The organism is Nostoc sp. NMS8 (assembly GCF_017115045.1).
Taxonomy (GTDB): domain Bacteria; phylum Cyanobacteriota; class Cyanobacteriia; order Cyanobacteriales; family Nostocaceae; genus Nostoc.
Genome location: NZ_JABXKK010000090.1, coordinates 1 through 115,343 on the forward strand (window position 1 = coordinate 1; position 115,343 = coordinate 115,343).

General features: G+C 41.4%; 95 protein-coding genes and 3 pseudogenes (1 of these 98 running past the window's edge). 49 read left to right on the forward strand and 49 right to left on the reverse strand.

The genetic code is table 11. From position 1 onward, the window contains the following. Window positions 1-3,383, forward strand: a 3,383-nt coding sequence (locus HWQ39_RS18770; protein WP_292848192.1) for a HEAT repeat domain-containing protein, incomplete at its 5' end; no start/stop codon positions are given. 373 nt (window positions 3,384-3,756) lie between these two features. On the opposite strand, the gene HWQ39_RS18775 is transcribed toward HWQ39_RS18770, so the two are convergent. Both HWQ39_RS18775 and HWQ39_RS18780 read right to left on the reverse strand, forming a co-directional pair. Next, a complete protein-coding gene (locus HWQ39_RS18775) occupies window positions 3,757-4,035 on the reverse strand; it encodes a hypothetical protein (RefSeq protein WP_292848195.1) in 279 nt (92 codons plus the stop codon). Window positions 4,036-4,169: 134 nt separating this feature from the next. Then, window positions 4,170-5,684, reverse strand: a complete 1,515-nt coding sequence (locus HWQ39_RS18780; protein ID WP_292848198.1) for a phenylacetate--CoA ligase family protein — start codon at window positions 5,682-5,684, stop codon at window positions 4,170-4,172. A gap of 249 nt (window positions 5,685-5,933) precedes the next feature. Here HWQ39_RS18780 and HWQ39_RS18785 point away from each other — a divergent pair, with 249 nt between their 5' ends. The 4 genes from HWQ39_RS18785 to HWQ39_RS18800 all read left to right on the forward strand — a co-directional run bounded on the left by HWQ39_RS18785 (window position 5,934) and on the right by HWQ39_RS18800 (window position 13,078). Continuing rightward, window positions 5,934-7,625 (forward strand): serine/threonine-protein kinase, encoded by a 1,692-nt coding sequence (locus HWQ39_RS18785; RefSeq protein ID WP_292848201.1) that lies wholly within the window; start codon window positions 5,934-5,936, stop codon window positions 7,623-7,625. A gap of 108 nt (window positions 7,626-7,733) precedes the next feature. Beyond that, complete coding sequence (locus HWQ39_RS18790) at window positions 7,734-9,884, forward strand: serine/threonine-protein kinase (protein ID WP_292848204.1); 2,151 nt, start codon at window positions 7,734-7,736, stop codon at window positions 9,882-9,884. A 186-nt stretch (window positions 9,885-10,070) separates the two neighbouring features. Next, the gene (locus HWQ39_RS18795) at window positions 10,071-11,678 is read left to right on the forward strand and encodes a bifunctional pantoate--beta-alanine ligase/(d)CMP kinase (protein WP_292848207.1); all 1,608 of its coding nucleotides are present in this window, start codon (window positions 10,071-10,073) and stop codon (window positions 11,676-11,678) included. Between the two features lie 797 nt (window positions 11,679-12,475). Continuing rightward, window positions 12,476-13,078 (forward strand): superoxide dismutase, encoded by a 603-nt coding sequence (locus tag HWQ39_RS18800; protein WP_292848210.1) that lies wholly within the window; start codon window positions 12,476-12,478, stop codon window positions 13,076-13,078. 191 nt (window positions 13,079-13,269) lie between these two features. Here the strand turns inward: HWQ39_RS18800 and HWQ39_RS18805 are convergent, their stop codons facing one another. After that, window positions 13,270-13,845, reverse strand: coding sequence for a hypothetical protein (locus HWQ39_RS18805; RefSeq protein ID WP_292848213.1), 576 nt, complete (start codon window positions 13,843-13,845; stop codon window positions 13,270-13,272). Window positions 13,846-14,325: 480 nt separating this feature from the next. Here HWQ39_RS18805 and HWQ39_RS18810 point away from each other — a divergent pair, with 480 nt between their 5' ends. The 4 genes from HWQ39_RS18810 (at window position 14,326) to HWQ39_RS18825 (ending at window position 21,687) form a co-directional block, all read left to right on the forward strand. After that, window positions 14,326-16,314: a S8 family serine peptidase gene (locus HWQ39_RS18810; protein WP_292848216.1), complete on the forward strand. Its 1,989-nt coding sequence runs from the start codon at window positions 14,326-14,328 to the stop codon at window positions 16,312-16,314. A 603-nt stretch (window positions 16,315-16,917) separates the two neighbouring features. Beyond that, complete coding sequence (locus HWQ39_RS18815) at window positions 16,918-19,497, forward strand: GAF domain-containing protein (protein ID WP_292848219.1); 2,580 nt, start codon at window positions 16,918-16,920, stop codon at window positions 19,495-19,497. A 162-nt stretch (window positions 19,498-19,659) separates the two neighbouring features. Next, entirely contained in the window at window positions 19,660-20,118 is a 459-nt protein-coding gene (locus HWQ39_RS18820) for a DUF4363 domain-containing protein (RefSeq protein ID WP_292848222.1), read from the forward strand. Between the two features lie 360 nt (window positions 20,119-20,478). Beyond that, on the forward strand, window positions 20,479-21,687 hold the full coding sequence (locus HWQ39_RS18825; protein WP_292848225.1) for a NupC/NupG family nucleoside CNT transporter: 1,209 nt from the start codon (window positions 20,479-20,481) through the stop codon (window positions 21,685-21,687). Between the two features lie 112 nt (window positions 21,688-21,799). Here HWQ39_RS18825 and HWQ39_RS18830 read toward each other — a convergent pair whose 3' ends face one another. The 3 genes from HWQ39_RS18830 to HWQ39_RS18840 all read right to left on the reverse strand — a co-directional run bounded on the left by HWQ39_RS18830 (window position 21,800) and on the right by HWQ39_RS18840 (window position 24,927). Then, window positions 21,800-22,345: an RNA 2'-phosphotransferase gene (locus HWQ39_RS18830; RefSeq protein ID WP_292848228.1), complete on the reverse strand. Its 546-nt coding sequence runs from the start codon at window positions 22,343-22,345 to the stop codon at window positions 21,800-21,802. Window positions 22,346-22,420: 75 nt separating this feature from the next. Continuing rightward, window positions 22,421-23,737 carry an amino acid permease gene (locus HWQ39_RS18835; RefSeq protein WP_292848231.1) on the reverse strand — a complete coding sequence of 439 codons (1,317 nt, stop codon included), beginning with the start codon at window positions 23,735-23,737 and terminating at the stop codon, window positions 22,421-22,423. A 215-nt stretch (window positions 23,738-23,952) separates the two neighbouring features. Then, window positions 23,953-24,927: a threo-3-hydroxy-L-aspartate ammonia-lyase gene (locus HWQ39_RS18840; protein ID WP_292848234.1), complete on the reverse strand. Its 975-nt coding sequence runs from the start codon at window positions 24,925-24,927 to the stop codon at window positions 23,953-23,955. A 206-nt stretch (window positions 24,928-25,133) separates the two neighbouring features. On the opposite strand from HWQ39_RS18840, the gene HWQ39_RS18845 reads away from it, so the two are divergent. The 5 genes from HWQ39_RS18845 (at window position 25,134) to HWQ39_RS18865 (ending at window position 30,114) form a co-directional block, all read left to right on the forward strand. Then, on the forward strand, window positions 25,134-25,946 hold the full coding sequence (locus tag HWQ39_RS18845) for an SDR family oxidoreductase (protein WP_292848237.1): 813 nt from the start codon (window positions 25,134-25,136) through the stop codon (window positions 25,944-25,946). A 295-nt stretch (window positions 25,947-26,241) separates the two neighbouring features. Then, a complete protein-coding gene (locus HWQ39_RS18850) occupies window positions 26,242-26,712 on the forward strand; it encodes a tellurite resistance TerB family protein (RefSeq protein ID WP_292848240.1) in 471 nt (156 codons plus the stop codon). A 62-nt stretch (window positions 26,713-26,774) separates the two neighbouring features. Beyond that, a complete protein-coding gene (gene dacB, locus HWQ39_RS18855; protein WP_292848243.1) occupies window positions 26,775-28,238 on the forward strand; it encodes a D-alanyl-D-alanine carboxypeptidase/D-alanyl-D-alanine-endopeptidase in 1,464 nt (487 codons plus the stop codon). A gap of 29 nt (window positions 28,239-28,267) precedes the next feature. Then, window positions 28,268-29,170 carry an LD-carboxypeptidase gene (locus HWQ39_RS18860; RefSeq protein WP_292848246.1) on the forward strand — a complete coding sequence of 301 codons (903 nt, stop codon included), beginning with the start codon at window positions 28,268-28,270 and terminating at the stop codon, window positions 29,168-29,170. A gap of 140 nt (window positions 29,171-29,310) precedes the next feature. Continuing rightward, window positions 29,311-30,114: an FkbM family methyltransferase gene (locus tag HWQ39_RS18865; protein WP_292848249.1), complete on the forward strand. Its 804-nt coding sequence runs from the start codon at window positions 29,311-29,313 to the stop codon at window positions 30,112-30,114. A 176-nt stretch (window positions 30,115-30,290) separates the two neighbouring features. Here HWQ39_RS18865 and HWQ39_RS18870 read toward each other — a convergent pair whose 3' ends face one another. From HWQ39_RS18870 to HWQ39_RS18880, 3 genes are all read right to left on the reverse strand, one after another. Next, the gene (locus tag HWQ39_RS18870; protein WP_292848252.1) at window positions 30,291-31,034 is read right to left on the reverse strand and encodes a bifunctional 2-polyprenyl-6-hydroxyphenol methylase/3-demethylubiquinol 3-O-methyltransferase UbiG; all 744 of its coding nucleotides are present in this window, start codon (window positions 31,032-31,034) and stop codon (window positions 30,291-30,293) included. Between the two features lie 369 nt (window positions 31,035-31,403). Beyond that, window positions 31,404-32,114 carry a class I SAM-dependent methyltransferase gene (locus HWQ39_RS18875; protein ID WP_292848255.1) on the reverse strand — a complete coding sequence of 237 codons (711 nt, stop codon included), beginning with the start codon at window positions 32,112-32,114 and terminating at the stop codon, window positions 31,404-31,406. Further along, a complete protein-coding gene (locus HWQ39_RS18880; protein WP_292848258.1) occupies window positions 32,089-32,376 on the reverse strand; it encodes a hypothetical protein in 288 nt (95 codons plus the stop codon). The genes HWQ39_RS18875 and HWQ39_RS18880 overlap by 26 nt, the downstream gene beginning before the upstream one ends. A 365-nt stretch (window positions 32,377-32,741) precedes the next feature. Between HWQ39_RS18880 and HWQ39_RS18885 the strand changes: the two genes are divergently transcribed. From HWQ39_RS18885 to HWQ39_RS18895, 3 genes are all read left to right on the forward strand, one after another. After that, window positions 32,742-33,401 carry a glycosyltransferase family A protein gene (locus HWQ39_RS18885; protein ID WP_292848261.1) on the forward strand — a complete coding sequence of 220 codons (660 nt, stop codon included), beginning with the start codon at window positions 32,742-32,744 and terminating at the stop codon, window positions 33,399-33,401. A 186-nt stretch (window positions 33,402-33,587) separates the two neighbouring features. Beyond that, the gene (locus HWQ39_RS18890) at window positions 33,588-34,754 is read left to right on the forward strand and encodes a glycosyltransferase (protein ID WP_292848264.1); all 1,167 of its coding nucleotides are present in this window, start codon (window positions 33,588-33,590) and stop codon (window positions 34,752-34,754) included. A gap of 54 nt (window positions 34,755-34,808) precedes the next feature. Beyond that, a complete protein-coding gene (locus HWQ39_RS18895) occupies window positions 34,809-36,128 on the forward strand; it encodes an ABC transporter substrate-binding protein (protein ID WP_292848267.1) in 1,320 nt (439 codons plus the stop codon). 33 nt (window positions 36,129-36,161) lie between these two features. Here the strand turns inward: HWQ39_RS18895 and HWQ39_RS18900 are convergent, their stop codons facing one another. After that, window positions 36,162-36,899, reverse strand: coding sequence for a hypothetical protein (locus HWQ39_RS18900; protein ID WP_292848270.1), 738 nt, complete (start codon window positions 36,897-36,899; stop codon window positions 36,162-36,164). Window positions 36,900-37,565: 666 nt separating this feature from the next. Between HWQ39_RS18900 and HWQ39_RS18905 the strand changes: the two genes are divergently transcribed. The 4 genes from HWQ39_RS18905 to HWQ39_RS18920 all read left to right on the forward strand — a co-directional run bounded on the left by HWQ39_RS18905 (window position 37,566) and on the right by HWQ39_RS18920 (window position 42,742). Continuing rightward, window positions 37,566-38,249 (forward strand): PEP-CTERM sorting domain-containing protein, encoded by a 684-nt coding sequence (locus HWQ39_RS18905; RefSeq protein WP_292848273.1) that lies wholly within the window; start codon window positions 37,566-37,568, stop codon window positions 38,247-38,249. Window positions 38,250-38,611: 362 nt separating this feature from the next. After that, window positions 38,612-39,673: a uroporphyrinogen decarboxylase gene (hemE, locus tag HWQ39_RS18910; RefSeq protein WP_292848276.1), complete on the forward strand. Its 1,062-nt coding sequence runs from the start codon at window positions 38,612-38,614 to the stop codon at window positions 39,671-39,673. Window positions 39,674-39,833: 160 nt separating this feature from the next. After that, entirely contained in the window at window positions 39,834-40,793 is a 960-nt protein-coding gene (locus HWQ39_RS18915) for an NAD(P)-dependent oxidoreductase (protein WP_292848279.1), read from the forward strand. 341 nt (window positions 40,794-41,134) lie between these two features. Further along, window positions 41,135-42,742 (forward strand): B12-binding domain-containing radical SAM protein, encoded by a 1,608-nt coding sequence (locus HWQ39_RS18920; protein WP_292848282.1) that lies wholly within the window; start codon window positions 41,135-41,137, stop codon window positions 42,740-42,742. Window positions 42,743-42,845: 103 nt separating this feature from the next. Here HWQ39_RS18920 and HWQ39_RS18925 read toward each other — a convergent pair whose 3' ends face one another. The 6 genes from HWQ39_RS18925 to HWQ39_RS18950 all read right to left on the reverse strand — a co-directional run bounded on the left by HWQ39_RS18925 (window position 42,846) and on the right by HWQ39_RS18950 (window position 46,720). Next, complete coding sequence (locus tag HWQ39_RS18925) at window positions 42,846-43,097, reverse strand: type II toxin-antitoxin system RelE/ParE family toxin (RefSeq protein ID WP_292848285.1); 252 nt, start codon at window positions 43,095-43,097, stop codon at window positions 42,846-42,848. A gap of 81 nt (window positions 43,098-43,178) precedes the next feature. Further along, window positions 43,179-43,406 carry a type II toxin-antitoxin system ParD family antitoxin gene (locus HWQ39_RS18930; protein WP_292848288.1) on the reverse strand — a complete coding sequence of 76 codons (228 nt, stop codon included), beginning with the start codon at window positions 43,404-43,406 and terminating at the stop codon, window positions 43,179-43,181. A gap of 124 nt (window positions 43,407-43,530) precedes the next feature. Then, a complete protein-coding gene (locus tag HWQ39_RS18935; RefSeq protein WP_292848291.1) occupies window positions 43,531-45,591 on the reverse strand; it encodes a ribonuclease catalytic domain-containing protein in 2,061 nt (686 codons plus the stop codon). A 112-nt stretch (window positions 45,592-45,703) separates the two neighbouring features. Further along, entirely contained in the window at window positions 45,704-45,919 is a 216-nt protein-coding gene (rpsR, locus tag HWQ39_RS18940; protein WP_012411240.1) for a 30S ribosomal protein S18, read from the reverse strand. Window positions 45,920-45,924: 5 nt separating this feature from the next. Further along, window positions 45,925-46,119, reverse strand: coding sequence for a 50S ribosomal protein L33 (gene rpmG / locus HWQ39_RS18945; RefSeq protein ID WP_292848296.1), 195 nt, complete (start codon window positions 46,117-46,119; stop codon window positions 45,925-45,927). A gap of 43 nt (window positions 46,120-46,162) precedes the next feature. After that, complete coding sequence (locus HWQ39_RS18950; protein WP_292848299.1) at window positions 46,163-46,720, reverse strand: RDD family protein; 558 nt, start codon at window positions 46,718-46,720, stop codon at window positions 46,163-46,165. Between the two features lie 281 nt (window positions 46,721-47,001). On the opposite strand from HWQ39_RS18950, the gene HWQ39_RS18955 reads away from it, so the two are divergent. After that, window positions 47,002-47,628, forward strand: coding sequence for a PEP-CTERM sorting domain-containing protein (locus tag HWQ39_RS18955; protein ID WP_292848302.1), 627 nt, complete (start codon window positions 47,002-47,004; stop codon window positions 47,626-47,628). Window positions 47,629-47,651: 23 nt separating this feature from the next. After that, window positions 47,652-48,911, forward strand: coding sequence for a gephyrin-like molybdotransferase Glp (gene glp, locus HWQ39_RS18960; RefSeq protein ID WP_292848305.1), 1,260 nt, complete (start codon window positions 47,652-47,654; stop codon window positions 48,909-48,911). A gap of 85 nt (window positions 48,912-48,996) precedes the next feature. On the opposite strand, the gene HWQ39_RS18965 is transcribed toward glp, so the two are convergent. After that, a complete protein-coding gene (locus HWQ39_RS18965; protein ID WP_292848308.1) occupies window positions 48,997-50,229 on the reverse strand; it encodes a cysteine desulfurase-like protein in 1,233 nt (410 codons plus the stop codon). A 282-nt stretch (window positions 50,230-50,511) separates the two neighbouring features. Between HWQ39_RS18965 and HWQ39_RS18970 the strand changes: the two genes are divergently transcribed. Together HWQ39_RS18970 and HWQ39_RS18975 are read left to right on the forward strand one after the other, a co-directional pair. Further along, window positions 50,512-50,733 (forward strand): DUF4327 family protein, encoded by a 222-nt coding sequence (locus HWQ39_RS18970; RefSeq protein WP_292848311.1) that lies wholly within the window; start codon window positions 50,512-50,514, stop codon window positions 50,731-50,733. Between the two features lie 282 nt (window positions 50,734-51,015). Further along, complete coding sequence (locus HWQ39_RS18975) at window positions 51,016-52,635, forward strand: tetratricopeptide repeat protein (protein ID WP_292848314.1); 1,620 nt, start codon at window positions 51,016-51,018, stop codon at window positions 52,633-52,635. A gap of 315 nt (window positions 52,636-52,950) precedes the next feature. Here HWQ39_RS18975 and leuS read toward each other — a convergent pair whose 3' ends face one another. Both leuS and HWQ39_RS18985 read right to left on the reverse strand, forming a co-directional pair. Next, complete coding sequence (gene leuS, locus HWQ39_RS18980; RefSeq protein WP_292848317.1) at window positions 52,951-55,596, reverse strand: leucine--tRNA ligase; 2,646 nt, start codon at window positions 55,594-55,596, stop codon at window positions 52,951-52,953. 259 nt (window positions 55,597-55,855) lie between these two features. Next, entirely contained in the window at window positions 55,856-56,230 is a 375-nt protein-coding gene (locus HWQ39_RS18985; RefSeq protein ID WP_292848320.1) for a hypothetical protein, read from the reverse strand. 128 nt (window positions 56,231-56,358) lie between these two features. On the opposite strand from HWQ39_RS18985, the gene HWQ39_RS18990 reads away from it, so the two are divergent. Together HWQ39_RS18990 and HWQ39_RS18995 are read left to right on the forward strand one after the other, a co-directional pair. Then, window positions 56,359-56,556 carry a hypothetical protein gene (locus HWQ39_RS18990; protein ID WP_292848323.1) on the forward strand — a complete coding sequence of 66 codons (198 nt, stop codon included), beginning with the start codon at window positions 56,359-56,361 and terminating at the stop codon, window positions 56,554-56,556. Window positions 56,557-56,667: 111 nt separating this feature from the next. Further along, window positions 56,668-57,123: a gamma-glutamylcyclotransferase gene (locus tag HWQ39_RS18995; protein WP_292848326.1), complete on the forward strand. Its 456-nt coding sequence runs from the start codon at window positions 56,668-56,670 to the stop codon at window positions 57,121-57,123. A gap of 9 nt (window positions 57,124-57,132) precedes the next feature. Here HWQ39_RS18995 and HWQ39_RS19000 read toward each other — a convergent pair whose 3' ends face one another. From HWQ39_RS19000 to HWQ39_RS19010, 3 genes are all read right to left on the reverse strand, one after another. Then, the gene (locus HWQ39_RS19000) at window positions 57,133-57,747 is read right to left on the reverse strand and encodes a transcriptional regulator (RefSeq protein WP_292848329.1); all 615 of its coding nucleotides are present in this window, start codon (window positions 57,745-57,747) and stop codon (window positions 57,133-57,135) included. 158 nt (window positions 57,748-57,905) lie between these two features. Beyond that, window positions 57,906-58,562: a sigma-70 family RNA polymerase sigma factor gene (locus tag HWQ39_RS19005; RefSeq protein WP_099101330.1), complete on the reverse strand. Its 657-nt coding sequence runs from the start codon at window positions 58,560-58,562 to the stop codon at window positions 57,906-57,908. A 716-nt stretch (window positions 58,563-59,278) separates the two neighbouring features. Beyond that, window positions 59,279-59,431: a hypothetical protein gene (locus HWQ39_RS19010; RefSeq protein WP_292848331.1), complete on the reverse strand. Its 153-nt coding sequence runs from the start codon at window positions 59,429-59,431 to the stop codon at window positions 59,279-59,281. A gap of 666 nt (window positions 59,432-60,097) precedes the next feature. Here HWQ39_RS19010 and HWQ39_RS19015 point away from each other — a divergent pair. Continuing rightward, window positions 60,098-60,742 carry a L,D-transpeptidase gene (locus HWQ39_RS19015; RefSeq protein WP_292848774.1) on the forward strand — a complete coding sequence of 215 codons (645 nt, stop codon included), beginning with the start codon at window positions 60,098-60,100 and terminating at the stop codon, window positions 60,740-60,742. Between the two features lie 69 nt (window positions 60,743-60,811). Here the strand turns inward: HWQ39_RS19015 and HWQ39_RS19020 are convergent, their stop codons facing one another. The 6 genes from HWQ39_RS19020 to HWQ39_RS19045 form a co-directional block, all read right to left on the reverse strand. Next, window positions 60,812-61,351, reverse strand: a complete 540-nt coding sequence (locus tag HWQ39_RS19020) for a late competence development ComFB family protein (protein WP_292848333.1) — start codon at window positions 61,349-61,351, stop codon at window positions 60,812-60,814. 121 nt (window positions 61,352-61,472) lie between these two features. Beyond that, on the reverse strand, window positions 61,473-62,408 hold the full coding sequence (locus HWQ39_RS19025) for a M23 family metallopeptidase (RefSeq protein WP_292848336.1): 936 nt from the start codon (window positions 62,406-62,408) through the stop codon (window positions 61,473-61,475). A gap of 779 nt (window positions 62,409-63,187) precedes the next feature. Then, the gene (locus tag HWQ39_RS19030; RefSeq protein WP_292848339.1) at window positions 63,188-63,886 is read right to left on the reverse strand and encodes a DevA family ABC transporter ATP-binding protein; all 699 of its coding nucleotides are present in this window, start codon (window positions 63,884-63,886) and stop codon (window positions 63,188-63,190) included. An 81-nt stretch (window positions 63,887-63,967) separates the two neighbouring features. Beyond that, window positions 63,968-65,140 (reverse strand): ABC transporter permease DevC, encoded by a 1,173-nt coding sequence (gene devC, locus HWQ39_RS19035; protein WP_292848342.1) that lies wholly within the window; start codon window positions 65,138-65,140, stop codon window positions 63,968-63,970. Window positions 65,141-65,247: 107 nt separating this feature from the next. Next, a complete protein-coding gene (locus HWQ39_RS19040; protein ID WP_292848345.1) occupies window positions 65,248-66,444 on the reverse strand; it encodes an ABC exporter membrane fusion protein in 1,197 nt (398 codons plus the stop codon). Window positions 66,445-67,483: 1,039 nt separating this feature from the next. Next, window positions 67,484-68,869, reverse strand: a complete 1,386-nt coding sequence (locus HWQ39_RS19045; protein ID WP_292848348.1) for a cytochrome P450 — start codon at window positions 68,867-68,869, stop codon at window positions 67,484-67,486. A 301-nt stretch (window positions 68,870-69,170) separates the two neighbouring features. On the opposite strand from HWQ39_RS19045, the gene HWQ39_RS19050 reads away from it, so the two are divergent. From HWQ39_RS19050 to HWQ39_RS19060, 3 genes and pseudogenes are all read left to right on the forward strand, one after another. Then, complete coding sequence (locus HWQ39_RS19050; RefSeq protein WP_292848351.1) at window positions 69,171-71,384, forward strand: phosphoketolase; 2,214 nt, start codon at window positions 69,171-69,173, stop codon at window positions 71,382-71,384. A gap of 193 nt (window positions 71,385-71,577) precedes the next feature. After that, a complete protein-coding gene (locus HWQ39_RS19055) occupies window positions 71,578-72,594 on the forward strand; it encodes a GTPase (protein ID WP_292848355.1) in 1,017 nt (338 codons plus the stop codon). A 159-nt stretch (window positions 72,595-72,753) separates the two neighbouring features. Continuing rightward, window positions 72,754-74,065 (forward strand): annotated as a pseudogene (locus HWQ39_RS19060) (IS701 family transposase). A gap of 85 nt (window positions 74,066-74,150) precedes the next feature. On the opposite strand, the gene HWQ39_RS19065 reads toward HWQ39_RS19060, so the two are convergent. Together HWQ39_RS19065 and HWQ39_RS19070 are read right to left on the reverse strand one after the other, a co-directional pair. Beyond that, complete coding sequence (locus tag HWQ39_RS19065; protein WP_292848358.1) at window positions 74,151-74,375, reverse strand: DUF4926 domain-containing protein; 225 nt, start codon at window positions 74,373-74,375, stop codon at window positions 74,151-74,153. Then, entirely contained in the window at window positions 74,372-74,719 is a 348-nt protein-coding gene (locus HWQ39_RS19070) for a DUF6883 domain-containing protein (RefSeq protein WP_292848361.1), read from the reverse strand. Before HWQ39_RS19070 ends, HWQ39_RS19065 begins: the two co-directional genes overlap by 4 nt. A gap of 144 nt (window positions 74,720-74,863) precedes the next feature. Between HWQ39_RS19070 and HWQ39_RS19075 the strand changes: the two genes are divergently transcribed. The 7 genes and pseudogenes from HWQ39_RS19075 to HWQ39_RS19110 all read left to right on the forward strand — a co-directional run bounded on the left by HWQ39_RS19075 (window position 74,864) and on the right by HWQ39_RS19110 (window position 77,787). Further along, on the forward strand, window positions 74,864-75,127 hold the full coding sequence (locus HWQ39_RS19075) for a type II toxin-antitoxin system ParD family antitoxin (protein WP_292848364.1): 264 nt from the start codon (window positions 74,864-74,866) through the stop codon (window positions 75,125-75,127). Between the two features lie 5 nt (window positions 75,128-75,132). Continuing rightward, on the forward strand, window positions 75,133-75,456 hold the full coding sequence (locus tag HWQ39_RS19080; protein WP_292848367.1) for a type II toxin-antitoxin system RelE/ParE family toxin: 324 nt from the start codon (window positions 75,133-75,135) through the stop codon (window positions 75,454-75,456). 60 nt (window positions 75,457-75,516) lie between these two features. Next, window positions 75,517-75,675 carry a DNA-binding protein gene (locus tag HWQ39_RS19085; RefSeq protein WP_292848369.1) on the forward strand — a complete coding sequence of 53 codons (159 nt, stop codon included), beginning with the start codon at window positions 75,517-75,519 and terminating at the stop codon, window positions 75,673-75,675. A 33-nt stretch (window positions 75,676-75,708) separates the two neighbouring features. After that, window positions 75,709-75,876, forward strand: a complete 168-nt coding sequence (locus HWQ39_RS19090; protein ID WP_292848372.1) for a hypothetical protein — start codon at window positions 75,709-75,711, stop codon at window positions 75,874-75,876. Then, window positions 75,873-76,097: a hypothetical protein gene (locus HWQ39_RS19095; protein ID WP_292848375.1), complete on the forward strand. Its 225-nt coding sequence runs from the start codon at window positions 75,873-75,875 to the stop codon at window positions 76,095-76,097. The genes HWQ39_RS19090 and HWQ39_RS19095 overlap by 4 nt, the downstream gene beginning before the upstream one ends. After that, a pseudogene (locus HWQ39_RS19100) lies at window positions 76,088-76,225 on the forward strand (IS4 family transposase); the annotation flags it as partial. The gene HWQ39_RS19095 and the pseudogene HWQ39_RS19100, both read left to right, overlap by 10 nt. 707 nt (window positions 76,226-76,932) lie before the next feature. Continuing rightward, the gene (locus HWQ39_RS19110) at window positions 76,933-77,787 is read left to right on the forward strand and encodes an HIT family protein (protein WP_292848378.1); all 855 of its coding nucleotides are present in this window, start codon (window positions 76,933-76,935) and stop codon (window positions 77,785-77,787) included. Between the two features lie 325 nt (window positions 77,788-78,112). Here HWQ39_RS19110 and HWQ39_RS19115 read toward each other — a convergent pair. Next, window positions 78,113-78,781: pseudogene (locus HWQ39_RS19115) on the reverse strand (Uma2 family endonuclease); the annotation flags it as partial. A 282-nt stretch (window positions 78,782-79,063) separates the two neighbouring features. Here HWQ39_RS19115 and serA point away from each other — a divergent pair. The 3 genes from serA (at window position 79,064) to HWQ39_RS19130 (ending at window position 83,168) form a co-directional block, all read left to right on the forward strand. Further along, a complete protein-coding gene (serA, locus tag HWQ39_RS19120) occupies window positions 79,064-80,644 on the forward strand; it encodes a phosphoglycerate dehydrogenase (RefSeq protein ID WP_292848381.1) in 1,581 nt (526 codons plus the stop codon). 192 nt (window positions 80,645-80,836) lie between these two features. Next, complete coding sequence (prmA, locus tag HWQ39_RS19125; protein WP_292848384.1) at window positions 80,837-81,757, forward strand: 50S ribosomal protein L11 methyltransferase; 921 nt, start codon at window positions 80,837-80,839, stop codon at window positions 81,755-81,757. A 130-nt stretch (window positions 81,758-81,887) separates the two neighbouring features. Next, the gene (locus HWQ39_RS19130) at window positions 81,888-83,168 is read left to right on the forward strand and encodes a hypothetical protein (RefSeq protein ID WP_292848387.1); all 1,281 of its coding nucleotides are present in this window, start codon (window positions 81,888-81,890) and stop codon (window positions 83,166-83,168) included. Window positions 83,169-83,415: 247 nt separating this feature from the next. On the opposite strand, the gene HWQ39_RS19135 is transcribed toward HWQ39_RS19130, so the two are convergent. From HWQ39_RS19135 to HWQ39_RS19190, 12 genes are all read right to left on the reverse strand, one after another. Further along, complete coding sequence (locus tag HWQ39_RS19135) at window positions 83,416-84,762, reverse strand: NAD(P)/FAD-dependent oxidoreductase (RefSeq protein ID WP_292848390.1); 1,347 nt, start codon at window positions 84,760-84,762, stop codon at window positions 83,416-83,418. A 532-nt stretch (window positions 84,763-85,294) separates the two neighbouring features. Continuing rightward, window positions 85,295-86,494, reverse strand: a complete 1,200-nt coding sequence (locus tag HWQ39_RS19140; protein ID WP_292848393.1) for a DUF4159 domain-containing protein — start codon at window positions 86,492-86,494, stop codon at window positions 85,295-85,297. An 81-nt stretch (window positions 86,495-86,575) separates the two neighbouring features. Next, the gene (locus tag HWQ39_RS19145) at window positions 86,576-87,610 is read right to left on the reverse strand and encodes a phage tail protein (protein WP_292848396.1); all 1,035 of its coding nucleotides are present in this window, start codon (window positions 87,608-87,610) and stop codon (window positions 86,576-86,578) included. Window positions 87,611-87,689: 79 nt separating this feature from the next. Continuing rightward, on the reverse strand, window positions 87,690-89,888 hold the full coding sequence (locus HWQ39_RS19150; RefSeq protein WP_292848399.1) for a putative baseplate assembly protein: 2,199 nt from the start codon (window positions 89,886-89,888) through the stop codon (window positions 87,690-87,692). Further along, window positions 89,885-90,298 carry a GPW/gp25 family protein gene (locus tag HWQ39_RS19155; RefSeq protein WP_292848777.1) on the reverse strand — a complete coding sequence of 138 codons (414 nt, stop codon included), beginning with the start codon at window positions 90,296-90,298 and terminating at the stop codon, window positions 89,885-89,887. Before HWQ39_RS19155 ends, HWQ39_RS19150 begins: the two co-directional genes overlap by 4 nt. 142 nt (window positions 90,299-90,440) lie before the next feature. Then, window positions 90,441-90,782 (reverse strand): hypothetical protein, encoded by a 342-nt coding sequence (locus HWQ39_RS19160; protein ID WP_292848402.1) that lies wholly within the window; start codon window positions 90,780-90,782, stop codon window positions 90,441-90,443. Continuing rightward, the gene (locus tag HWQ39_RS19165; RefSeq protein ID WP_292848404.1) at window positions 90,783-91,280 is read right to left on the reverse strand and encodes a PAAR domain-containing protein; all 498 of its coding nucleotides are present in this window, start codon (window positions 91,278-91,280) and stop codon (window positions 90,783-90,785) included. 116 nt (window positions 91,281-91,396) lie between these two features. Next, on the reverse strand, window positions 91,397-93,127 hold the full coding sequence (locus HWQ39_RS19170) for a VgrG-related protein (RefSeq protein ID WP_292848407.1): 1,731 nt from the start codon (window positions 93,125-93,127) through the stop codon (window positions 91,397-91,399). A 44-nt stretch (window positions 93,128-93,171) separates the two neighbouring features. Continuing rightward, the gene (locus tag HWQ39_RS19175; protein WP_292848410.1) at window positions 93,172-93,726 is read right to left on the reverse strand and encodes a hypothetical protein; all 555 of its coding nucleotides are present in this window, start codon (window positions 93,724-93,726) and stop codon (window positions 93,172-93,174) included. 38 nt (window positions 93,727-93,764) lie between these two features. Next, window positions 93,765-96,830, reverse strand: a complete 3,066-nt coding sequence (locus HWQ39_RS19180) for a hypothetical protein (RefSeq protein ID WP_292848413.1) — start codon at window positions 96,828-96,830, stop codon at window positions 93,765-93,767. 23 nt (window positions 96,831-96,853) lie between these two features. Continuing rightward, window positions 96,854-97,378 carry a phage tail protein gene (locus HWQ39_RS19185; protein WP_179065051.1) on the reverse strand — a complete coding sequence of 175 codons (525 nt, stop codon included), beginning with the start codon at window positions 97,376-97,378 and terminating at the stop codon, window positions 96,854-96,856. Then, window positions 97,378-97,608, reverse strand: a complete 231-nt coding sequence (locus HWQ39_RS19190; RefSeq protein WP_292848418.1) for a hypothetical protein — start codon at window positions 97,606-97,608, stop codon at window positions 97,378-97,380. The genes HWQ39_RS19185 and HWQ39_RS19190 overlap by 1 nt, the downstream gene beginning before the upstream one ends. Window positions 97,609-97,799: 191 nt before the next feature. On the opposite strand from HWQ39_RS19190, the gene HWQ39_RS19195 reads away from it, so the two are divergent. Then, window positions 97,800-99,389, forward strand: a complete 1,590-nt coding sequence (locus HWQ39_RS19195) for a DUF4157 domain-containing protein (protein WP_292848421.1) — start codon at window positions 97,800-97,802, stop codon at window positions 99,387-99,389. Window positions 99,390-99,474: 85 nt separating this feature from the next. Here the strand turns inward: HWQ39_RS19195 and HWQ39_RS19200 are convergent, their stop codons facing one another. Next, complete coding sequence (locus HWQ39_RS19200) at window positions 99,475-99,810, reverse strand: XisI protein (protein ID WP_292848424.1); 336 nt, start codon at window positions 99,808-99,810, stop codon at window positions 99,475-99,477. Between the two features lie 341 nt (window positions 99,811-100,151). On the opposite strand from HWQ39_RS19200, the gene HWQ39_RS19205 reads away from it, so the two are divergent. Further along, complete coding sequence (locus HWQ39_RS19205) at window positions 100,152-100,898, forward strand: DUF4157 domain-containing protein (protein WP_292848427.1); 747 nt, start codon at window positions 100,152-100,154, stop codon at window positions 100,896-100,898. Here the strand turns inward: HWQ39_RS19205 and HWQ39_RS19210 are convergent. From HWQ39_RS19210 to HWQ39_RS19225, 4 genes are all read right to left on the reverse strand, one after another. Then, entirely contained in the window at window positions 100,866-101,843 is a 978-nt protein-coding gene (locus HWQ39_RS19210; RefSeq protein ID WP_292848430.1) for a LysR family transcriptional regulator, read from the reverse strand. The two genes, HWQ39_RS19205 and HWQ39_RS19210, sit on opposite strands and share 33 nt — an antisense overlap. Window positions 101,844-102,365: 522 nt before the next feature. Beyond that, window positions 102,366-103,280, reverse strand: coding sequence for a WGxxGxxG-CTERM domain-containing protein (locus tag HWQ39_RS34440; protein ID WP_366932285.1), 915 nt, complete (start codon window positions 103,278-103,280; stop codon window positions 102,366-102,368). A gap of 836 nt (window positions 103,281-104,116) precedes the next feature. Beyond that, window positions 104,117-105,439, reverse strand: coding sequence for a HEAT repeat domain-containing protein (locus HWQ39_RS19220; RefSeq protein WP_292848780.1), 1,323 nt, complete (start codon window positions 105,437-105,439; stop codon window positions 104,117-104,119). Window positions 105,440-105,493: 54 nt separating this feature from the next. Further along, a complete protein-coding gene (locus HWQ39_RS19225; RefSeq protein ID WP_292848432.1) occupies window positions 105,494-105,907 on the reverse strand; it encodes a ubiquinol-cytochrome c reductase iron-sulfur subunit in 414 nt (137 codons plus the stop codon). Between the two features lie 510 nt (window positions 105,908-106,417). Here HWQ39_RS19225 and HWQ39_RS19230 point away from each other — a divergent pair. Beyond that, on the forward strand, window positions 106,418-108,019 hold the full coding sequence (locus HWQ39_RS19230; RefSeq protein ID WP_292848435.1) for a ferredoxin--nitrite reductase: 1,602 nt from the start codon (window positions 106,418-106,420) through the stop codon (window positions 108,017-108,019). A 39-nt stretch (window positions 108,020-108,058) separates the two neighbouring features. Here the strand turns inward: HWQ39_RS19230 and HWQ39_RS19235 are convergent, their stop codons facing one another. After that, on the reverse strand, window positions 108,059-108,250 hold the full coding sequence (locus HWQ39_RS19235; RefSeq protein WP_292848438.1) for a hypothetical protein: 192 nt from the start codon (window positions 108,248-108,250) through the stop codon (window positions 108,059-108,061). A gap of 168 nt (window positions 108,251-108,418) precedes the next feature. Here HWQ39_RS19235 and HWQ39_RS19240 point away from each other — a divergent pair, with 168 nt between their 5' ends. From HWQ39_RS19240 to HWQ39_RS19260, 5 genes are all read left to right on the forward strand, one after another. Next, on the forward strand, window positions 108,419-109,921 hold the full coding sequence (locus HWQ39_RS19240; RefSeq protein ID WP_292848441.1) for a NarK family nitrate/nitrite MFS transporter: 1,503 nt from the start codon (window positions 108,419-108,421) through the stop codon (window positions 109,919-109,921). Window positions 109,922-110,386: 465 nt separating this feature from the next. Further along, window positions 110,387-112,612, forward strand: a complete 2,226-nt coding sequence (locus HWQ39_RS19245; RefSeq protein WP_292848444.1) for a molybdopterin oxidoreductase family protein — start codon at window positions 110,387-110,389, stop codon at window positions 112,610-112,612. A 285-nt stretch (window positions 112,613-112,897) separates the two neighbouring features. After that, window positions 112,898-113,356 carry a phosphate-starvation-inducible PsiE family protein gene (locus tag HWQ39_RS19250; RefSeq protein ID WP_292848447.1) on the forward strand — a complete coding sequence of 153 codons (459 nt, stop codon included), beginning with the start codon at window positions 112,898-112,900 and terminating at the stop codon, window positions 113,354-113,356. A 49-nt stretch (window positions 113,357-113,405) separates the two neighbouring features. Further along, window positions 113,406-113,858: a nitrate reductase associated protein gene (locus HWQ39_RS19255; protein WP_292848450.1), complete on the forward strand. Its 453-nt coding sequence runs from the start codon at window positions 113,406-113,408 to the stop codon at window positions 113,856-113,858. Between the two features lie 493 nt (window positions 113,859-114,351). Further along, window positions 114,352-115,343, forward strand: the 5' portion of a protein-coding gene (locus tag HWQ39_RS19260) for a PrsW family glutamic-type intramembrane protease (protein ID WP_292848453.1). The gene runs 391 nt beyond the window's last position; 992 of the gene's 1,383 nt are visible here — the first part of the coding sequence; the start codon lies at window positions 114,352-114,354; the stop codon falls past the right edge of the window.

Genomic DNA, 115,343 nt, shown 5'->3' on the forward strand with positions numbered 1-115,343 from the left:
CCCTTTTCCCGCACCCTCTTGACAAATGTACAATCATTCTAACCTCTCACGGATGGGCTGGAACAAAGAAGGAATATTTACTCAAACAGATTGAAGATGCTGGTAAAAGTTTAAAACTTCCCCAGCAGAAAGCAGAATCTAGCGTTTCTCAGAACAAAAGAGAATTAGACGAGCTTCAAACTGCACTTGACTGGTTAAAAAAGTTGGGAGTGCGAGAAGACGAACGAGCTAATAAAAATCAAGGTTATTGGAAATTTACCCTGACGTTAAAACATCAGACAGCAACGAGAAAAGATAATCTGGAGGTGGTTAAGCAGAAGTGGAAGGAACACCAAAAGACGAATTTAAAAGAAACATCCCAGGTAGAAACAATAGATAATAGCTCTGATTGGCAAGAAAAATGCCGCGCTATGCTCGAAAAGCACAAGCGTCTCACCACAAATGAGTTGCTGTTTGCTGATGATGAGATGAAATTTGAGTTAGACGCAATTCATGTCCCTTTAGCATTGGTGGAACGTAAAAAACCGAATAAATACGGCGAGGATATTTCCGCAGAACAAGGTTCGCGACTTTACGAACCAAGTGATGAAGAGAAACAGAAGAAGCTTAAACATAAGGATTTTTTAGAGCAAGTTATCCGTGATGGTGTTGGTAAAACTCAAGGACACCGCATCGCTTTAATTGGAGAACCGGGTGCGGGAAAAACTACTCAGTTGCAAACTATAGCTTTTTGGATATTAGACAACAATCTGGGTTTACCAATTTGGATTTCTTTGGCAGACTTGCAAGGAAAGAGTGTAGAAAATTATCTGTTGCAAGATTGGCTGAAGAATGCTTTAGAAGTGGTGCGTGTAAAAGAAGAACAGGAAAACACTTTTGCAGATTTATTCAAAAATAATCGTGTGTGGTTGTTATTGGATGCAGCAGATGAAATGTCTTCACTCCAACCATTAACTGAGATTTCCCAGCAGTTAGAGGGATGGATCAAATATGCGCGAGTTGTGCTGACTTGTCGGATGAATGTTTGGGAAGTAAACGGCGGCGCTTTAGATAAGTTAGATTTCAAGACGTATTGGTTACTCAATTTTGAATATCCGAAACAAGTCCAAGAGTTTATTGGGCGTTGGTTTCACAACAGGGATGCAGACAAAGGTAAAAAATTATGGAAAGAACTGCATAAAGCTGAACGTCAGCGCATCCAAGATTTAGTTAAAAATCCTTTGCGGTTGGCGCTGTTGTGTAGCATTTGGCAAGGTTCCGATCAAGGTTTACCGGAAACTAAAGCCGGACTTTATCAGCAGTTTGTTAAGCAGTTTTACACTTGGAAAAAAAATAGCTTTTGCAAAACTCAAAAGCAGCGACAAACACTAAATGCAGCACTGGGACGTTTGGCAAAGCGGGCAATTAACGCAGAAACTTCTCGCTTTCGTTTGCGCGATGAGTTTGTAAGTAATGAATTGGGCGATCCAGAAGAGGAGGATTCTCTATTTTGGTTAGCGTTAAAGTTAGGATGGCTAAATGAAGTTGGACTGGCTGCGGAATCAGCAACAAAAGAGAAAGTTTACGCTTTCTACCATCCCACATTTGAGGAATATTTTGCAGCGTTGGCGGTTAAGAATTGGGACGAGTTTCTTAATCATGTTCCTGACAACCCCGTGCTAGGCGTTTATCGCATTTTTGCCCCGCAGTGGAAAGAGGTGATTTTGCTGTGGTTGGGACGTGAGGATGTGGAGAGGAAGGAGAAGGAAGAGTTTATTCAGGCGTTGGTGGAATTTGATGATGGCTGCGGAGAATACAGAGCTATTGATAGAGTCACAAGGGGATTTTACGAGTTTCGCGCTTATTTTCTTGCTGCTGCTGCGGTTGAGGAGTGGAAAAATTCTTGCAACGCAGATGCTATTGTGACGGAAATTGTTAAATGGGGTTTTGGTGAGTTTAAGGTTGAACAAAACGATTGGGTAAAATTTCTCTACCCAATTATTGAGGAAGCACAGACAGTACTACCTCAGACAAATCGCATAAAAGCGATTGATGCCTTAATTGAGTTAATCGACAAATCACAGCTGAATAATTTTACGCGAAGACAAGAACCACAACTGAATAATTTTACGCGAAGGCAAGCAGCATATAGCTTAGGACAAATTGACCCTGGCAACCAAAAAGCGATTGATGCTTTAGTGGAGTTAATTGGCAAACCACGACTGGATAATGGTACCCGATGGCAAGCGGCAGAAAGCTTAAAGAAAATTGGCTCTGGCAATCAAAAGGCAATTGATGCCTTGGTGGAGTTAATCAGGAATCCACAACTGTATCATGATATCCAAAGGCAAGTGGCATCTATTTTAGGGCAAATTGATCCTGGCAATCAAAAAGCGATTGATGCTTTGGTGGACTTAATCAGCAAACCACAACTGGATGATGATACCCGATGGCAAGCGGCAGAAAGCTTAGGACAAATTGACCCTGGCAACCAAAAAGCGATTGATGCTTTGGTGGACTTAATCAGCAATCTACAACTGGATGATGATATCCAATGGGAAGCGGTAAAAAGCTTAGGGCAAATTGGCTCTGGCAATCAAAAAGCGATTGATGCTTTGGTGAAGTTAATCGACAATCCACAACTGGATGATGATACCCGAAGGCTAGCAGTATCTAGCTTAGGGCAAATTGGTTTTGGCAATCAAAAAGCGATTGCTGCTTTGGTGGACTTAATTGGCAAACCACAATTGGATGATGATATCCGATGGCAAGCGGCAGAAAGCTTAGGGCAAATTGATCCTGGCAATCAAAAAGCGATTGCTGCTTTGGTGGAGTTAATCGGCAATCCACAACTGGATGATGATATCCGATGGCTAACGGCAGAAAGCTTAGGGAAAATTGACCCTTGCAACCAAAAAGCAATTGATGCTTTAGTGGAGTTAATCGGCAAACCACAACTGAATAATTCTACCCGATGGCAAGTGGCAAAAAGCTTAGGGCAAATTGGCTCTGGCAATCAAAAAGCGATCGCTGCTTTGGTAGAGTTAATCGGCAAACCAGAACTGGATGATGATATCCGAAGGCTAGCAGCATATAGCTTAGTAAAAATTGACCCTAGCAACCAAAAAGCAATTGATGCTTTGGTGGAGTTAATTGGCAAACCACAACTGGATGATGATACCCGAAGGCTAGCAGCATATAGCTTAGGGAGAATTATGTTAGAGGAACAAATGCCGAGTGTTATCACTGTGTTGAAGGATTACTTATCACCTGAAACTTACAAAAATGATTTTGAGCAATTTGATATTTGCTACGAAGTTATCTGGAAGTGCGCCCAAAGTATGCCCTACCCCGCTTTTTATCAAGCTTGGCATCAACAAGAGAAAGTGAAAGATGGGGAGTAGGAAAGAAAAATACTTACTCCAGCTAAAACATAAGCGAAATGTGGAAGCAGCAATCCCTTGTCAAGACGCGATTCATCGCATCTCGTAAATCTATCGCGTCTGATATTTCCGCAATCCAGGAAATGCGATCGCCCCTAGTAAAGCAGATATTGTAAACAGAATGGGAATGCGATCGTTTTTTGCTGCGATAAATTGATTAAGCGATCGCCTTTATGGTTCATATACCTCACTGCGATGAGCGATCCTTCAGGGCTTTAATGTTGGGGTGCGATCGCGGAGTTTGTTCTAACTGCTGCAAACATCGGGAAATTTTCTTAGCAAAAGCCTTGTCAGCATTGACATAAACTTCTTGGACATCGGGATGAAGAAAACTTCATACATCAGAGCGAAGAGTTCTCCAGGCGGTGTATTGGGCTTTAGGCGTTGCTTGATTTTGCTTAACTCGCTCTAACAATCCAGGAATTGCCAAAAGTTCTTGGGTTGCAGCTTCGCTTTCAGCATTTGCCAAATAAGCAGCAAAATCAGTTAGCACCTGTAATCGTTCTGGAGATAGTTGCTGGAGTAAGTCATGAAGCTGTTGCTGTAACTCTGCGACAGAAATCAAATCTGCTGATGACCCATCATCTATCGGAGAATTATCGGTAGTATTCATTGCCTACTTCAAAATTTCAAGGTTTAGTTTTTATTATGCCGCGATCGCTGGAGATAATGGAAGCAACTAGCTTTTATACTTCACTTTTAACCAAGTTCCCTACTATAACTGAAAACTATTTATTGTCTCATTCCCTATTGACGGGTATAACGATGTTTCACCCCAATCGGAAAATATTCAGCATCACCCATTGCAGCTAATGCAACCTGTGGTGTTTGATATTCTACCGGAATATAATTAGCAAACTCACTATTTAGACGTAACAGTTGTGAAAGAATAGAAGATGCGATCGCAACTCTTCGATCTTCACTACCCTCTACCCCTGCTCCTAACTCCACAACCACTGATAAAAATCGATTCTTGTCTGCATCTTCCTTCACCTGCAAGACAAATTTACCCGTTACCCATTCTTGGATTCCTGGTTGTTCTAATCCCACCGTCACATTTTCGGGATAGATATTTGCACCAAAGTAGGAAACTGTAAAGTTGGAACGGCCAAATACATAAACGAAAGGTAGCTGATGAATACCTCTTGGTGATTCTTGAGTGTCAGAACGGAGATTTTCCAGCGGGTTAAATCCCCATTCTGCTAAAAATTGCAGCATGGCATCATAACTAATTATTCCGCCAGTATCTAAAATGTCATAACGCACTAAGGGAATACCGTTATCTCCCGAAAACAACAATCCGCCATCCTGAACTTCAAAAAAGCGACTGCAAGGATCGTATTGTACTAGTGTGGGTAAACGCGATTCCCCAAATAAGGCTCTAGCAGCATCGGGATTTTCTGCTAAAAAACGGCGAATACAAATACTTAAAGGTGTTTCATTACCCAAAACTCCGGCATCCGCAGTGCCGTAAAGTGATGCAAAATCATAGCAAGGATTTTGTGAACCAATTCTCGCGCCAACTAAACTCCGCCATTCTTCACTAAATACTTCTCCTGCCATCACTAATTTAATCTGATATTGCTGCCACTCCACACCACGAGCGATACCAGTATCAATGACATCTTTTAAAAATGGCGGGTATCCCAATAACACCACTTGTTCAAATTCTGAACCAAGTTCTTGGACAACTCGCAATATTTCTTCTTTATTGTTACCAGGAGTAATTACAGTGATGAGATAACCTTTGCTAGCAAGATAACGACAGCAATTAGTAGTGAACATCCCACCTACCCAAGTGCCCAAAGTGAAACAAATCACTGCTAGGGTACGTCTAGCATCTGAGTAAAAACTATCGTGAAAAATCTGTTCAAAGCGTGTGGCGATTTGGAGTTCATCTGTGAAAAAACGAGGCCAAAATGTCGGTTTACCACTAGAACCTGATGAAGCAGCTATCATGTCGCACGCTTCTAGTTGTCCGTTGTGGCACAAGTCAGCTAAGGGATAACGCAGGATATAATTTTGTTTAGCGATCGCTGGGAGTTTTTGAAACTCCTCTAAGGTTTGAATAGTGGCGGGATTAATTTCTCTTTCTGCTAAAAACGCCTTGTAGGCAGGTACATTAGCCGCTACATCGTGAAATAAACTCAAAGCTACCGAAGTTTGAGTATTGAGATGCCGTTGCAGTATCGTTTCTAGGGGGGTAGACAAAAAATCTTCAAATGCTTTAATTACTTGCTGTTGTCTTGATTTCCGGTTCATGACCCTTGTTATTTATCCTGAAGTAAAATCAACACCGTTAAAATAATGACGCTCGCGGACTCGCTACCGCTACGCTAACGTAATTCGTAATACTCGCCAAAGGCGAGAAGCAAGCTACGTAATTCGTAATGAAGCTCGTTCCTCTCTACGAGATGCTGCGCGATCGCTGGCGTAATTCGTAGGATATCCGAAAATGGGGATAGGCGCGTTGTAGTAATTCAATAAAACCTTAATTTATCCTTCAGCACCATGCAGCTCTATTGCAGTAAACAACATACAAATAATGGTAGTAACCGCTTTTGTACCCATTGTGGTGAACCATTACCTCTAGCTGTGGGACAGGTTGTAGATAATCGCTATCAAATTATCCGTCAACTAGGACAAGGTGGCTTTGGACGCACCTATTTGGCGGAGGATAGAAATAAATCGCATCAAACCTGTGTGCTGAAGGAATTTGCACCCCAAGTCCAAGAACAACAAGATTTACAAAAAGCTAAAGAGTTATTTGAACGAGAAGCAAATGTTCTGAAAAAACTCCAGCATCCACAGATTCCCCGTTTTCACGCCTCGCTACAAGTGAAAATAGGCGCTAAAGATTTTTTCTTTCTCGTGCAAGATTATGTGGATGGGGATAATTACTACCAGCTATCAGAACAGCGTGAAAGTCAAGGCCAAACCTTTAGTGAAGAGGAAGTAATCACCCTCCTGCAACAGATTTTACCAGTCTTATCCTACATCCACTTACAAGATGTCATTCATCGTGACATCTCTCCTGATAACTTGATTTGGCGGCGTTCTGATAATTTGCCAGTGCTGATTGATTTTGGCGGTGTCAAGCAATTGCCCGCTTCTCAAGGTTTTTGGCGCACCAAGTTGGTTGGAAATAATACTCTGCTGGGTAAAAAAGGCTACGCTCCCGAAGAACAACTACGGCAAGGACAAGCCTTTTTTAGTAGCGATTTATATTCTTTAGCTGTGACTGCATTAGTGTTGTTCACAGGTAAAGAACCACAAAAATTATACGATAGCTATCAAGGAATTTGGAGATGGGGCAAAGAAATCCAAGTTAGCCCGCAATTGGAAGCAGTGTTAAAAAAGATGCTAGCTTATAAACCGAGCGATCGCTATCAACGAGCCGAGCAAATCCTCAAAGATTTACCATCCCCAACTGCGACTAAATCCCCAGGTAATTATATTACTAGCAAGATTAAGACGATGGTAGTTGCTCCGGGAAGACAACGCGCCAGTGCTATTGTGAGTAGATTTCAGAGCAAAACGCAAGCAATCGCTAAACCGATGTCTTGGCCTGTTTGGATTCGCCCTTTTGCAATCAGTTTAGGGGGAACGGCTTTAGTGGGATTAACTTTAGCGGCGGGAAATGCAGCCCTTCGGGCTGTAACTTCAATCACCATCCCATCAATTTCATTACCTTCATTACCGCAAATTCCCCAATTTCCAAGTAGTAAGCCAGTTAGCGACAAAGGAAAAAATAGTGATCTCCAAAAAATTATCAGTCGTCGTCAACAGCTAGAAATTCCTGAAGGATTTTTGATTCGCTTTGTAGATGATTTATTTTATACAAAAAAACCTGAATTAAAAGGACGCAGCCTGACATCTAAACCGGAAGATGCTGGTTTACGAGATGAATGGTCTGGTGTCGCTGACGATTTATTAAATAAAATAGAACAGGCTGATATCAGTACAGCATCTCGTCAAAAACTGGGTAAATATACGGCACAAGATTACGAAACATGGAGACGACAAGCGCGATCGGGGCAGTTTGGGAATTATACAATCGATCAGCTAACCAAAGATACAAATGAAAAATTTGATCGGTTGTTTCCTGGTCAGCAGCGTGGGAAACTGAATCAACAGACTTTTGGTCAAGTTTGGTATGCGATCGCAGCCGATCAAGTCAGTAAAGTACAATCTGGCAAGTAAGGGGATTGGGGAAGGTGGGGCCCCCTCTGGGGATAAGGGGTAATGGGGACTGGGGAAGAGTCACAAATAACTAATGACTAATGACTAATGACCAATTACTAATAACTAATGACTAAAATATATTGTTCTAAAGGACATGAAAATTCCCCAGGTAGTCGCTTTTGTCTCCAGTGTGGTGAAAAATTGTCGGGTGCGTCCATGAGTTATAGTATCCAACCGGGATTAACCTTAGGCGATCGCTATGTAATTGTGCGTCAAATTGGCCAAGGTGGCTTTGGACGCACTTATTTAGCTGAAGATGTCAACCGTTTTCGAGAACTTTGTGTCTTAAAAGAATTTTCTCCGCAAGTTCAAACCGCTTATGTTGTCCAAAAAGCTGAAGAACTGTTTGAGAGAGAGGCGAGTGTTCTTTATAAATTGCAACATCCCCAAATTCCCCGCTTTCGGGAACTGTTGCGGCTAAATTTAGGCGGCAAAGAATATCTATTTTTGGTGCAAGATTATGTCGAAGGGGAAACTTACAACTCGTTGTTAAATGACCGAATACAACAGGGTTTGCGCTTTACCGAGGCGGAAGTACGCCAATTGTTGCAGCAACTTTTACCAGTGTTGGAATATATTCACTCCATTGGCGTTATTCATCGAGATATTTCTCCAGATAACTTAATGCTTCGCACTGTTGACAAACTGCCAGTATTAATTGATTTTGGCGGTGTCAAACAAGTAGTAGCAACCGTTGCTTCGGAATATTACCAACCCGGTATGGTCGCATCTTCCCCATCACCAACCCTATTAGGTAAAATAGGTTTTGCTCCCCCAGAACAGATGCAAACTGGGTTAGTATCTCCCCACAGCGACTTGTATGCCTTGGCAGCATCAATGTTGGTTTTACTGACAGGAAAACAACCCCAAGAATTAATTGATACTTATACTCTCAGTTGGCAGTGGCGGCGTGAAGTTAACCTGAGTCAAATTTTGGGACAAGTATTAGATAAAATGCTATCTGCCAGACCAAGCGATCGCTATCAATCAGCCCGTCAAGTACTCCAAGCTATCAACTCACCCCCCCCAGCAAACTATCCCCCGACTCAATACCCCACTCCACCACAACCCACATCCGCCACCGTCGCCATCTCCCCACCTCCCCAAACTCCCTCATATCCTCCATCTCCCTCATCTCCCCCCTCTTCCTCGTGGTGGACACCAACAAAAACCTTTCTAATAACGGTGCTAGCAGCTAGTAGTATTGGATTAATTTGGTGGGGATTGACTGGCCGCCGCGATATCGGGGAAGTCAAACCTAATCCCACAGCTAGCCCAATTCCAACCAGTGAACAACCAACCGATCCTTTAGCGCAATATTCACCAGCAGAACGGCAGCGTAAAGAAAAATTAAGCGATCGCCGTCAACAATTGGGTATTGGCTCTAACTTCTATGTAAACTTGGTGAATCAAGTTTTTTGGGATAGAAACCCCAGTTTACGGGGACGCACTCTCAGTAATGGTTCCGAAGATGAGAGTTTGCGCGCAGAATGGGATACAACCGCCTCAGAATTACTAGAAAAACTTGCACCACTGAGTTCCAATGCCCGCCGACAACTGGGAAGTTACACAACTGCTGAACGCGATCGCTGGAAAGTGGAAGTCAATCAAATCAACGTTGGTAGTCGTTCCTTATATGATTTGGGAGATGCTGCTTTTTTCAGTGTATTTCCTGAACAGCGGGGTAAAAATTTCCAAGGTCAACCCATTGGACAAGTTTGGTATGGTTTTGTTAGCGATCAACTTAGCGCTATCCTTGCCGGTAGCACTTTCCAGAAACTTGTCTTTGATGCAGGTGCGATCGGCAAAACGGTTAACGGTACTCTTCAAGCTGGTGGTGGTAAGGTATTTATTGCTGGACTTGCCAAAGACCAATCTCTAGAATTGAAACTACAAGGAAATTCTCAAGTTTTATTATCAGTCTATTCACCCTCTGGTAAAATTCAATTTCTAGAAGATTCTACCAAGCGTAGTTTGTCAACTAAATTACCAGAAAACGGATTTTACGAGTTTGTTGTGGTTTCCACAGCATCAAAACCAGTAGATTATCAACTCACCATCACAGCAGAAACTCCCACGCCAACGCCAACTTCTACCCCATCGCCCACAGCAACACCTACAGAAACTCCGACACCAACGCCTACAGAAACTCCCACAGCAACGCCAACGGAAACTGCCACTCCGACACCCACACCGACGCCGGAGACAAAACTCTAGTAGTCTGTCCCAAAAGTTTTGATAGGTGAATCAGTAATAATCAGAGCAGTCCAACATCTCTTGCTTTAACCAAACCGTATTGCCCCCACTCCCCTCAGCCAGACATGAGATGAAAAGCTTAACTCTTCCCTCGATTTCAGATATAAACTAGCGGGGGAGGGATCGATAAGAACTAGGGGTATTTTTGTGCGCCTGCTGACAACAGTGGCAGCTTTACGCTGCTATTTAATTAAACGCTGCTTAGAAAACAAACAGATAGCGGTTACTGAGGATCTGAAACTAGATGACATTACTGGCTGGTATCAGACGGCAGTTGGTCTGGTGCCAACGATGGGGAATTTGCATCAAGGTCATTTAAGTTTGATCCAACGGGCGAGACAAGAAAATTCTACGGTGATTGTAAGTATTTTCGTTAATCCGCTGCAATTTGCTCCCAATGAGGATTATCAACGCTACCCCCGCACTTTAGAGCAAGACCAACAACTTTGCGAACAAGCTGGGGTAGATGCCATTTTTGCACCGACTCCTGAAGAAATGGCAGTTCCGCAGAAGAGTATACAAGAATCAAAAGTTACACAAGTTATCCCCCCATCTGCTATGATAACAGGCTTGTGTGGTCGTTCTCGCCAAGGTCACTTTCAGGGTGTAGCTACGATTGTTACCAAACTTTTCAATTTGGTGCAGCCTAATCGTGCCTACTTTGGTCAAAAAGATGGTCAGCAACTAGCAATTATTAAACGCTTAGTAGCTGACTTAAATTTGCCAGTAGAAATTGTTGCTTGTCCAACAGTGCGGGAAGCTTCGGGTCTTGCTTTCAGTTCTCGTAATCAATATTTGACTGGAACGGCAAAAGAGCAAGCAGCGGTATTATATCGTGGCTTGCGACGGGCTGAAGCTGCATTCATTGCAGGCGATCGCAATAGCAACAAGTTAATAGCAGTGGTACAGCAAGAAGTGGCAATGGTCAGCACGGTTTTAGTGGAATATATTGAATTGGTTGAACCGACTACGTTGATGTCTTTAGAAAAAGTTGAGGAGGAAGGAATGTTGGCGATCGCAGCTCGTCTTGGTGCTACACGTTTGATTGACAATACGATATTGCGCGATCGTCAACCTATTATCGCCATTGATGGCCCAGCCGGTGCTGGAAAATCGACAGTGGCGCGGCAAGTGGCAGCAAACCTAAGTTTAGTGTATTTAGATACAGGAGCGATGTACCGTGCTGTCACTTGGTTAGTACTACAACAAGGGATTGCTATTGATGATGAATGTGCGATCGCAGAATTAACTAATCAGTGCAAAATTGAACTTACTCCCACCCAAGACTTACAAGCGTCTGTGCGGGTTTGGATTGATGGTCTTGATGTTACCCAGGCAATTCGCACTATTGAAGTAACTTCTCTTGTATCGGCGATCGCAGCACAAAGCGCTGTCCGTCAAGCACTGGTTAAACAACAGCAAAACTGGGGTAAAAGAGGTGGTTTAGTGGCTGAAGGTCGGGATATCGGTACTCACGTGTTCCCCGATGCCGAAGTGAAAATCTTCTTAACCGCTTCAGTCAGCGAACGCGCCCGTCGTCGCCAGCAAGACTTTAACAAACAAGGTCAACCCGAAGTGAGTTTAGAGCAGCTAGAACACGACATCGCCGAACGTGACTGGAAAGATAGCAATCGCAAAGTTTCTCCTTTGCAAAAAGCAGCAGATGCGATCGAAGTTCAAACCGATGGTTTGGACGTGTCTGAAGTCACAGCACAAATCGTTAACTATTACCAGCAACGTTTATCTGGGTGGTAATCACGGCTGTTTGCTGTTAGTTGTTTAATTTCAAAGGGTGGTGGGTGAATGATTATTCACTTACCATCCTCAAAACTGTATTTAGAGAATGTTTGAAAAGTCCTTTTGTCGGTAACAAAACATTCTAGATCCCCCTAAATCCCCCTTTTTAAGGGGGACTTTGATTCCGGTTCCCCCCTTTTTAAGGGGGGTTAGGGGGGATCTAAACGTGCCTAAACTCACAGTGAAAAACTTTTCAAACAACCTCTTAGAGTACTCCAAGTAAAAAAATGCCCAATTGTCATTGCAAGTGAAGCGAAGCAATCCCAGTCATTGCGATTGCTTCGCTTCACTCGCAATGACGGGTTTTAGATTATTTATTTTTTGGAACAACTCTTAAAAACAAAATAGCTAATTTGACTATTGGCTATCTTGATTGAAAATCAAGCTTTGAGCCTTGTACTAAAAATATTAGATTAATTAAGCATTAAATCATCTGGCTTCAGACTGACTTTTCACATCGCAATAATCGTACTCAAGATGGAAGTACGAAAGCCTTAATTACTAAACGCTAATTACTTATTAGTCTCTGGAACTTGTGAAATATTAGCCATTTTTATTTATAGTCAGCGATTACTAGCGATTTAACTTATCACAAAAGTACTTTGTTTTCATCTTCACTTTGGTAGTAGAATAACGATGTTAAGTTTTATGTTTCATCATGAAAAGCATAAAACTGTCAAAAACAAAAGCTGCTAATTTCCTAAGCTTCTGCAATAGCTTTCAACTGGAAACCGGTAAAGAGAGGATTTCATAAAATGACATTTACACTACCCGCCCTACCCTACGAATTGAATGCTTTAGAGCCTTTTGGTATATCAGGCGAAACCTTAGAGTATCATCATGGCAAGCATCACAAAGCTTATGTAGACAACCTGAACAAGCTGGTTGAAGGTACAGAACTTGCCAATAAGTCTTTGGAAGAGGTAATCCAAATTTCCTTCAAAGACTCCTCTAAAGCGGGAATCTTCAACAACAGCGCCCAAGTTTGGAACCACACCTTCTTCTGGAATTCCTTAAAACCAGGCGGTGGCGGCACACCTACTGGTGAACTTGCAGCCAAGATTGACAAAGATTTCGGTAGCTTTGACAAATTCAAAGAAGAGTTCTCTAACGCTGCTGCAACTCAGTTTGGTAGCGGATGGTCTTGGTTAATTGATGATGGTGGTACGCTGAAAGTTATTAAAACACCAAATGCAGAAAATCCACTAGCTCATGGACAAAAAGCACTCCTAACCTTGGATGTTTGGGAACACGCCTACTACATTGACTACAGAAATGCCCGTCCAGCGTTCATCAAGAATTTCCTAGACAAAGTGGCTAACTGGGACTTTGCTGCTGAAAACTTTGCTAAAGCTTAATCATTTGTCAGTCTTAAATTGGTTGTGACAGTAGCTTTTAATAAATATATAAAGCGGAGACAACCAGTTAATTTATCAATAATTACCAGCAGTCATGACTAGTGTCGTGGCTGCTTTTAATTATTTGGGCAAATTAGATATTTTAATAATTTTCAAAACCCTTACCAGATGTATAGTTTGTAATTTATAATTTATCTCCAACCTCTTTCCATAAGCATTTGAGGTTCGACATTCTCAACATTCGCGATCGCTTCTAACTGCGAAATTCCAGCGATCGCATCAACAATATTACCTGATTTGGCACGCAACCAAGCGGCATGAGGCGCATAAGAAAGGCTTTGTGCTATTTCATAACCCGCTTGATTAATAACCTCGCGCTGCGACTCCACATCAACGCCTTCAGCAAAGCGAATAAAAACCAGTCCAGTTGGTACTGCTAAGGAAGCATTTGCTTCTAGTGTATAAATTGGACTTAATATACCCTTTGCTGATTGATTGGGTTCGCCTGAAAAAACTGCGTAGGCGTAGCCCGTCGTAGACATCGCACCGTTATTAAGTTGTAAAATAGCTCCTGCTGGCACGGCGTTGAGCTGATTGTAATGTATTGCATAGTATCCAGACTTACGAGTGTAGGATACAGCAGTGCGACCGCTACCAACGCGAATTTGTTGGGGATACTCAGAAAAAGAGTCTTTTTGCAATCTCACTTCAGCACTCAGGGGTAGAGAGTAAACCTGTAAAAAATACTCAGCTGGAAAATAAAACATTTTTCTCAAGTTCTAATGATGTTATAGCGTTTTTCAGTGGTATGGAATAGATTTTTTTCATCGTGACGTACAGTTCGCCCCTACTGGTAGTGAAGATTCTTAAAGCAACCTGATTTTGAATCTCCTTTTTTCTGGAAAAACGAATCGAAGACTTGTATGAACTTAGATAGATTAAATTTTGTATCGTAATACACATATAACACATGAAATAAGAAACATCCATAAACTAAACAGCATCTCACTATGTATGCAGCAGTCTTTCAAATTAAGGCATAATACGGTTTCCCCATGACCCTTGGGAGTAATGGGTAATGAGTAATGAGTGAAATTCCCCATTCAGGGCTGGGAAAGAAGCAAGGGAGCAGGGGGCAGGGAGAAAGGGAGAGGAGAAAAGTTTTCCCCTCTGCCCCCCGCACCCCGCCCCTCTGCCTCTTTTCAATTCCCAATTCCCAATTTTCAAAACATTTAGGAGATTAAACAATGGTTCAGGTTCGCTATGGTGGACAGAACGGCCAACAGTATGAATTTGCGATCAGCAACGAACATGTTGTAGTACGTACTGAAAGCCGCAGCACTATTGTGGGTGCAAGATCCTTTGAAGTCGCACCTGTATCACCCATAGCTCGTAGTATCCTCAATCAATTTGAGTTAACAACACGGTTTCGGCAAGCGGGTGTAGAAATTTTGCAAGCAAAAGTTCCGAATCAAGGTGTTGCTTTGCGCGATCACGCCCGTGAAATTCTCAACAATGAATCTGAAGTCCAATTTGCCGGACGTGTCCTAATCGATCCAATATCTCAACAACCTGTAGTTTACACTGAAAACCTTTTTGTTAAATTTGACAGCGAAGAAGAGTCAAGGGTCTGCCAAGAGGTTTTAAGACGTTACAGCTTAACAATTAAACGCCAACTTGAATACGCACGAAATGCTTATTTTGTCAGTGCGCCTGCAAATACTGGTATGGCCGTCTTTGACATCGCCGAGAGACTTCTGAATGAGGAATCAGTGGAACTGTGCCATCCTGAACTAGCGCGTGAATCACGCCAACGTCAGGTTTTCCCGCAGCAGTGGCACTTAAAGCAAACAACAATTAATGGTCAGATAATCAACGCCCACGCCAACGTTGAAGCAGCTTGGAAGTTGAGCGATGGTACAGGGACAATTATTGCAATTATCGACGACGGTGTGGATCTCGATCACGAAGAGTTCCGTTCCTCTGGCAAGATTGTTGCCCCGCGTGATGTCACACGTAAAACGAATAATCCTAGACCGGGAAACGATAATAACCACGGGACATCCTGTGCCGGCGTAGCTTGTGGAAACGGCAACTTTGGGGCATCTGGTGTAGCACCAGGCGCAAAACTGATGCCGATTCGTTTAGCTTCGGCGTTGGGTTCACAAGATGAAGCAGATGCTTTTATTTGGGCGGCTCAAAATGGTGCTGATGTGATTTCTTGTAGTTGGGGGCCAGCGGACGGTACTTGGTTTGAGCCAGACGATCCTGTACACAAGCAAAAAGTACCTCTGCCTGATTCCACACGACTTGCTATAGACTTTGCAATCAATAAGGGGCGCAACGGCAAGGGTTGTGTAGTTTTATTCGCTGCTGGCAATGGTAATGAAAGCGTGGATAACGACGGCTACGCCAGCTACCAAAAGGTGATTGCGGTGGCAGCTTGTAATGACTATGGTAAGAGAAGCGCTTATAGTGACTTTGGTCAAGCGGTCTGGTGCGCCTTCCCCAGCAACAATGGTGATAGTTCTCAAACCTCTGGAATTTGGACGACCGATCGCTCTGGTGTACTTGGTTATAATTCGGGTAATCAGAATCTAGGTGACGCCGCAGGCAACTACACAAATGAATTTGGCGGAACTTCCAGCGCTTGTCCGGGTGCTGCGGGTGTTGCAGCCTTAATTCTTGCCAGAAACCCAAATCTGCGTTGGGATGAAGTGCGAGATATTTTTAAACGTTCTAGCGATCGCATTGACTCTACTGGAGGTAAATATGATGCCAATGGTCGCAGCCCTTTCTACGGTTACGGTCGAATCAATGCTCTCAAAGCTGTAGAGTTGGCCAAACCTGCTCAAACATCGCCCATTAGCATATTTAAAGCAGTCCAAGATATTCCAATTAATGACTTACAAGTATCAACATTATCGTTGGCGATCGCTAATACCACCCTTCTGAAATCCATCAAAATTCTAGTAGACATCGAGCATACTTATATTGGGGATCTTATAGTTACTCTCCTTCCCCCAGTGCAAATCGGCATACTGCCAATAGTTCTGCATGATCGCCAGGGTGGAGCTACAGATAATATCAAAACGACTTATGATGAGGTAAACACCCCTAAACTTGCTGCTTTCAAAGGTAAAAGTCCTCAAGGAACCTGGACTCTAGAAGTTGCAGATAAAGCTAACGCAGATATAGGAAAGATTCGCAGCTTGACCATTGAAATTGGATTTTAGGTGTTGCTGAATCCAGGTATGAACTTGGATGTAGAGACGTTGCATTGCAACGTCTCTACAAGGATTTTGAAATAACATAAAATTATTTTTCATACCGCAATCAGCAACGCCCGTTTGTGTTACAGCTATTTTCAGGTAAATAGACCACCTGGTAGGGACACAGCAATGCTGTGGCCTTATGACAGATGTACTTCAAATACATGAAAAATGCTGTAATGATAACGTGAGTTCGATAAACCTCTCCCTGCCTTGAACTAAGTTCAAGTCTGTCCCTCTCCGAGTCGGAGAGGGACGGTTTTGCATAGTAAAACCAGGGAGAGGTCTTTTTTACGGCTAATTAGATGGACACTATATGATTCGTCGAACTCACGTTAATGATAATTGTCAGATGGATAGAGCGATCGCAATTTGATTGTTAACTAGCCCGTTAACCAGACCTGATTTTTTCAGATTAAAAGCAACAAAAGCGTTATGGGACATGATGTAGAAGATTATTACCTCAAAATACTTCTAAAAGCCAGTTCTTGTTTAAGAAGTTTTGTGTAGAATTTGGTGGTGAGGTTATTTGCTTAATTCTCACTTGCCGCACTCCAGGTTTGATTTATGAGTCAGTCTTTTTCTCAAAACCAAGCAAGGCGAAATCGTCAACAAAGGCTATGGCAGCAAAAATGGAGTTTAAAGACTAAAGCAATATTGTGGGCACTCAGTATTAGTGTCCTGCCTGTGGTTGCAATTGGAACAACTATTTACTACTACGGCATTAATTTAATTAGCAAACAAATTCCGCAAGTTAGACTTGAGAGTGTCAAAAGTTCAACAGAAATTGAACTTGCCCTACAAAGACAACTATCACTCTTGTTGACTGGTATGGGGGTTACAGCAATTTTAGCTGGTGCGATCGCTGTTTTTGTGACAAATCGAGTTATTAGTCGAGTTAGCAACGCTGCTGCAATTTCTAACAATATCAAAAATCGGCTACGTCCAGACAGTGAGTTTACTCAAGTTTTTATCGCTAGCCAAGATGAATTAGTAATGTTAGAGAGAAACATCACCTTATTCACAGACCTGCTTTCGGTTTTAATGCAAGAGAAAGAAGCCGAAGCGGATTACTCCCAACTATTAATCAAAATTACCCACTGGGTGCGAGAATCATTCAATAAGGAAGATGTTCTCAAAACTACTTCAGAAGAAATTCGTAAAGCTTTAAACATCGATCGCGTAAGCATCTTTTGCTTCAACTCTAACTGTAATGGAACCTTTATCACCGAATCAGTGATACCTGGTTTACCGAAAATATTAGGTGTTAAAGTCTCTGACCCTGGATTCGAGGTAGGGTATATCGAAAAATACCAGAATGCTTGTATCCGTTCTATTGATGATATCTATCAAGCCGACCTTAGCGATAGTGATATTGAATTACTTGAGCAATTTGCGGTCAAATCTACTTTAGTCGCACCTATTCTCAAAGGCAAACGGCTATTTGGTTTATTGATTGCACATCAGTGTTCTCGACTGCGATTTTGGCAACAATCTGAGATTGATTTGTTTGCTCAGATAGCCATGCAGGTCGGATTTGCCCTTGACTACGCCAAGCTTCTACAACAGGTTGATACCAAAGCCGATAAAGCTCAGGTATTTATAGAAATTACCCGCAGCATTCGCCAATCGCTCAACGAAGAAGATGTCCTCAAAACGACAGTAGAAGAGGTTCGTAAAGAACTGAGTACTGACCGAGTGCTAGTTTATAGCTTTAACCCTAATTGGTCTGGAATTATAATTGCTGAATCAGTGGTTCCAGGTTATCCCAAAGTTTTGCGGTCTGAAATTCAAGACTTATGTTTCGGTCAGGGTTATGTAGAAAAGTATCAGTCTGGTCGCGTTCTCGCCACAAACAACATTTATGAAGCTGGTTTGGCTGATTGTCATATTAGCTTGCTCGAATCCTTTGCTGTAAAAGCAAATTTGGTCGCACCCATCCTCAAAGATGAACAACTATTTGGCTTATTAATTGCACATCAATGCTCCAGACCCCGTAATTGGCAACAATCTGAGATTGATTTATTTGCCCAAATAGCGATGCAAGTTGGATTTGCTCTCGACCATGCCAGACTCATGCAACGCATCGAGGCAGAAGGTGTGCAAAGTCAATTGCTAGCGGATACTATCGGCAGCATTCGCCAATCGCTCAACGAAGAGGATGTCCTCAAAATCACAGTAGAAGAGGTTCGTAAAGCTCTAAGTACTGACCGAGTGATGGTGTATAGCTTTGATAGTAATTGGTCTGGAACTGTAATTGCCGAATCAGTTGTTCTCACCTACCCAAAAGTTTTACGAGCTGAAATCCAAGATCCATGTTTCGGTCAAGGCTATGTAGAAGAGTATCAGTCTGGTCGCGTTCTCGCAATAAACAACATTTATGAAGCCGGTTTGGCTGATTGTCACATTAACTTGCTCGAATCCTTTGGTGTGAAAGCAAATTTAGTCGCTCCCATTATTAAAGATGAACAGCTATTTGGCTTGTTAATTGCACATCAGTGTTCCAGACCTCGTGATTGGCAACAATCTGAAATTGATTTATTTGGCCAGATAGCAATGCAAGTGGGATTTGCTCTTAACCACGCCAGGTTGCTACAACGAGTCGAAGCTGAAAGGATGCGAAGTCAGTTACTAGTAGATATTATTCGTAGCATTCGCCAATCACTCAAAGAAGAAGATGTCATTAAAACTACAGTGGAAGAGGTTCGCAAAGCACTGAGTACTGACCGAGTGCTGGTTTATAGCTTTTACGCTAATTCGTTCGGAATTATAATTGCCGAATCAGTGGTGCCAGGTTATCCCAAAGTTTTGCGGTCTAAAATCCATGACCCCTGCTTCACTCAAGGCTATGTAGAAAAATACCAGTCTGGCCGCGTTGTCGCCATCAACAACATTTATGAGTCTGCCTTGGCTGATTGTCACGTTAAATTGCTCGAATCCTTTAGTGTCAAAGCAAATTTAGTCGCACCAATTATCAAAGATGAGCAGCTATTTGGCTTGTTAATTGCACATCAGTGTTCTGAATCCCGTGATTGGTTACAACCTGAGATTGATTTATTTGCTCAGATAGCCATGCAGGTAGGATTTACTCTCGATCATGCGAGGCTGCTACAAGCGTATCAAGCTGCTGAAGCTAACTCCAATTAATAGGTTTGTGGGGAAAACCCATCATTTAACAGTTCACTTTTGGGAACTTCCTCACGAAATCTATGAACGTTTCATAGTAGTTCTCCGGTCATTAGAAACTAGATAGTCATTGCTACAAGGCTATACTAGTTTATAAAAACGAGTTTTAATGAGGAGTTTATAATGAATCGTTTTAATCCACTACTGATAGTTGCTCTAATTAGTATGATGGCTTTAGTTGGATGCAACAATGGAGAACAATCTTCTACTACACAGACACCACCAGCTGGAACTTCTGCCTCCCAAACAGCAGCTAGTCCCACCCCAACAAGCACCCCAACAGCTACCACTCCCGCTGCAACAAGTGAGTTTCAAGGTCTACAGGGTGTTGTTACCAACACTAAGGCGGCAGTTAATGGGGGAAATTTTAGCAAAGCTAAAGGGGAATTTGAGAAATTTGAGGATTTCTGGTCAAAGGTTGAGGATGGAGTCAAAGTTAAGTCTCCCACTACATACAAAGAAATTGAAGATAAAGCCGATGAGATCAAGGCAGGACTTAAAGCTTCTACACCAAATAAACAGCAAGTGTTAACAGCCTTAGAGGTTCTTAACAAGGACATTACTAGTGTTGCTAAACCTTAAGAGCCAAACTTCGATCGAGGTCAGTTGGAGTTAACGTTAGTGCTACCAACTGTAAACCTTGAAAATGGGCAAAAACAAGACTTTAACTCATCTCCCGGCTTGAAGCCGGGGGGAATTGAAGTAAGTAAGGGCACAGCATTGCTCATTTCCTGTTCACATTGATTGTTCCCATAAATACAAGTGTGCTTAAGGTTTTAGAAGACAAATTTGTAAGAAAATATAAATCTGCTAAATGTGCGATCGCTAAATTCTTATTTACACATCAAAACTCTAGTAATTGACTAAAAAGCCACAAAAAAAGGCGTATTTTGTGTATGCTCTTTGACTAAGTGCCTTAGCGATACCTTTCCGGGAGTAAACATGGAACGCGCTATCTCTGCGTTGGGAATTTTAGTTTTTATCGGTATATCCTACGCCTTTTCTATTAATCGTCGTGCGGTGCGTTGGCGAATCGTGGCATGGGGTTTGGGATTGGAGTTTGTGTTTGCGATAGTGATTATTAAAACTCCTTGGGGTCTAAATATATTTAAATCTCTCGGAGATATTGTCAGCCAATTTTTAGCATTTTCTGATGTCGGTGCCAAATTTGTCTTTGGAGAAAATTTTAAGGATCATTTCTTTGCCTTCCAAGTGCTGCCCACAATTATCTTTTTCTCTGCCTTCATCAGCGTCTTGTATTACTACGGCATTTTACAGCGAGTTGTAAATGTGATGGCGTGGGTAATGATGAAGACAATGAAAACATCAGGTTCAGAATCTTTATCCTGTGCAGCTAACATCTTTTTGGGGCCAACAGAATCGGCGCTGATGGTTAAACCTTATATAGCAAATATGACGCAATCGGAACTCCATGCCGTAATGACGGGTGGTTTTGCGACAATTGCCGCTGGAGTCTTAGGGGCATATCTTTCCTTTGGCATACCAGCAGAACACTTGATTGCTGCTTTCTTTATGACTGCTCCCACTTCGTTGGTGGTATCAAAATTACTTTATCCAGAAACAGAAGTATCAGAAACGGTTGGTAAAGCTAGAGCGGATGTAAAAACCAATTATGTAAATGTAATTGATGCTACTACTACTGGAGCAATTGACGGCGTGAAGCTAGCAGTTAACGTTGGGGTAATGATTATCGCCTTTTTGGGATTATTGGCTGCCCTCAATGCCTTGCTGGGATGGTTAGGGTCATTTGTGGGTTTACAGCAACTCTCATTACAGTGGATTTTGTCTTTTATTATGGCTCCCGTGGCGTGGCTGATGGGTGTACCTTGGGCTGATTGTCGGCAAGTTGGGGCTTTATTGGGTACAAAAACAATTTTGAATGAGTTTATTGCTTTTTTGGATTTAAAGGCACTAATTGAAAGTGGTAAAATTTCGCAACGCGCAGTAATTATTGCGACTTATGCATTATGTAATTTTGCAAATATCGGTTCAATTGGCATTACCATTGGCGGCATTACAGGGATAGCACCTAATCGCCAACATGACTTAGCTCGTATGGGTGTAAGGTCAATGATTGGCGGATTGTTAGCAGGCTTTATCACCGCTTGTATTGCTGGGATATTGATTTGAAGTGGGGACTGGGAATTGGGGACTGAGGATTGAGGACTCGGAAGATTTGAATATTTAAATGGGGATTCACATCCCAAGCAAATCTTACTCATGAATTTCCCCAATCCCCACTTCAAATTTTTTGTAGATAGTCAGGTGGTACATTCTCAACTAACCAAACACCATTAGCAGAACAATAGAAGATGTAACCTGCCTGATGCATTGCCGCAGTATTTACAGCAAAAACCACTGGTTTTCCATGTCTTGCACCAACAGTTTTTGCTGTTTCAATATCCTTTGATAAATGAACATGATGCCGCGACATTTTGGAAAGTCCTGTTTGCAGAATTGACTCTACAGATTTGTGTCCCGTGCCGTGATAAAGTTCATCTGGAGGAACAACAGCTTCTAAGTGTAAATCGACTTTTACACTATGTCCTTGGTTAGCACGAATCAGATTACCTGTAGCATCAAAAGAAAAGCGTTGTTTATCACTGGATTCAACTACCACCTGTAATTCTTGACGGGTGAGCGGAAATTTGTTTTTAGCACAAGCGGTAAGTAGTTCATCAACATCAACCCAACCACCAGGAGCCAGTTTAATTCCAATTGCATCCGGTGTGTGTCGCAAATATTTGCTCAGATATTTGCTGATTTTAACGAGGCGAGAATCACTCATTTAATTGTGTCTGACACTTATACTACAATTACATACTTTTATATTACATCGAAATTTTCATTGGGACTGCCTCCTTCAATGATGGTAAATTGACAGAATTTGTCTTCCTATCATGGCTAATGCCACTCCAATCATCATAATGAGCATCACCTTTCCCCCAGGAACAAGTGGTTGATTTATGCTATCTGAGTTTTCTTGTTCTTGACGTTGCTTCCAACTCATTAACGCCGGAATAATTCCACCTAGAACTGAGATACTAAATGTTCCAGTGTAATCTAGGGCAGTAAAAAAGATGCTGGGGTTGAGCGTTCCCAGAGTCATAGGAGGGAAAAGAACCAGCGAATAGAGGGGTAAGCGGCTAGCAAATCCACCCTTTGCAGAGAAAAAAATATCTTTGAACAAATCCAGCAATCCGTACACAAATCCAATGAATGATGTGACGATCGCAAACTCTGAAAAAATGGATACTAGTACTCCTAACCATTGTCCTGCACCACCAGATCGGAGAATTTGCAGTGGATCAAAAACAGTTATCCGGTCAGATGTTCCTTGTAGCATATCAGGACTGACACTTCCTAAAATTACGGCATTCCACGCCAAGAACATAATTAAAGGAATCACAGAACCAATCAAGATGGACTGACGAATTTTGCAGGCATCTCCTTCAAGTTGCGTCACAACTAGCGGCACAACGTTTTGAAAAAACAGCGCTACAGACATCACTGAAATAGCACTACCAAGGGCACTCCAATCCTGAAATAACAGTTGGGTAGTCTGAATGTGCCTTCCTCCTAAAAATAATAGTCCCAAGAAGGAAACGATGACAATTCCGACAAAGGCGCTGTTTAATTTCTCAATAAACTTTTCTCGCCCAAGATACATAATGCCACCAAATAAGAGCGTGAAAGTCGTTGTACCTACCCACATCGGCAATATCTGCACACCCCAGACTTTTGCCGCCGCAACTCTTAAAATCTCTCCACCTTGAGTGATGTATGCCACTAAGAGAGCATAATGCATGAATAAATATGCGCCTCCGGTAATTCGCGCTCCCAACTTACCAAGGATATTTTCCACAACTCCCAAAAAACCGATATTCAAACGCCCTTGTGTTCGCATCGTGTTTAAGGTAACTTCTGCAATTAATAACCCTGAAAATAAAGCGTAGAACCAAACAGCAATTAATCCAGATGTGGATGGCACAATACCAGATGGCAAGGTAACGGCTGGTAGAGCGAGAATCCCCGCCCCAACGGTGGTTCCTGCGATCAACGCAGTACTTCCCAATACACTACCTGGTTGATGATTGAGTTTTTTTCCATCAAATTCGAGATGAGAAAACAACCGAGTGACTTCCTCTGAATCTTTGAGAACAGTCTTTACGGGAACCATACTGAATATCTGTACTTAAACCAAACCAACAATATTAACATGGGGAAATATTCTTCGCAAAAACCCTGATGTTCTTCTGAGCCTGGACAGGGTGCAGAGTTTATTATTCAAATTCCCTGTTGGCAAAAGCGGGTAATCTAGTTTTGTAGAGGCGACTAGAAGTCGCGGCTACACAGGCAAAACCCGCCTCGCGGGTTGGAAACGTTAATTTTCGGTTAGTCTGCGTCAGAAAACAATTTACCAACTTGCGCCAAATCTACATTCCCACCGCTGATGATGACACCAATTTTCGCCTCTGATGCTGTCACCACATTTTCGAGTAAGGCGGCGGCGGCGAGGACTCCAGTAGGTTCAACGACAATTTTTAGACGTTCCCACAAGAAAAACATGGTGCGAAGAATCGCTTCTTCCGATACCGTCACCATATCATCGACATAGTGCAGCACTAGGGGGAAAGTAATTTGACCAAGGCTAGGAGTCCGCGCACCATCGGCGATGGTATTAGAATTTTTGACAGTTTGTAGGGTTTTGGTGTGGAAGGATCTAGTAGCATCGTCGGCAAGGGCTGGTTCTACACCGATTACTTTACAATTGGGTAAAAGTGCTTTGGCTGCGATCGCACTTCCTGAAAGTAATCCACCACCACCACAACAAACTAATAGTAAGTCCAACTCACCAACTTCTTGAATCAGTTCTAAAGCAGCTGTACCTTGTCCAGCGACGACATGAGGATGATCGTAAGGGGGAATCAGTGTCAAAGAGCGCTCATCTGCTAAATTTTGGGCTAATTCTTCTCGGTTTGTTTCTTGGCGATTGTATAAAATTATCTCTGCACCATAACCACGAGTGGCAGTTTGTTTGACAGTGGGTGCATCATCAGGCATGACAATAGTAGTAGGAATATTGAGTAATTTTCCAGCTAAAGCGATCGCTTGACCATGATTTCCTGATGAATAGGTGATAACGCCTGTTTGTTTTTGTGCTATTGATAGTTGGGCTAGGGCATTGTATGCACCTCTAAATTTGAATGATCCTGTGCGTTGAAAATTTTCGCACTTAAAAAATATCTGGCTATTGGTGCGATCGTTAACGATTCTAGAAGTCAGTACAGGTGTGCGGTGGGCAATCCCCAAAATTCGCTCTTGTGCTGCTTGCACGTCAGTTATAGTAACAGAATTATGCTGTGGCATTGATAATAATATTAAATACTTTTGCTCTTGTTGATATGGATACAGATTTTTATATTTGCGTTTAATATGCTTGATCGAAGCATATTAAATTTCAGGTGGATAGCATCATTTATTGTCCTCATAAAACTAGTTACAGGAAACATTATATATGCTGTAACTAGTTTTATAAAGCTTAAATTAATTATCACCTTACTCCTTTTGGCAACATGAATAAAACATCCGAAATTCGGCAAAAAAAAACTGCTCTCATTACGGGAGCGGCTAGTGGAATAGGTTATCAATTAACTCAGATTTTTGCTCGTCATAGTTATAATCTTGTGCTAATAGATAAAAATGAACAAAAACTTAATGAAATTATAGATGAATTTCCGCAAAAATTTGGCATTTTTGTCAAAATTTTTGCCAAGGATTTATCTATAACAACATCGCCAGAAGAAATTTTTACAGAACTACAGCAAGCATCGATCAAGATTGATGTGCTAGTTAACAATGCTGGCTTTGGTACTTATGGAGAATTTACCGAAACAGACCTCAACACTGAACTGAAAATGCTACAGGTAAATATCGTCAGTCTAACTCATTTAACTAAGTTATTCCTGAAGGATATGGTCGAGCAAAACTATGGAAAAATATTGAATGTGGCCTCAGCAGCGGCTTTTCAACCAGGGCCTCTCATGGCAGTTTATTTCGCCACTAAAGCCTATGTCTTATCATTTTCAGAAGCGATCGCTAATGAATTAGAGGGCACTGGTGTTAGCGTGACTGTTCTTTGTCCAGGGCCAACAGCATCGGAATTCCAGCAAACTGCTGCAATGGAAAATTCCAAGATTGCTAGCGTTAAGAGAATGATGGATACGGCAACCGTCGCGAAAATTGCTTATCGAAGCTTAATGACAAATAAAACCGTTGTCGTTCCTGGTATGAGAAATAAGATATTGAGTGAAAGTGTCAGATTTACACCCAGAAATTTAGTCACAAAGGTTGTCAGAAGTATGCACGAACTTAAAAAAAATCGCTAGTTCCATCGGGAGCATCCCAATTTTGCCAGATGTGGGGACTAGGAAGAGTTTTCTTCTTGTGCGAACACTGCGCGAACAAAATTTGGGTAGTGGTCTGAATCCCTGAACAATTTTCCCAGTTCCTTTTTCAACCGTTTTTATACGTAGAGAAATATATTTTCTACGTATTTTTTATGAAAAAAAGATTTATTCCAATGTATATTTCCGCATTTTTTTGGGAATCCTAGATTGAGGAAGCATTAAAAACCACAAAGTATGACTTCCTGACATATCACGTAACTTTTAGAGGATAATTATGTCTCAACGCAAGTTGCCCAAAGGCCGTAGTGTTAGTTCAGTTGCTCTAGAACCAGAAGTTGCGATCGCAGTTATTGGACTTTTTTCCGCAGCTGCCGATGGTGAAGGTATTTCTTCAACCGAAGAATATGCTTTAAGTGAATTTCTCAGTCGGGTTAGCTTATTTGAAGATTATTCTGACGATGACTTTGAAGAATTAACCGAAAAAGTCGTCAGCTTAATTGAAGAAGAAGATCCAGAAGATTTAATCGCCCAATCCATCGAATCCTTACCCAATAGAGGTTATCGCGAAGCTGCATATATCACAGCAATCTTAGTAGTAGGGATTGATGAAGAAGTACCCGAAAGTGAACAAGATTATGTCTCTGAGCTTCAGGAAGCCTTAAAGATTTCAGATGAACGCGCACAAGAACTTATAGACGGAGTATTCGGGGAAGACGAAGACGAAGATGAAGATGAAGATGAATAAGAGTATTAATTTACTCCCGTCCAACTAAGGTATTATCATCAAGTAGTTTTAATAACTATCTGATGACTAGGAAAATTTCTCTTAGCTTGATGCTGCTGTTTCTGGGTACTCAAATTGGTGTTACCCAGCCAGCAGCTAAAGCACAAACCCCAGTTGCACCAGCAACTACCACAAAATCAATTTGCTCTACCCAACTGGGAACAGCCATAGATACTGTAATCAATCGTCCCTTATTTAGTCGGGTGCGTTGGGGAATTTTGGTACAACCCCTGTCAACCGGACAAACTCTTTACAGTCGAGATGCCGAGAAGTATTTTACTCCCGCGTCTAATCTGAAATTGCTGACAACAGCAGCAGCATTACAAACATTGGGTGCTAATTTTCGGATTCGCACCTCTATTTATCAGAATGGTAATGGTGTTTTAAGTGTTGTTGGTAGAGGAGATCCTAGCTTAAGTGATACTCAACTACAAGCATTAGCACAGCAGCTAAAACAGAAAGGTATTACCAAAATTCAGCGATTGATCGCTGATGATAGTTATATTCAAGGCGATATTGTTAACCCCACTTGGCAATGGGAAGATGTGCAGTCAGACTATGGCACACCAGTCAGCAGCTTTATTCTCAATCAAAATATTTTTAGTTTAAAACTTGTACCACAGGCTGTAGGTAAATCTTTGCAAGTCGTGTGGATTGATCCTGGCGAGGCGAAACAATGGCGGATAATTAATCAGTCAGTAACCGCTGCCCAAAATCAACCAAGCTACGTTAATGTTACTCGCGAATTATCAGGAACAACATTACGAATTCAGGGACAACTGACAACGAATTCTGAACCATCTTTAATAGATTTGCCTGTAGTTGATCCTAATTATTACTTCTTACGACGCTTCCGTAGTGCTTTGGCAACAGAAAAAATTACTTTGGGACAAACATTAGTAGTAAGTGGTGGTGTTCATCAAGAGGAAATAGCATTCGTAGAGTCGCCACCTTTATCTGAATTATTAATGGAAACTCTTCAGAATAGTAATAATCTTTATGCTGAAGCACTCCTGAGAGCATTAGCTGTGAAAAAACCCAGAGTTAAAAATCAGACTAGTGCTGATGTCGGTTTGGAGGTTGTCAAAGCCAGTTTAACTAAATTGGGAGTTGATCCAGCAAATTATATTTTAGTGGATGGTTCGGGTTTGTCCCGTCGCAATTTAGTGACACCAGAAGCTTTCGTACAAATTTTGCGGGCGATCGCAAAAACACCAACTGCATATATCTATCGTACATCTTTACCCGTAGCAGGTAAAAGTGGAACTCTCAAGGGCCGCTTTCAAGATACACCTGCTGAGGGTATTGTGCAAGCAAAAACAGGTACGTTAAATGGTGTCGTTTCTCTATCTGGATACATAAATGCACCAAAGTATGAGCCGCTGGTTTTTAGTATTATCGTCAATCAGTCGGATCAGTCTGCAACAGTTATACGCCAGGCAATTGATGAAGTTGTTGTGTTGTTAACACAATTGCATCACTGTTAATATGATACTTTTCACTTTTAAATTTTTTCATGCCAGCCAAAATTTTACCACCGCCCTTGAAACCTGGAGACTTACTACGAGTAATTGCCCCTAGTGGTGCTTTGCGAGAATTTGAGGCATTTGAACGGAGTCTAGAAATTTGGCGATCGCGCGGTTATCAATTACAAGTCAGTCCCCAGGTAGATGACAAATGGGGTTATTTAGCAGGAACAGATGAAACCCGTCGTCACCAACTAGCGGCAGCATGGCAAGATCCTGATTGTCGTGGTATCCTTTGTGCCAGAGGCGGTTTTGGTAGCACTCGCATCTTAGAAAATTGGAATTGGTCAAACTCAGGGCTTCCCAAATGGCTCATCGGCTTTTCTGATATCACCGCTTTATTATGGAGCCTTTATACAGCAGGTATTTCCGGCGTTCACGGCCCGGTAATGACGACTTTGCCAGATGAAACAGATTGTTCAATTGAGCGATTATTTGATTGGTTAGAAAGTAGTTCTTTCACCCCTCTCAAAGGTTGCGGCTGGGGTGGTGGCGTAGTTACTGGCACTTTATTACCAGGTAATCTCACGGTGGCTACTCACCTTTTGGGTACACCAATCCTGCCAAATCTAAATGGTGTAATTCTGGCGTTGGAAGATGTTACAGAAGCACCTTATCGCATTGATAGGATGCTGACACAGTGGCGTTTGAGTGGTGCTTTATCTCAAGTCTGCGGTATTGCTTTGGGTGGTTTTACTCGCTGTGAAGCGCCACCAACTATATCTAGTTTTAGTGTAGAAGAAGTATTGCGCGATCGCTTAGGTGATTTGGGGATTCCTGTTGTCTCCGATTTACCTTTTGGCCATGATAGTCCCAATGCAGCCTTACCGGTGGGTGTAGAGGTAACTTTAGATGGGGATGCGGGAATATTAGCGATCGCGCATCCACATTAAGTTAAAATCAGATCCGCTGAATTAAAGAAAATGAGTGTATCAAAAGTTCCTTTTGGTAGCATTTCTATATAAAAACTATAGATAGTGTAAAATATTACATGTTTGAACGCTTGTATGATTATTCAAGGGAAACGTGATTGATGGATAAAAACTTAATAATTGATGTCGGCGTTCACACAGGTGAAGATACAGAATTTTACTTAAAAAAAGGCTTTCAGGTTGTTGGTATTGAGGCTCATCCTAAGCTTTACGAAGCTACAAAAAAGCGACTGAATTTATACATAGAAAAGGGTCAACTTACCCTCCTAAATATTGCTATATCACCGAAAGATGAGCCAGTCACATTTTACGCCAACTTGGAGAGAAGCTTTTGGGGTACAACTTCACCAGATTGGGCTATTCGGAACAAAAGCTCTTTTGATGCGCCTTCTATTGAGATAACTGTAGAAGGGCGCAGATTTGAAAGAATTTTGGAGGAGTTTGGCATTCCCTACTATCTCAAAGTAGATATTGAAGGTGCTGATTTATTATGTATACAAGCATTACGGCAGTTTAATACTAAACCACAGTTCTTATCTATAGAATCAACCAAGACTTTTTGGAAAGAACTGCTGGAAGAATTTGCGCTATTAAAAGAACTTGGTTATCATAAATTCAAAGCCATCAGTCAAGGGCACGTACCTAAACAAATCTGCCCTTCACCAGCACGAGAAGGTCAATATATCCCACATCAGTTTCAATATGGCGCTAGCGGACTTTTTGGTGAAGAAACCCCAGGTAATTGGCTTTCTGAAAATGAAGTAATCAAAGTCTACAAAGGCATTTTTTGGACTTATAAAATAATCGGAGTGAATGGGATTATTTATCGGTTCCCCATAGGGAAAATATTCCTAGACAAGCTTAAAATCCAGGAACCTTGGTATGATACTCATGTTAGTTTATGAACCCACTATTTTATCCTGACATGTAAAAACTACTGTGGGGCTTGAGTTAGAGGATGTTTGAAAAGCATTAGGCGAATAGAATTCGCTACTACACAAACCAAGTCCACCTCCGTGTAAAGCGTGAAAAATCAAGGGTTTTGTCTCGTGTAGCCGCGATTTCTAATCGCCTCTTAAACTCAATCCCATTTCCGGTAGCAACGAGCTGTACAGTAATAAGGGTGAAAAACTTCTAAGAATTTGCTCTGAATCGTCCTGTAGAAAGTCTCTACTACTTGAGGATCATCAATGTGAAAAGGATAATCTTGATTAAAGCCTTTAAAGAAATACCAATTCAAGATTGTTTTACCAGTAGGTGTCAGCGCTTGATAAAACTTTAGTAACTGTTGAGTGGGGTCTGACAAATGTTCTAAAACATCAAAAGAAATGATAGTATCAAAAGTCTCTTTTTCCGGCATTTCTAAGTAAAAACTCATTTTGTGGCTCAAACCCATCTGTTCAGCTCGATAACGCACAAAATCATAATGAATAGGATTAAGATCGCAATAGATTACTTGCTCAACCTGTGGACAAAGGGCAGCATTAAGTGCATGAGTCCCAATCCCGCCACCAAAATCTAACACCCGACCTTGAGCATGATCTACAATCAAATGTAACGTGTTTTCAATATTTTGACTTTGTTCTAGATGCCAAGCTCCCAACTCAAATAAATAAACTTCTCCCACTTGTTCGCGATAAAAGTCTGTTGCTTTTTCCCAATCAAAATCTTTATGGCCTAACTCGGCCATTTCTTCTTGTCCTGTTGCTAATCTTTTTTCTAGTGTTTCTGAATCTAAATGCAAAAATTCCTGTAGATGCTGTTTTAAGTTAAATGAATTTTGCCAATAATCGCTTAAGAAAGCTGGAGCGGGATGCTTAACCATGAATTTAATTAACTATTATCATTAACTCAATATTCTATATCTTAAACTGAATCAATCTTTTATACTTACTTTTTTTCAAAAATCTAAGTTTTAATAATTTATGCAATCTGGAAACAATAATTCTCGCATAAAACATATAATTAGGTGATTTATTAAAGGCAATTGCCCCTAATACAACACGGTGTAAATAAACCACCTATTCTCAATCAATGAAACGCTTACATTGTATTCATTTTGAATTTTCAATCCCGCCTTGCGGTACTAATGAGCTTTGCTATAATTAGAAGTATTTACAGGTTAGAAACAGAGGCGATCACATGGTTATAATTGTATTCAGTCATAACCTACAATTTGCACTCAAAAGTTGAACTATTTCTGTATCACCACCAGATAATCACGTTCCAGATAAAAGTTATTTCCATCTGGCGTAGACTCTTTAATCACAGTCATCTGTGCCTTTTCTATGAGCCACTTAATTGCTTCTGGTGAAGTTGGATAATACAAATTTTCACTATCTGCTTTGCTGCAAAACCTTGTCCAACCATTGGGTGTGGTTATACTGCTAGTATGAATAAAAGCTCTCCCACCCTCTTTGAGTATTTTATAAATACTGTTTAAATATTTCCAAATTGTTGGTATATCCAAATGTACAAAAACATCGAAAGAATATATGAAATCAAATGTTTCACTCAACCCGGCTTCAAATTCAGAGTTTTCCATTAAATGAAACTCTACCTGATGATAGTGTCCAATCCTTTCTTTTGCCTTATCTAGCATTGCTGGTGCTACATCAAAACAGTATAGCTTTTCGACATTTTCAACTACTTTAGCTGCAATTCTAGCACCACCAACACCTATCTCTGCAACTGTGCTGTTTTTAGTTAAAAATGGGAAAATATATTCACAAATAATTTCTTCCACATCTTCTGCTGTCCCCCATTCATCACCTAAATAACTTATGGAAGAATCTTTTTCAGGCTGTGCAATTTGATCGTTAGGAATTTGAAAATTATATTTACTCCACTGTTGAGCATACTCGTTCCAGAAGTTTCTATTAATTTCCAAATTTGATGGCTGCATTGATAAATACTGTAGATGGATAACAGGTAGTAATAGTACCACAGTTGAGAGAGCCAGAGCAAATTTCAATCTTAGCGATAGGTTGCCAAATGCGATTAATCAGCAGGTATAGCGGTTCTTGTTCAAATAAGGTACGCCCGTAGGGGCAATTCATGTAGACGCGTTCGCGTTCGCGGAGCGTGTCGCAGACAAGCCTCTCCAAGAGTTGCGACTTCCCGCAGGATATTACCCCTACACCTTGTGATAAAATTTCGTACCGCATTTGAGTGGGAACCGCTGCACTTGTAATTGTATAGACACGCCCACTAATCTAGGCTATAGTCCCGAAAGGAAAAATAAGGAAAATGCCATCTTTAGGACAATAATGTTTAAGTAGTGTTTTTTGAAGTCTGCAAAATTGCCTCAGGGAGTCAAGCAGTATAGTATAAATGGTAAAATTTACTTACCTTTACTGTACAGCAAGTATTGTACGATGCCTTCTCTACGAGACGCTCCGTGAATGGTGGGTGTAGCTATCCCTTAGTGAATAAATGAATAAATCACAAATAGCATTATTATTTGGTTGTGATGCTGGATTGTTAGTGTGAACAATTTTCAACTAGTTACAAATTGAACATCTAAACTCTTATGAGTCCTATTGTCTTTGACTTCAGTCTCGAAATTTCAGTTATACTTTGTACCTACAACCGAGAAAAATATTTGAATACTTGCATCAATAGTGTCCTTGAGCAAACTTTTAAAGATTGGGAACTGTTGGTAGTTGATGATGGTAGCCAAGATAATACTTTTGAAATTGTCAATCCATATTTGCAAAAATTTAATAATATACGTTACTTAAAACACCAAAATAAAAAATTAGGGTACTCTAAAAACGCCGGAATTCAAGCTTCCTTTGGCAAATACATCACATTTATTGATAGCGATGATACATATAAAACCAATCATCTGGAGTCGCGACTTAGATACATGCATGCTAATCCAGAAATTGACTTGATAGAAGGAGGATTTTTTTCTGAAGAAGAGATTTTTGTCGCCGATTATTTTCAACCAGGTAAAATCATTAATTTACGCGAATGTGTTTTAGGCCCGACATTTTTTGGTAAGAGGCGAGTATTTTTTGAATTGCAGGGATTTAATAATATTCCCTATGGAGAAGATACGGACTTTTGGAAACGAGCAGAAAAAATTTTCAAAACTCAAAAAGTTACAGAACCGCAAACCTACGTTTATACAAGAGCAGAAACGAGCATTACCAAGGATGTTTTGGAACAGCGCTCATTCACCTAAAAACTTGAATTCGGTTTATCGAACAGAATTCAGGAGTCAGAATTTAGAATGGGCTAAACCCCCGCTAGTCTTAGAGAATTCATTCTGTAAGACTAGCGGATAGCGAGTATTTTCGAGTCGCGTCTTGATTGTGACTACTGAATTCTTCTTCGACTCAATCCACTCAGTATAACGCTACCTGCAACTATGCATATTTGTCATATAGTTTTGAATAACATTGGTGGAGCGCCAAAAGTTGCTGATTCGCTAATTTCTTCTCAGTCCAAAGCTGGCTACGAAGTTTCTACTGTGGTGCTTACTGTTTTAGAGTCACAATGGATAGTATCTTTTAAAGCAGCCAAAACTGTGATTGTGATGAAAGTTGCAGGTACTCTATTTATTATTGGGGGAATGATACATCAAATATGGGTAGCAATAAGATTAAGCAGGGTGATTGCTGAACAAAAACCGGATATTATTGTTTGTCATACTGCATTTATTACTAAACTCTTTTATTTATCTAAATTTATTCCTGGCAGTTTCTCTGTTCCCTACATTAGCTATATTCACAGCGATTATATTTCTGAATCATACGTTGAACGTAAAACAAACCTCCTTAGCGCATTGATTCAAAACTTATTTATCAGTCTTGTTAGCAGAATCGATATGCTTGCGCTTCAGCAAGCTAGTGGATTAATATTTGTTTGTAATTCTCTCTATCAAAGATTCGTAAATATTGGGTTAAAGCATCATCGAATTGTGATATCATATAATCCAGCTATAGATGATATTAGTAACCAACCTCTTCATCTTACAGCCAAATCTTGGTTGAACAATTCGCAGTTGATTACCTTTGTATGTGCTTCTAGATTTCATCATCAAAAAGACCACAAAACCTTACTCAAAGCATTTGCTAAAGTTAGTGAAAATCACTTAAATATTCGGCTAATTTTGTTAGGGGAAGGTGATTTAGAGACAGAGATACAAGCTCTAGCAAAATTTTTAGATATTGACGAGATTGTGCTATTTGTCGGTTCTGTTCTCAATCCTAGAGCTTATTTCTCACTCTCTAGAGCAGTTATACTTGCTTCCCATTTTGAAGGCTTACCACTGGTTCTTGTAGAAGCTGTAGCTAGTGGGGTAACATTTATTGCCACTGATTGCCCAGTTGGCCCACGTGAGATTTCTGAAGTACTTAAATGTGGAACAATAATACCACCAAGTAATGTAGATGCGTTAGCAGCAGCCATTATTGACCATGTAAAAACTCCTCAGGAGAAGATTGAACGCTCTGAGGAAATTGCACAATTATTTAGTGCGGCTAGCTGTGCTGAAAGATTAGAAGTTTTGATAGAACAAGTTATTTCAGAATGAGTATAAATTGAAGAATATGCTATTTTACCTAATATTTATATTTAAAGAGTTTGTATGAATAGTAATTTTTTAGCTCCCAAAATTCGAGATTTTTGGTATTCGTTGAGAAAGTTGGCTCGGCACTTTTTTATTTTAGGAATCATTCTAAGTTTGTGTCTGATATTTTTATCTAGTTGTCAGGGAATAAGACAAAAGGAAAATGGGGTAATTCATCTGACACTATGGCACGCTATTAATCCTCCTGCGAATCGAGATATCTTTCAAAAACTAGTAGATAAATTTAATCAGACTCATCCTAATATTCAGGTGCAATCTATCTTTGAGAGTGAACCTCAATTACCAAAAATATTGACCTCAGTGGTTGCCAATGTGCCACCAGATATGCTGGCATTCCATCCTGAATATACAGGTCAATTTGTGGAATTAGGGGCAATTCGACCTTTAGAAGATTGGTTAGACAAATCGCCTCTCAAATCAGATATTAGACCTAATCTACTGGAAGAAATGCAGTTAGATGGTCACATTTGGTCAGTGCCAATGCACACCAGTAATATTGGGATTTTTTATCGCCCTAAACTTTTTGAAGCTGCCGGTATCACAGAATTACCCAAGACTTGGGATGAATTGAGACAAGTTGCCAAAAAATTAACTATAGACCGCAATGGCGATCGCCGCCCCGAACAGTATGGCATGTTACTGCCTTTAGGAAAAGGAGGATGGACTGTATTTAGTTGGTTCCCGTTTTTACTTGGTGCTGAGGGAGAAATTGTAATCAATAATCGCCCCAATTTAATGAATGCGGGTGCGATCGCGGCCTTAAAATTTTGGCAAGACCTCATAAAAGATGGTTCAGTATTGCTTTCTGCCCCAGAACGAGGTTATGAAGAAGACGCTTTTATTGCAGGTCGTGTAGCGATGCAAATAACAGGCCCTTGGACTTTAATCATGAAATCTGAGGTCGATCATCAAGTATTACCCATACCAGCAAGTGTCAGACCTGCTACAGTCACAGGTACCGGAAATTTATTTGTGATGAAGACCACACCAGCCAGAGAGCAAGCAGCACTCAAATTTTTAGAGTATGTTTTGAGCGAGGAATTCCAAACCGAATGGTGTATAGGAACGGGTTTTTTGCCAGTTACCCTCACATCGGCTCAAAGCAAAGCTTATCAGCAATTTATCAATGAAAAACCAATGTTAAAAGTGTTTTTTGACCAACTACCTGTAGCACGTTCTCAACCGATTATTGCTGGATATAGCCGTATTTCTGACAGTCTTGGTCGAGCGATAGAAGCGACATTGCTAGGAGAGTCTGCTGAAAAAGCTCTCAAGATAGCACAAGAGCGTTTAGAGATGATTTGGGATGACAAATAAATCAAACTGGGTATTGGTTACTATCGATAAAAGTCACGAAGAAACTCCAGTTTTAGGGTGCAAATTTCTTTTCAATGTACACAAACCAATTGCTGGTATGGCTCCGAGAATCGCTGCTGTCAGTCCTTGTCCACTCCAATATAGTATGGGACTACGGTAGGTTTCTGGAATCAAATTTTGCACAATAAAAAGCAACCAAACCAAAATAGTAATCAACAAGAAAGAGATTGAGGGTAAAAAATTCCACCACCAAATGTCTGCTGTGTATCGCCTCAATACCAGCCATTGGCAAATTCCTAGCCAAATACCAGAAATAATATAAGCGATCGCAAATAGAAATTCCAAAATAAAAGTTTCTTCAGGAGATGATGAGACAATGGTTGAAATATAGTTAATCCAGGCTGTAGAAACGCCATTGGCAATCAGCCAACCAACGCTAGTAGCAAATAGCCACTGCCAACCCGGTAAATACCGATAAAGGACAAGGCTCTGGTCAGCAGCAAAAATTATGGCAAATATAACATTACTGAGACTTCTGACTAAAATGCTCCATGTTTGTGGTTGAGTAGCAATATTAGATGAGACACTGTGGAGAATAATTTTCTCTAAGGCGATACTGGCAACACCACCAACAACCCATCCAATGAGCGTCATTAAGGTAAACTGAATAAAGAACCTCTGTCGCAGCGATCGCGGAATCAAATACTTTCCTGGATTAGGCTCATTACTAGCAGATGCAAGATGGTCGGGACTGTTAGAGTCAGTTTGCATAAGGAGTTAGGGGAGTAGGAATGGGGATGAGGGAGATGAGGAAGACGAGGGAGTAGGGGAGGAAGAGCTATTGATTATTAACCAATTCCCAATTCCCAACCCTCAGTTCAATATTGATTCTTGTTTTACCCTATTTCTCAATCACCAGTCCCTATTCTTCACTCCCTCCTTGCCCAAGGTGAGCATATTATGTCAATAATCACAGTTTATTCTCAATAGAGCTTTTAAATAATTTCATTAAGCTATGCTTATTGCTAAAGATTTAAGGTTAGCTCATCCTAGATATCGCTTTGAGTCTTGGAAACTAAACCAAACCAGAAATGGTGATTTTTTTGGTTCTTAACCTTGGTGGTGAGCAAAAGTCATTTATATAGGTTTGTCCTCTCAGTTATAACTGCACAAGAGTCTTCACTTAATCTTTAAAGATATTTTAGTATATATACCGTATCTTTTACGAGTTATAGAAATCAAAATAGGATTACAAAGCATCAAGATCAACTTACATCTTTGAGCTTGTTTTACCCAACAATAGTCATATGTAAAGACCTAATAATCTTTGTGATTTTTTTCTAATTTGTTGGCGTAAGGAAACTAGTTTTTCATAGCTAGGTTTCAAGAAAAGTTCAGTCTTAATTATCTTTGTGTTCTTCAAGGTTTGTTACTAGAATGCTGCAAAAAATCTCTTTGGCTTTACTCGGTATGACTGCTGTAGTCATGAGCGCGAATCCAGCTAGTGCAGTAACTCTGCAAGTCAATAGTGGCCCGTTTTCTAGCTACACTGATGCCAAAACTGTCACTTTTGACGATGGCACAGCAAATGATCCTAATGGATTTGTTACTTACTCTAATATTACTAGTAACATTGTTGAAGGTAGCGTATCTGGTCAATACGCCTCACCTTATGGGGATAACACCAAGTTTCTGACGATTTCTCCAGTAGGTAGTAATGTTGCAGGCGACAGTGGTTTTGTAAATATTAAGTTCAAAGAAGCTGTTAATTACTTCGGTTTTTATGCAGGTTCATTAGACGATTATAACTTTGTTGACATTTACAAAGGTAATCAGTTGTTAAAGACCTTTAGTGGTGCAGATGTGCCAACTGCTACAGCTAATGGTAGTTGGACTAGCTCGGAAGCTAATATGTTTGTCAATCTTGTAGCTGATACAGGAGAAACATTTGACCGAGTTGTGATGCGCTCAAATGGCGTTGCCTTTGAAACAGATAACCACGCCTATAGACTAGCCAGCGTTCCTGAACCTAGTGCGATGTTAGGTGTGTTAGCAATAGGTGCTTGTGGTATGATGTCAGTCTTCAAACGCTCACAACATAAAGTAGCAGTGAAAGGATAAATTTAAATTTATCCAGATCCCTGTTGAAAAACCTTAAGGATGTGTCTCTAAGCATGGCGTAGAGGCACATTTTGTTATGCAGTTTTCCTCAAACGTTCTCTTGATGCAGAAGTGAAAGGTGTATTTCTACGTAGGACTCAAAGCAATAATTTCATGGGAGAAGGCAAAAAAACAAGAAGTTGTAGCGCTTGCTGGCATTAATACTCTAGTCAAGCCAACCGAGCGCTTATATTCCAAATAATCAAAATATTATAAAATATTACTATTATGCCCTGCTATTCGCCTTTTGCTGAAAACCTGCTGGAAAAGCGTAATCCCAGAATGATAAGCTAAACAGTGGCATAAATAGGATGAAGTAATAAATGGGTGTTTATTCAACGACTCCTCATCTCTTACGGGCTGCTCGTGGTGAAGTAGTAGATCGTCCCCCTGTATGGATGATGCGACAAGCGGGACGATATATGAAAGCATATCGAGACTTAAGAGAGAAGTATCCTTCATTTCGCGATCGCTCGGAAATTCCAGATGTAGCAATTGAAGTTTCCTTGCAACCGTGGAAAGCTTTCCAACCAGATGGAGTAATTTTATTTTCTGATATTGTCACCCCATTACCTGGTTTGGGCATTGACATGGACATCGCGGAAGGTAAAGGGCCAATCATTCATTCACCCCTCCGCACTCAAGAACAAATTGATAATTTGCATCCCTTAGAACCAGAAGCAGCTCTCCCATTCATCAAAACGATTTTGCAAGCGCTGCGTTCGGAAGTAGGTGATAAATCAACGGTGTTGGGCTTTGTGGGTGCGCCGTGGACGTTAGCAGCTTATGCGGTAGAAGGAAAAGGTTCTAAAACCTATTCCATCATCAAAAATCTGGCATTCTCAGATCCGACGATATTGCATCAATTGTTAGCTAAATTAGCAGATGCGATCGCCATCTATGCCCGTTACCAAATTGACTCTGGCGCTCAAGTTATCCAAATGTTCGATTCTTGGGCGGGTCAATTAAGCCCTCAAGATTATGATACCTTTGCTCTCCCCTATCAGCAGCGAGTTTTCCAGCAGGTTAAGCAAACCCACCCTGATACACCTTTGATTTTGCTAGTTAGCGGTAGTGCGGGTGTGTTGGAAAGAATGGCACAATCTGGCGCTGATATTGTCAGTGTAGACTGGGCTGTAGATATGGCAGACGCACGAGCCAGATTGGGTAAGCAAGTCAAAGTTCAAGGAAATCTTGACCCAGGGGTGTTATTCGGCTCTAAACAGTTTATCCGCGATCGCATCCTTGATACCGTTCGCAAAGCTGGTAATTGGGGTCATATTCTCAATCTCGGTCACGGTGTCCTCCCAGAAACTCCCGAAGAAAATGTTGCTTTTTTCTTTGAAACCGCAAAGGAACTTAACCTTGCAGGAGTTAAGGGTTAGGAGTTAGGAGTTATCAGTTAGGAGTTATCAGTTGCGAAGTGCAAAGTTATTTTTAACTCCTCACTTCTCACTCCTAACTTAATTTTTAACTCCTGATTCGGAACTTTTAACTTGATTCTTAACTCTTTAGTTTTAACTTCTAAATTTTGATAAATTTTTTATGAGCCAGAAACGGATTTTAGTGACTGGTGCAAGTGGTTGTGTAGGTCATTATTTAACAGAAGCCTTAATTAAGGAAACAGATCACGAACTGTATCTACTAGTTAGGAACCCAAGCAAACTGCAAGTTGATACTAATGCACGTTCGGGTATCAACGTTTTGCAAGGTGATATGCAAAATATTCGCCAGTTTGCCGATTTGCTATACACAATTGATACGGCGGTACTCACAGCCACAGCTTGGGGTGGTGATGAGACATTTGATATTAATGTCGTCAAGACTATAGAGTTGCTCGAACTGCTAGATCCAGAACGTTGCCAGCAGGTGATTTATTTTTCGACAGCCAGCGTTTTGGATCGCTACAATCAACCATTGAAAGAAGCCGGGGAAATTGGGACAGATTACATCCGTTCCAAATATGAGTGCTTAGAGAAAAAAGAAAAATTAGCGATCGCACCCAAAATTACCACAGTATTTCCGACTTTAGTTTTGGGTGGTGATGCCAATAAACCTGATTCTGCTGTCACCTCTGGCATTCCAGAAGTGACGAAATATATCAATTTGATTCGCTTTTTGGAAGCAGATGGCAGTTTTCACTTTATCCACGGACAAGATATTGCCACTGTCGTGCAATATTTAATCGATCATCCTCCCGAAAACGATCAACCACGTTGGCTTGTTTTAGGTCAAGCACCGTTAACAGCTAATCAAGCAATAGAAGAACTTTGCGCGTATTTGGGCAAAAAGATTTACTTTCGTATTCCCATATCTTTAGCCTTGGCTAATTTAATTATTGTTCTGTTCCGCATTCAGATGGCCGCTTGGGATCGGTTTTGCATGAACTATCGGCATTTTACTTATGAAAAATTCATCAATCCCGATAGTTTTGGCTTGCAAAATTACTGTGCAACCATGAGTGATGTTTTAAAAATTAGTGGTATAGAACGAGCTAAAAATTAGATGTAATCTGTAGCTTTTGACAGTATTTGTCAAATATCAGCAGATAAATAACATATTCAATGCAGGATCTACCGCTCAAACTTTGCGTCCCTCTGCGCTTCACTTTGCGTTCCTCTGCGTTTAAAAAAGCTACAAACTTACTTGTACAAAACTGTACTTAGTAAAGGAAATTAAGAATTAGGTATAGAGAAAAATGAAAAATTACTTCTTTCCCCTCTGCTCCTTGCTCCCCATTTAGGTAAAAACATCAGTGGTAAAATAAAACAACTTTAATAAAAAGTCAATAACTCTTTATTTTCGTTAGAGTGGGATAACAATCAAAGTGTGAGGATTGATACTACATGCGAATCCTGTTAGTGTATCCGATATTTCCCAAAACCTTTTGGTCTTATGAAAAAATCTTGGAGTTAGTCGATCGCAAGGTTTTACTACCACCTCTAGGTTTAGTAACAGTAGCCGCGATTCTGCCCCAAGAATGGGAATTCAAGCTAGTCGATCGCAACATCCGCCCAGCAACAGAAGCAGAGTGGGCATGGGCAGATGTAGTAATCCTCTCTGCGATGATTGTCCAGAAGCAAGATTTACTTGAGCAAATCCAGGAAGCAAAAAAACGTGGCAAGCTAGTTGCAGTTGGCGGCCCCTACCCCACTTCTGTACCTCACGAAGTTGAAAATGTTGGCGCAGATTTTCTAATTCTGGATGAAGGGGAAATTACGCTGCCTATGTTTATTGAGGCAATTCAACGGGGTGAAACTTCTGGGACTTTCCGCGCCACAGAAAAACCTGATGTCACAAGCACACCAATACCCCGCTTTGATTTATTGCAATTGAATGCCTATGACATGATGTCGGTACAGTTTTCGCGCGGGTGTCCCTTCCAGTGCGAATTTTGCGACATTATTGTTCTCTACGGGCGCAAACCACGCACCAAAGCCCCAGCGCAACTGTTAGCAGAGTTAGATTATCTCTATGAACTCGGTTGGCGGCGGGGTGTGTTCATGGTGGATGACAACTTTATTGGCAACAAACGAAATGTGAAATTGTTGCTGAAAGAGTTAAAAGTCTGGATGGCAGAACATAAGTATCCCTTCCGATTTGACACGGAAGCATCAGTTGACTTGGCACAAGATGCAGAAATGTTGGAATTGATGGTTGAGTGCGGTTTCTCGGCGGTGTTTTTGGGAATCGAAACGCCGGATGAAGATAGTTTGCAAATGACCAAGAAATTTCAAAATACTCGCAGTTCTCTAACTGAGGCAGTGCAAACCATTACCAAAGCGGGATTGCGCCCAATGGCTGGGTTTATTATCGGCTTTGATGGCGAAAAAGCAGGGGCAGGCGATCGCATTGTCCGCTTTGCTGAACAAGCAGCAATTCCCTCTACTACCTTTGCCATGTTGCAAGCGTTACCCAATACCGCTCTTTGGCATCGCCTGAAAAAGGAAGGAAGACTACGGGAAAACCAAAATGCCAATATTGCCAACATCAATCAAACAACATTGATGAACTTCGTCCCCACTCGTCCTCTAGAAGAACTTGCACGAGAATATATTGAGGCATTTTGTACTTTATACGACCCAGTACAATACTTGGATCGTACCTACCGCTGCTTCTTGATGATGGGTTTGCCAAGTTGGAAAGCACCAGCGAAAATGCCAGAGTGGATTGTCGTGAAAGCCTTGCTGATTGTGATTTGGCGACAAGGGATCAAACGGGAAACCCGTTGGAAATTCTGGCATCATTTGTTCAGCATTCTCAAGCGTAACCCTGGAGTTATTGAACATTACATCTCTGCTTGCGCCCACAACGAGCATTTTCTAGAGTATCGCCAAATAGTCCGCGATCAAATTGAAAGCCAGCTAGCAGAATATTTAGCACAAGGTGCAGAAACGCCTTATGTGCTAGTGAAGGAAAAAACTGAGGAAAAAGCTGAAGCAGTAGTTAGTTAAGACTGGTAATGGGTAATAGTAAATAAATTACTTATTACCCGTTCTCAATTAAAAACTTGTATCTACATGTATGAGCTATTTGGCTTTTTCAATCCCAGTTATTTTAAAAATTAACTCTGCCGCTTGACTCATTAGCGAAGTAAAATATTAAGTAATCTTCTACTAGGAAACTCCGTAGACCACTGGCAAAATTATCGGAACTTTGCCCCATATTAGGAAAATCAGCCAACAGTTTATACTGCTGTTTGATTTTTTCGTTGAGTCTTCGATCTGCATCAAGATTGTAGGGAATAATATAGCGATTAATCTCTGTGAGGTCTTGCTTGGCTGGAATTGTTAAAACGTACCAACTCATTATTTAGCAGCCTCAGCTTGTTGCATTTGAGCTTGGGCGCGTCGAATGTCTTCCTCTATTTCTGCAAATACCTCTTAACCATCAATTCCCTTGCCACGTTCGAGTTCTTCGATACCAACCAACTTGGATTTTAGCTTTCAATTCTGCTAAACGTTTTTCTTGAAGGCGTTGGCGTAGCCCACCGCAGGCATCGCGTTCATCTAGCAATCTCAATGCTTCACCCATCACCTCACTTACTGAGTGATATCGACCACTATCAACTTTATCCTTAACCAACTGCTCCAGTTCTGGGGTCAAAGATATATTCACAATTATTCCTTCATTCCGTTTACTCTATATAGTAACCGAAAGGGATTGGAGCAAGGCTAAAATAATTCGTAATTGATAATACTAGGCGATTATTACTAATGACAAATGACAAATGACAAATTAGTTAATTCGCCGCTGTTTGGGCTTCTTGATAAATTATTTCTTGAAACTGGATCATATCTTTTTGTGGATCGGCGTGGCTAACTTTCACCACTATCTGTTCGCCCAAGTTCACAGAACGTTTGAAAACCATTGGTAACTGCAAGCCTAAATCTTCTAACAAAATTAGGGCTAAGTTGCTGTCTTCTCGCAGCCACATCAACACTGTCACATCCCAAGTTTCTTCTGGATGACGGCGTAAATACTCTAATGCATAATATCTATTAGTTTGTCGTTCCACCATTGTCACCTCTTGGGTGATACTGCTGACAGTCATCATCACTTCTTTAAGTTGATCTGCGGAAAATGGCAGAACCTCACCCCGCAAATGGGCTTTAATTTGAAAGTGGGTGAGTAAGTCACTGTAGCGGCGGATGGGAGAAGTTGCTTGAGTGTAAGTATCCAAACCCAAACCAGCATGACGCAAAGGCGTGATGCTCATTTCACTCTTGGGCATACAACGACGCATGGCGCAAGCGCGAACGAATCCGGCTGGAAGTAGCAGCAATTCCTCATCTGGAGGTAATTCTGGTTGCGGTTGACCGCGAAAGGGTAAAGGGATATTATGAGTTTTACCATAACGAGCCGCAACTTCACCGGCAACAATCATCATTTCTGCTACCAGTTGCCGCGATGGGGAATCGTCCAAAATCTCAATGTGGATCTCTTCACCTTTGACTTTGATCGTCGCTTCGGGCATGGTGATGCTAATTGCCCCTTGGGCGTAACGCCAAGCTCTGCGCCGCTGTGCCCAAATAGCGATCGCCGCAATTTCTGGTTCTGCTTGTACCCGTAATTGCAGCATTTCATCGACATCTTCGTAGGTGAGGCGATAAGTCGGCTTAATCAAGCTGGTATGAATGCTGTAATCTTCTACTCCCCCAGTTGTACCTAAAATAATCCCGAAACTTAGGGCGCAACAAACCCGTCCCTGAATCAGACTCATTGGCCCAGTTGCCAATACTTCGGGAAACATGGGAATCATCCCTGTCGGTAAATAGACTGTAGTACCGCGCTTTCTGGCTTCTAAATCTAATTCATCTTCCGGCACTAACCATCTAGTGGGATCGGCGATATGCACCCAGAGGCGTTCCCGTCCATCGGGTAATACTTCCCAACTCAGACCATCATCAATCTCTGTGGTCGTTTCATCATCAATGGTGTACACCTTCAGGTGAGTCAGATCAAGGCGGTTTGTATCTGAGTCAATCGGCGGGAAATCCAAACGCTGTTGCGCCACTTCTAATACCTTATGAGGAAATTGAATCGGAATTGAAGAACGACGCAGGAACAAGTTTTCATAAGGACTCCAGTAACCCAAATCTACCAATAATTGAAAGGCCCCTTGGGGCGTTGTGGGTCGTCCCAGCATGGTCATTGTTTCTAATACGGCAGCGCTGGGCGGATAAGCGCGAGCCAAGGAGTCATAATTAACCCCTGTCCGCACGGTATCAGCGATTAGCGCTGCGTATTTCTCTAGTCCTTCTAAGCGCTGGCGATCGTGGCGCCCCCACTCTACGGCTTCACCTTTGAGCGCCTGCTCTACACGAACTAAAAATTCCTGCTGTCCTTTAGCTTTTAGTGCCTCTACTTCTACTTGGTGCTGGCGTTCTGCCACTTGAGGAGCAGTTCGTGGCTCGTAAGCGTCTCCTTTTTGCTTGAAATAGAGTTTATCGTCTGATAACAAGCAATAGGCGGCATAACAAAGAGGCGCAGCTGATTCGGAAAATAGCAGATTCGCCATTTGGTCGGGGGTAACAGTTTCCCCATCTTCAACCAGTAATTCCCAAGCTACTTCTAAGCTAGATGGGTCTAAATAAGGCTTGACCTGCTCCAAAAAGCTGGCAATCTCAGAGGTCTTGTAAGTCTGTCCGGTAACTGTATAGGTTATTTGTCTAGGCGCGAGGCTGTGGGATTGACCACGTTCGTCTACCACAAACCAGCGGGTTTTACCGTCTGGACGTTCTACGATGCCCAGACGGCGATCGCCTTGAACCCTAAATTCAACTAGCGTCCCCTTCTCCACAACTCTCGCACTTTAATTTGGTGAACAGTTTAAATAGTTTTAAGTTAGGAGTTAGGAGTTAGGAGTTTTGATTCTTAACTCATCACTCATCACTCATAACTCATCACTCTTTTTAGCCTTCCGCATTGATAAATGGCAACAAAGCCACAATCCGCGATCGCTTAATTGCTAATGTCAACTCTCGCTGTTGCTGAGATGTCAGCCCTGTAATCCGACGTGGCAGTATCTTACCCCGCTCGGTGACAAACTTACGCAATAAATCAACATCTTTATAATCGATTGGTTCTCCTGGCTTGATCGGAGAAAGGCGACGACGGAAATAACTCATCTTTTTTACTTAATTTCCTTGTAAACGGTATGTTTGTTGCAGTGGGTACAGAACTTTTTCAGTTCTAGCCTGTTGGTGGTGTTGCGGCGATTCTTGGTACTGGTATAACGTGAAACACCAGCAGAACGCTTATCTGAATTTGTCCGGCACTCAGTACACTCTAGTGTGATGATAATGCGGGCACCTTTACTCTTAGCCATAATCTTACAAACAGTGAAGCCTGAAGAGAATTAACACAAATGACTATCTTCTCACATTCCGCCGCATATTATCAACTAATCTTTTGATTTTTATATCGAGCGAGTAGCCACGGCGCGACGAGACGATGAAAGTTCCGCAATAGCGATCGTGCAAAGCCTGCCGCATCTGGGTATCAGAGAAAGCAGTGCCACAATCGATCGCTAGGGGAAATACTAGCAGTATAGCAGTGGGATTGGCTCTAATATTGCTCAGGGCAATTGACACTAATAAAGCACCCAAGCCAATAATGGTCTCTCGCTTCACCAGTGAGAGCAAATCTGGAATTCTACCCATGATTTGCCCATCTTCGACTTCCAACACTTTTAAATCGAAAGCCCAACGCCCTAAACTTTGCCCTTGATTGTTGTATGGCACCAGCACCCGCGAAACTAGCCAAAGTATGACAAAAACTAAGATTTCCACAAATTGAATCCCGATATCGCCGCCTCCCAGCAGGGAACTGACTAACCAGACACCAAGGAAATCAAGTCCTAATGCCATACCTCGCCGCCCAATTTCAGCCTTGGGATAGTGTTTTTGGGGAAGTCGTTCGATAGTCATACAAAATAGGTATTTTTATTTAGGGGTTGGAGAATAATAATTACTCCTATTTTTTATATTAAGATGATGACTTGGGTTTGGCGTTTAAACTGTTATCCATAAAATTTCCATCATTACTGTGGTTAAAACTTTGGCGTGAGCGCTACTTCTCTAGGAGAGGCTGCGCCAACAATAAGGCTTAGTACAAGTCGGTCGAATGCTATCCACCCCACAAGAGTCTGTTTTGAGGAAATCTTGTATTTTTGTAGAAACTTAATTTTAACTAGTTTGGAAGTTGTATCATGATGCATCTGTTTACAAAAACAGCTATTAGTCTAGTGACGACTACTGCTTTAGGGTTAGCGATCGCTATAAACACGAACAACCTAGCTCATGCTGCTGAGTTCAACTTTAACTGGAAAGGAGACACTGGTTATTTAGCGAAAGGTTCATTTAACTACGATACAACAACTGCTCCCAGTGTCATTTCTGAAACTGGTTTGGGAGCTACGAAAAACTTGCAATCTCTCTCAATTTCCTTCTTTGATCCTTTGAGTAATCTGATAAATAGTTTCACTCCAGTGCTTAATGGGATATCTAACTACAGCTATTTGAGATTCAACTTTGATAGCACTAAAGAGCAAATCTTTGGCCCATTTGATGTTGGCAAGGATGATGAGTTTCCTGGCGACACATGGCTTAATAATAATCTTGCACTTATAGATGAAGGTTTTAGCAATCAGGTTCTAGCTAAAGAATTTCATTTGAACAATAGAGATGCAGCACGCACAGAGCAAATACTAGATTTAAGTAACAATTCAGTTCAGGTATCCAAAGTCCCTGAAGGAAGCATAATTATCGGTTTACTAGCAGTGTGTAGCTTGGGACTTACCGCTTATAGAAATCTAGACAAAGCTACCCAAGAATAAAAGAAAAATTGGAGGCGATCGCTATGTTATCAGTCAGCGATGCAGAAGCAATTATTTTAAATTTGGTACAACCGTTGGATCGTCAGCGAGATACAGAATTTGTCGATTTATTCACAGCCGATAGTCGCATTTTGGCAACACCTGTCACCAGTCCGCTAGATTTTCCCCATTGGGATAATTCGGCGATGGATGGCTATGCAGTTCGCTACGAAGATGTACAGCACTCTAGCACTGAAGAACCAGCCATTTTAGAAATTGTTGAAGATATTCCGGCCGGGTATCAGCCTCAGTCTACGATTCAACCAGGGCAAGCTGCGCGGATTTTTACTGGTGCGGTGATCCCAGCAGGTGCGGATACTGTAGTGATGCAAGAAAAGACACGCCGCGAGGAAAACCGCGTATTTATCCTAGATACGCCAAAACCGCAAGGATTTGTCAGACACAAAGCATCTTTTTATCAAGCTGGAACACAATTGTTACCAGCAGGAATTAAGTTAAATGCCTCAGAAATTGCCGTATTGGCAGCAGCACAGTGTCCACAATTAAATGTTTACCGCCGTCCACGGATAGCAATTTTATCCACTGGTGATGAGTTGGCGACAGTCGATCAACCCTTACAACCAGGGCAAATTGTGGATTCTAATCAGTATGCGATCGCAGCTTTAGTAAGAGAAAGTGGCGCAAAACCCTTAATTTTAGGCATTGTGAAAGATGATCCAGTTGCTCTGGAGAAAGTTATTAGCCACGCTGTTGCGATCGCTGATATAGTCATCTCCTCTGGTGGTGTTTCAGTGGGAGATTATGACTATGTTGACAAAATTCTCGAATCGCTAGGAGCAAAAATTCACATTCGGACTGTAGAAATGAGACCAGGAAAACCCCTCACTGTTGCTACTTTCCCCAGTAGAGACGCGATTAATCGCGTCTCTACAAACTCCCCGCTTTATTTTGGTTTACCAGGGAATCCTGCGGCTGTATTGGTGACATTTTGGCGGTTTGTGCTACCAGCAATCAAGAAACTTTCGGGAATTACTGAAGGTTGGGAATCAGTATATTTGAAAGTGCGATCGCATGATGAATTGCGATCGGATGGCAAGCGTGAAACTTACCTTTGGGGTAAATTGCATTTAATTAATGGAGTTTATGAATTTCACAAAGCTGGTGGTAGTCACAGTTCTGGCAATTTAATTAATTTAGCTCAAACCAATGCTTTAGCTGTTCTACCTGTGGGTAAAACATTAATTTCGCCACAAGAAGAAGTGCAAGTTTTGCAGCTTGGATAATGGGGACTGGGGAAGAAGCAAGGGAGCAAGGGAGAAAAGTTTTCCCCTCTGCCTCTTTTCAATGCCTAATGCCCAATGCCCAATCCTAAAATATCTGCTCAAAAGCTTCAATCAAACTGTTAACTTCCTCAATGGTGTTGTAATGTACCATACTCACCCGGACTATTCCACCTTGCGATGCTAACCCCAGGTATTCAATGAGCCGTTTAGCATAAAAGTCACCGTAGCGAATTCCTATATAGTGTTGGTCAATTTTTGCCGGAATGGTTGAGCTATTGATTCCATCTACCACAAAAGATATAGTTGGCACACGGGTTTGACGGTCAGCCTTTGATTGACCAATTACTCGCACATTAGGCTTGCTGTTGAGATAATTTAGGAGGCGATCGCTAATCTTTTCTTCATGTATGCTAATTAAATCAAATGCTTGCACCATTTGATTTCTCAAATCTGGTGCTGTTTCATTCCCATAGTGTAATTGTGCTAACTCACTTAAATAATCACATAAACCTAACATTCCATAACTTAATTCAAAATTGACATTTCCTAACTGAAATTTATAAGGTATATCTGTCTGCTCAATAAAATAATGGTTAAGACCAGGCAATCTTAATAAATGTTCTTCCTTACCATAAAGTAAGGCATGATGTGGCCCATAGACTTTATAACAACTCAAAGTATAAAAATCAACATCTAAATCTTGGACATCAACTAATCTGTGGGGTGCATAAGCTACACCATCTACACAAATCATGGCATTGCGATCGTGTACAAATGCAGCAATTTCTTTGATCGGGTTGATGGTTCCCAGAACATTAGAAGCATGAGTCAAGGATACCAATTTGGTGCTACGACTCATCAATGGTTCTAAATCTGCTAAATGAAGTTCCAAAGTATCTGGACGAACTTGCCACACTTTAACCTTAATTCCTTGTTTTTCAAGAGCGACCCAAGCACCAATATTGGACTCATGGTCACAATTCGTCACAATCACCTCATCGCCAGGTGTAAAGGTTTGACCCAGACAAATTGAGAGAATTTTCAACATCATTGTAGTAGATGGGCCCATGACCACTTCTTTAGAAGAATTGGCATTAATGAAAGTAGCCATTCCCCTAGTTGCTTGAGCCAATCGTTCTCCTGCAAGTTCAGAAACCCCATAAGAAGCTCCCAACTGAACATCAGAACTCAAGAGAAATTCGCTAATTCTATCTACTACCTTTTTCAGGGTTTGTGACCCGCCAGCATTATCAAAAAAAGTCCATTCACCAGCTAAAGCGGGAAAATATTGACGAACTTTATCAAGATTTAGGAGCATGGTATAAGTAATCCAGAGAATGTTCTTTACCCTAGCTTACTTTTGGCAAGTCGCCCAGAGAGCATCTACATCCCCTTTTGGAGTTTACAGCTTGTTACTCTGTAATCATCTATCTAGGGGAGTATACAAAGAGTATCTTACTGACACACCTACATTTCCAACAAGGGTTAATGTCTTGATTCTTCACAATTCTCGCCAATTTTATTTGATAAGTTTAAGGGAGAGTCAAAGCAAGTATTGTTTTGACTCTTAATTCCTTGATTGAAAACAAAGGAACAACCTATGAACACTACTGTTAAATACGACATTGAGGTTATCAAGGAAGAAGCAGTTAAACTGGTTAAAAAGGGACTTCTTAACCGTCAACACCCAATTTATACCATCTGTAAATATATTCCTCATCGTGACTGGGTGAATTTTGAACTTGAGTTAGAAAAAAACGAATTTTTACTCAGAGATAGAATTATCGACCTACTGAATCACGAATTGTGGGAAGATCATTGAAGCTGAATCTATTAGCAGCATTCCAATAAATCAAAATTACAAATTAGTTTTTCAGGATTAAAAACCCTCGAACTAAATCGGGGGTTATCAATAAAAAAGTCTGAGAATCAGCAATAAATCTTAATGGAAATTCAAATGGTAATTGTGATATATTAACTTAAATTAAGAATAATTGCAAAATAGTCAACAATTTTTGTGAATATCGCCCAAGCTAATTAAAAGGTTTACGCCGAATAGATATTTTAATAGAATAATCTCATTAAAAGATTCGCAGAAACATCAATGGACTGGATTACACTACTGCGATCGCTACAGTCTGATTTTATTAAAAGGTTAGCATCTGGTTGTCTGCTTCATTGTGAAACAGAAGGTCAATATAGTGAATTAACTATAATCTCTGGAGAAAGGTTAAAGGCACTACGGGAATTTTGCTGGCAGATGGCTGAAAAATATAAGCGTGTTTTACCAGTCCGCGATGTTTTTATTAGCTATCTCAAAGGGAAGTTAGGTGAGGAAGTTGTCAAAGAACGTTTAGCTGATTTTATTACCGAAGTCGATTATGAAAAGCGATTCGGCGGCGATGGCAATATAGATTTTACCTTGACTTCTGACCCATCTATTGGTATTGAGGTTAAATCTCGTCACGGTCGAATTGACAGAGTAAGATGGTCAATTAGTTCTGAAGAAGTTGAGAAAAATGCAGTTGTAGTTTGCATTTTGATTCAAGAGGATGTGAGTGAAGCACAATCTGAATATCACCTTTTTTTAGCGGGCTTTCTCCCGACCCGAATGATTAAGTTGAAAACTGGTAAAATTTCTTTTGGGATAGAACAATTACTATATGGTGGTGGTTTATGGTGCTATCTAGAACAATTACAATCTTCTATAAATAATTCTTCTAGACAACAACTACCAATTTATAAATATCTCCCGAAACAGGAAGTTTTATCTAAACCAACGATGAATCAGGTGGTCAAACCTTATTTGAAACCTGAATATAGTGGTGAAGATTTAAATCTAGTTTACGTAAAACTAGGTGATGAGTATTTTGAAAAAGGAGAATATACCAATGCAATTACCAACTATAATCAAGCTTTACAAGTTAATCATAGTGATATTAATATATATTATAAACGAGGTTTAGCTCACTATCAAATAGGAGATTATGAAACTGCGATCGCAGATTATTCTCAAGCAATTCAGATGAATCTTCATGATGCTAAATCTTATAATAAACGAGGTTTAGCATTTTATCAAATGGGGCGATTAGAAGAAGCAATTAATGATTATACCCAAGCAATCAGAATTAATCCTAATGTTGCCGTAGCCTATAAAAATCGGGCTGAAGCTCGTTCTCATGCAGGAGATAATCAAGGAGCAATTGAGGATTATACCCAGGCTATTAAAATTAACCCCGATTATGCTAATGCTTATAAAAACCGTGGAATTGCTCGTTATTTATTAGGCTCTCAACCGGGATTTCCCCAAGCAATCAAGATTAATCCTCAAGATGCCATAGCTTATAAAAAACGTGGTAATGCTCGATCTGACTTAGGAGATTTTGAGGGAGCAATTGAAGATTATACTCGAGCAATACAGATTAATTCTAATTATGCCGATGCTTATTACAACCGTGGTACTGCTCATTCAGATTTAGGAGATTTTGAGCAAGCAATTGAAGATTATACTCAGGCAATACAGATTAATTCCAACTATGCTGATGCCTATTATAATCGAGGAAATATTCGTTTAGAAATCGCAGATCAACAGGGAGCAATCGAAGATTTTCAAAAAGCGGCAGATATCTATCGTCAAGAAGGTAAGCTAGAAGCACTCAAAGATACACGAGAAAAAATATTAGATTTAGAAATAGAAGAATCATTAGATATTTTAAACTTCTAAACGATAGCCTAAGTGTCACATATCTATTACTTACCTCGGCAATTAGAAATTACGGCTACACAGACAAAACCTGTAAAGACCAGGTTAAAAACCCTTAATTTTGTATTAGTCCACGGAGTAGACTTTGTTTGTATTTGTATAGCCGCGATTTCTAATCGCCAGGTTATTTATCAAGGCGAGATGCTCCCATTCCTCCCTTGTTCTTAGCAAAATACACGATTACCTATGAGATTGCCTGAAACAAGGGGCTTAAGCCCCTTGTTTCACCAAGTCTGATTTTGTACAGTTTCACAAATAATTTTGACAAACATCCTCTTAGCTGACTACAAAATTCACCAACTTGCCAGGCACCACAATAACCTTTTTAATCTCTTTACCTTCGATGTAACGTTGGGCAATTTCTGATTCACGGGCGTATTTCTCCAACGCGGCTTTATCTGCTTGTGCTGGTACTTGAATCGAGCCGCGAGTTTTACCCATAACTTGAATCACCAAAGTGATTTCATCAGCTACCAAAGCATCAGGGTCAAATGATGGCCAAGTCTGAGTATGAACTGAATTACTTTCACCCAATAAATGCCACAATTCATCAGCAATATGTGGTGCAAATGGTGCTAGTAAAACCACCAAAGTCTGAATACCTTCTGCGTAAATTGGTGAATTTTTACCATCAGCATCAGTTAGGGCGTTACTTAATTTCATCAATTCGGAAATAGCTGTATTGAATTGATATTCGTCTTCCACGTCTTCCGTCACCGCTTGAATCGCCGTGTGAATCGCCCGCCGCAATTCTTTTTCTGCTTTAGTTAAATCAGATTGGGCTTTTTTACGAGATACCCCAGCCGCAATATAATCCGTCACCAAACGCCAAACCCGATTTAAAAAGCGGAATTGTCCTTCCACATCGGCTTCATCCCATTCCAAATCTTTTTCTGGCGGCGCTTTGAACAAGATGAACATCCGAGCTGTGTCTACACCGTATTTGGCAATTACATCTTCTGGTGCTACACCATTGCCCTTTGATTTAGACATAGTGGCATAGAGACGTTGCAACGGTTCACCTGTCTGGGGGTCGCGCGGGTCGGCTGAATTTACCAAATTAGAAGGAATCCATTTATCTTTGCCGCCCTTGTTGGGATTTAGGTAAGTTAAACCCTGTACCATCCCTTGAGTTAACAGGCGTTGGAAGGGTTCGTCAAAGTTCAGTAACCCTCTGTCCCGCAGAACCTTAGTAAAGAACCGCGAATACAACAAATGTAAAATCGCGTGTTCAATCCCACCTACGTACTGATCAACTGGCATCCAGTCATTAATTTTACTAGAATCAAAAACCTGTTGTTCATTTTTAGCATCAGGAAACCGCAAGTAATACCACGAGGAATCAATAAAAGTATCCATTGTGTCAGTTTCCCGCTTCGCTGGAGTGCCACAAGTTGGACAAGGTACATTTACCCAACTCTCTAACTGAGTCAAAGGTGAACCGGCACGTCCAGTAAATTCCACCTCTTCCGGCAACTGTACGGGTAAATCTTTATCGGGAACTGGTACTATCCCACAGTTGGGACAATGAATTACAGGTATCGGTGCGCCCCAGTAACGCTGCCGCGAAATCAACCAATCCCGCAAGCGATATTGCACCCGCACTTTCCCAAAACCTTGTTGTTGGGCGTATTCAATTATTGCTTGTTTCGCATCTGTGGAAGTCATACCAGTAAAAGCCCCAGAATTAATTAAAATTCCTGGTTCAGTGTATGCCTGGTTATATTCAATTTGGATGAGTTGTGTGACTTCATCAACCTCTGATGTGGGAGTTAAGTCAAAACCTGCAACATCATCTGGGGAAACGATGACAAAATCAATTGGCAAATTGTAATTTTTGGCAAACTTAAAATCCCGGACATCGTGTGCTGGTACACCCATCACTGCTCCAGTACCATACTCATACAGTACATAGTCAGCAATCCAAATCGGCACTTCTTCCCCTGTGAATGGGTTAATTGCCTTACCACCTGTGGGGATACCCCGCTTCGGTTTGTCTTCAGCGGTACGTTCCAACTCACTTTGATGGGAAACCTCTTTAATAAAGGCTTCTACCGATGTTTGTTGTTCTTTTGTCGTGACGCGCTTGGTTAAGGGATGTTCTGGTGCCAACACCAGGTAGCTGACACCATAAACGGTATCTGGACGTGTGGTGTACACGGCGATTTTTTCATCTATCCCAATGATAGGGAATTCTAAGTAAGCGCCTGTAGATTTGCCAATCCAGTTTGCCTGCATCGACTTGACGCGTTCCGGCCAACCTGTCAATTTATGCAAGTCATTGAGCAATTCTTCGGCGTAGTCGGTAATCTTAAAAAACCACTGACGTAATAATTTGCGTTCAACTATTGCCCCACTACGCCAAGAACGTCCTTCGTTATCAACTTGCTCGTTTGCCAATACAGTTTGGTCAATGGGGTCCCAGTTTACCGCTGCTTCTTTTTGGTAAGCTAACCCCGCTTGTAAAAACTGCAAGAAAATCCATTGTGTCCACTTGTAATAATCTGGTGAACAGGTAGCAAGTTCGCATTCCCAATCAATGGATAAACCAAGACGCTGCAATTGCTGCCGCATCTGAGCCATGTTCTGATAAGTCCACTTTGCTGGTGGTACACCACGGTCAATGGCGGCGTTTTCTGCTGGCAAGCCAAAGGCATCCCAACCCATTGGGTGTATTACCCGATACCCTTGCATTCGTTTGAGGCGGGCAATCACATCGGTAATCGTATAATTACGGACGTGACCCATGTGTAGGCTGCCCGATGGATAAGGGAACATGGAAAGAGCGTAGAATTTTGGCTTGTTGCTAGCTGTCGGTGTTTTATCTAAGCCAAGTTCCACCCATGTTTTTTGCCATTTTTCCTCAATTGCTACTGGGTTGTATCGGGAATCAACAGAATCACGTATTTCCAATGGTTTCATGCCTGTTACACTTTACTTCTATTAATTTTCTAGTATTTGATCCTTACTAGTACGTTTGAACCACTATGTTGAGGGAATTATTTGTCTAGTAATTTTCTAATTTAATTTACAAAATTAATTTACCCCTCTATTTCTATCTATCTTATATCGCTAAAGTTCTTAGACTAATAGTCCAACAACTTTAGGTATATGGAATATAGAAAAGTCCCTAAGCTTAGGATACTGGGGACTAAATGTGTTATGGTTCTAAATTAATTTACTAGGTTAGTAATGCGATCGCCATTTCAAGGTGCATGTTAGCCTTGTGCAAGTTAAGCAAATTCTCTTGGTCGTATCTGTCAGGATAGCTCATAGCTTTGCTCTCCATCGTCAGCTTAATCAGCGCTGCTTGCTCATCAGTGGGTGAATTCATCTCATCTACCACCCCTTCAAGGAATCGAATAACGCTGAAACCTGGTGACTTCAAGCCTCTTCCCTGCCTGAGTTGAGTGAGTGCTATCTGTGGAAATGCCATCAAGGTGACAATCCAACTAGTCTTGTACCCTGCATTCCCAGTAGGCTTTAATCCGTAACGTCTACACAAGTCTCTCAACTCAGCAGTGGTTTTGATTTCGAGTTCTGCACGTGTGAACATAAAATAGAGTTACCCATTTATAAAAGTGGTATCGGTGGTGAACCATTTCCAAGGATGACAACACCACCGATTTGAAATCTTATTTACTCGCTTCCACGTAGATCAGGCTATATTTATATTTCTCAATAATGGCTAATCCTAAAGGAACTCCAGAAAATTTAAAAAAATTTACTACTGACAGAGAGGAGCCACTGAGCGAGAAAATGAATATACGCATGACTAAGACAATGAAAGAGGAAGTGCAGCAACAAGAGAACCCTCCTGAATTTTGTAGAGAAGCTATTCAAGAGAAGCTAGACAAGAATAAAGGCAAGAGTAGTACTTAATTGCTTATCTTCGTAATCTAAGTAAATAAAAATACCTCTAGATATTAATATCTAGAGGTATTCACTATGATAGGTTTTTATTGCTGTCGATTCAGATGGTAAAAACAGGCGATGGTTGAATCAAATATAAAATTTTCTGATTTGGTGCGGGTTTTTGTTTACGGCACGCTCAAACCAGGTGAAGCTAACTATAAAAGATACTGTGCTGGCAAGGTAGTAGATGTAAAAAAAGCTTTTGTACAAGGACAATTGTTTGCTCTGCCAATGGGCTACCCAGCGATGACGCTAGGTAATAGCAAAGTCTACGGATATTTGCTCTCTTTTTCTAACCCAAAGATTTTGAATGAGTTAGATGTGCTGGAAGATTACCAGCCCCATAGACAAACGCCAGAAAACCTCTATAATCGGCAAATTATCGAGGTTTATGAGGCACAGTCGTTCTCTTATAGTTGGGCTTGGGTTTATTTAATGACTCTAGAGCAAGTTGAGCAATTAAGAGGCTTCCTCCAACCTGACGGCTGGTGGAGCGGCTGCGGTTTAACCCTAGAGTACAGTTTTGAACTATAAACTTTGCGATTAATTGATGTCTTGTTTGGAGTCGTGACGTTGCGGCTGTACCTGATGAATTGAATTTTCCGGTGAGGCTACTGCTGCTTTCGGAATTTCAATTACCGGATTATTTAGTCCCACCATCAGCGGCGAAGGGGGAACTATAGACGCTGAGGAGGTTTGTATTGGTTCTGTTTCTGGTCGTTGTGCCAGTTGCGGCACTCTCGAACCACCACCGACGAAGCCAGATACAATGCCGATCGCACAAGCCGCAACGGCAGCACCTCCCACCACCCAGTTTAGACGGGAGCGGCGGTGCAAACGTGTCAATACTTGCTGAACTGTTACTTCTGGAGATTGTTGGGCTGTGGGCACTGGGAGCATCCGCAAGCCTTGGCGCAGTTTTAACAGTCGGGTATACAAGCATTGAACTGAGGCATCATTTGCCAGCCATTCTTCTACTTGCTTGCGTTCGGTGGCTGTGACTTCACCATCGAGATAAGCACTCAATAACTCGAAGCGATCGCGCTTCACCATATCCATAAGACCCGTTGATTCATTGGTATGATTGGCCATTCCATCTGACAAATTTTGAGGAAGTTGCAAAGGAGAACGGTCGTAAAACTGAGAATCAGTAGTCATCTTAACATTATTACCAACTCATACACGGGTAAACTGGGCGGGAATTTTGGGAAAATTAGCCAATTTTCATCCTAAAGGCAGAATCTATGTACGTCTTTGAAGGTAATTCTTAATCTGTGCTTAAATTCTGTCATTGGGCAGAGGCAAGATCCTGTAAATTAAGAGTCTAAATAATTCTGCAAGTGAGCTTGCAACCTCGATCTAGCTCTGGCTATTCTTGACTTCACAGTTCCTAATGAAACTCCAGTGATTTCGGCAATTTCTTCATAAGCCATACCTTCGATTTCTCTCAGGACGATGGTAGTACGAAAAACTTCCGGTAAATCCGCGATCGCTTCCCGCAATTGCTCGTAAAATTCTCTAGTTGTCAGTTCTTCCTCCGGGCCTGGGGTATCGCCGGCGATTTCCCAATCCATCTCACCGTCTTCTAAGGAACGGGGAGCATCCAGTGACAAAGGACTCATCACCCGCTTGCGTTTCCGTAACTCGTCATAAAACAAGTTGGTGGCAATACGGCTTAACCAGCCCCGAAATTTAGCAGGCTCTTGTAATCGGTTAATATTCCGATATACTCGAATCCAAACTTCTTGAGCCAAATCGGCTCTGTCAGCCCAATCTGGAGCTAGGTGGTATAGAACTCGATCAACTTGACTTTGATAGCGGCGTAATAGTTCTGCAAAGGCAGCACGATCTGGTCGCAGTCCGGCTTGACAGCGCAAAATTAAATCGTGGTTAGGGAGTTTGTCAACTTGCACTGATGCTTCTGGATACTTTGCATCAACCGTTGACCAGGATACAGTAATCGATTGACTCATAGATCGTACTGGCTCTAAATCATCCCTATCTATTAGACTTGCTAATGGGGTAGAAGTTCCATGCTCAGGTGACGGATTTCTTACTGGAACACTGAAGCATACAATTTTGGATACATTCATAGCAATAAGCAGAGTCAATTTTTCCTTATACTGCTCTCATTGTTGTCCTTCCAGGGGGCAGGGAGCAGGGGGGAGTCCAGATGAAACGAGTTTCAAAATCCTTACATGAAAATATTCTAGGGACTGGGATTTCTACTCAGCACTGGCTCAACTTAGCTATCCGCTCACAGCACGGGCTAAACGCCCCGCTACCGCTAACAGCACTTTCAAGGTGAGGGGAAGTTGCTCTTGCGACAAATATACACTGATAGCGTAGCGGTAGGGAGTCAGACGCTCCTACGGACGCTCCTACCTTGCTACCGCTTCGCTAACGTTGCGCTATCGAGCGTCTTGCAGGAGAACTGTGGCAGAGATTTGGAGACTGGCTCAACTTAAACCCTTGTTCCCTTTGGTCACGGCAGTTTTTGCTAACAAAAGTGTTGTAATTATATGCACACTTTGATACTTTTAGCAACTGGGTATATACGCTTGATAAAAATAATTAAATCTAGTTATAAGGATAAAGATAAAATTTTGTGATTATAGCTTCTTGATACTTTTAAAATTCAGGTGATAATTTCTGGAAGTTGGGTTGCTGTAGTTGCTAGGATGGTGATTTATTTTTTTGATTTTGTTACCAGAATAGTTACTGGTTGTTCTGGTTGTGGCCCGTAGGCAGTACTAGAGTTATGTTGCTCTGGTACGCGAACTTGAAAAAAGAAATTGAGGGAAAATGTAATTGTGACTGCTAGCAATAGTTTTTCAAACATGGTTTTTCTTTCACCTACACCATTAATGATTGATTGCTACATTTCAAAAGTTCTACCAGAAAGTCTTATTAAAGGCTTACAACCCGCAGAACTTCTGAGGAATGAGGTTGCTCACCTAGAGTTTTGCCGTTGGGACAATTCGCATAGTCTTAGTGTGCCCAGAGGTGTTGGCAGATTTATAGCAGAAATGATAAGTATTGATAAATTTTTGATGTTCGGATGATGAACTCACCCAATTACTCGGCTGAATATGTCAGGGATAAACAATAGGCGATGGCAATGGTAAGAAACGAATCTGTAGGGCGTATGGTAATGCTGCTTTGTTTTGGTACAGCATTTTTATCCTTAGCTGTCCATTGGCGCATTACTACGGCGGAACGGCAGTCTGAAAAGTCTGCATCTACTTCGATGCGGCGAGATTCTATCCAAACCAATTTTAAGGGAAGCCGGCCAGAGGAAGCCTATAAAAATCTTTCCCAGGTTAGTTTAGGGGAAATTGCGTTGGGTGTATCTGTGCCAGCTGATGAAGCTACCCAAGGCTCAACTGTCCAGAGGACGTTTACACGAAAGTCCTCTGCTGTTAAGCCTCAAACTAAATCAAAAATAATTAAGAAGAATGTAGCGAAAGCAACTAATCGTAGGGGTTCTACACTCAAGTCTTCTGCTATTAAGTCTCAAACTAAGTCAAAAATAATTGATAAGAATGTAGTTCGGGGGGTTTCTAGACTCAAATATCCTAATATTAAGCCTCAAACTCAGCCCAAAATTATTAAGAATAATGTCGCTAAAGCAGCTGAACTACCAACTCAGACGCGGCTAGTGGCGCAAGTAGAAAGACAAAATCCAGTTGCGGATAGTTGGCCAAAAGGTCTATGGTCTCAGGCTTCAGCCCAACAAGTACCATCTAATAAGTTGGCAAATACTAAGACGCAAGTGGTGGTTGATTTAAGCGATCGCCGCACTTATGTATATGCAGGGGATGAGGTCATAGCCAGCTACCCCATTGCTGTTGGTAAGAAAGGTTGGGAAACACCCACAGGTTCTTTTCAGGTGATTCACATGCGGCACTATCCAATTTGGCGTCACCCAATTACGGGTAAAGTATTTCAGGCTGGTACGGATAGTCCTTTGGGAGACAGATGGATTGGTTTTTGGTCAGATGGACGGAATGAAATTGGCTTTCATGGTACGCCAGATATTGACCTGGTAGGAACTGCTGTATCCCACGGTTGTTTAAGAATGCGTAATTCTGATGTCCGATTGTTGTATGAGCAAGTAACTATAGGTACAACAGTCGTAGTACGTGATTAATGAATTAAGAGTCATTAGTCTTTTGTCTTTTATCTAAAACAAATGACTAATGACCAATGACTCTTAAAATCATAATTTTTGCTCAAAGTTAGGTGCATAAGCTTGGAGTAAAGCACTAACTTGGCGTACAACCTCATTGCCATTGTTTTTACCCAAAGCTTGCCGTTCTGGGAAGAAGTTGGGCCGATCGAGGTAACGGTTAATTGCCTCACTTACTTGCTGAGAAATTAAGTCTTGGAGTTGTGCCTGAGCCGTTTGGCGCTGGAAGTTAGCACCTTCTTCTGTAGTAGCATATAAAGGTGGTAGCCGATTGAGAGCGTAAGCAGCAATATCCCCAACATCTAGAGAACTTTCGCTCGTGGCTTCAATTTCTGCGACTCGTGCGATCGCTTCTGTTAGCACTAATTCTTCCATAACGTTAATAAATTGTTTGCGAGGTACCGCCACTACCTCACCAGTCAATAGCGCACCCATCAGCCGATCCAGCGCCATATACTCTTCAATTGAGAGTTCAGAGGCGTTGTCACAGATTCTACCTACTTCTGCTTCCATTGCTGGTGTTAAATAACCATCCTGGAGAGCTTGTTCTACAATTTTTTCGATGCTCATAATGCTTATCATCATTTATGTTAGTCAAGCAAGGTAGGGACGGTATCAATTCAATTTGTTTTGCCTAATTATCAGCAAAAAATATACAAATTATGCACAGACGCGATTAATTCCGCCTCTACTAGTTAACGACTTTAGTTCGCCAAGGTGTTGGATCAACAGATTGTCCGTTGACATACAAACCCCAGTGTAGATGTGGCCCTGTAGCAGCACCCGTTGAACCGACTGCACCGATTAGTTGACCAGCTTTCACAAAATCACCTTCTTTAACGTTAATACGACTCAGGTGCATGAAAATACTGGTTACTCCTTGACCGTGGTCAATGCCAACTACGTTACCGTGTATCCGAAACCCTTGTGATACCTTACCTACCAAAGCAACTCGCCCAGCAGCTGGGGCAATTACTGGTGAGCCGGCAGCACCAGCGTAATCAAGACCACGGTGATAGTAGTCCTTTGCAAATGTACCATTATAGTAGCGACGTACACCATAGTTTGTACTCATTCGCCCTGCATTTGGCTTTAGGAATACTCCATTCCAATACTTTTCTGGTGTCTGTAGCGCTTTCAAAGCTGCCACGCGCTTCAGTTCATATTCTGTAGCATCGACTCCGGCTTTGCCAGGTGGCAAAGTAATGCGTTGTACGGGGAATTTGCGATTAAGCACATTCACTGCCAAGTTTTGTACTTGACCATCTCCCGCAATCCGAAGTGTTCTATTTCCAGCTGTTTCTAATGGAGTTGTCGGAACAAAAGCCCGATACTGATTGGGTGCAATTGCAAAGGCTGGGTATGTATTCTTACCACTAGCTACTGTTGGGTTTGTACCATTTTCTGGATTATCTAGATTAATCTCCACTGAAAGTGTATCCCCTAATTTCGCATTAGTGGGAGTCACCTTTACTTGTAAGGCATCTACAGGCAATGCCAAAGCGATCGGGAAAATAGCAAATATTGCCTTGAACACATTTATTGCACGACGATTGGTTGTCAAAGTTTTGACATAAAAACCGAGCAACTTTTTGTTTGAACTACTAGCGCTATTCTCAATAATCATATAACTACAAAAAATCCCTTGCTTGTGTTGGAAAATAGACTAGCTTATAATCGCCAGTGTTTCCTGCTTGAAGCCAATGTTGTTGACAACCATAAATTTTCGGAAATTCTCCAGATACTTATGGATTGCAAGGGCTAATCATTTTATCTGTAACTTTAATGAATTGGTCTTAACTCTAATAACCAAGGTGTATGACATTGAGAATGAGCATAAAATTTAACTAGATTGATGGCAAAAATGCTCTCATGGCTTGTTATATGTGTCACTTGTTAAGCAACAAAGGAAACCCGTTGTGGTTACAGTCATTACATAAATAATACTTGAAGAAAATCTTGGAATCAACTGGACACTTTTTCAACTGGACACTAATATCACATTGTTAAGTTGAAATTGGTATGGGGAAATTACTTAAACTAAGTAAATTGACCTGGATAAATTAAATAATTCGTAATGGGCTACGTCCCGCTACGCTAACGTAATTCGTAATTACGTTTTGTGTTAGCGAGTCTGCGATAGCGCAGCGTTAGCGAGTACTCGAGCGTCGCGTCTGGGGATTTAGCTTAGGTGTTCAATTCGTTCTGCCTTTAGAGCCAGGGGACTTTAAGTCCCAAACTTAGTTAAACTAGATTAAATAATGTAAATATATGAATATTTGCTCTTGGTACGCGCTTCTTTAACGCTAAAAAACTACAATTTTAATGCACAAATTTAGTCTGCTATCCCACACTTAAGATTTACTTTATAAATCAACTCTGAATGATGAAATATGCTAATCAGCTTTAGGTTGATAGTGTTACTTTTGACTTGAGTTTGCCATCTTCCATATCAAGAATGCGATCGGCAATGTCTAGGATGCGGTTGTCATGAGTAACCATTAAGATGGTACAGCCTTGTTCTTTTGCCAGTTTTTGCATGAGATTAACTACATCTCGTCCCGATTGACTGTCAAGGGCGGCAGTGGGTTCATCTGCAAGGATTATTTGAGGATGACTGACTAAAGCACGAGCGATCGCTACTCGTTGTTTTTGTCCCCCAGATAGTTTATCAGGATAGTAATGCAAATGATTTCCTAATCCTACCTGCTCTAACATCTGGGCTGACATATTTAGTATCTTTTTTGACCCAAGATGTTTATGTAGTTCCAAAGCCATTTTGACGTTTTGGAGTGCCGTTAAACTACCATGCAGGTTATGTGCTTGGAAAATATAACCGTTACGCCGTCGCGCCTGCACTAGTTGTTCAGCACTTGCACCACAAAGTTCTCGTCCCAACACCCGCAAACTACCAGATTGAGTAGAACGCAAGCCACCCACTAATGTCAGCAAGGTAGTCTTTCCCGAACCAGAGGGCCCGGTCATCATAATAATTTCACTAGCATTAATCTCTAAGTTGATGTTAGATAAAACTTGCTTACGGAGTGAGCCGTGACCAAAGTGGTGGTCGAGATTCTGGATGGAGATGATGGATTGATTAGTCATAAATAGATCGATTACTCGTGACGATCGTCATTGGTCATTGGTCATTTGTCCTTTGTCAATGACCAATGACAAATGACAAATTTAAAACATATCAGCGGGGTCGGTGGCTTGGAGTTTGCGGGTGGCGATCGCACCAGAAATGGTACACATAAGTATGGTCAGCACTAATACCTGCAATGCCCGAATCGCAGTCATGTACATGGGCAAATTTGTAGCTGTGCGAGTCAATTGGTAAAGTGCTAAAGACACTCCCAATCCAGGAAAGAAGCCCAGTGCTGCTAAGATTAACGATTCTTCAAGCACTACACCTAATAGGTAATAATTGCGATATCCCATTGCTTTAAAGGTGGCGTATTCCCGAACGTGGGCATTAACATCGGTGGAGAGGACTTGATAGACAATAATCACGCCTACCACAAATCCCATTGATACACCCAGGCTGAAAATAAATCCAATTGGAGAATTTGTTCTCCAGAAATTATTTTCAAATTCAATAAATTCGGCGTGGGTTAATACTTTGACATCATTTCTGAGGTAGAGTTTGAGCATTGCTGCCACTTTTTTCGGGTCATAGCCTGGTTTAAGAACAATCAAACCTAAACTGACACTGTTGGACTGTCGCCCAGAAAATAGCCGTAAAAAGTTCTGATCGCTGGTAATCAGGTTGCCATCAGAACCAAAGGAAGCCCCGACTTGAAACAAGCCACTAATGGTAATGGTACGCCGTTCTATTTCGGTAGTCAGGGTTTTACCTTGTTCAATTTGAGCGATCGCTTTTTGATAATCTCCTCTTGCACCACGATCAAACAAGACGGTATCGGGTAATTTGATCGCTTGCAATTGCTGGTTAACATCTGGTAAATCAAAGGCTGGCTTATCTGGGTTAAAACCGATAACTAACACCCCCGTTTCACGATGCGTTTGGGGATTCTTCCAGATTGTGTTGTTGAAATACATTGGTTCCGCCGACTTTACCCCTGGTATATCCATTGCTTGGTAAAGTCGCCGACGAGAAAATGTAGACAAGCTTGGCAAGTTACGGGCTTGGGGACTAGTTAAAACAATGTCTGCTTCCAAACTGCGATGTAATCTAGTGTTACTGTCATACAGCGCAGTTTGAAAGCCTAGCTGCATGAACATGAGAAGATCCGCAAAGGCAATGCCTGATAATGCCACGAAAAGACGGCTTTTTTCATGATTCAGTTGCAGCCATCCTAGAGGAGTTCGCCGTCGCAGTTGTTTGATCAATCTCATAATTAGGGACTGGGGATTAGGGACTGGGGATTAGGGATTAGGGACTGGGGACTTGTTCATCGACTTCAGAATCTCCCACTCCCAGTAACCAGTCCCCAATCCCCTTTTCACAATTCAATTACTGCCTTAACCTGCATATTGCTTAAGGTGGCAGCTTTTTGGCTGGAGGCTTCATCTAGTCGTATGTGGACTTCTACTACTCTGTTGTCGATATTGCTGACGGGATCTGTGTTAATGACATTCTGTCGTCGCACTTGCAAGCCTTTGCGATCTACGATTCCCTGTAATTCAATCGGCAGGTAATCACCAATTATTCGTACTTGCTGCCCTGAATGTACTTTGCCGATATCGCTTTCGTAGACTTCGGCGATGACATACATCTGACTGGTTTGTCCAATATCTGCAATGCCATCATTTGAGACTAATTCCCCAGGATGGGTATGGATCTCAAATACCTGTCCATTTTGGGGCGATCGCACTTCTGCCTGTTCAAGATTGACTTTTGCCAGATTCATGGCTGCTACGGCACGATTAATTTCTGCTTGGGCGGCTTCTACATCCACTCCGCGCACTTCAGCGATTTCATCGAGTGTTGCTGTAGCTTCTTTGACCTGTTGTTGGCTAGTTGATTGGGTACGATTTAACTGTGCTTGGGCTTCTTGCAAGCTTTTTTGGGCGGTTTCCAGGTTTAAACGCTTACTATCCCGTTGAGAAGCGGAAATTGCGCCTTGTTGATATAGTTGCTGATAACGTTCGTTTTCTGCTTGGGCGTTACGCACTTCGGCTTGAAATCGCTCAATTGTCGCGGCTTGGGCATTAATATCACCTTGGCCTTGGGCTTCTAGACGAGCGATCGCAGCTTTTTGGGCGGCAATTTCACCGCGTTTAGCACCTGCTTTAGTGCGGTTCAGGTTGGCCTGGGCTACTTTTACCTGTTCTTGCGCCTCTTTTAAAGTTGCTTGGAGGCGATCGCGGCTGTTCAAAATTGCAATTATTTGTCCCGCCTTTACCCTATCTCCCTCCTTCACCAACAACTTTTCTACCCGACTTCCTTCAGCAGATACCGCAGCCGAGAGTTTAATTACCTTTCCCTGTGGTTCGAGTCGTCCTAAAGCCGTTACCGTTGTTAACTGTGGTAATTGTGTTACTGGCACTTGTGCTTCTGGATTTGCATAGTTTTGCCAGCGTTTTACTATATAAAAACTTATTCCGCCAATCAATAAAGATGCAATTATACCTATAGCAACGGATGGACGCAGAATAGACTTAGGGAACGTTCTGTACCCTAGCTTTGAGTTTCGCACCGTAGATTACCTCTTAACTAGTGGCGCAGAAAAAAGAATAGATTAGGCTTTTCTCCGTACTTGTTTGCTAATTCCTACTTTTTGAGTTAGTTATTGTTGATTTATCACTTCTAAGTCCATAAAATAATTTGGAAATTGTTGAGACTTTACTTAGATAAAGTGATTTAGCTGGCTAGGATAACAACGAATATCTCTACAAAATTATAGGTTTATGTTTTTAGCAAACTACTTTTGTTTTATGAAAGTACTCAGGTATAGTAAACGGTTTTGAAATTCCGGGTTGTAACAGCGCCAACAATCATAATCAAATTAAGTAAATAACCAAAAATATTTGGTGTAATTAAGATCGGTGGAAATTTATATCAAATTTTGATGATAATAGCGTTTACCAATCGTATTAGGTACATCATATTCTTCTCCTCACTTGCAGGGTGGGATTTTTGTACCTCATAAGGGACAAGAACCCCTATAATCCCATTCAAAGGTTAAAACGAAACATTAACCAAACTGCATTGGGACACCTGTAGCTTGCAATTCTCACAAATCAAATAGGATTGCTGTAAGTAAGTCGGTGCTAATATTTCCAGCTATGTTAAGGAATTTTAATGTAGGGTGTCTTGTCGCAGAGCGCAACGCACCATCAACAATCTCAGGTGCGTTAGCCTTAGCCAATTTATGAACTAGTGTTTAGCTAATTGTACTTACTACAATATCGCCTTTTGGGATGTTGGCTACACCTACGAGGTCGGACAAACCCCAGCAGGAGATTGGCTAGGAGTGCGATGCCTTCTCTACGAGACGCTACGCGAACGGCGGGCGGTTACGCCATCGCAAAGTGAATTTGAGTACAATCCTTAGAAAGACCAGCAAAAATCTCATGTTTAAAAAGTCCGATTCGCAGTTTCAAAACAGGGTTGGCAAGCATTTTTTAAATGTTGTACCGCATCTGAATATGAGAACCGCTATATTGGACTCAACAAAGGAACGCTATAAATGGCAGTTGAAAATTTGCAAAACGCAACTATCAACCCCCAAACCATTAAACAGTGGTTGTCTGTAGAATGGAAGGCTTGACCTGACGTTGACTCGTAACAACCATCTCAATGGGACGATCTGGGCCTGTCACTAAACCACGGCGTTTAGGTCGCACTTCACCTTTATTAACTAGTTGTAATTCTTTACTAGAAAGGATTTGAGCAAGTGCTAGCTTCATTTCCAACTGAGCAAATGCTAGGCCAATACAACGCCTTGCACCACCCCCAAAGGGTAAATATTCATAAGCGGAAAATTGCCGTTCTAAAAAACGTTCTGGTTTAAACTGCTTAGGTTCTGGATAAATATCTTCTCGGTGGTGGGTTAAATAAATAGAACCAATTATGACTGTACCCGGTTCTAATTCATAACCGCCTAGCGATATTGGTGTTCTTACTTTTCTGGGAAAAGTTAGCATACCTACTGGGTAAATTCGCAATGTCTCGGAACAAACAGCGTTGAGATAAGGTAATTTGAAAACGATGCTGGGGTCTAGGTTATCACCCAAGCTATCTAATTCTTGCAATAGCTTTTGGCGCACTGATGGTATTTTGTGAATCCAGTATAATGCCCATGCTAAGGCTGTTGCTGTGGTTTCGTGACCGGCGACTAACAGAGTCATCAATTCATCACGCAACTCTTCATCAGTCATGGGTTGACCGGCTTCATCCCTAGCAGCCATGAGTAAGCTAAGAATATCTGTGCGGCCTGATGAATCTGGTTGTTCTCGACGTTCCCGAATTTCGAGGTAGATGAGTTCGTCAGCTTCTTGCTGAAGGCGCATCTGGTTTCCCCAGAAGTTAATCGGGCCAAAATCCCTTTGCAAAGCTGGAAAATAAAGCAAAGCTACACTTAAGCGAGAACTGGTCCTTTCTAAAAGATCGCCCAAAAAATGCTGTAGTTTTTCGGCACGAGGCCCTTCATATAGACCAAATACAGCCTGCATAATCACCCGCAGGGTAATAGCTTGAGTTGCAGACCGAATATTAAAGGGTTTACCTATCTGGTATTGGCTGATAACTTGCTTGGTGACATCGGTAATCACCTCGCTATAGTTCCGCATTCTTTCGCCATGAAAGGGAGGCATTAACAACTGACGTTGACGCTGGTGTTCTGCGCCGCTAATGGTAATCACAGAATGCTTTCCCAGCAAAGGTTCAAAAACATCATTCAGATCGCCAGGTGCTTCTAATTCCTTGGTATCATTTGTTAAAATTTGCTGTTGCGCTTGGGGGTTGCTGACAATCACCAAAGGAGGAAGATTTTTATCTACTCTGAGAGTAAAAATCTCGCCATAGCTTTTAGCACAAGCCTCCATAAATGACATCGGATTCGCAATCCAGCGTAGCATCTGTACAACTGCTGGAGTTTGTGGGCCGTTTGGGAATTTCATAAATTTTTTTGCTGCTTGATATTTTTTGCTACTTAAACCGTTTCTTCGTGAAGCTGCATATATTTACCCACCAGCTACACTGTTCTGCCTTACTCAGGGAAAATTACAGAGAAGTGTTGTTATCTGCATTGTCATACAGAATTGGTATGAAACTAATTTAAATTTTGCTTGCGTAACCATTTAAAGTACTTATTCTAACGTTGCAAAAAAGCAATAAACTGTTACAACCTCGAAGATGTAAAATTTTGGTTAAATTCAACGAGCATCTACAGTTTCACCTCATCGTCAAAAGGTACTCAGCATGACTGCAATCTCCCCAAAGGCATCTTCAGCGCTTCCCAATTTTTCTGAAGGGATTCAATATTTTGGTGAAGCTTTACCAGATTTTGAAACTTATGGTGCTACACCTGCTATTGAGTCGGGCAAAATAGCGATCGCATCGACCACAGACAAAGCAGCTGTATATCAAACTTTACTTGCTGCTGATGCTTTACGCTACCTAACTTTGCAAGTTACTGCTAGTAAAGCTTCTGGGCATCCCGGCGGATTTGCCAGCCAAGCAGAAGCTTACGCATCTCTTGTCATGCTGGGATACAAAAACATTATTACCGAAGTCGGACACCACGCCCCCGGATTTTATAGTGCCATGTTCTTGGATCGTTCGCTAGAGGACATGGGAATTTTTACAGTCCAACAATTGCGCGATCGCTTCCGAGAAAAGCACGGACTCTTAGGACACCTTTCTGGTTTCATTCCCGGTATTCTCGCACCTGCGGGGCCTTTGGGACAAGGGCAGCATTTTGCAATGGCGGCTGCACTGTTGCACAAAGATAAGTTGTTCCCCTTTACAGTTGGGGATGGTGGATTGGGTGAGCCTTATATTGTAAGTGCGATCGCACACTTCCATACAGCTTATCCTGCTGTCACCAACTTTTTACCGATATTAGTGTGGAATGGTTACAGCCAAGAACATCACAGCATGGTTTCCTTAAAAACCAATGCACAGATGCAGGCATATTGGCAAGGTAATGGTTTTGATGAAGTCGTGTTAGTGGATGCCAAAGATTTCGACGATAAAAACCAGCCAGGGGATTACGTTGATAGTACCGCCTTTTCCTTTGAGAAACGCCTAGCATTTACGCAAGCAGTACTTTCGGGTGTAGATAAAGCAGCGCGTTTTGCATTGGGTGGTAAACTTACCGTCTTCATTATTAAACAACTCAAAGGTGCAGGAGTCCACGCGCGGGGTGCGAAATCTCACAACCTCTATCCTAAAGACACGCTAGATGCGCCCCATATTATCAGTGCATTGCAAACCCGTGCTTTGTCTGCGGAAGCTTGGCAATTAGTCAGAACAAATGCCGAACGCGCCGGTGGTGGCCCAGCAGCCAAAACTGTGGTGACAGAATTTGAATTCCCATTACCAGATTTAGGCGAATTACCTTTAGAAGAATATACAGTTGGTGGCGAACCCAGAGTTTCCACTACCGCAATGGGAAGATTGGTAGGAATCGTAGGAAATAAAGATCGAAATTTTCTTGTCACCAACGCCGATGGTAATGAAGCATCGGGAATTGCCAACATCAACCAAGCATTAAAGATTATCCACCCCACAACCGACGACTTATATTTCCAAGCACCAAATGGACAAGTTTATGAACCATTGAGTGAAGATGCTTGTGCCGGTTTAGCTGCCGCTTTAGCATTAATGGGTGCGAGAACTTTGTGGTGTTCTTACGAATCTTTTGCCATCAACGGATTACCAATTTGGCAAACTGTAACCCAATCAATGGCAGAATTACGCCGTCAAACTCCCTCGACTATTACTTTATTCACAGCAGGTGCATTAGAGCAAGGGCGAAACGGTTGGACTCACCAACGTCCAGAAATTGAAGCTTACTTTGCTTCATTGATGCGAAATGGAAATGTTTTCCCATTATTTCCGCCTGATGCTAATAGTATTCAAGCTTGTTATGACTGGGCGTTGAAAACTAAGAATAAGGGAATTGTGATAACTGCAAGTAAATCGCCATTGCCAATTCGCACAACTTTAGAACAAAGTCGTCAAGGGTTACGCGATGGTGCAGTGCTATTACATGAAGTCGCTCGTGATAAGCAAGTTGTATTTGCTGTAATTGGCGATTTAACATTAATTCCAGTATTTGAAGCTGCTGCTTTCTTAGAAAATGAAGGTATTGGTGTCAAGATAGTTTCTGTCATCAATCCTCGGCAATTGTACCGTAGCCATGATACTGCTTGGGACACTTGTTCTGAACCCGAAGGTGGTTTCTTGGATGATGCCAAATTTGCTGAATTATTTGATGGTGATGCGTTAATTGCTGTTACTGGTGGCGCTGCGGGGATGCTGGAACCAATTCTGTTGCGGAGTACGGCGAAGCGCGACACTTTTGCATGGAAACGTGGCGAAACTACAGCCAGTGCTGGTGAGTTGATGGCATTTAATGGATTGACTGCTGAAGCGTTGACGAAACGTGCGATCGCATTAGTGCATTAAGCTGGGTTTAGGTAGAAAAGTCTGAATTTTTAGCCGCATATATACGCAAACAGATGCCCATAGATTGGCATTTTGATGCGTGTATCTGCGGTTCTTCTTATTCATCATGTTTTGTTAATTTTTAATTAGATAGATTTTTTGAATTTTTCTTATTGTCGATTGAATCTAAATAAAACATAGAAACACCATGAACATGACAAAAGATAATACTTTACTAAATAATCTAAAAAAATTGTTTTCTTCGATAGATTATAAAGCTTATCCATCATTCATAGATGATTTATTTTCTCTAATTAAATCTTTACAAAAATCTCGTAATAAATCATTTGTTTTTCTCTTGGTTGGCCGTACAGGAGTCGGTAAGTCAAGCACTATAAATTCACTAATGGGTGAACCAATTTGTAATATAGGTGATTACGATCCAACCACAATGGAAGTTCAGTCTTACGAGCATGAAATTAACGGTATTAAATTCACTATAATTGATACTCCGGGTCTTTGTGACAATATTCCAGAAAAGGGTAATGACCAAAAGTATATAGAACTTATACGAAACAAAGTAAAACAAATTGATTCATTATGCTTTGTAACTCGTCTTGATGATGCAAGAGTTAGTACCGATGAAATGCGAGGCATAGAACTTATTTCAGAGGCATTTACACAAGATGTATGGAAATATGCCGTTATTATTTTTACACGCGCAAACAAAGCAGATAATTATGTAATAGATTTACAAGAAAGAACAAAACGTATTCAACATGAAATTGCAAACTATACGGGTGATGAAGTAGCCAGTACTATTCCATCAGTTGCAGTAGATAATAAGAGCCAAACTACCCCAGATGGTAAGAGATGGTTGGAGGAACTTTATACACAAATATTTAAAAAAATGTCTGATAGAGGTGCTGTGCCATTTTTTTTAGCAACAGTTACAAGAATAAATAAAACAGTTAATAAAGGAAAAAATGGATCTCAAAAAAATATTTCGGATAATCACGAACGAAATAATGCTAAGGAGACAGAGATTAATTTTAACAGCCAACAAAGGGAAGAAATTAAAAGTAAATTATTTAGTGCTGTTCCTATTTTAGAAAAAATATGCGGTTCCCTTGGTTCCATATTTGGTGGCTCAGTAGGTAAAACAATAGGTGAAACAATAGGTGGTGTAATAGGTCACGGTATTGACTTTATTTTTTCCCTATTTTCATAATTTTAACAGCACATCACATAAAAATAAAATCTACTACTACACTTTAAAACCTGCTTTTGTAGGTTTTTTTAATATAGCCGCGACTTCATTTATTAACCCTCTTTTGTCACTCTCGCCAAAGTATAATTAAGCGTGATCGCAAAAACTAAGACAGAGAGTATGGTTGAGGCTCGCCCACCTGTACCCACAGTAAAATTTGTGGACGAATACTGCCAGTTGTATCAAAACCTCTTTCCAGAAGTTAGGAGCTTTGAAGCTTTTAAGTACCTACACATGGGATGTGTTTCTGATATAAAACGTAAAACTCTACCAGAAATAGCGAAAATTGTAGGGCTAGATAATCATCAGGCATTACACCATTTTTTAACAGAATCACCCTGGGACGTACAAGAATTAAGAAGGCAAAGATTAGAATTAATATTGTATATACTTAAAGGTCGCCCAATAATACTAATTATTGATGAGACAGGGGATAAGAAAAAAAGAAATACGACTGATTATGTGAAACGACAGTACATTGGAAATTTAGGTAAAACAGATAACGGCATTGTGGCGGTTACAGCATACGCAGTTTTATCTGGAATGACGTTTCCTCTAATATTTGAAGTATATAAACCAAGGGAAAGACTACAACTAGGAGAAAAATATTTAACTAAACCTGAAATTGCCGAAGCAATGATTAGAAAATTGCGGTCAATGGGGTTTAGATTCAATCTTGTCCTGGCAGATAGCTTATATGGTGAAAGTGGTAAAAACTTTTTAACCGTATTAAATGAATTAGAGCTTAATTTTATTGTAGCAATTCGGTCAAACCATAGAGCATGGGGAATTACAGACTCGAAAATCAAATATTCAACCTGGCAAAGATTCCGGCGTGTTTTTTCAGATTTAAGTTCAGAAAATAGATATATTAGAGAGATAATATGTGGCAAAAAATCCGAAATCGGGTATTGGCAAATAACAACGGATATTGAAGTTCTTCCAAAAAACACGACTTGGTATGTCATGAGTAAATATCCAGACATTACTCCAAGAGATGTGGGTAATTTTTATGGTTTAAGAACTTGGGTAGAATATGGGTTAAAACAAAGTAAAAATGAATTAGGGTGGGCAGATTTTCGCCTAACTCATTATTCACAAATAGAGAAATGGTGGGAAATTGTTTTTAGTGCTTATCTTTTGGTTAGTCTTCATTCCGAACAATTTCTTAAATTTCCCCCACAATCTGAATCCAATTTTTCATCGCATCCCTGGTGGGATAATGGGAATGGTTGGAATAATATTCTGGTGGAACCTCCGTTTAATAATTCAACCTTTCGTACTGTTTAATTTAATTAAACCTTGGCTAATAATCTTTAAAATTCCTCAGTTATCTGATGGCTTTTGTACGCTTCAGAGGATTGTCAATAGTCTTACTTATTCAATTTTTCAGAATTTCAGTAACCCTAATTTATATTTTTCCTCTGCCTAGAGTGACAAAAGAGGGTTAAGCACTAAAGAGGATAAATTTAGGAAGCACATAGGCATAGCCCATCTTAGACATAGCACTATTCACATTAATTTATCAGCCGCGATCGCGCAATTTCTCTTCTACCGATTGGACGTACTTGTATGCTGTAGAGCGAAACAATTGCCACAGTTTCTCCATCTAATGTGACAAATTCAACCTCATATCCTTTACCACCCTGATGTACTAAAACAACTGTACCTATATCACCCTCTTCTAAACTATATTCTGGTATATCACTAGTCAGAATAACCTTATCAAGTTCTTGAATCATTCTTCTCTCCGTTTCAGTGGGTATGAAGTAACAAACTTAGGAATAGTTTCCCCTGTTTCAATAAACCAAGCAGAAAGAACCACAGGATTTCTGCCATCTGGTGAAAGCAGTGTACCTTCTACAGCATATCGAGTTCCGAATGGTGAATCTTCAATCTTTGTAACATCGTTATCAGCAACATGATTTAGTAATGCCTGAGCAAAAGTTTCCCAATCCTCTATTGAAAAACCAAACGCAGTGAAAAACTTTTCCTTGCTGCGTCCATCGGGGTGAGTTGGCGACAACAGATACTCAGTGATTTTTCGCTGTGGCACAACTGCCAGTTCATAATTCGGCAGTTTCAATCCGCCTCTCTTACCTTCTTATCTTTAGTTTATCGCCAGTTGTCTCTTAATTTATCGCCTTTCTGAGCGTTATAGAAAGGCTTGATGCCATAAAATGGCAAAAACTGCCATAATGTAGAAAAACAGATTCAAAAACTAACACTTGTGAAAAGTATAAATATTTCTTTACCTGACACCATGCGAACTTATATAGAAGAACAGGTAGCTCAAGGTGGTTATAGCAGTGTCAGCGAATATTTTCGTGAATTAGTGCGACAAGACCAAAAACAGAGAGCTAAAGAACGTCTAGAAGCAATGCTTCTGGAGGGATTAAACTCTGGGAATGCAACAGAAATGACTGTTCAAGATTGGGAAGATATCCGTCAAACAATCCGACAAAGAATGAAAAAACATCAAGATGCAATTTAGCCGTGATGTTTGAAATAAAAAAAAGACCTCAAGTTATCCGGGACTTAATAGACTTAGCAACGTACATAGCACAAGATAACTTAGATGTTTCAGACCGCTTTTTAACAGCAGCCGAAGCAACATTTAAACAATTAGGAAAAACCCCAGCTATTGGTAAACAATGTCAGTTTATCCATCCAAATCTAGTAGAAATTCGACAAATATCTATCAAAGGATTTCAAAAATATCTTATCTTTTACCGCATCACTGAATCAGCAATTGATATTCTACGGGTCATTCATGGTGCAAGAGACGCTGAATTAATATTTGATGAAGATTTAGAACTATAGCTTATCCTGCAAATTATCAATTTTTTTCATGTATTTAACATTTTACAGGAGGATGTAACCATGACTGACACTCAAAAGATGGTTCGCTTAAACTTAGATTTGTCACCTGAACTAAATCAGATATTAGACGGACTAGGAAATAAAATAGGCACAAGTAAAGGTGATGTTCTGCGTCAGGCTATAACCTTGATGCAAATTATGGTTATAACTAAAGAGTAAACCAAAAAATTAGGAGTTACAGAAGCAAATCAATTGATAGTGAATGAAATCATTCTTTCATTTGAACAGCAGCCAAAACCGCATCCACTAGACACATTTATGGAAAGGCTTGGGCCTTGGGAAGATGAACGTACTGCTGAGGAAATAGTCAAAGATATTTATGATAGTCGTACTATTTCTAACAATGACATTAGTCTATGACTTATTTACTTGATACTGATACTTGCATTTATTGGATTAAAGCAGAAGTGTTGAATGTTAAGAAAAATCCGATAAGAATAGCCCAAAATAGGGTAATTTTGGGCGAAGGCTTAAAATATATTAGTTTGATTGTGATTATAAATTCATTTCCTAAAATTGTCAAAGATATACTGAGAAAGCTGCCAAAAAACGATTATCCAGTATTGAACAGTCGTATCTGATTTTACAGCTTTTATCTATTCCCGAACACTGGGGACATACACTATTAGATAAATTCCGCTATCTTCAATCTTGTATGTGTCAGAAAATCAGCTATGTTCATTGGTTTGAGGAGATGATGTTATGTTGACGAATTTAGGCTTTTTAGAGTTAGTGTAACTACTTATGTAAAGTTTTGTATCAGCATTCAACATTTCTGGGATTAAAGATATTAATTCAGTCAGAACTAAAGTTAGAGAAATAGGATGGGAGCAAATTTATATTTGCAGCATCACGGTTGCTGAGTTATATTTTTGTGCTTATAATTCTCGACCAGTAGTGGAAAATTTAACTCGTGCAGAAGACTTTATTCAAAATTTACCCGTCGTACCTTTAACCGATCCTGCTCTGAGAAAGTATGGTGAATTAAAGGCACAACTCCGTAGAATATGACAAACAATTGCTGAATTTGATTTACTAATTGCTAGGGTCGCACTTACAGAAAATTACACTTTAGTAACAAACAATACTCGTCACTACGAACGCATCAATGGATTAAAATTGGAAAACTGGACTCTCCCTTAGAAACTCAACATTAGTTAGTCCGGTAGGCTGTATTATGCTGTCTCCAAGCCAGTATACACGCACAGCAGAACAAATTGTTGATGAAATATATTCAAGTCGGACTGTAAGCGATGTCTTACGACAAGCCGCTTTGCGTCTATGCGATTATAGCTTGTGAATTATTTACTCGACACTGATACCTGTTTTCACCTTAAAAATTATCAGATGCGATCGCATAACCTCAAGGGATGCTGGGAATAATAAATTTGCGATATCTGCACCAAAATTCATTCCATGAAACAGAGAAAAAATCAATTCAGTCATCTGACTGCGATCGAAAGAAGTTATCTGTCATTTCCTGCACAGTTTTTATTAAATCAAAACCTGTTACAAGGTAAAATACTAGACTTTGGTTGCGGCTTTGGGAATGATGTTAAGATATTACATCAAAAAGGTTATGATATTACAGGTTACGACCCTTATTATTTTCCAGAATATCCTGATAATAAGTTCGATACAATAATTTGCTTTTATGTTTTAAATGTTTTATTTACTGAAGAACAAACTAATGTTCTCATGGAAGTATCACACCTATTAAAACCAGGAGGTAAAGCTTATTATGCTGTAAGAAGGGATCTCAAAAAAGAAGGTTTTCGAGAACATTATGTTCATAAAAAACCTACCTATCAGTGTATTGTCAAACTTCCCTTCCCCTCGGTTTGTTTAGATGAACGTCGGGAATTATATGAATATATCCATTATAATCATCAGCGAAATTCATCTAATTATTGTATATTCTGTAATCCCCATAAAACTCTCAAACTATTAACTGAATCAGCAACAGCCTATGCTATTTTTGATGGCTATCCTATAAGTAAAGGTCATGCTTTGATTATTCCCAAACGTCATGTTAGCAATTATTTTGAACTGCCATTAAAGGAGCAATCTGCTTGCTGGTTTATGGTGAACAAAGTGCAAAAAATTCTCCAAACAGAATTTGAACCTGATGGTTTTAATATAGGAATGAACATCAATCGAGCCGCAGGTCAAAATATTATGCACGCTAGTATTCATATCATCCCTCGTTATAAAGGTGATACTGTTTCTAGCAAAAGTGGAATCAGGAACGTTATTCCTAAAAAGGAATAGTTTTTTACTAACAGTTTCCAGTAGCAAATCTTGATTTAGGCATTTGCCATAAATCTGAAAAACTCAGCTTTTTGAGTATTGTTAAAAAGATTGCAAAATATTTCAGTTAACTCAAATTGTCTGGATCTATTCCCAGCGCTCTTAATTGTTCAGTCAATTGTTGCACCCGTTGTTCCGCTTGTTGAGCGCGTTGTGTCTCTTGTTGAGCAAGTTGTGCTGCTTGTTGAGCGCGTTGTGTCTCTTGTTGAGCAAGTTGTGCTGCTTGTTGAGCGCGTTGTGTCTCTTGTTGAGCAAGTTGTGCTGCTTGTTGAGCGCGTTGTGTCTCTTGTTGAGCAAGTTGTGCTGCTTGTTGAGCGCGTTGTATCTCTTGTTGAGCAAGTTGTGCTGCTTGTTTTACTTGTTCTGCGGGCGTGAGATATCGTTGTCCTTGCTCATCATACCAATACATCCATTCTCGTGTTACGCCACAATAATTTCCCCTTTCGCAACCAATTCCTAAGCCAATCTCTGGTAGCCAAAATGGGTTTCCCTCTTGCAATTCATACTTACCATTAACTAACTTATGTACTTCCAGATGCGGTTTACGGCGGCGACGAGAGGAGTAAATTACGTAATAGAGTACACCTAAAGCCTCATATTCAGCTAATTTAGTAGTGTATTCCTTACGATAATTTTGGGATACTACTTCTAGGACGAAAATCGGTACAACATTTTCATCCCACAGCACATAACTAGGACGCAGTTCCTCATCATAAAAACGCTCTACCCCTAAGCTCAAAAACCCATCTGGCACGATTGGCGGTTTATCTGGGTGATAATAAATACCCATATCTATGGCAAACAACCAGTCTAGGCGTTCTGCCCAAAGTATCAGCAAAATCGCTTTTAGCAAGCCTGGTATCAATTCTTGCAGTTCGTTATCCACAGGTGTTTCATCAGAGTCCGGTAGTTCCTCGGCTGAGGGCAAGTACCTTGGCAAGTTGTACTCTAACATGGGTGGTTTCCACAAAACTCAAAGGATATTTGGCTCACCAGAATTATAGCGATTTCTGAGCTAGTACTTGGTCAAGCTAGTTTTGAGAGTTTGTAGTCAGCAATAAAAATACTTAGCAGGCATTAGCCACCGGAAGCAACTCATGCTTTGATACCACGACCATATAGTGTAAGTTAAAGTTAAGTCGATATTCAAATGAATAATTTTTGCTGAATTGCGACAGATAAAGACTAAACTAAAAAGTCTTGTGCAGCAAAACCTGTAGCTTTAAATGAAATAATCATGTCTAAGGTTCTTGTCTCCGATTCTATTGACCAAGCTGGAATTGACATTCTTTCGCAAGTTGCAACTGTTGATGTCAAATTAGGTCTAAAACCAGCGGAACTGAGTGAAATTATTGGTGAGTATGACGCGCTGATGATTCGCTCTAGTACACGCGTCACTCAAGAAATCATTGATGCCGGCACCCAGTTAAAAATCATCGGTCGTGCTGGCGTGGGGGTGGATAATGTAGATGTTCCCGCTGCCACACGCCGGGGAATTGTGGTAGTCAATTCTCCAGAGGGAAATACAATTGCCGCTGCCGAACACGCACTAGCAATGATTTTAGCTTTATCTCGCCACATCCCCGATGCTAACGCTTCGGTGAAACGCGGTGCTTGGGATCGCAATAGCTTTGTCGGTGCAGAAGTCTATAAAAAAACTCTCGGCGTTGTCGGTTTGGGCAAAATTGGTTCCCATGTTGCGGCTGTAGCTAAGACAATGGGGATGAAACTCCTAGCTTACGACCCTTTTATTTCTACAGAACGAGCCGAACAAATTGGCTGTCAGTTGGTGGAGCTAGATTTACTCTTCCAGCAAGCAGACTATATCACCCTCCACATTCCCAAAACCCCAGAAACCACGCACTTAATCAATGCCACAACCTTGGCAAAAATGAAACCCACAGCCCGGATTATCAACTGCGCTCGTGGTGGGATCATTGATGAAGTAGCTTTAGCAGCAGCTCTGAAAGCTGGTAAAATCGGTGGTGCAGCCTTGGATGTGTTCGAGTCAGAACCCCTGGGTGAATCTGAGTTGCGATCGCTAGGCAAAGAAGTTATCCTCACCCCCCACTTGGGAGCCTCTACCGCAGAAGCTCAAGTGAATGTGGCCATTGATGTTGCCGAACAAATTCGTGATGTACTTTTAGGACTACCAGCGCGTTCAGCCGTCAACATTCCCGGACTCGGCCCCGATGTGTTGGAAGAACTCAAACCCTACATGCAGCTAGCAGAAACGCTCGGTAATCTAGTAGGACAGCTAGCTGGCGGACGGGTGGAAGTACTGAATATTCGACTGCAAGGCGAACTTGCAACTAACAAAAGTCAGCCTTTAATCGTCGCTGCTCTGAAAGGACTACTTTACCAAGCTTTGCGAGAACGAGTAAATTACGTAAATGCCAGCATAGAAGCCAAAGAACGCGGAATTCGGGTAATTGAAACCCGCGATGCTTCCATTCGAGACTATGCCGGCACACTGCATCTTGAAGCCACAGGTACTTTAGGTACTCATTCAGTAACAGGCGCTTTGTTGGGTGAGCGAGAAATCCACCTCACTGACGTTGACGGTTTTCCAATTAACGTCCCACCCAGCAAATATATGTTGTTTACTTTGCACCGCGATATGCCGGGGATCATCGGCAAACTGGGTTCCCTACTCGGTAGTTTTAATGTGAATATTGCCAGTATGCAGGTAGGTCGTAAAATCGTCCGTGGCGATGCGGTAATGGCTCTGAGTATAGATGACCCTTTACCAGAGGGCATTTTGGATGAAATTATCAAAGTCCCTGGTATTCGGGACGCGTATACAGTAACACTATGAGTGCTGAGTGCTGAGTAACGAGTGCTAAGTGAAGAAAAGTTAGGAGTGAGTAGTGAAGAGTTAAAAGTTAAAAGCTCCTAACTGATAACTCATAACTCATAACTGATAACTCATAACTCATAACTCTCTTAAACTCAGCACTCAGCACTCAGCACGGGCTGAACGCCCCGCTAGCGCTAACAGCACTCAAAAATGGCAAACACCTGGTGGGAACTACAGATTTTATGTGAGCCAGACCTAGAAGATTCGATCTTTTGGCGACTGGAAGATTTTGGCTGTCGTGGTACAGCTAGCGAAAACAAAGGAAACTCATCTTTAGTCAGGGCTTATCTGCCGACAATTCAAACAGAGCTACTAGATTTGGCAGCACTATCGCTGTGGCTGCGTCAAGATGCCCTCTGTGTAGGAGTTTTATCTCCCTCACTACAATGGCAGTTGATTGATGAGGAAGATTGGGCGACTAGCTGGAAACAATATTGGCATCCGCAAGAAATAGGCGATCGCTTCCTAATTAACCCAGCTTGGCTACCACTACCAGAAACAACAGAACGGTTAGTGATTCGTCTTGACCCTGGTGTAGCATTTGGTACGGGCAACCATGCTACGACTCAGCTATGTTTGGAATCTCTGGAAATGCGGCTAAGTGGGGTCTCTCAGTCTTTTGTGGGTAGTAGTGGCAAACATGAACATCTGGTAATTGCGGATATTGGCTGTGGTTCTGGTATCCTTTCTATTGGAGCGCTGCTATTGGGTGCAGAGAAAGTCTATGCAGTAGATAATGACCCTTTGGCGGTGCAATCAACCTTTAGTAATGGTGCCCTGAATGACATTAGCCCAGAACGTTTACTACCAGCATTAGGAAGTGTAGACGTTTTGACAAAATTAATTGCAAGTCCGGTGGATGGTATCGTCTGCAATATTTTGGCTCATGTAATTATTGAATTGATACCAGAAATGAATGCGATCGCTAAACCTGAAACTTGGGCCATCTTCAGTGGAATTTTGCTGGAACAATCTAAAGCTGTTGCTGACGCCTTAGAACAAAATGGTTGGGTTGTCGCTACCCTGTGGAAACGAAAAGAATGGTGTTGCTTAAATGTACGGCGTTCTTAAGCCAGTTGAAATTATCGCAATCCTAAATCGTTTGTAAACAATCAGATCCCCTACTTCTTAAATAAGTCGGGGATCTTTAAGTAAGTGACATAATATATAGATTACCCACTATTGACTTTTGAAACTAGCGATGAAAGAACGGCTACAAATCCACAAAAAAGCTGACTCATCCGCTTATTCGTCAGAGCAAAGTCAGTTGCAAGCGCATCTATTAACTACCCTCTCTCAACTCCGCTCCAACCAGCCTATAGTACAGGCTAAAGTAGAAAATCAGAAATTTCAACAGTATCAATTTGAGGTAACAAAACTCCAAATACAAGCCAAGCACGGCACGATCACAGCAGAGGGACAAGAGCGACTCACTGTATTGCAAACAAAGATGAATGAATCGTTGCAGCAAGGAAAAGAACACTCTTCCCAATTTGGCCATCACCTGAGCAAAATGGCGATCAAACGTGCTGATATTGTGTCAATGGGACAAATACAGCCAAAAGTCACTATTGGTCAATCAGGAGATCAATATGAGCAAGAGGCGGATAGCGTCGCTACTTCTGTAGTTAACCAAATTAATCGAGTTGTTTCAGAAAACCAGGATGCACAGCAGACAACCCTACCAGGTATTAAGAACGAACAAGCAAAGTCTGAAGAAATATTAGCAGCAAATAACTCAGCAGATAAAAAACAAAAATTTTTACAAGAATACTCGCTAGCCAAAACATTAGTAAATGGCATAGATGACACATTACCAGAAGATAAAATCCTGGAACAGCTTTTCAAAAATTTTGGAAATATTCAATTTCAATACACAATGGTGAGTAAGAGTCAAGAGACTCTATTAAAAGGCTCTCCAGAAGGAGATTGTCAGACATTAGCTCGTGCTTTTAAAAAAGTTGCAGAAGAATATTTTGGTATTGAAAAAATAACAGTTGAAAGTATTGCCAAGCCTTTTTTGAGTGAAGCTGGAGCTACGCCACACCAAGGGAAAAAGCCTAATTGTGATGATGGTAAACGATGGTTTTTTCAAAACCATTATTGGGCTAGCTGGAATGGCAAAATTTATGATGTTTTATTCCTCAGCAATAAACGAACTGAAGCCGATATGGCAAAACAGGTGCAACCACTCAAATCGATGTTGATGCCTGAAGAAGAGTACTATGAAACAGAAAAAGGAAAGATTGTATATCCAATTGTCAATAAATACTCAACTGTAGAGGTTGCGATATTTGAGAAAGTGAAAAATTTTGTTAATAATCTTGGTCGGTTTCTCTCCAGCAGCATGAGTGCGATCGTCAATAAAATTCGGTCTTTATTTGCCCAAAGCGGAAACAACACCAGTGGTTTTGATTCTCTAATGAGAGAACTTGAACACGATAAAAATAATGCTGCAATTTCAAACAACCAAACTCAATAATTCCAACTTTTTGAAAATCCTTAATCGGTGTAATGAAGATTCTATAATCACGCAAAACCGTCCCTCTCCGAGTCGGAGAAGGACAGACTTGAACTTTAGTTCAAGGCAGGGAGAGGTTTATCGAATTTATGTTAATTCTTCTCCCTAAAGCCGTTAATTTCTCTTGCCATCTCAAAATAAGGGAAGGTACAGTCATCACTCTAACAAGCTCTTATAGCATCATTGAATGATTCTATAATTGCTGAAGTTACAGAGGTGTCACAGAAGGCCTTTGTACGCTATTCTTAACAGTTTTTCCTTCTACAAAACCATCTCGACCTGTAATCAATCTAGAGCGACGATTACGAGTGATATAATTCCATGCCCACTGAATTGCTACTACTACTTTAGTGTCAAACTCGATTAAGAAGTAGATGTGAATTACTAGCCAAAAGAGCCAAGCAATGAAACCTTTGAGTTTGACTAAGCCTAAATCTACAACAGCTAAATTTTGCCCAATCATCGCCAAAGTACCTACGTCATTGTAACGAAATTGTGGCAAAGTCTCACCTTGTAGCCTGCGTTTAATGAGTTTAGCTACATACTCTCCTTGTTGTTTGGCTACGGGTGCAACACCAGGTAAGGGTTTACCATTTTGATGAGAAAAGTTGCCTAAATCTCCCACTACAAAAATGTTGTTATAACCCTTGATAGACAAGTCTGGTTCTACAATCACACGTCCAGAGCGATCGCACTCTACACCTGTACTATTTGCTAGGGCTTTCCCCATAGGCGAACCTTGAACACCTGCTGCCCACAAGATAGTTTTTGAGGTAATTTCTGTCAATTCATCGCCTTGCTTGAAAGTAACGATGTTACCTTCAATATTTGTCACTCTAGTGTTAGTGTAGACAGCCACACCCAACTTTTGCAAAGATTCTGCTGCTACTTTCGATAATTCTGGTGAAATGTGTGGGAGGATGCGATCGCCACCTTGCAATAGTACAATTCTCGCTTCTGAAGTGTTGATGCTGCGGAAATCTTCTGTGAGAGTTTGGTATGCTAATTCTGCGATCGCCCCGGATAATTCTACACCGGTGGGCCCACCCCCGACAATCACAAAAGTCAACAAAGCACGGCGTTTTTCTGGATCGGTTTCTTTTTCTGCTGCTTCAAATGCCGAAAATATCTGGCGACGCATTTCTATGGCATCTTCAACAGTTTTCAAGCCAGGAGCAAATTCTTTCCAGTTATCCTTACCAAAATAGGAATGGTTAACACCTGTGGCGACAATCAATGTGTCATAGGGTACTACTTCATCACCTAGAATAACTTGTTGCGCTTTTGGATCGATATCATTTACCTCTCCCAACAGCACTTTTGTATTCTTGCTTTTGCTGAATACAGATCGCAATGGTGCAGAAATATCAGCAGGTGATAGCGTACCTGTGGCAACTTGATATAAAAGCGGCTGAAATAGGTGAAAATTACGTTTATCAATGAGAGTAACATTTACATTTGCTTTCTTCAAAGCTTTTGCTGTATACAGTCCACCAAAGCCGCCACCTACGATAACAACCTGATGTGGTGCATTTTTCTCAAGTGAGATAACCATAATAAATATTTCCTTGTGTTAAGAACTTGTAACTATTCTTAACAAAGATGTAACAGCTTTATGATGCAGGTTGCTGTTTATTTAGAACAATTGAAAAAATAGTGAAAGTAGCTAAAGTTATTTATTACCCCTTAGTTTGGGGTTTTCCTCAGCACGAATTTGGCATATCTGTTGGCTGCCATGCCCGCCCGGAAATAAATTTTCGGGCTAATAGCTTAAGTCTACTGAAGTAGACTGGAGATTTTTGGCGATATTTAGTCATCTTCAGATGACTTTAGCTATGAGACGGGAATTGAAATTCCCGGCGGACGAGGGTTTCACGTTAAGTTGACACCAATGGCGACACGATAGCCCAGTCCATAGGGCGGGCAAGATGCCCACCCCACAACTTTGGATAATTTATTTCTTGGAGTTCCCTTAAGGCTTTGAAACCCACGGAGGTGGGTTTTGTTTGTATAGACGCGGTTTCTAACCGCCGTTTCCCGTTAAGTTGACACCAATCCCTTTTCTGCCCCCTGCCTCTTTTTGACTTTCACCACTGCCCGGAATTATCTTCCTGCTGCAAACCAATTAACTGTCGCCGTTTCCAAGCATAGTGAAGAATATTAATCCCTAATTCCTGAGCTGTACGAATGGTCAATCTGGGTAAACTCAAATCTCTATCTAGTCCCCAAGCAGTTGCCAAATCTCCAACAGCTAAAATAATTCCTCCACCAATTAATAGTTTAATCTGCTGTTGATTAACCATTGGCAAGGCAGCAAATAAGAAAGGCTTTGTCCTTAAAGGATGACTCCGTTGCAATTCTTCTAAAGGTCTTAAAGGACTTTCTAATTGTTGTGCCAAAGCTTGAGTACTCTCAATTAGAGGATTAGCATTTATTGGTGCATCAACTAGAAGCACACCACCTAAATTTAAATAATTTCTGAGGGATTCAAATTCGAGGCTATTTAAAGAAATTGCTTGTCCACCTGTAAGATAAAGAATGTCATAGTCTTGGATATTTTCTGCTAAAGAAACCTGACCGGGTTCATCAGCCCCTCGCAAGCTTGGGTATAGGGGTTCTACTGCTTGTAACAAATACGAAAGGCTGAAAAAATTACGCGCACATTCGGGATCGCTATGATTCGCCTGTGCCATACAGACAAGTGCTTGGGGACGCATTTGTGCTTGACGGCGATAACGCAAATCAATATTGTTATATCCAGGAAAGAAAGCATCCGCAGGTTGGATAATTTCAGTATGTCCTGGTTGCAGAAGTATCCGACATATTTCTATTTCTGAACTGGCTGGTGTAGAGTTTCTTTGGTCAATTCGATAAGTTTCTTGAACAATATCTCTTTGCTGCCCGCGTCGCAATTCATCAGGATCTACATAGCTAACTACTAAGTAGATCATGAGTGGTTCAGAACTTACTACTTCTATATCAATAGGAAAATCATAAGAAGTCGGTACAACAATTAGATTGCCGGCTAAATCAATTGCAATGCCAGGTTGAATTTGTACCCAACGTCCATCTCGATATCTAGCTTCAACTTGGCTTGGGGCACTTATATCTCGAACGCCTAAACCGCAGACGATTCCTGGTTGGTTTAAACTTTGATATTGGGCGTTTTGCCGATTCCGGTGATATTCATGGGCTGTGCGCCAACGTTCCGCATTGATTAGTAAGCCGTCTGCGGCTTGCAGGCGCTCAAAAGATTTTATTGGTGGTGGTGGGAAAGGGTGGGACATAAGTAATTCAAAATTTAAAATTCAAAATTCAAAATTTAAGAAAAGCTCACGCAGACTCGTAGAGAGAAGGAGTTAAATATTTTATTGGTTAGAAGGATTTTCAATAGATAATTCATAAGTGCAAAAAGCTGGTTTTTCTTGTTCTATGATTCTTTGGATAAGTTCTTCGTTGATGATGCCACTAGAAATATTTGAACGCAAGCGTACTATGAAATGATATGGTTGCCCACCTGCTAAAACGGCATTTCCTAGTTGTGCGTCTCCGATAATGAAACTTGGGCCAAAAGGTTCTGTAATACTAATATGTTTATCAGCTTCATTAGTTAAATTTTCGTCTAGTGGTAAACCGGTATAAAGATGCAAGTAAAGACGCAATCCTTTACGAGTTCCTCGCCAGCGATAAAGTTCTACAGCTCGGCGAATTAAACGCCGCTGTTGCTGGAGATCCCAAACAGAATCTACTTGCCAAGCAACCCAATGAGCCATAAAGGGTAGTAGTGCTTGCGGTGCTGTCAAGGGATCGAGGTTTGCCCACATGACGTTATAACTATTAACTATTGGTTGAAAAGCTTGCTCAAATATCTTCATGAAGCGACCAATAAAGTCCACTTCTCGATACAAAATTGGCAAGAATTCCATATAGGCAGTATAGGGGCGGATGTATAAATCGAAATACTCGCTTCTCTCGATTTGTTCGTTGTCCGTACCTGGGTCTATATGTAGGGTAATTAGGCTGCGAAAATTGAGCGTTAGTTTATCTTTTTTACCAGGTGAAATTGCTTCTTGGTCTTCAAAAAAGGTGTCGGGAATTGAGAAGTAGAGAACAGCATCCATGTGTCCACGAGGCGGTATTTCACTGCCTTCTGTGCCAATTTGACACCACTGGGATGGGAAGTTACCCTCAATGCTTAAACTCACCCGCAAAGGACGTTGTTCTAAGTTTTGTACTTGGACAATCATCTCGCTGGGATGCCCAGGATGCAAGAGTAAACTACGTCCAGCGACATCGATATTTTCCGCATTTGCAAATGCTAAACCTGCCACAGGTAAAGCTTCGGGGATTTGCATCGGCGTTAATTGAATGCTTACAGCTGGACTAGAGCGACTTTGAACCATAGGATTGGGGATTGGGGACTAGGGATTGGGGACTGGGAGGAGAATAACTACTGACAAATGACCAGTGACAAATTACGAATTACGAATTACGAATGATTTGGATGTCGTGATTTGAACGCAGATTTGTATCAGCCCAAGAACATATCAAACCTTCCGATCCTGGGTCAATCAATTGTTCTGGTGATGGTTGTCGTCGCCAAACTTCTCCTTGCTTGCGGATGGGAAACAGCAAAACTGGGCCTAAATGCCGGACACCTGGGGTTTGTTGCAGTAATGCGACAATATCTGATGTATAAACGGGTCGCCCAAATGGCCAACCTTTGCCGTCAATTCCTCCAGTTAAGGGATTTAGATATTTATATAGCGATCGCCTTAAATTCCGGCGAACTTCCTCGCTGGCAAAAGTGTTGTTGTATGCTGGCTCTAAAGCAACTTCTGTCTGTACCGAAACACCTACGTAATTTGGCTCTTGTAACTCTACTTGTACCCCTAATAAGCGTCTTTCATCTAAATAACTCAAAATTTGCTCTTGCAGGGCATTACTGAGGGCAAATTCTTCTGGTGTCATGCCATTGCCTTGTGCGATCGCATCTGTATTTGCATAAGGAACTACCAGTAAACTAACTATACCAGCTTGTCTGCGAGAATTTGCTGGCAAACACCGGACGCGAGCGATCGCACCAGCACCCGCCTGTTGAGTTAAAACTTCAAAATCTTCAGCAGTGACGGCGCGATCGCGCGTACGGAGGATACGGGGAGCCTTTATCACAGCCTGTTCCAGCGACTCGGCATCCGCCCCATTGATTGCTGGTACACGATTGACCACACTAGCAATATATGGATACGCAGACTTCAAAAACTGGATTGCCCCAGTTTGCACATTGCCTTCTCTACCGCCGCCTGTACGATAAGTAACCATCCTAATTTCTGAGCCACGGGGAGGAATCGCCCCATATTGGTGTTCGGATTGGTTATTTTCCAGAACTTGTACAGATGTGTCATCTAGTGATGGTTGCTGAATTCGCGTCCGTACCTGTGTTTGTTGTTTAAGTTGGCTAGGTTCCCGAATCAGCGGCCCGAATTGGATTGTACCAGTGATGGAATCGATGGTGTAATGAAAGTTATGCGGGCCAGAATCAGCAAAATCTCTCACTTCAGTCCACTTTTGCGGCAAACCACCAGCAGGAGTAACTAAAATATACTCATTTTCTCGGCGTTCTAAAATTGGTGCTGTTTGTAACTGGAAACTTTGACCGGGTGTACCATCACTAATTCCCAATCGCTCATCTAGAATCAGCGTACTGTGACTAGCCCTAACAGTACCGCCAATTGACTGCACTGCTAAACCAATAATCCTTGGTGGACGATTGTAACCAGTTTCATTTGCTTCTGTCGAAACAAAGCTACAGCGCAACCAGCGACCTCGGTATGAGGTAAAATTAGCCACAGGCCAAATCTGCGGTAGATGCAAACGTACCTCTGCACCTTGAGACGGGTTTCCACCCTGTTGAGCGATTTCATAAAAACTGAAACCGCGAGTTTTATCATCTGACTCTTGCAATAAAACGGGTTGCCAATTTTCCCCGTCCCAGGCTTCCCACCTCCGGGGTGGTTGATTGGGGTTAATCCCAGCCGGGGTAGCCGCAGCTCCCTGGAAAATAATTTCTAAAACATTAGCGTCTAAGGGATCATCAGAATTAATTGCTAAATAAAAGCAATTACCAGGCTGGGGTTCCTCTTCAAATATTGGTTGTTCATTACCTGTCCAGTAACCGTTAGATTGACGAGTCCAGGAAGTTGTGACTCTTTCGCGCAGAGATTGGGGAATATCTTCGGTAGTTTGGGCAGTTAAGAAATGTTGGATGCGGGGTTTGCCGATAATTAGAGGAGCATCTGTACTGAAGGTAATCGCTTCTGTGGTTTCAGTGCGGATAGTTGAGGCTTCCAATCCGGCGGGAATCGTGTAGGCTTCAGGTAGTGCAGCGCTTAAATAAAAAGTTAATTCCGTGCGGGCTGGGGCGGGAGGCTGGAGACGAATACCCAGTAATTCTAGGAACGCGACATAATTTTTTCGGGGTACTTGGTTAAATCTGAGTAACATCTGGTCAGTTAACCAAGCAAATAACTCAATTAGCGTAATTCCTGGGTCACTAAGATTGTGGTCAGTCCATTCTGGACAGTAGCGAGGAATACGCATAATACATTCTTCCACCAAATCATCGAAGGCGCGATCGTCTAAATTGGAAGAAGGTAATTTCGGTAAAAAGTCAAAGTTCACGATTCCTCCCCAGCTGACACCAAATAATAAGGATAAACAAAACTATAAATATCGGGGCTGTCTTTAAGTCGATAATTGATGATAATGTCCACTCTGCCACGCATAGGATCAGGATCGGTGACAATTTCATCGATAGTAATGCGTGGTTCCCAAACTTCTAAAGCTTCCAAGACATAAAGACGGATCCGCAGTAGGGTATCGCTATTCAAAGTTGCAAACGCCAATTCTGACAAGCGCGAACCAAAGGTAGGTCGATAAACCCGCTCACCTACTCCCGTGCGGAGGATAATCCAAATAGATTCTTTAACTTTTTGATCTTCACGGCTAAGTTGTATCCCACCTTGCACATTTAAATGCAGTGGATAAGCCCAACCTGTTCCCAAATAGGCTCGATCGCGACCATAAACCATATCTGGCACTTAGACAGCTGTTACATGGATATCTTCAAAGATATCGGCACAAAGGGTTTAAGCCTATTCGCCAAAGGTCGAGGATGAAGAGGTAGGCAAGAGTTTAAGATTCCGAAGTGGATTAACGGAGTTCCGAGGTGGATTAACGGAGTTCCGAAGTAGATGAACGGAGTTCCGAAGTGGATGAACGGAGTTCCGAAGTGGATGAACGGAGTTCCGAAGTGGATGAACGGAGTTCCGAAGTAGATGAACGGAGTTCCGAAGTGGATGAACGGAGTTCCGAAGTGGATGAACGGAGTTCCGAAGTAGATGAACGGAGTTCAAAGGTGGATGAACGGAGTTCAAAGGTGGATGAACGGAGTTCCGAAGTGGATGAACGGAGTTCCGAAGTGGATGAACGGAGTTCAAAGGTGGATGAAAGAGATTCTAACTCCCCCTTGCCCCCTGCGCCCTGCCCCCTGCCTCCTGCCCACTGCCTCTCCAATCAGCCGCCAATCAAAACAGTGGGATTACCTTTGATAATTTTATTCGGTGGCCCCAATGCTTCTATAATGGTGTCGCCCATCCGAGAGGCTGGCAGATTGTTAATCAGCACAGTCTGACTACCATCAATTACAACCCCAGGGCCGTGAGGAGGTAAAGGTAAAGGTGTGGCGCAATTATGAATATCAGCACCAGCAGCAGCAGCAGCGATCGCACTACCCATAGTAGCCGCTGATGTTGCCTTTGTAGTTTGTTCGGCAGCTAAAGCAGCAGGTAGCCCTGGTGTACCAGCCGCCGATAAAGTAGCAGCCTCAGCCACTTGGATAGCTGTATCAGAAGCAGTTTTGGCGGATTGCAAACCTGGTACTGCGGCAGCAAGCACACCCCGCCACGCAGGTAAAGACCCAATCAACACATTAGGACTACCCGGCCCTCCTGTTAAAACTGGGGGTAAAGGGTGCGCCACATTGTCGGTAATTCTTGCTGCTGGTCTACCCATCACAACCTCCTATTATGTTTATTACAAATTACGTTAGCGCAACAGTAGCGAGTCCACGTACCCTTACAGGGAAGCAAGCTACGCTTTTAGCGTCTCGTGGAGAGCGTCATTACGAATTAATTAAGTCGAATCAATGCACCTTTGACTGTAATTGTGCCATTGGCTGAAATGTCTATATTGCCAGCAGCATCTAAGGACATATTACCTGTTGATTTCACTGAAACAGATTTACCCATGTCGTCCATTTTGATTTTATGACCGCCTTTAGTTTCAATTTCTATACACCTTTGACTGTCATTGAGATATATTTTGTGACCGTATTCAGTTTCTACGCGAATACCTTTTTTACTACTTCCTTTATCTTCTTCAACAAACTGTAGAGTATGACCAACACGAGTTTTAATGGTGCGTAATCTCACAGCACTTGTAACCGAGTCATTCACCTTTTCCGGTGGTGCATCTTTGCCATTCCATACCCCACCAATAACGTAGGGACGGTGGATATCACCATGTTCAAAACCTACCAAAACTTCATCGTTTACCTCTGGTAAACAGTCGAAACCTCTGTTGGGGCCTGCTCCCACAGCTACAACTCTCGCCCAGTCACTTGTATGTTCTTCTGTGAGAGTGGGAAACTTTACCTTCACCCTACCCCATGACTGTGGGTCTTTGTTATCAGTTACAATCCCCACTAAGAGAGTCTCAGATGGCTGGAGACGTTTTTGTGGAGATAGAGTTGTGAATAAGTTACCAGAACGTAGTCCCCGGACGCTGAAATCAGTTTCATAAACGCGCTGATTAAAGAAATGGCGGGTTTCTGTAACATAATACTTACCACTATAGCGATCGCCCATACCTTTAAGCTTAACAACTCGTCCAGGACGAATCTCAGGATTCCCTGCTGCTTTCGCATCTGCATAAACAAATTCTCCTCCCAACTCATCACACAAAGCCTGAGCCATAGCCTTTGCTTGCTTTTGACTGGCGACAGGCTTATCTACAACAATCATTTTGGGAGACTTAAGATTAGAAAATGCAGTACTGGTACTACTTCCTAGCTGATTGCCTGTCTCGGTTACTTGCTTTTCTTTATTAGCTGTTTGGCTAATCAATTTTTTCTGAGCATAGTCCCAGGCACGTACTTCTACAGAACTCACCTGTTCAGCACTGGTGACGCGGGTACTAAATTTACTAATATCATCAAGCCATTCTAATGCTAGAGATTCCTGAATTTTTGGTTTGCAAAAGTTCAGCTTATCCTCTGTAATAAATAGTTCAAAACCATTACGGGCTGCCCTTTCTCGCAGAAACTCCATATTAGTTTGGTTTTCTTGGAAAACATACTTATTAACTTCGCCTGTCGAATCGATATCGCCAGGTCTTATGCCTACTTCTTGAACTATTTTTTTGACTATATCACTATCAGTTTCATTCAAAAAAGAACGATTATAACGACCTCTGTGAAGACGATGAGAAATATCATAACCACGAACAATAATATCAGCTTCAGATTTTTCATTGAAGTGAACTTCCATCGCGGTAATTTCGCCTTCAATGAGAGTTTTTTCTACCTCATCTTGAAAATTATTATCTAGAGTAGTACTCGAAGTAAAACCCAACTTTACTTTTTTGCCAATTTTAAACAACGGCTCATGTCGCCAAGCCTTATTTTCTGCTCGGTCAGATGTAGGAATATAGCTATTATGTATTACTAGCGTAAACATTGCTGGCAAATGAAGGCTTTCTTCGATTGTTATTTGCAACAAATCCTTCATTAATTCAGGCGAAGCGGGTTTTCCGTCTATCTGAATTTTAGGTTCGCTTAAATAAAGACTTTTTTTAGGCATAAGTAGTAATCTATAAAATTAAAATGTTCCAACAATCCTAAATTTTAAGTATTTTTTCCCAGTTTGGGACTTGGCTGGCGACTTGCACCTTTAGAATCAGATTCGCGTCCTCCAGGAAGGTTATTTTTATCTACTTCTTGCAAGGCTATATCTACCAGCGCCCTAACTGGTGTACCATCACTCAGAAACATATTTAAAGAGTAAGTTAGACTCGTAATTACACAATAAAAATACTCTGATCCCCATGTAAATATATAAACAGGTGGACGCTTATCAGTTGCTCTATTGATAGTTTCCACACCTTTCTTAATATTATCAATATACTTTTTCATCACGGAGTCTTTCGTTTCATAAGTATCATATAATAATTGTTTCAGTGTAAATTTATAAGGCTCAACTCCAGAAAAGTTGACTTTCGGAAGTAGAGTAGTTCCTCTATTACCTTGCTTACTTTCCCACTTCACAGTTCGAGCAAAACTAATATCTGTAGGATTAAACATTAATTCAATATCTGGTGCTTCACCGTTATAAGCTACAAGTTTGGCTTTCTCAAGTTGCGGTTGGCGCTTTTGAATAACAATAATTGCGGGACTTGCCATTTGAATAGTTCTCCAAAAATTAATTATTGAATAGAAAATTACCAAGGTAATCGACCAGAGTAACCGCCATGACGTTCTCGCTCAATTTCTATCCGTTGTCGTAATCTGTGATAAATTTCACGGGCTAGAGCTTCAATATTAGCCGTATCATCTGTATCATCTTCTTGAGAAGCTAAAGAGGTATTCTCTATTGTCTCAGTTATCGGTTGTATTTCTCTAGATATGTCGGGTGGAGTCACTTCTCCACCATCAGCAAAGCCTCTAGGTGTAGGAAGGTGTTTAGCAAAAACTTGTGGCGACTCTGAAACATAAGAAAAATCATAATTTTGGCTATTAGATTCCACATCACTAAAGTTAAAGCTAGTGAATTCATCATTATTTCCATTGAGTAAATCTTCCACACTTGACCATTGAGAAGGTGTATTTGACCATTGCGAAGGTGTATTAGTGCGGGGATTTGCTTTTCGGAAAATTAGGGGAGGTGAGGAGTATTGAGGTGAAGGTTCATCCACATCAATTGTTTCGTTTTGAAGAGGATTAAGCTGTGGAGAATTGAGAATTGAAAGTTTCTGTTTACTAATATTCAACCCCAAAGAAGAAGGAATTACAGAATTGGATATCTGAGGTGAGTAAGTTTCGGTGCTTTTTAGTTGTAATGAAGTGTCTGGAAAAGAATCGACTTTAGTCGGAGTCTCTGGAGAAGTTGTTTCTTCTGGTTCTGTGGGATTGGGTGTCTGTAAACTTGGAAGGATAATATCTTGCGGTGTTCCACCAGTGTTGATGTGATGTAGTAGAGGTAAATTCTTCTGTGCATCTCTAATATTAATCACAAACTCCCCAGGCGTAAGCATTGCTGGTACTGTATCCGAGGGTGCTATTTGCTGACGATTTTCAACGTGGGAGTCTGTTACATGACCACCAGTAGCATAACCTTTAGGTGCTGGCAAATTTTTAATAGTCGCGTTTTGCTCAACTTCAGATGGTATAGTTACCTCATTTTGTGCGGAAGTTGCTTCTTCCGGGATATCTGGATTATCTGGATTATCTGAAATATCAACCTTTGTTGATATCTCAGAATTTGTTACCGCAAAGGGAAGTTCTGATTCTATTAGTTGTTCATTGTCAATAGTTTTCCTGAAAATACTCTCAGTTGTAACGATTTTAGGTAATGTGGCGGGAATTGTTGATGTGTTAACGTCCTCGTGAGACATCACAGTTTCATCAATCTCAGGCGATGTGGCGGTAACAGCTAGTGCTTCACCAATCTCAGGTGATGTGGCGATAATTGTTGGTGTTTCAACAATTTTAGGCGATGTGGCGATAACTGTTGGTGTTTCCACAATCTCAGGCGACGTGGCGGTAACTGCTGGTATTTCAACAATCTCAGGTAGCGCTAAGATGGGATAACTTTCTGTATACTCGTTGATAGTATTCTCAATACTGCTGTCATCTTGTAGCGAAGTTACATTTGTTGACACATCTAAAAGATTATCTGCAATAGCAGATTGTGACTCTAAAGTTACTAACTGTTGATGATTATCAGAGTTTTGGAATAAACTGGGTGTGTCTTCAATATCGGCTGAAGTTGGTGTTAACTGAATAGGTATACTGGCTGGAGACTGACTCGTAAAACTAGAGACAATCTCTTGTTGTATTGTAATCGGGCTTTTTGCAACTGAAGACTGAGAATTAGGTACAGCAACATCCTGTGGTGGTGTATAGCTGTGCGCCCTTACTATATTTTCATCATTCGCAAAAACATGAAGTGTGTCATTAAGATCAGGTGATGTCAATGTTGATAATAAAGCTGTATTTTCTAGAGAATTATCAGCCACAAAATTATCTGTAGCAAAATTATTTAGATTATTTTCTAATATTAAGTCTGCTCCAATATCTGTAATTGCCTCAAAATCACTATTTCCACTTATATATGATGACTTTTCTTCTGGCGATGGAGATATAAAGGTTGATAAAACCTCATTCTTATCTATTAAATTTATTGAAGAAGCGATGCTTTGATTATCAATTATCGAAGGAAGTTGATCTGTTTCAATATCCTGTTGTGGTAGCGTTGATCTGACTGGAATATCTGAAATACTAACTAATTCTGATGCTTCAGGGATTATCTGCTGTTCATCATTCCCCAATAAACTATGGGGAACAAATGTTTGATCTACATTTTGTTGATAAAAAGGAAGTTCTACAAGTGAAGATTCTGCTAAATCACTTGTATTATCATCTAATTTATTTTCTTGTTGCAATTGTAAAATACCTTCTATCTCAGACGATTCTCCACTAGGTAAATTAAATGCTAATTTAGCTTTTTCTTGCAGTTCTTTGTTAGTAATATTTTTATTAAACAAAGTCAATTTATCTTTAACGTCAGATAAATTTGGTGTACTTACACTAGGCGTTATAATACCAATTGAATTATCATCATTTGTAATATTATCTAAAGCAATATCAAGTTGTAAAGTGGGAAGTTCTAAGTTAGCTTCAACAAGCAGAGGTTTATCTGATGCTAATAAGCTATTTTCATTTGAATTAATAGGAATGTTGCTTTTGTCAATAAACTTAGTTGCAGATGATTTGATCGGTTTTTTAGTCTTAGATTTAGTGGCTGACTTTTTTTCTGGGGGCTGTTGAGATTTATTTGTTTTTTTTGATTTAGATTTAGATTTATTTTTAGCACTAATATTGATTTCTGATGAGGTATCATTACTCGTATTGTTTTCAATGCGAGTTGGTATTATCTCTGGAATACTAGCTTTTACTGTTTCGCTACTGTTAATATTACTATTTTCTAGCGGATTTATGAAATCAGCAGAATCAAATTCCAGTAATGAAAATTCATTATTTATATCCTGAGTATCCCAACTATCCCAACCTATTAGTGGCTGTATCGATGGCTCATATTCACGAGATAAGAAAAACTTTGAGGATGTAACTAATGGTAGTTTATTTTGAATGGAACTGATAAAATTACTTCGTGAATTTAGAGAATGAGACTCTTTTCTTAATAACATTTTGTGAGGATTAGATAAAGACGCTCTAATCCCAAGGGGATGAATATTGTTTCCTAATGTAGGTTGAATAATTTGCATAGTTATAGTTGAAAAATAGCCGATTAACTAGAAACGAAATATCCGGTTTTTTGATTTCGTTGTACAGAACTACCTCCTCCTGTAGCTCTGGCAACTTGTAAACCTTCATAAGCTAAAGTTAATTCTTCAATGGCAACGGCTTTGCCATCTGCTTGAAGTGTCGGTGTTTTCCAGGTTATAGGGATAGCACCAATTAAAGTCCAACTCATCATTGTTTCACCGGCTTGATTGAAAATCAGAATATTGACATTGCGCCGGGATGTTTTCTTTTGTTCATCAAAAACTGCATTCATCCAGTTCCAAAAACCTGGATGATCGGTAACTCCACGTTTAAGAGTTATGTCTGTAAATTCTGTATGACCTAAATAAATTCTTTGCTGATCGTTGACACCACCTTCTTGAAACACATTTTTCTTAATTTGAATACTTAATCCTGAACATTCGGCGAAAGATGCAGCAATAGAACTGTCTATCTCAACGTAGAAACGATTAGTAGTGACATAATTTAATTCGTGAGTAATGTTGCCGTTATTAGCGCCTGTAGCCATCACAACCACCTTTGAGAATCATAATTACCTACCCTTTCGCGCTGCGATCGCAAGTCCTCTAGCAGCAGTTTATACACGTGTTCTGTAAGTTGGTTCAAGAGCCGCGAGTCATAGAGGTATTTACCCGCAGCATTCGCCGCCTTGCTTGCCGCTGAAACCCCTGCGTAGCCAGCAGTACCGCCAACGTCTCCATCGAATGTGAAAAAACTTTGTTGCTGTTTTGAGTCCATAAATAAAAAACTCTCCTAGAATCAAGGCTAAAGGTACTGCATCAGAATCAAAAGTAGCCAAAAGTCGAACTTAGTTTTTCCCCGGATTTAGATTTTTGAGGAATTGTGTTGGAAATGCGATCGCAGTACTCTAAATTGTGAGTAACAGCAAAATACTCATCTAACTACTGCTTGGGCATCAGGAGAATAAAATGAGAGAACAGGTTAGCCGGCAGAAAAAAACTACTACAGGCTTCTCAATTCCATCCCTGAAACACCCGACACCTAGCTTTGGTTTGGAGTCGTCGGCAATTTCACGTCAAGCGGTTCCAAAAATACAACCACTCCATAAACCACTGACTCACGATATCAGTCGTATACCACTACGTACCCAAGCAAAACTTTCAATTAGCCAGCCTGGAGACATTTATGAACAGGAAGCCGATAGCGTCGCACAGCAAGTAATGCAAAGAATGGCGCAACCTGGAAATCGTCAGCCTATCCAACGAGAAGCATTGCCAGAGGAAGAAGAATTACAGATGATGCCGATGATGCAGTGTCAGGCTGAGGCTGGAATGGCTGCTACGCCTGACCTGGAAGCGTCCATTAACCAAGCGCGGGGGGGTGGACAGGCGATCGCAGACAACATCCGCGAACCGATGGAGGTGGCGTTTGGCGCTGATTTCAGTGGGGTAAAGGTTCACACGGATGGTAAATCTGACCAGTTAAATCGGTCAATTCAGGCGCGTGCTTTCACGACGGGACATGATGTGTTTTTTGGCCAGGGGGAATATAACCCAGGAAGTCGCGACAGTCAGGAGTTGTTGGCGCATGAGTTGACTCATGTTGTGCAGCAGAATGGGGGAGCGGTGAAGCGATCGCTATTAGAGAAAACGCAGGAAGATTCCTTTTTAGAAGCATCTGCTGAACCGATACAGCAACCCATCCAGAAAAAAGAAAGCCTTACAGGAGCAATCACGAGCTTGACGACTGCTTTATCCGGTGGGCACGTAGTGCAACTGAAAGTCAAGATTAAGGGTAAACCAACAAAAACATACGCAAACTTTGGTGCTTTTAAAAAGTCCCCGCTCTATAAGCCACTCATAAACAGTCTCACCAAATATTCTCCAGAGGTAGTTGAATTCCACCTCAAACAGCTCTTTTCTACGGATGCAGAATTTGAAAACGAACAACATTTTACAGAAGCACTAACTTATGACATCGAACATAAGAGTATGCCGGATCAGGAATACACCTTACAGGAGCAGTACATGACACTTTACGGCTGGAAAAAACGCGAGACTGGAACGCAGTCAGCAACGGATGCTGAACCAGCTGAAGGCGAACCTGAAACATTGAAGGTATACCGAACAATGAAATTAGAGGATTGGAAAGAACTTGAAGGAGGTAATCACGCGAAGCTAAGTGGACATTTAGGAGACTTCAAACAGGCTCAAAACTACTTATATCGTAAAAGCCCTGAGCCTAAAGTACTTGTAGAATTTACACTGCGTCCCGGAGCCGAACGGGAGTTGTTTAGTAGTGGGATAATGGCGTTCCCGGATGTCAAGGGAAAGACTGTGCCAAATTTGATAAAAAGCACATTGATAAAAGAAGGGGGGAGCGACTCATTTGCAAAGGCATCAACGAATGAGGGCACAGCACCGGACAAGGTTGGGGTTAAGTCAGAGGGTGGTGAAGCTGGGTTTAGTCTGGGGATTGGTGGCGGTACATCGCCTGAAGTATTTATGGGGCTAGTTGCAAACATGAGCGTCATTGGGAGATCGGAGGCAGAAGGTTGACCTGACCATGTAGCAAGCGAGGTGCGTTAACGAAGTACGATCGCCTGATTTTGTAGGGTACGTTAGTACGATCGCGATGTTGCCGTTAAAAAACTCCATAGCCCGTATATTCCCGCATTTCAGGAGATTGAAATCCTAGAACAATATCATCTTTCGGAACCCCTAGCTCTACAAGTTCTTGAGCCACTCTCATTTCCGTCATATTCTGCTCAATCGAAATTTTTCCCTGTTTAATATCCAAATGTAAAACACAACCATAGACTCGCCGATGACCATCCCATCCCACATTCATAACCATGTAATGGTCTTGTTTTGTATCAAAAACAGTGTAACAATCAATCTGACCATTGGCTATTGGGATAGCAGCATAAGCCGTCAACAACGACTGAATGATATGGCGATTAGACTCTAGGGTATCCATTGTACAATTACGAATGGCACTAAGTTAAGCTGAAGAGTATGCAGCGTAAAGATTGCAGAGGGGCAGGGGGGCAAGGGTGCAGAGGGGAATTTCTAAATATCCGAACGCAAATACCTAAAACTTCTTCTTTCTCCCCTGCTCCTCTGCTCCTCTGCACCCCTGCTGCCTCAACGATTTTCCCTTTTTTTAGTGCCATTCGTACAATTACCTCTTGAATTGGGTTGCCGAAAATTTAGACTTTCGATAAATTGTATTAAAAGTGCGATCGCTATACTCTAATTAAAGACTATCAACTAGCATAGATATTTATCCACCGACTGATCGGGCATCAGGAGAAGTACATGAGAGAACGCATAAGTCAGCCCAAAAAAGCAACCACTGCTTCCTTCTCAATACCTGCACTCAAACAACCGACGCGTGGTTTTGGTTTAGACTCCTCTGGTGCTTCGTCCCAAGCAGTTCCATCGGTGCAACCCTTCAACAAACCACTAATGCACGACATTAGTCGTATATCACTGCGTCCCCAAACAAAACTCACTGTTAACCAGCCAGGAGATGTTTACGAGCAGGAAGCTGATAGAGTAGCACAGCAGGTAATGCAGACGATGGGCGAGTCTGTAAGTAAGCAGTCTGTGCAACGGGAAGCGTTACCAGAGGAAGAAGAATTACAAATGAAATCTCTAGCAGATGCTAATACTTCGCTACAACGGGAAGCATTACCAGAGGAAGAAGAAGAATTACAAATGAAATCCCTGGCAGATACCAATATTTCGCTGCAACGTCAAGGTGATGGAGTTGCAGCCACATCTGACTTGGAAACTTCAATCCAACAGGAACGAGGAGGCGGACAGCCACTTTCAGACAATATCCGGCAACCAATGGAACAATCTTTTGGGACTGACTTTAGCAGTGTCAAAATCCACACAGATAGCCGCTCTGACCAACTCAACCAATCTATCCAGGCTCGTGCCTTCACCACAGGACAGGATATATTTTTCCGTCAAGGAGAATATGCTCCAGAAAGTCATGGAGGGAAGGAATTACTTGCCCATGAGTTAACTCACGTTGTCCAACAAAATGGCAGGTGACAAAGGCGATCGCTCCTGGTCAATTTGTAGTGGTATATTTTCTAGCACCAGTTGCCAAAAGTGTTTGATGGGGGGAATTTGCAGACGGTCTTGAGTTGTTACCATCACTACCCGACGAGTCAAACTGGAACCATCTGCTAAACCATTAGTATGATTGCTAGCTAAGGAACGAATCGCCAGGGTAGGGTCAAGACGTGCCTCCAGTAATGCTGATTGAGGTAGCAAAGCTATTAGTTCTCCTTGGCGCACAACTCCCCGAAATGCATCTAGGGTATTTACCTCCAAAGCCGATTGGAGTGTAGCTTCCATGCGCTCAAATCTATCTTGTATTAAGCGCTGCATCCCATAACCATCTTTAAAAACCACTTGGGGATAACGAATTAGCTCCGACCAAGGGATGAATTCATATTGGGTCAGGGGATGATTGGCTGCGGTTAAAACTTCTATCGGTTCATCATAAAGAACTTCTACCACCATTTCTCTACTGGTGGTTAAAAAGCGATTATTCATCACAATTGCTAAATCTACCAACCCATCTTTGAGGACTTTCAGGGCGCGATCGCTTCCTAATGAAGTCACCCGCAATTGCACATCTGGATAATCATGACAAAATTTTTGTAACACTGGTGGTAAGTAAGATCCACATAGGGAGTGAATCACGGCAATGCAAAGTTCTGGTTGCTTTCCGGCGATTAAATCGGCTAATTCTTCTGTCGCAGTCTGCCACTCTTGGCAAATTTTGCGGACGCGGGGTAGCAAACGTTCACCTCCTAGCGTCAGCTTGGCATGACTGCTTCTGTGAAATAGTTCTATCCCCAAATCTGCTTCTAATGCTTGGATTTGGCGACTAATCGTCGATTGGGTAACACCAGATGTTCGCGCTGCTTGTTGAAAGCTGCCGGTTTGGGCGATCGCTAAAAAGGCTTGCAACTGCTCTAGGCGCATTTTTATGTAGCCTGAATTACATTTATTGGTTTCATTAAGTTAACGGATTTTTAACCATAATTTAGTAGAGTTTGTTACATAGCGGTTCCCAAGTGCATAAGGTAATCATGTTAAGACATCACCCCCAACCCCTCTTTGTGAGTTTAAAGAAGGTAAATAACAGGGCAAACACATCTAAATGTTAACAAAGTGGCAAGTAGAGGTGTGTCTTAACCCACATTCTGCAGATATTGAAGCAGATTGAATAATTATTAATTTGAATATTGAAAAGCCTGAAATGATTATCAGATAATGATTTCAGGTTTTTTTATAAAATAATCTATCAGCAAACAAGAACTCCTTGCAATCATGCCTAATCACAATCAACGATCGCTATCTTATGCAACTGTTGAAAAACATACGGTTTTGTAGAACCTCAAGCAGATAGCCGTACACTTGCGTATACGGCTGCGATCGCGTCAGATTTGCAAGAGGTACAGAGGGCAGAAACTACAGCTGTACGCTCCTAGAGTATTGTGAATACTATTTTTTGCGAGAACCTGTTACTTCATCAGGATCGCTATAAGCCCGGACTTTTTCACGATTACGAGTTAGTCCTGCTAAACCAGCTAAACCAAACAAACCTAGCCAACCCCAATTGAAACCGCGATCGCTAGTTCTTTCAGATGTTGTGATGCCTGCATTCCTATTAGTACCTGTAGCATCAGTGCCCATTGTTCCAGTACCTGTGGAATCAGAACCTGTTGTGCCAGTACCTGTACCAGTTCCAGTACCTGTGGAATCAGAGCCTGTTGTACCAGTGCCCGTTGTTCCAGTTCCAGTACCTGTGGAATCAGAGCCTGTTGTACCAGTGCCCGTTGTTCCAGTTCCAGTACCTGTACCAGTGCCCGTTGTTCCAGTACCTGTACCACTGCCCGTTGTGCCGGTACCTGTACCACTGCCCGTTGTGCCACTACCTGTACCACTGCCCGTTGTACCAGTACCTGTACCACTGCCCGTTGTACCAGTACCTGTACCACTGCCCGTTGTACCAGTACCTGTACCACTGCCCGTTGTACCAGTACCTGTACCACTGCCCGTTGTACCAGTACCTGTACCACTGCCCGTTGTACCAGTACCTGTACCACTGCCCGTTGTGCCGGTACCTGTACCACTGCCCGTTGTGCCACTACCTGTACCACTGCCCGTTGTACCAGTACCTGTACCACTGCCCGTTGTGCCAGTACCTGTACCACTGCCCGTTGTGCCACTACCTGTACCACTGCCTGTTGTGCCAGTACCTGAGCTAGAGCCACCACTGCTAGAGCCACCACTGCCAGAGCCTCCACTGCCAGAACCTCCACTCTGAGCAAAAACAGAAGGGGGTAAGGACACAGAGGCGAAACTCATGGCAAAGACAGTAGCTAAAACAGCTTTAGATAAATTCAAAGGCTTCATAGTTATGGTTCCTTGTATGTTCTAGATTTCTGTGGGTGATTAATTTTCAAAATCGATATTTTCTATTCAATGTACTGCTAAATAGGTAAATATCGACCAGTATTGAGGAGTATTTGATCTAGCTTATTTTGGAAAAATTGAAAGCATTTGAATATCTCACAATATCTTACTATTTATCAGAAAAATTAAAATAATTAATAATCAGTAATTACTAATTCTTAGTTAAGAACGCACGACCCAAGTCGCTTGCTCACAATCGATAGATAAGGAATAATAATATTTATTTAAAAAATAGAATTATATTCTCTTCTATCCAACTTTATTTTAATTACTTATTGTGAATTATTTTATTGCTTGTACACAAGAATAGCTGATAGTTTTTTATCTAACTTCTACCCTAAGTGTAAAACCATTTATATCCCAGGACTTAATTTAGCATTTTAGTCTATGAGTGTGAAAAAATAAAATGTTTTAGAGCTTACAATTAGATAAATCTCTAAAAGCTGTGAGACTTAGCTTACTTAGCCAAAATAAAGAACATACTACAAACTTTTAATTACTTTTAATTATTTCCATAGACCTAATTAAAAAGTATAAGTTCTAGCTAATTTAAGCAGGATTTTCACGGAAATAGATATAATTACTTTGACATTAGCTTTTGGTTATTTGGATATAAATGAACTAGAAACTATAAGCAGCCAGATGCTACCAACGCTTGAGACTCTATTAAGAATACTTCACAATATTATTTCACGTGATAACTTATAACTTCATACTGCAGGTGTGTCTTACTTAAGACTTAAGGAATACATTTTATTATCAGTTATTGCTAAAATCTACCATTCGGCTAAAGCGATCGCTATTCCTTGTTTTAAATCTGGCGTGATTGCATCGTTGTTTGCTAACTGCTGCAATCGTTGATGTGTGGCTTCACTATCCAGATTTTTCAGTGCAGCGATCGCATGTAGTCTCACCGATGCATTAGAATCGCCTAACAGCGAAATCAATGGTTCAATTGCCTGCATTTCGCCTAACTGTCCTAAAGATAAGGCGATCGCACTTTTAATGTTAGTAATCTCTGTGGCTGGATATGGCGTTAGCGTTCCGCAGGAAAGGCATCGCAGTATTTGCAATAATATTTCTGCGGCTGGTGTAGTTAACTGCGGTTTTTGGACTCGTCCCAAAACTGTGACAATTTCTTGCCACACTGTTCCTGATGTACTTTGATTCAGTGCTGTTTGCAAATATTCCAAACTCGATAATGTCCCCACCCAGCTTAAAGCGCGGATGGTTTCTAATTGCAGCTTTATTGGTGTATCAGGTAAAATCAGCAAATCAAATAAGCATTTGGCAGCATCATCACTACCCACGCGAGAAAGGGAAGCTGCGGCTGCACAACAAACCTCAAGGTTAAAGTCGTAAAGCTTGGGTTGCAGTTTCGTTACTAAATCTAATGTTTGGTGTAAGTTGGGGCGAAAACCTAAACCAAGCACTGCTGCACGCCTCACTGTGGCGGCTATATCATCCAAAGCGTTCAACAGGATTGGTGCTACACGTTCGTCATGAAAACTAGTGAGGGCTTCAATTGCGGCGGCGCGGGTTGCTGCTTGTGGATCTTGTACTACACTCAAGAGTGGTGTGATGGTTTCTGGTTGGCGAATATATGAAAGCGATCGCACTGCTAACAATCGTGTATCTTCATCTAATAAAAGTTCAGTTAGTGAAGTAATAGCAACAGTACCCATTTGCCCTAGTGCTGTAGCTGCGATCGCTCTAAGTTCTTCATCTTCATCGGTTTTCAACAATTCAACTATTGCCGCGATGGCTTCTGAGTGTTGAAATTCTCCCAAAGTCTTTGCTGCATACCAGCGTAATTCTTCTTCTGCGTCTTCATCTTCTAATATCTCAATGAGTGGTGCAATGGCAATATTTCCCAAATTAGTCAACACTTTGGTAATTTCCCAGCGTTGCTGAAAATCCCCCATCTCTAACATTGAAAGTGTTAATTTCAGAATATATTCTCGGTTTTTAACTATCTCTAAATTTTCCGAGTCTGTCCCCAAAATTAACTGTTGCAAATATTGAATTAATGATGACCAATCAGATGCATTATATGCTGTCTCAACTTGCACCAAAAGCTGTTTGATATTACTCACAATATCCTGCTATTAATTATCATCTTCTGCTCCCTGCCCCCTGCTCCCTGCCCTCCATTAGCTTGGTTTGACTACAACAGAATTACCCTCAATTTTGGCGGCATAAGTTTTCAGCGCTTCTGTTGCTGGGCCTTTTTGCACTTTACCGTCAACCCCAAATTCCGAACCATGACAGGGACAAGCGAATTTTTTTACATTAGCCTTCCATACTACAGTGCAACCTGCGTGAGTACAGGTAGGGTTAACAGCAGTCAGATTTGGGGCTTTAGATGTGCCCACTACCAGCACAGGCCCGGCGGGTGAGTCTTTCGCCAGCAATTGACCTGTTTTATCTAATTCTGCCGATGCACCTACTGTTTGCCAATCTTTAGATGCTGGAGTTGTTTGAGTAGAACAAGCTGCGATCGCTACAGGTAGAGAACTTGCAATCAAACCCAAACCTACCCAATTGATAAAATCACGACGTTTCATAGCTGTTGAAATAATATCTAAGTTTTAGCTAACATCTGTTGCTCAATTTTGGATTTTACATTGATCTATGGCGATCCAAAATTGCTTCAGTCATCTCAAATACCGTTGATTAAGGGTTACACATCGTTCATTGGTGACTTTAATGCAAATAATGCATAGTATTCATGCACCTTGTGGAAATTTTCCCAGAAAACGTAACATTTTATACGATTTTAACAAAAGTCTCGCCTTAAGTTATGACTATCGAAATTGTTACATGAACATTATCTAAACCTGCTTGACAAATTCCCAAGATGTAAATGGCCACAAGTTTTCCTTAACTAACCACGGATTTGCAGTTTCGCGTTGGAATGCTCTTGAGTCAAAATAATCAGCCGTAATTAAATATTAAGTTTTTATTCCCTAACCCTCGTAGATACATCACCTAATGTAACTACGGATTGATTGGTATTGGGTAATTACGACCACAGTTTCCGATCTTATCAGTAATTTGCAACGAGATTCAGCCTCATGACAGACACAGCAACTACCACTAGCCTTAATAAGTTCGAGAAATTAAAAGCAGAAAAAGATGGACTCGCCATCAAGAGTGAGATAGAGAAATTTGCCTCCCTGGGTTGGGAGGCAATGAACGAAACAGATCGTGACCATCGACTGAAATGGGTAGGCGTGTTTTTTCGCCCAGTTACCCCAGGCAAGTTTATGATGCGGTTGCGGATGCCTAACGGTATTCTTACTAGCAGTCAGATGCGGGTTTTGGCGCAAGTGGTGCAGCGTTATGGTGATGATGGTTGCGCTGATATTACTACCAGACAGAATATCCAATTACGGGGAATTAGAATTGAAGATTTACCAGATATCTTTAATAGATTTGACGCAGTTGGTTTAACCAGCATCCAGTCAGGGATGGATAACGTCCGCAATATCACAGGCGATCCGGTGGCGGGGTTGGATGCAGATGAGTTGTACGACACGCGAGAGTTGGTACAACAAATTCAAGATATGCTCACCAACAAAGGCGAAGGGAACCCAGAGTTTAGCAACTTACCACGGAAGTTTAATATTGCGATCGCAGGTGGAAGAGACAATTCGGTTCACGCTGAAATTAACGATTTAGCTTTTGTGCCAGCATTTAAGGAAGCAGGGGAGCAGGGGAGCAGGGGAGCAGGGGAGCAAAATTTCCCCTCTAAAATTTTCGGCTTCAATATCCTAGTAGGTGGATTTTTCTCAGCCAAACGTTGTGAGGCGGCGATTCCTCTGAATGCTTGGGTGGCTCCAGAAGATGTAGTAGCCTTATGTAGAGCGGTTTTGGAAGTATTTCGCGATCATGGGCCACGTGCTAATCGCCAAAAATCGCGCTTGATGTGGCTAATCGATGAATGGGGTTTAGATAAGTTTCGAGCAGAAGTAGAAAACCGTTTGGGTAAATCATTAATATCCGCAGCACCTAAAGACGAGATCGACTGGGAAAAACGCGACCACATCGGGATATATAAACAAAAACAAGCAGGATTAAATTACATAGGACTGCATATTCCTGTCGGTCGGCTAGATGCCGAAGGTATGTTTGAAATCGCTCGTCTAGCAGAAGTTTACGGCACTGGCGAAATCCGGTTCACAGTTGAGCAAAACATTGTTATTCCCAACATTGCTGACTCGAATTTAGCAACATTTTTAACAGAAACGTTGCTAGAAAGATTTTCAATTAACCCTAGTTTGCTGGCGCGATCGCTAGTATCTTGCACAGGCGCACAATTTTGCAACTTTGCCCTCATTGAAACCAAAAACCGCGCTTTGGTAATGATTAAAGCCTTAGAAGAAGAGCTAACCTTCACCAATCCAGTGCGAATTCACTGGACAGGTTGCCCCAACTCGTGCGGACAGCCCCAAGTTGCAGACATCGGCTTGATGGGAACTAAAACTCGTAAAAATGGCAAAACCTTGGAAGGTGTTGACATATATATGGGTGGCAAAGTTGGCAAAGATGCTCATTTGGGTACTTGCGTCATCAAAGGCATACCATGCGAAGACTTGCAGCCAATATTGCAAGATTTACTCATCCAAAAGTTTGGGGCAAAACTCAACAAAGAAGCGTTAGTCGTTAGTAATTGATTGGTCATTGGTCATTGGTCATTTGTCATTTGTCATTGGTTAAAACTCAGATTTTAACCTTAAAGGTGCAACTTCCGAGTTAAAAGGTGCAACTTCCGAGTTAAAAGGTGCAACTTCCGAGTTAAAAGGCTCAACCTCCGAGTTAAAAGGTGCAACGTCCGAGTTAAAAGGTGCAACGTCCGAGTTCAAAGGCTCAACCTCCGAGTTAAAAGGTGCAACGTCCGAGTTCAAAGGCTCAACCTCCGAGTTAAAAGGTGCAACGTCCGAGTTAAAAGGCTCAACTTCCGAGTTAAAAGGTGCAACCTCCGAGTTAAAAGGTGCAACCTCCGAGTTAAAAGGTGCAACCTCCGAGCAAAAAGGCTCATCTTCTCTGTATTTTATTCAATTAGAAAGATTAGAATGCTTAAAAACTTATTTTCATTCAGCGATCGCTACCGGATCTTACATCAGACTTGGTTTGCTTTCTTTCTCACCTTCGTTTGTTGGTTTAACTTTGCCCCCTTCGCTACAACCATTGGCAGAGAACTACATCTAGCGCCAGAGCAAATTAAAACTTTAGGCATCTGTAACCTCGCCCTCACAATTCCCGCACGGCTAATTATTGGGATGCTTCTGGATCGTTTTGGCCCCAGAATCACCTACTCAATCTTGCTGATGTTTACGGTTATTCCTTGTTTGGCGACGGCGCTAGCGCAAGATTTTAATCAACTAGTCATCAGTCGTTTGCTGATGGGAATTGTCGGATCTGGGTTTGTGGTTGGTATCCGCATGGTGTCCGAATGGTTCCAGCCGAAGGAGATGGGAATTGCCCAAGGTATTTATGGCGGTTGGGGCAACTTTGGAGCTTTTGGCGCAGAGTTTGTGTTGCCGATACTGGCAGTTTCTACGAGCTTTTTCGCTGGTGGTGCTTCTAACTGGCGGTTTGCGATCGCACTTACAGGGATTATTGCAGCCATCTACGGGGTAATTTATTACAATAGCGTCCAAGATACGCCCACTGGTAAAGTCTACAAAAAACCTAAGAAAAATGGTTCTCTAGAAGTAACCAGTGTTAAAAGCTTTTGGGCGATGATTGTCTCGAATTTTGGTTTGATTTTCGCCTTGGGTTTATTGGCTTGGCGTTTAGAACAAAAGAATATTCGCTTCCTAACTGTGAGCCAAATGTATCTGACTTGGTTCCTATTAGCAGGATTATTTGCTTACCAAAGTTACAAAGCTTGGCAAGTAAACCGAGAACTACTAATTGGCAAGAAAACTTACGCTCCATCCGAACGTTTCCAATTTGGTCAAGTAGCCTTACTCGAATTTACTTATATAACTAGTTTTGGTAGCGAACTGGCAGCCGTTTCCATGCTGCCAGCATTTTTTGAAAAAACCTTTGCTTTAGAGCATGTTATCGCTGGAATGATTGCTGCTACTTATCCCTTCTTAAACTTGATTTCTCGTCCTAGCGGTGGCTTAATTTCTGATAAATTTAACTCCCGTAAGTGGACAATGACAATTATCAGCGCTGGCATTGGCGTTAGTTATTTGATGGCACATTTTATTAGTAGTAGCTGGCCAATTCCAGTAGCGATCGCAGTTACAATGTTAGCCGCTTACTTTGCCCAAGCTGGCTGCGGTGCAACCTACAGCATCGTCCCGCTAATTAAAAAAGAAGCCACTGGACAAATAGCCGGTAACGTGGGAGCTTACGGTAATTTTGGCGGCGTAGTTTACCTGACAATTTTCAGCTTAACCGACGCTCCAACACTATTTTCCACAATGGGTTTAGCCGCTTTAGTCTGCGCCTTTATGTGTGCCTTCTTCCTCAAAGAACCAAAAGGTTCCTTTGCCGCTACATTTGAGGGTGAATTACCAGAAACCGTAAGTAAAAACTCTGTCTTCTTAACTGAAGAATAGACCTGTCTTAAAAATAGAGAGTATGCAATAAGGGAAATAAATTCTCATAGTTCGTAGTAAGAACTTTAGTCGAATGGCACCAAGAAAAGATACATGACTGGTTCCCAGTCTCTAGGCTGGAAACGCATTCTGAGTAGCTTCAATGCGGTTCGGTTAAGATCCCCCCGCCTACGGCGACCCCCTTAAAAAGGGGGCAAATAGGAGGAAAAGCCCCCTTTTTTAAGGGGGTTGGAGGTTCTCCGAGAGCCAAATATACTAACCGAACCGTATTGCCAGTAGCTTGACAAGAGGCAGAGCTTCTTTTAAATATATTCCCAGCCTAGAGGCTGGGAACAAGACGACAAAACCCTTTGGGCTTTTCTTAGTGCCATTCGTTTCAAAGAGTTTTTGCATAACACACAAATTTCTCAACCTGGCGCTACATCTGAGGTTGCACAATCAAAATAACAAAATGGTACAACTGCCATGAGTGAATTTACCAAAACCCTTTGTCCCTACTGTGGTGTTGGCTGCGGTTTAGAAGTTTCACCCCCAGCCCAACTTGGCAAAGCCACTAATCGAGATAATCAAGGAAATCCAACTTGGCGAGTACGGGGCGATAAAGCCCATCCATCTAGTCAGGGAATGGTTTGCGTCAAAGGCGCAACGATCGCAGAATCTTTAGATAAAAATAGATTACATTACCCAATGGTGCGAGACTCCTTAGATCAAGAGTTTCGCCGTGTTAGTTGGGATGAAGCTTTTGATTTCATCACCAAACGTATTCAAACTATCCGCTTCACCCAAGGGCCAGAAGCCTTATGTATGTATGGTTCCGGTCAGTTTCAAACTGAGGATTATTACATAGCCCAGAAACTCATGAAAGGCTGTCTGGGTACTAATAATTTTGATGCCAATTCTCGTTTATGTATGTCTAGTGCTGTGGCTGGCTACATTCAAAGCTTTGGCTCAGATGGGCCGCCATGCTGTTACGAAGACTTGGAGTTAACCGATTGTGCATTTTTAATTGGTACTAACACAGCCGAATGTCACCCCATCGTTTTTAACCGTCTAGAGAAATATCACAAAAAGAACCGCAAAGTCAAAATGATTGTGGTTGATCCCCGTCGCACACCAACCGCAGAAGCCGCTGATTTGCATTTAGCCATTCGTCCCGGTACAGATATCGACTTGTTAAACGGCATCGCACATTTATTAATGCGCTGGAACTACATTGATACCATGTTCATGGACGACTGCACCATCAACTTTCCGGCTTATGCGGAAGTGATTCGCCACTATCCGCCAGAAGTTGTGGCTCGTCAATGTGGAATCAGCATTGAAGATTTAGAAACAGCCGCGCGCTACTGGGGTAAATCTGAGCGGGTACTATCTTTGTGGTCAATGGGTGTGAATCAATCCTCAGAAGGGACGGCTAAGGTCAGAACTATTATTAACCTGCACCTGATGACTGGACAAGTTGGCAAACCTGGAGCTGGCCCTTTCTCCCTCACTGGTCAGCCGAACGCAATGGGAGGAAGGGAAGCCGGAGGTTTGGCGCATTTATTACCAGGTTATCGGACGGTGAAAAATCCTCAGCACCGTGCAGAAGTTGAGGAGTTTTGGGGACTTAAGCCAGGACAGATTTCGCCCAATCCCGGTTTGACTGCTTGGGATATGATTACTGGGTTAGAAAATGGCGCTGTAGAGTTACTATGGATCGCGGCTACTAATCCTGCTGTGAGTATGCCAGATTTAGAGCGGACTAAAAAGGCATTATTGCGATCGCCTTTCACTATTTACCAAGACGCATATTATCCCACAGAAACCTCTGCTTACGCTCATGTTTTGCTACCAGCAGCCCAGTGGGGTGAAAAAACTGGTGTGATGACAAATTCCGAACGGGTAGTAACTCTGTGTTCAGGATTCCGCCAACCGCCAAGAGAAGCTAAAGCCGATTGGGAAATTTTTGCCGAAGTTGGACGTAGATTAGGTTTTGAGAAAGAATTTGCCTTTACTAACTCTGCGGAAGTTTACGCTGAGTTTGTCAAACTAACTAAAAATCGCCCCTGCGATATGACAGGTATCAGTCACACGCAATTACAAGCAGAAGGCCCGACGCAATGGCCCCATCCAGAAGAGAGCAGGGGGAGCAGAGGAGCAGGGGAAGCAGGGGGAGAAGCATCTGCAAATTTATCTGGGAAACGCCTTTACACCAATCTCCGCTTCCACACCCCTGATGGACGCGCTCGATTTGGGGCATATTACTCCAAGGGATTGGCAGAACCACCAGACCCAGATTATCCCTTTGTACTAACTAATGGACGACTTTACGGACACTGGCATACGCAGACACGCACTGGTCGAATTGAAAAAATTTGCAAAATGCATCCCGAACCGTTTATTGAAATTCATCCCCGTGATGCTGCTAAGTTAGGTATTGTAGATAATCAGTGTGTGGAAGTGCGATCGCGTCGAGGTAAAGCGAAGTTTCCTGCTAAAGTTACAAAAGCGATCGCACCTGGTACAGTTTTTGTCCCCATGCACTGGGGTTCGCTGTGGGCAGATAATGCCGAAGCCAATGCCCTCACCCATCCAGAAGCGTGCCCCGATTCACTCCAACCAGAATTAAAAGCCTGTGCAGTGCAATTGATACCAATTTCTGTAGAAGTTCCAATCAAAAATCATCAACTCCAGTCTTCGCAATGGTAAGCTGCAAAGTGTCGCTCAAAACTGGTATTTTATAACCAGCAATAGGTAATTTCGTCAATAATCAATAGTCAATAGTTATTATCATTTTTTATGACTCTCTAATTTTGACTGTTACCAATTACTATATCTAAAGAAGTACAATCTCTATAAACTAGAAGTTTTACTTTTAGATATGGATGAAGAATAAAAAAATAGATAGAAAGCTTACAAAGTATTAGTAAGTAATTTTTAATCCTCTAGATTTATCTATGGGATTTTATTTTGTCTTAGAATTGGGTGCAGCAGATGAAAAAGTTAATGAGGCGAATTATAGGAGCTACCAAAGATGAGAGCTTTATGCACATCATCGAAAATATAGAAGTTCTAGTTTCTAAAACTCTATCTGTTTTCATGGTAATTGTAATTTTGGTAGCGATTACAGATTTAGGAATATTTATTTTTAAAGAATTATTTACAATACCTTATGGGAAGTTTAATACAACCCTGTATAAGGTTTTTGGTTTATTTTTAAATATTTTAATTGCCTTAGAAATCTTAGAAAATATTACAGCCTATCTCCGAAAACACGTTTTTCAAGTTGAATTAGTTATTGTTACTTCCTTAATTGCTGTTGCCAGAAAAATTATTATTCTTGACTTAGAAAAGATTGGAGGTCTTGATATAATTGGTCTAGGTGTAGCTATTTTGGCCTTATCGATTAGTTATTTAATAATTCGTCTCAGTAATTCCAAAGATGCAGGTTGAAATAGTTCGTAATTTGTAATTTGTAATTTTGAATTTGGAGCGAAACGACGTGACAGACTTCTTTCAATTTGAAGCAGATTTTGTTGATTCCCTGCGTTGCATTCCTATGCAGGTACGCTGTAAATTAGATACCTGTGGCATCAAGTTAAAATTGCCCGACTGGAACCAAATGACTACAGATGAGCGTCAAGCTTTAGTTGAATTACCTTGCACCACAGAAACGGAAATTCAGTCTTACCATGATCATATCCAGCAGTTAATTATAGAACGTACTAATATACCAGCAAAAAAATTGCCCATCGAGCCTCATCCCGCATGGTTAGACTCTGGCATAGTACCAATTAGCCTTCAGGAAAAAGCTCAAGAAATAGGTGTAACCCTGACACAACAAAATTGGGCAGCTTTAACGCCATTACAGCGTTTTGCCTTGATTAAACTCAGCCAGCCAGGACATGAAAACAAGAACTTTAAGAGAGCGATCGCAGAATTCGATCTGCTTTAATTAGTCAATAGTCGGTGAACTACTGTGCCGTAAGACGGACGGAGCTTCCCAATTCATCGGGAATAGCCCAATCTTCAAGGCTGTTTCTTTCCCCATTCCCCATTCCAAACAAGATTAGTCAATTATCAGTAGCAAAAACAACCGACAACAGGCGGCGGAAAATTATATATTTCTGCAATGGCACTGAATGCAGTAAAAACCACTATTTTTTGATAAACTGCCGTAGATTTAATTTGCAGATAGGATGTCAAAAGTACAGTACTGATACAATCTGATTTATCCGCCTAATAAATCAGCTTTATGACAAACTCTCAGTAGATGGAATACTTATTTACATTAGGTAAAACAATTTGAATTTTTGCATCAAGAATTTTAAATTTCTTAACAGTAAGTGAAGCTATAGTGGATTTAGCAATGCTGCTGTTAATGTGGCCAAGGTTAGTCCTGCCGCCAAATTAGGTGAAGAATTAGTTTAGAAACGCACTTCTTATCGATGACAGGCAAAAACGCAAGACATAATGCATTTCTGCGGCTAGTGTCTGGTAATGGGGCAACTTCTGGAGCAGAATCTCGCTACTCACTGCCCCCCAGTAAAGAGATGGTAATTGGACGCGACCCCAGCTGCCAAGTTGTCTTGGATGCCATGAGCTACCGGATGGTATCTCGTCGTCATGCAGTGGTTCGTCCCCTCTCTCTATCCCCAGATAGCAAATTTAGCTGGGTGCTTTGTGACTTGAATAGTGCTAATGGCACTTATTTGAATGGACAACGCTTGTATGAATGTCAGGAATTGCACCCAGGCGATCGCATTTCTTTAGGTGCTGATGGGCCGCAATACATTTTTGAGTATGAGTATACCTCAATTACTCCGGCGACGACAGTGAACCAAGTTACACCACTGCCTTCGGCGACTAACTACCACAACCACACGCAATTAAAGCAGCCGGATTCTGTTAGCTTCACCCAGCTTTTTCCGATTATTTCTACTGGTAAAGATTTAACTAGTAAAGCTTACCTCGTACCGGGAATACTGACCGTCATCTTTGTAGTGTTAATGTTCGCTACAGTCGGTCGTCCCCAAGCTAATCAAGTGATCGTAGCAAGTTATATCGCTTTCGCTGCCTACTATTTTGTTTATCAACTTTGCGGTAAACAGAAGCCTTGGTGGGTACTAATGGCTACAGCATTGGGCACAACGCTGGTTTTGCTCAGTCCCGTGTTGGATCTATTTATCTTCGTGTTTCGCGGCATTTTGCCTGGAAGCTTGCCCACACCTCAAGAATCGATCACCTTCACAGAGTTGCTGGTGCGGATGTTTTTTGGCGCTGGCTTGATGGAAGAATTACTTAAGGCATTACCTGTTCTAGGGGCCTTTGCCATCGGTAGAATGTTGTCTTCACCTTGGCGGGAACGCATCGGCATCTGGGAACCTCTAGATGGTATTCTCTTGGGAACGGCTTCTGCTGTAGGTTTCACTCTCTTGGA

Coding starts and splice junctions, on each gene's coding strand:
- HWQ39_RS18775 (WP_292848195.1), bottom strand. CDS start 4,035: ATGAATACTACCGATAATTCTCCGATAGATGATGGGTCATCAGCAGAT.
- HWQ39_RS18780 (WP_292848198.1), bottom strand. CDS start 5,684: ATGAACCGGAAATCAAGACAACAGCAAGTAATTAAAGCATTTGAAGAT.
- HWQ39_RS18785 (WP_292848201.1), top strand. CDS start 5,934: ATGCAGCTCTATTGCAGTAAACAACATACAAATAATGGTAGTAACCGC.
- HWQ39_RS18790 (WP_292848204.1), top strand. CDS start 7,734: ATGACTAAAATATATTGTTCTAAAGGACATGAAAATTCCCCAGGTAGT.
- HWQ39_RS18800 (WP_292848210.1), top strand. CDS start 12,476: ATGACATTTACACTACCCGCCCTACCCTACGAATTGAATGCTTTAGAG.
- HWQ39_RS18805 (WP_292848213.1), bottom strand. CDS start 13,845: ATGTTTTATTTTCCAGCTGAGTATTTTTTACAGGTTTACTCTCTACCC.
- HWQ39_RS18810 (WP_292848216.1), top strand. CDS start 14,326: ATGGTTCAGGTTCGCTATGGTGGACAGAACGGCCAACAGTATGAATTT.
- HWQ39_RS18815 (WP_292848219.1), top strand. CDS start 16,918: ATGAGTCAGTCTTTTTCTCAAAACCAAGCAAGGCGAAATCGTCAACAA.
- HWQ39_RS18820 (WP_292848222.1), top strand. CDS start 19,660: ATGAATCGTTTTAATCCACTACTGATAGTTGCTCTAATTAGTATGATG.
- HWQ39_RS18825 (WP_292848225.1), top strand. CDS start 20,479: ATGGAACGCGCTATCTCTGCGTTGGGAATTTTAGTTTTTATCGGTATA.
- HWQ39_RS18830 (WP_292848228.1), bottom strand. CDS start 22,345: ATGAGTGATTCTCGCCTCGTTAAAATCAGCAAATATCTGAGCAAATAT.
- HWQ39_RS18835 (WP_292848231.1), bottom strand. CDS start 23,737: ATGGTTCCCGTAAAGACTGTTCTCAAAGATTCAGAGGAAGTCACTCGG.
- HWQ39_RS18840 (WP_292848234.1), bottom strand. CDS start 24,927: ATGCCACAGCATAATTCTGTTACTATAACTGACGTGCAAGCAGCACAA.
- HWQ39_RS18845 (WP_292848237.1), top strand. CDS start 25,134: ATGAATAAAACATCCGAAATTCGGCAAAAAAAAACTGCTCTCATTACG.
- HWQ39_RS18850 (WP_292848240.1), top strand. CDS start 26,242: ATGTCTCAACGCAAGTTGCCCAAAGGCCGTAGTGTTAGTTCAGTTGCT.
- dacB (WP_292848243.1), top strand. CDS start 26,775: ATGACTAGGAAAATTTCTCTTAGCTTGATGCTGCTGTTTCTGGGTACT.
- HWQ39_RS18860 (WP_292848246.1), top strand. CDS start 28,268: ATGCCAGCCAAAATTTTACCACCGCCCTTGAAACCTGGAGACTTACTA.
- HWQ39_RS18865 (WP_292848249.1), top strand. CDS start 29,311: ATGGATAAAAACTTAATAATTGATGTCGGCGTTCACACAGGTGAAGAT.
- HWQ39_RS18870 (WP_292848252.1), bottom strand. CDS start 31,034: ATGGTTAAGCATCCCGCTCCAGCTTTCTTAAGCGATTATTGGCAAAAT.
- HWQ39_RS18875 (WP_292848255.1), bottom strand. CDS start 32,114: ATGCAGCCATCAAATTTGGAAATTAATAGAAACTTCTGGAACGAGTAT.
- HWQ39_RS18880 (WP_292848258.1), bottom strand. CDS start 32,376: ATGCGGTACGAAATTTTATCACAAGGTGTAGGGGTAATATCCTGCGGG.
- HWQ39_RS18885 (WP_292848261.1), top strand. CDS start 32,742: ATGAGTCCTATTGTCTTTGACTTCAGTCTCGAAATTTCAGTTATACTT.
- HWQ39_RS18890 (WP_292848264.1), top strand. CDS start 33,588: ATGCATATTTGTCATATAGTTTTGAATAACATTGGTGGAGCGCCAAAA.
- HWQ39_RS18895 (WP_292848267.1), top strand. CDS start 34,809: ATGAATAGTAATTTTTTAGCTCCCAAAATTCGAGATTTTTGGTATTCG.
- HWQ39_RS18900 (WP_292848270.1), bottom strand. CDS start 36,899: ATGCAAACTGACTCTAACAGTCCCGACCATCTTGCATCTGCTAGTAAT.
- HWQ39_RS18905 (WP_292848273.1), top strand. CDS start 37,566: ATGCTGCAAAAAATCTCTTTGGCTTTACTCGGTATGACTGCTGTAGTC.
- hemE (WP_292848276.1), top strand. CDS start 38,612: ATGGGTGTTTATTCAACGACTCCTCATCTCTTACGGGCTGCTCGTGGT.
- HWQ39_RS18915 (WP_292848279.1), top strand. CDS start 39,834: ATGAGCCAGAAACGGATTTTAGTGACTGGTGCAAGTGGTTGTGTAGGT.
- HWQ39_RS18920 (WP_292848282.1), top strand. CDS start 41,135: ATGCGAATCCTGTTAGTGTATCCGATATTTCCCAAAACCTTTTGGTCT.
- HWQ39_RS18925 (WP_292848285.1), bottom strand. CDS start 43,097: ATGAGTTGGTACGTTTTAACAATTCCAGCCAAGCAAGACCTCACAGAG.
- rpsR (WP_012411240.1), bottom strand. CDS start 45,919: ATGAGTTATTTCCGTCGTCGCCTTTCTCCGATCAAGCCAGGAGAACCA.
- rpmG (WP_292848296.1), bottom strand. CDS start 46,119: ATGGCTAAGAGTAAAGGTGCCCGCATTATCATCACACTAGAGTGTACT.
- HWQ39_RS18950 (WP_292848299.1), bottom strand. CDS start 46,720: ATGACTATCGAACGACTTCCCCAAAAACACTATCCCAAGGCTGAAATT.
- HWQ39_RS18955 (WP_292848302.1), top strand. CDS start 47,002: ATGATGCATCTGTTTACAAAAACAGCTATTAGTCTAGTGACGACTACT.
- glp (WP_292848305.1), top strand. CDS start 47,652: ATGTTATCAGTCAGCGATGCAGAAGCAATTATTTTAAATTTGGTACAA.
- HWQ39_RS18965 (WP_292848308.1), bottom strand. CDS start 50,229: ATGCTCCTAAATCTTGATAAAGTTCGTCAATATTTTCCCGCTTTAGCT.
- HWQ39_RS18970 (WP_292848311.1), top strand. CDS start 50,512: ATGAACACTACTGTTAAATACGACATTGAGGTTATCAAGGAAGAAGCA.
- HWQ39_RS18975 (WP_292848314.1), top strand. CDS start 51,016: ATGGACTGGATTACACTACTGCGATCGCTACAGTCTGATTTTATTAAA.
- leuS (WP_292848317.1), bottom strand. CDS start 55,596: ATGAAACCATTGGAAATACGTGATTCTGTTGATTCCCGATACAACCCA.
- HWQ39_RS18985 (WP_292848320.1), bottom strand. CDS start 56,230: ATGTTCACACGTGCAGAACTCGAAATCAAAACCACTGCTGAGTTGAGA.
- HWQ39_RS18990 (WP_292848323.1), top strand. CDS start 56,359: ATGGCTAATCCTAAAGGAACTCCAGAAAATTTAAAAAAATTTACTACT.
- HWQ39_RS18995 (WP_292848326.1), top strand. CDS start 56,668: ATGGTTGAATCAAATATAAAATTTTCTGATTTGGTGCGGGTTTTTGTT.
- HWQ39_RS19000 (WP_292848329.1), bottom strand. CDS start 57,747: ATGACTACTGATTCTCAGTTTTACGACCGTTCTCCTTTGCAACTTCCT.
- HWQ39_RS19005 (WP_099101330.1), bottom strand. CDS start 58,562: ATGAGTCAATCGATTACTGTATCCTGGTCAACGGTTGATGCAAAGTAT.
- HWQ39_RS19010 (WP_292848331.1), bottom strand. CDS start 59,431: ATGTTTGAAAAACTATTGCTAGCAGTCACAATTACATTTTCCCTCAAT.
- HWQ39_RS19020 (WP_292848333.1), bottom strand. CDS start 61,351: ATGAGCATCGAAAAAATTGTAGAACAAGCTCTCCAGGATGGTTATTTA.
- HWQ39_RS19025 (WP_292848336.1), bottom strand. CDS start 62,408: ATGATTATTGAGAATAGCGCTAGTAGTTCAAACAAAAAGTTGCTCGGT.
- HWQ39_RS19030 (WP_292848339.1), bottom strand. CDS start 63,886: ATGACTAATCAATCCATCATCTCCATCCAGAATCTCGACCACCACTTT.
- devC (WP_292848342.1), bottom strand. CDS start 65,140: ATGAGATTGATCAAACAACTGCGACGGCGAACTCCTCTAGGATGGCTG.
- HWQ39_RS19045 (WP_292848348.1), bottom strand. CDS start 68,869: ATGAAATTCCCAAACGGCCCACAAACTCCAGCAGTTGTACAGATGCTA.
- HWQ39_RS19050 (WP_292848351.1), top strand. CDS start 69,171: ATGACTGCAATCTCCCCAAAGGCATCTTCAGCGCTTCCCAATTTTTCT.
- HWQ39_RS19055 (WP_292848355.1), top strand. CDS start 71,578: ATGACAAAAGATAATACTTTACTAAATAATCTAAAAAAATTGTTTTCT.
- HWQ39_RS19065 (WP_292848358.1), bottom strand. CDS start 74,375: ATGATTCAAGAACTTGATAAGGTTATTCTGACTAGTGATATACCAGAA.
- HWQ39_RS19080 (WP_292848367.1), top strand. CDS start 75,133: ATGTTTGAAATAAAAAAAAGACCTCAAGTTATCCGGGACTTAATAGAC.
- HWQ39_RS19085 (WP_292848369.1), top strand. CDS start 75,517: ATGACTGACACTCAAAAGATGGTTCGCTTAAACTTAGATTTGTCACCT.
- HWQ39_RS19095 (WP_292848375.1), top strand. CDS start 75,873: ATGACTTATTTACTTGATACTGATACTTGCATTTATTGGATTAAAGCA.
- HWQ39_RS19110 (WP_292848378.1), top strand. CDS start 76,933: ATGAAACAGAGAAAAAATCAATTCAGTCATCTGACTGCGATCGAAAGA.
- serA (WP_292848381.1), top strand. CDS start 79,064: ATGTCTAAGGTTCTTGTCTCCGATTCTATTGACCAAGCTGGAATTGAC.
- prmA (WP_292848384.1), top strand. CDS start 80,837: ATGGCAAACACCTGGTGGGAACTACAGATTTTATGTGAGCCAGACCTA.
- HWQ39_RS19130 (WP_292848387.1), top strand. CDS start 81,888: ATGAAAGAACGGCTACAAATCCACAAAAAAGCTGACTCATCCGCTTAT.
- HWQ39_RS19135 (WP_292848390.1), bottom strand. CDS start 84,762: ATGGTTATCTCACTTGAGAAAAATGCACCACATCAGGTTGTTATCGTA.
- HWQ39_RS19140 (WP_292848393.1), bottom strand. CDS start 86,494: ATGTCCCACCCTTTCCCACCACCACCAATAAAATCTTTTGAGCGCCTG.
- HWQ39_RS19145 (WP_292848396.1), bottom strand. CDS start 87,610: ATGGTTCAAAGTCGCTCTAGTCCAGCTGTAAGCATTCAATTAACGCCG.
- HWQ39_RS19155 (WP_292848777.1), bottom strand. CDS start 90,298: ATGGTTTATGGTCGCGATCGAGCCTATTTGGGAACAGGTTGGGCTTAT.
- HWQ39_RS19165 (WP_292848404.1), bottom strand. CDS start 91,280: ATGGGTAGACCAGCAGCAAGAATTACCGACAATGTGGCGCACCCTTTA.
- HWQ39_RS19170 (WP_292848407.1), bottom strand. CDS start 93,127: ATGCCTAAAAAAAGTCTTTATTTAAGCGAACCTAAAATTCAGATAGAC.
- HWQ39_RS19175 (WP_292848410.1), bottom strand. CDS start 93,726: ATGGCAAGTCCCGCAATTATTGTTATTCAAAAGCGCCAACCGCAACTT.
- HWQ39_RS19180 (WP_292848413.1), bottom strand. CDS start 96,830: ATGCAAATTATTCAACCTACATTAGGAAACAATATTCATCCCCTTGGG.
- HWQ39_RS19185 (WP_179065051.1), bottom strand. CDS start 97,378: ATGGCTACAGGCGCTAATAACGGCAACATTACTCACGAATTAAATTAT.
- HWQ39_RS19190 (WP_292848418.1), bottom strand. CDS start 97,608: ATGGACTCAAAACAGCAACAAAGTTTTTTCACATTCGATGGAGACGTT.
- HWQ39_RS19195 (WP_292848421.1), top strand. CDS start 97,800: ATGAGAGAACAGGTTAGCCGGCAGAAAAAAACTACTACAGGCTTCTCA.
- HWQ39_RS19200 (WP_292848424.1), bottom strand. CDS start 99,810: ATGGATACCCTAGAGTCTAATCGCCATATCATTCAGTCGTTGTTGACG.
- HWQ39_RS19205 (WP_292848427.1), top strand. CDS start 100,152: ATGAGAGAACGCATAAGTCAGCCCAAAAAAGCAACCACTGCTTCCTTC.
- HWQ39_RS19210 (WP_292848430.1), bottom strand. CDS start 101,843: ATGCGCCTAGAGCAGTTGCAAGCCTTTTTAGCGATCGCCCAAACCGGC.
- HWQ39_RS34440 (WP_366932285.1), bottom strand. CDS start 103,280: ATGAAGCCTTTGAATTTATCTAAAGCTGTTTTAGCTACTGTCTTTGCC.
- HWQ39_RS19225 (WP_292848432.1), bottom strand. CDS start 105,907: ATGAAACGTCGTGATTTTATCAATTGGGTAGGTTTGGGTTTGATTGCA.
- HWQ39_RS19230 (WP_292848435.1), top strand. CDS start 106,418: ATGACAGACACAGCAACTACCACTAGCCTTAATAAGTTCGAGAAATTA.
- HWQ39_RS19240 (WP_292848441.1), top strand. CDS start 108,419: ATGCTTAAAAACTTATTTTCATTCAGCGATCGCTACCGGATCTTACAT.
- HWQ39_RS19245 (WP_292848444.1), top strand. CDS start 110,387: ATGAGTGAATTTACCAAAACCCTTTGTCCCTACTGTGGTGTTGGCTGC.
- HWQ39_RS19250 (WP_292848447.1), top strand. CDS start 112,898: ATGAAAAAGTTAATGAGGCGAATTATAGGAGCTACCAAAGATGAGAGC.